Origin of the sequence: Mediterraneibacter catenae, from assembly GCF_008691045.1 — a bacterium.
GTDB classification, from domain to species: Bacteria; Bacillota; Clostridia; order Lachnospirales; family Lachnospiraceae; genus Mediterraneibacter; species Mediterraneibacter ornithocaccae.
This window is the reverse complement of the sequence record NZ_VMSO01000007.1, coordinates 56329-145668: the sequence shown is the minus strand read 5'-3', so window position 1 is coordinate 145668 and position 89340 is coordinate 56329. Positions and strand designations below refer to the sequence as shown.

Sequence of the window (89340 nt, the reverse complement as noted above, 5' to 3'; positions counted from 1 at the left end):
ATTGCTGTATTTCGGACGTTGTCTGTACTATCAGCCAGTACGATAAATCCGAAGTTGTCTCGACAAGTTTGGTTTGAAAGGGTATAATGAATACTATATGCGTTATTCTTTGGACAAGTTAAGCTTGAACAGGGATGTACGGGAGTTTATAATACGGGTTAGGGCATGTAAATTAAGGCAGTAAAGGAGGAGTTCGATGAGCAGACTATATGAGAAGCTTGAAAAGTGTTATGAATATTATCGATCACTGACTGATTTTGTTCCCAGGGTAGGACTGATACTTGGATCCGGTCTGGGAGGATATGCAAAGAATATGAAAGTGGAGATGGAGATTCCTTACGGGGATATTCCGGGATTTCCGGTGTCGACCGTACAGGGACACGACGGAAAGTTCCTGCTTGGATATATCGGAGATGTGCCGGCTGTTGTCATGAAGGGACGGGTGCATTTTTATGAAGGATACGCAATGAAAGACGTGGTGCTGCCTACAAGACTGATGAAACGCATGGGAATCGAAGTCTTGTTTTTGACGAACGCTGCGGGCGGCATTAACCGGGCATTTCGCGTGGGTGATTTTATGATGATCACTGACCAGATTTCCAGTTTTGTACCGTCTCCTTTGATCGGAGAGAATGTATCTGAACTGGGAGAGCGTTTCCCTGATATGACGCACATCTATGACGAGGAGTTGATGCAGATAATCCGGATGACTGCCGATGAGGAAGAAATTCCATTACAGAGCGGAGTCTATCTTCAGACGACAGGACCGAATTTTGAGAGTCCGGCGGAGATACGTATGTATGGTGTGCTCGGAGCCGATGCAGTAGGAATGAGCACTGCCTGTGAGGCAATCGCCGCCCGTCATGCGGGGATCCGTGTCTGCGGCATATCCTGCATTTCCAATATGGCAAGCGGACTTTCGGATGAGGAGCTGAGCCATCTGGACGTACAGTCTGTGGCAGACCAGCGCGCAGCAGAATTTGAGCGGCTTGTAACAAAAAGCATCGAGAAGATGTAGCGGATATATCTGCAGACAACATAATTAGGGGATTTTGCCCCGGTATCAATATATTTGGCCGCAAAAAACATACAGATAGGAGTTATGAATGAGAACAAGGATATATAATGCAAGAATACTCACAATGGAAGATGGAGCAGAAATTTTCAGAGGAGAGATCCAGATAGAAGACGGAAAGATTTCCAGTGTGATGTCCTGCGATGATAATAATGGGACAGGCAGGAAACATGACGTAATCTGGGACGAAGAAATTGATGCCTGCGGTAATCTGATCATGCCGGGGTTTAAGAATGCACATACACATTCCCCGATGACCTTCCTGAGGTCATACGCAGATGATATGAAACTGCAGGAATGGCTGTATGACAAAGTATTTCCGGCAGAAGCGGAACTTACGGAAGAAGATATCTACTGGCTGACTAAACTTGCGATCATGGAATATCTGACGAGTGGAATTACGTCTTCATTTGATATGTACAAATTAAAGCATGAAACTGCGAGAGCCTCGGAGGAAACGGGTTTCCGCATGGTGCTGTGTGGAGATATCAATGATTTTGGTGGGACGGCACAGGATGTTGAGAATGATTATCTGAAATATAACAAAGACAAAGACAGTCTGATATCTTATCAGATGGGATTCCATGCAGAGTACACAACAAGCCGTGAACTGATGGAAAGTCTTGCAGAAACCGCGGACAGACATCAGGCGCCGGTATGCGTCCACTGCTCCGAGACGAAGAAAGAGGTGGAGGAGTGCCGGGAACGCTCCGGTATGTCACCTGTGGCATATATGGATTCCCTGGGGCTTTTCCGTCATGGAGGGGTGCTGTTCCACGGAGTGCATATGGATGATTCTGATTTCGATATTATAAAGAACCATGGAATATATGTTGTCACTAATCCTGCATCTAACCTGAAACTGGCCAGTGGTATTGCACCGGTGAAACGTTATCTTGAACTTGGAATACCAGTGGCAATCGGAACAGACGGGCCGGCCAGCAACAACTGTCTGGATATGTTCCGGGAAATGTTCCTCGTAACCGGACTCCAGAAAGTGATGTGCGATGATCCGGAGGCCGTTCCGGCCAGAGATGTGCTGAAAATGGCTGTTACAAACGGCGCACATGCTATGGGGCTTACTGACTGTGATGCGATCGCACCTGGAAAGAGGGCTGACCTGATCATGATAGATCTGTCTCAGCCGAACATGCAGCCGCTTCACAATATTGAGAAAAATATCGTTTACAGTGCAAGCAAACAAAATGTGAAAATGACGATGATAGGAGGCAGAATCCTTTATCAGGACGGAGAGTTCCGGATCGGAGAAACAAAAGAAGATATTTATCAAAATGCAAACCGGATTGCAGAGCGCATTCTCGGGAAATAGTGATGAGTGAGAGAAACGGGAGATAAATAATATGAAATTATCAGGAAAGGGGTACATATGATGAGAGCAGCAATATTTGCGATTGATACAGGTGCATATAAGGCAAAAGCGGAAAGCGCGGCGGCAACCGCACTGAAACGCCTTCTGGAACAGGCTGGATTTGAAGTGAAGGCAGCAGGGATACTTCCACAGGAGAAAGAAGTAGTTGAATCGGTGATCAAACAGCTGGCTGATGCTGAATCAGTAGAGCTGATCCTGACTGCAGGAGCAACAGGATATCAGGATGAAGACTGTGCAGCAGAAGCAGTTACTGATGCGGCGGAAAGACTTCTGCCAGGGATACCGGAAGCGCTGCGAGCTTATAATCTCAGATATTCTAAGAAAGCTATCCTGGAATCTATGGCAGCGGGAATCCGTAATAAGACACTTGTTATCAATTTGCCGGAGAGTGCAAAAACGGCAAAGGAAGATATGGAATACATTCTGCCGGAAGTTGTGCAGGTAGTGGAGAATATCAGTTTATGATGAAGGTAACATATTTGGGACACAGCGGATTTCTGCTGGAAATGGAAAGTATTTACTGCCTTTTTGACTATTATAGAGGAGAGTTTCCAAAGTGGGACTGCGATAAGAAAATGGCGGTGTTTGTAAGCCATGCCCATTATGACCATTTTGGAAAAGAAATTTTCCGGCTGCGGGATTATTTTTCAGATATCTGTTTTATCTTGTCCTCAGATATTGACACTCCTGCAGATGAGGATATCCTATTCATAGGACCAAATGAGGAGACGGATGTATTCGGGATGAACGTACGGACGCTGCGGTCAAATGATCAGGGAGTGGCATATCTGCTTCACTGTGGAGGCAGAACAATCTACCACGCGGGAGATCTGAACTGGTGGCACTGGGAAGGGGAATCAGAGGCATTCAACAAGATGATCCGCCGCACCTATCAGTCCGAGATCAATAAACTTCAACAGGAGAAGATCGACCTGGCTTTTGTTCCCGTTGATCCCAGGCTGGGCGAGCAGTATTGCTGGGGGCTTGACTGTTTTATGAAACGGACGGATACGAAGTATGTATTTCCGATGCATTTCTGGGAGAATTATAAAGTCTTTGACCGGCTGATGCTGGAAAAATGTACAGAAGAGTATGTAGACAGGATCGTGAAGATCGAGCGGGAAGGACAGACATTTCTGCTGGAAATATAAGAGAGGAAGGAAGTATGCTTGTAAAAATATATACAGACGGAGCAGCAAGGGGTAACCCGGACGGTCCGGGAGGGTACGGCAGTGTACTGGAATATGTGGACACAAAGGGAGAACTCCATGTAAAAGAAATCTCCCAGGGCTATGTGCGCACTACTAATAACCGGATGGAACTGATGGCAGTGATCGCAGGACTTGAGGCGCTGAACCGTCCATGTACAGTAGAAGTATATTCTGATTCCCAGTATGTGGTGAATGCATTCAACAAGCACTGGGTGGACGGATGGCTGAAAAAGGGATGGAAGAGAGGAAAGAATGAGCCGGTCAAAAATGTGGATCTCTGGAAACGGCTGCTGGCGGCAAAAGAAAAGCACAGCGTGACATTTCACTGGGTGAAAGGACATGACGGTCATCCTCAGAATGAGCGGTGTGATGAGCTGGCTACGACAGCGGCGGACGGAGATAAGCTCATTGTTGACGAAGGCGTCTGAAAATAGTATAATCAGTAACTGTGTCAAGTAAGACAGGCGATCGCGGCTGCACATGCCGAAAGGCTGCAGACGAGGAAAGTCCGGGCTTCACAGGGCAGGATGCCGGATAACGTCCGGTGGAGGTGACTCCAAGGCCAGTGCAACAGAAATAAACCGCCGGGGATTTCCCCGGTAAGGGTGGAAAGGCAGTGTAAGAGACTACCGCCCTGCCGGTAACGGCAGGGGCATATGTAAACCCCATCCGAAGCAAGACCGGATAGAAACTATGTGGCTGCCCGTCACGTTTCAGGTAGGTCGCTCGAGCACAGCGGCGACGCTGCGCCTAGACAGATGATCGTCCAACGACATAACCCGGCTTATCGTCTTGCTTGACACTAATATGACAATCGTTACCTGTTATTAATTGAAGCAGGTTCAGGTACAGAGCCGCAGGAACAGCCGGAAGAAGGAGTTTTGGCTGATTGTCCTGCGGCTGAATTTATTATAAACAGGAGAGGATGCATCTATGGGAATGAAGATAAATGCACAACTGCCCCTGCCGGCAGACTTGAAGGCGGAATATCCGCTCTCAGAAAATATTGTGAAGATAAAAGAAAGAAGAGACCGGGAAATCAGAGATATTTTTACGGGAAGATCAGACAAGTTTGTCGTGATCGTGGGGCCGTGTTCGGCGGACAACGAAGATTCTGTCTGCGAATATGTGAACCGTCTGGCAGAAGTGAATGAAAAAGTTTCCGACAGGCTTATGATCATCCCGAGGATCTATACGAACAAGCCCCGGACAACAGGCGAGGGATATAAAGGGATGCTCCACCAGCCGGAGCCGGATCAGGCTCCTGATCTTCTGGCAGGTATCATTGCTATCCGGAAGATGCATACCCGTGCGATCGAAGAGAGCGGCCTTACAGCGGCGGATGAGATGCTCTATCCGGAGAACCGAAGTTATCTCGATGACATTCTCTCCTATGAGGCAATAGGAGCCCGCTCGGTAGAGAACCAGCAGCACCGCCTGACAGCAAGCGGCATGGATATTCCTGTGGGAATGAAAAATCCTACCAGCGGTGATTTTGCTGTGATGCTCAATTCTGTTGTCGCAGCACAGAGTTCACATACATTTATCTATCGGGGAATGGACGTGACAACAAACGGCAATGATCTGGCCCATGTGATCTTAAGAGGAGGTGTAGATAAATACGGTACCTGCATCCCGAACTATCATTATGAGGATCTGGTCCGCCTTCTTGAGTCTTATCAGCAGAGAGATCTCAAAAATCCGGCTGCCATCGTGGATGCCAACCATTCCAATTCAAATAAACAGTTCCGAGAGCAGATCCGTATTGTGAGTGAAGTGCTTCACAGCAGGAATTATAATCCTGAATTAAAAAAACTGGTCAAGGGAGTTATGATCGAGAGCTATCTTGAAGAAGGGTGCCAGAAGATCGATGAGAACAGAGTGTACGGAAAATCAATCACAGATCCGTGCCTTGGATGGGAAGATACAGAGAGACTCATCTACAAGATTGCAGAAGAGTGTTGATAAATTCGGAATTGTCAGATTGAAAAAACATCCGCCGGGAGGTATGTATTGTTATCGCACACGTTTTTACACTACCCGACGTAACGGTACATAATAGTAGCTTTCGGGTTTGTCGGAATGTCTGCTGATAGAGATAAAGTAGAAAACGGACGGAAGTGAGGCATAGAAAGACGGAAAAGAGGTGAACGGCATGTGAGGCAGGCGACTTCGAAATAATCTGTCAGAAAAAGTTAAGAGTCCGGGAACTGATGTTAAGCCGCAAAATGGATTGTCTGAGCCGAAGGCGAGTTGTCCATTTTGCGGCTTTGCATTTAGTCAGTTTCCAGACTCTTTAATTTTTCTCAGATTATGGAGCGGAGCCTGAAGCACATGCCGGTCACCTTAAAAAAGTATTTCAGTGCCTCATCTCCATCCGTTTTCGGACATTATTATTTATCGCCAGTCAGTCCGATAAATCCAAAACTATCTTCTTCTGCGGTATTTCTCTTCGCAGTATTTGCATCTGTAGATCTGATTCTCCTCATCCGTCAGCACGAATACATGATCCAGTCCCTGCTCGATAGATGTGATACATCTCGGATTCTTGCAGCGGATCACGTTGCGGATTTCTTTTGGGAGTTTCAACTGTTTCTTCTCAACGATCTTTTCATCTTCAATGATGTTGATCGTGATGTTGTGATCGATGAATCCGAGGATGTCCAGATCCATGAAGTCGATGGGGCATTCGATCTTGATAATATCTTTTTTACCCATTTTATTGCTTTTTGCGTTCTTGATGATGGCAACACAGCAGTCCAGTTTGTCAAGATGCAGATATTTGTAGATATCCATGCTCCTGCCTGCTTCGATATGGTCGAGCACAAAACCTTCTGAGATACTTCCTACATTCAGTGTATTTTTTACCATAGCTGTTTCCTTTCTCTATATATGTGATCAGTACAGTTGTTTTTTGGTTATACTTATATCTTGCTCAGTCAACGTGGATGTCAAGCAGTGTCAGGATCAATGCCATACGGACATATACACCGTACTGCACCTGGCGGAAATAAGCTGCGCGCGGATCGTCATCCACCTCAACAGAAATCTCATTTACTCTCGGGAGTGGGTGGAGTACATACATATCCTTCGGGGCAAGCTTCATCTTAGCCTTATCAAGTATGTAGAAGTCCTTCATGCGTACATAGTCTTCTTCGTTGAAGAAACGCTCTTTTTGTACGCGTGTCATATAAAGAATGTCGAGGCTGGGCATTGCTTCCTCCAGGCGTACGACTTCTTCATACTCAATATTGTTGCGATCAAGAACATCATGACGAATGTATTCCGGGAGTCTTAATTCTTCCGGAGAGATCAGGATGAAACGGATATTCTCATATCTCACAAGCGCGTTGATCAGAGAATGTACAGTACGCCCAAATTTCAGGTCGCCGCACAGACCGATTGTCAGGTTGTTGAGTCTTCCTTTTACATTACGGATTGTCAGCAAATCTGTCAGTGTCTGAGTCGGATGCTGATGTCCGCCGTCTCCCGCGTTGATGACCGGGATAGAGGAGTGCTGGCAGGCCACCATCGGCGCACCCTCTTTTGGATGTCTCATGGCACAGATGTCTGCGTAGCAGGAAACTGTACGTATTGTGTCAGAAACGCTCTCGCCCTTTGAAGCAGAGCTGGAATCAGCTGATGAAAATCCGAGCACGCTTCCGCCAAGATTCAGCATGGCTGCCTCATGGCTTAAACGCGTTCTTGTGCTTGGTTCATAGAATAAAGTTGCAAGTTTTTTTCCGTCACATGCATGTGCATATTTCTTAGGATTCGCCTCGATATCCTGTGCAAGGTCCAGAAGCTGGTCAAGTTCTTCCACGGTAAGATCCAGTGGGCTCATCAAATGTCTCATAAATGTCCTCCTTAAATATATAAATGTGTATTTACCAAATGTCCGTATTATCTGTATTATCTGTATTGAAGCAGTTTATCGACGTTTTTCCTTTTCGGGGCGGCAGGCTCGATATCGGGATGCCCGATCGCGATCAGTGCGGCCAGCTCCTGGTCTTCGGGAAGATCGAGCAGTCTGCTGATGCCGTCTTCGTCGAATACGCCCATGATCACAGTGCCAAGACCGTGATCCCATGCTGCGAGACAAAAACTCTGACATGCGATTCCAGCATCAAACATCTGCCAGCGGTCCCCTTTTTTGGTCGTGAAAGAACCATCGCGCTCATAGCCGCAGCGTCCTTTTCTGAAAGTGACAGCTATCAGCATGGGTGCCTGACGTATGATGTCTGAATTGTATTCCGGGGTATACTTGTCCGCGATCTCGTCAAGAAGAGAAGAGTCTTCAATTGCGATATAGCGGGTGATCTGAGTATTTTTCCAGGAAGGGGAATAAGATGCCAGAGAAACTATAGAATCAATAACAGAATGGTCAACGGAGTCCGCTTTGTATCTGCGGATACTTCTTCGCGTTTTTAAACATTCAGTAACGTTCATTTGTGTACCTCCCTAAATTCTCCACATAATAATATAATAAATCCGGGCGATTTTCAACCGCAAAGTAGATTTTATAAAAGAAATGTACTATACTGATTTACAGTATGAAATCGAAAGGAGTAAATGGATGGAATCACTGGAAGTACTCAGAGAAAAGTTAGATTCGATCGACGACCAGATTGCCGCGCTCTATGAACAGAGGATGAATGTCTGCGGTCAGGTCGGTGAATATAAAGTAAAAGCGGGACGCAAGGTATTTGACAGACAGAGGGAGAAGGAGAAGCTGGCTGATGTGGCGTCAAAGGTGTCCGGCGATTTTAATAAGAAAGGGATACAGGAGTTGTACCAGCAGCTTATGTCCATGAGCCGCAAGCTCCAGTACCGGCAGCTTGTCGAGGCAGGAGCACTGGGAAGACTGCCGTTTATCCAGATTAATGATCTGGACAAGCAGAATGCACGCGTTGTGTTCCAGGGGACGGAAGGGGCGTACGGTCAGGCTGCCATGCGGCAGTTTTTTGGTGAAAATGTGAACAGCTTTCATGTGAGGACATTCCGTGAGGCAATGGAGTCAATTGAGGAAGGAGCGGCGGACTATGCAGTACTTCCCATCGAGAATTCAACCGCAGGACCGGTGATCGAGATGTACGACCTTCTCGATGAATTTGAAAATTATATTGTGGCTGAGACAATCTTGCCTGTCGTACATACACTGTCAGGGCTTCCGGGAGCGAAACTTACAGATATCAAAAGAGTGTACTCCAAGACAGAAGCGCTGATGCAGACAAGCCGTTTTCTGGATGAACATTCGGACTGGCAGAGGATCAGTGTTGTGAATACGGCGATCGCGGCGAAAAAAGTGCTCGAGGAGAATGATATCTCCCAGGCGGCGGTGTGCAGCTCTTATGCGGCAAAGGTACATGGACTGTCTGTTCTTGTGGACGGAATTAATGATGACGACGATAATTCTACTCGTTTTATCGTTGTTACGAACCAGAAAGTATTCTTAAAGGATGCATCCAAGATCAGTATCCGGTTCGAACTGCCTCACCAGAGTGGCTCGCTCTACGGAATACTGTCGCATTTTATTTACAATGACCTGAATATGACGAAGATTGAATCCCGTCCGATCAAAGGAAGACCGTGGGAGTACTGTTTCTTCGTAGATTTCGAGGGAAACCTGGAAGATCCGGCGGTTAAAAATGCGATCCGGGGACTGAGAGAAGAGTCGCAGAATCTCAAGATTCTCGGGAATTATTAGAGTGGGAGGAAACCAACATGCGTACAAATGAACTGATGCTTTATAAAAATATGGATTACGGAGATATTCTGCAGGATATGACATTTCTCATGGAGAATTACGATAGTGAATTCTACAATAAAGAGGATCTGAGAAGTCTTCTCTTTGAGTGTGTCAACCAGCTGCTGGAACTCTCAGTGAGCCATGGATTTGAGGGGAATCTGTGGCATACATATCTGACGTTCCTCCTTGTAAACGACGAGAATGCATACAGTACCTCCTGTGAGATAGTGGGAGAGATCGAAGGCAGCATCAATGAGGTCGCGCTCCATGATTTCAGCATTTTCAAAGAGTTGTTCGACTATGATTTCAGCGGGCTCGAGAATGTCCTTGGCGCCGGCTGCATTCAGGTGCTCATGGGCTATACGAACGGCAGCAGGGCGGGAAAGATATTTAACCGCAGGGTGAGAGACCGCATCTGCACGCTGGCGAAAGCTCTCGGGGAAGCTGCTGATGCAGAAGAGTTTAAGCAGAAGATGACACAGTTCTACAAGGAATTCGGAGTGGGTAAACTGGGGCTCCATAAGGCATTCCGTATTGAGCATCCCGAAGGGGGAGATATGGAGATCGTGCCAATTACAAATATCGCCCATGTACATCTCGACGATCTGGTAGGATATGAAATAGCGAAGAAGAAGCTTATCGACAATACGGAGGCATTCGTAAAGGGGCGCCGGGCGAACAACTGCCTGCTCTTCGGAGACGCGGGGACGGGTAAATCCTCCTCTATCAAAGCGATCCTGAACCAGTATTATGATCAGGGGCTGCGCATGATCGAAGTGTATAAACACCAGTTCAAGGATTTGAATGATGTGATCGCCCAGGTGAAGAACCGTAACTATAAGTTCATTATATATATGGATGACCTGTCTTTTGAAGAGTTTGAGATCGAGTATAAATATCTGAAGGCAGTGATCGAGGGAGGTCTTGAGAGAAAGCCGGAAAATGTGCTGATCTATGCAACATCTAACCGCAGGCATCTGATCCGTGAGACATTCCGGGATAAGGCGGACCGGGATGAAGATCTTCATACAAATGACACGGTGCAGGAGAAGTTATCCCTCGTTGCCCGTTTCGGTGTGACGATCTATTTCGGTTCACCCGAGAAGAAAGAATTCCAGGAGATCGTGAAAGTCCTGGCAAAGCGGGGCGGCATCGACATGCCGGAAGAAGAGCTGCTGCTTGAGGCAAACAAATGGGAACTGTCTCATGGCGGACTGTCGGGAAGGACGGCACAGCAGTTTATCGATTATCTTCTGGGGCAGGAGTAGGACGTCTATATCTGCCGGCAGGTGGACGATACAGAAAATATCAGAAAAGCAATACGGGAAGTTACTCAGTCGGTAACTTCCCGTATTTTGCTGATATCACTGTCTATCACAAGGGAATAGTTCGTGTAATACACGACAAACCCCGGTTTCGCTCCTTTGGGTTTCTTAACATGTTTTTTCTCCACATAGTCGATCTCGACTTTTTCACTTCCCCTCATGCTGGAGTAGTACGCGGCAAGCCTTCCTGCCTCCTCGAAGGTCGTATCCGGCAGTTCGTCACCGTTCGTCTTGACGATCACGTGGGAGCCGGGCGCCTGTTTGGCGTGAAACCACCAGTCGTTTCCCGCTGCAAAGTCAAAAGTGAGTTCATCATTCTGGAGGTTGTTCTTTCCTACATATATATGGTAGCCGTCACTCGAAATATAGTGGAGCGGCGTGTTTTTTATTTTTACCTTTTTCTTTGTAAACCTCCGCTTAATATAGCCGGTATTTACAAGCTCTTCCCGGATTCCGGCCAGATCGTCCTCGGTCAGGGCGATGTCAAGTGCAGTCTGTATGGATTCCAGATAGGTGATGTCATCTTTTGTCTCACGGCTCAGTTCGGAGAGTGCCTCGAACGTACGCTTCTGTTTATTGTACTTTGCAAAATAGCGCTGTGCATTTTCCTGGGGAGTCTGCGTAGGGTCAAGGGGGATGGAGATCATCTCATTTGTATAGTAGTTCAGGGCTTCAAGTTTTTTTGCACCTTCTTCTACATTGTAACCGTAAGTGTTGATCAGTTCCCCGTATACCTTGTATTTTTCCCTGTTTTCCGTATCCTTTAACTGACGGATCTGCAGGTCGTATTTCTTACGGTTCCTCTCCAGTGCAGTCTGGACAATGTGACGCAGATCTGCGGATTTCTGACGGATCCGTGTGAGCCGGCTGCGCACGGAATAGTAGGTGCGCAGGACTTCAGACATAGAAGTATACTCTCTGCATTCATACTGTGCAAAATGTGTGAGTGGAAGTGAGGAAAATTCCTTTGGTTCCCTGCCGTCATAGTAGATGGCAGGAGAGAAACGTCCTTCTTTCACACCAGTAAGGTAGATCGAAAACTGGGTATACAGATGAAACAGGATATCATCCGAATATTCCTTCGCAGGAACAGATGAATCCAGGCCTGCGAGGAAGCAGATCTCTTCTGCCGTGACCGGGCTGATTCCGGTAAAGCTCGTGTAGAGTGCTTTCGCAGCCGGCGCCGGTTTTTCGATAAGAAGTCTTTTAAAAGTTCCTTTATCTACAGTGAGCGGATCTGCCTTGTGCATTGTATCCGGGATGAAATACTCCCGTCCGGGCAGGACCTCGCGCACGGAACTCATCTGTGCGGAGACGTGCTTGATACTGTCGATGATCTTGCCGCCCTCTGTGCAGAAAATGATGTTACTGTGTTTTCCCATGATCTCTACAATGAGTTCTTTGCGGCAGAGATCTCCCATTTCATCCAGATGCTCAATGGTAAAGTGGATGATACGCTCGAGCTTCGGCTGACGAATATCAACGATACGTCCGCCTCCGATATGTTTCCTCAGAAGCATGCAAAAGTTCGGCGCTGTCATAGGGGCGGGTTTATTTGAATCTGTCAGGTAAATGAGCGGGAGAGAAGCGTCTGCACTGATCAGCAGTCGCTTCTGGCCGTCGGATGCTTTTATTGTGAGCAGGAGCTCATCGCTCTCCGGCTGGGCGATCTTCGCGATGCGCCCGTTCAGCAGTTCTTTTCTGAATTCGTGGACAAGGTCTGCCACAACGATTCCGTCAAAAGCCATAATTACTGTGTCCTTTCTAAATTGTAAATGAGCTGATATATAAATGTTCTGCCATATGATATCTGCGATGCTATGAGAGAGTATATCATAATTTGTCCAAACGAGAAAGCCTTCCAATGAATTTGAGTTTTCCAGAAAAAATGGAATCTTGTTGACCATTTCTGTGCCAGAGGGTATAATACTTTAGATATACCAGTTCAGAATCCGTCTCCATTTATCAGATGGCTGAACTGTTATCTTCAGATTATAAAGTACAGAGGATGGTTTGACATGATAAAGAGCATGACCGGTTTCGGCAGGTGCGAGATTCAAAAAGAGTCAAGAAAGTTCACGGTAGAATTAAAGAGCGTGAATCACCGATATCTTGATGTGAATATCAGGATGCCGAAGAAGCTGAATTTTTTCGAGACCGCTATCCGGACGTTGTTAAAGTCCTATGCGAACAGAGGAAAGGTAGATATTTTCATTACATATGAAGATCTTTCCCAGACGCAGGTGTCCGTGAAATATAATGCGGTGCTTGCAGCAGAATATCTCAAGTATTTAAAGCAGATGGAAGAAGAGTTCGGCCTGGAGAATGATGTCCGCATCTCTACTCTCTCCCGCTATCCGGAAGTTTTTACGATGGAGGAGCAGAGCGAGGATGAGGAGGAACTCTGGAATGGTCTTAAAGAAGCACTTGAGGGAGCTTTTGCACAGTTCGTAGAGACAAGACAGACAGAAGGAGAGAATCTGAAAAAGGATATCCTTTCAAAACTGGATATTTTGAGTGAGCACATTGGATTCATAGAAGAGCGTTCCCCTCAGATCGTCACAGAGTATCGTGCAAAGCTTGAGGATAAGATGAAAGAACTTTTGGCTGACACACAGATCGAGGAGAGCAGGATCGCCTCGGAAGTGATTCTTTTTGCAGATAAGATCTGTACAGATGAAGAGGTTGTAAGGCTCAAGAGCCATATCAGCCATATGAGGAACACTCTTGAAGAAAAGGATGAGATCGGAAGAAAGCTTGATTTCATTGCACAGGAGATGAACCGTGAGGCGAACACGATTTTGTCCAAGGCCAATGATATCGAGGTGTCCGACCATGCGATCAGCCTGAAGACAGAGATCGAGAAGATCAGAGAACAGATCCAGAATATAGAGTAGCATATTGAGCGTCTGTTTAGGGCAGACTGGATTGAGATGGAAGATATCAAGGGGGATGGACATGAATAATAAAGGAATATTGATCGTAGTATCCGGATTCTCCGGCGCGGGAAAAGGTACGCTCATGAAAGAGCTCCTTACACGGTATCCGGATACATATGCGCTCTCGATCTCGGCGACGACACGTGCACCAAGGGAGGGAGAAGTCGATGGCAGAGAGTATTTTTTCGTATCTAAGGATGAATTTGAAAAAATGATTGCCAAAGACAAATTGATAGAGTATGCTAAATACGTGGAAAATTACTACGGTACTCCTCGGGATTACGTAGAAAACAAGCTGGAGGAAGGCAGGGACGTGATCTTGGAGATCGAGATCCAAGGGGCTCTCAATATAAAGAAACTGTTCCCGGATACTCTGCTCCTGTTTGTCACTCCGCCGAACGCAGAGGAATTGAAAAGGCGTCTCGTAGGCAGAGGCACCGAGACGATGGATGTCATTGAGTCTCGTATGAACCGGGCCTGCGAAGAGGCACAGGGGATGGAGAACTATGATTATCTGATCGTCAATGACAGCCTTGACAGCTGCGTGGAAGAGATGCATGCTATTATTCGCGGAGAGCATCGCAGAAGTTCGCGCAACCGTGAATTTATGCAAGAAATAAAAGAAGATCTAGAAAGAATGAAACAATGAAAGCATATCATTTCGCTGTGAAAAGTACAGCTCAAATATGGAAAGGAGAATGTTAGACTATGCTGCACCCATCTTACACAGATTTGATGAAAGTAGTAAACAAAGATGTAGAGGAGGGCGATACAAAGATTGTAAACAGCCGTTACTCTATTGTTATGGCAACATCAAAGAGAGCAAGACAGCTGATCGCAGGTGATCTTCCTCTTGTAGATGCGAAAGACGGAGAGAAACCGCTCTCGATCGCAATCGATGAGCTCAATCAGGGAAAACTGAAGATCCTGGCCGAGAATGCAGAGGAAGAGGAATAGGTTCAGACAGGGCAGATGCACATGTGGTATCTGCCTTTTTTGCGAGGAGGACATAATATGAAGATACTGTTCATCTCTCTGGGGTGCGATAAGAACCTTGTTGACACGGAGGTCATGCTGGGGCTTCTTGCCTCGAGAGGATATGAGATGACGGACGACGAGACACAGGCTGATGTGATCGTGATCAATACATGCTGTTTTATACACGATGCAAAAGAGGAAAGTATTCAAAATATCCTGGAGATGGCGGAGTATAAGAAGCGGGGAACTGTGAAGGCGCTTATCGTGACCGGCTGCCTGGTACAGCGTTATCGCCAGGAAATCATAGACGAGATCCCCGAGGTGGATGAAGTGCTGGGAACGACAGCATATGATAAAATACTAGATGCAGTAGACGCGGCGCTAAGAGGAGAGCATGAAGTGATGTTGTCGGAGCTCGATGCACTTCCTCTGCCGGATACCAGGCGCCTTGTGACGACAGGAGGGCATTTCGCATATCTGAAGATTGCAGAAGGGTGTGACAAGCACTGTACCTACTGCATTATTCCGAAAATACGTGGAAACTTCCGGAGTGTTCCAATGGAACGACTGGTCAGAGAAGCGCAGGAGCTTGCTGATCAGGGCGTGAAAGAGCTGATCCTTGTGGCGCAGGAGACGACATTGTACGGAAAGGATCTCTATGGGGAGAAATCGCTCCATACCCTTCTGAAGAAACTCTGTGAGATCAGCGGACTCCGCTGGATCCGCATTCTCTACTGCTACCCGGAGGAGATCACAGATGAGCTGATCCAGGTTATAAAGGAAGAGCCGAAGATCTGCAACTATCTAGACCTTCCGATCCAGCATGCAAATGATAAGATACTCGGCAGGATGGGACGGAGGACATCGAAGCAGGAACTTGTGGATATCATTGGAAAGCTGAGGAGTGAGATACCGGATATTTGTCTGAGGACTACGCTGATCACCGGTTTCCCCGGAGAAACGCAGGAGCAGCATGAGGAACTGATGGAATTTGTGGATGAAATGGAGTTCGACAGACTGGGCGTATTCACATACTCGCCGGAAGAAGATACGCCGGCAGCAGAGATGCCGGATCAGATCGACGAGGAAGTAAAGCTTGACCGGCAGGCTGAGCTGATGGAGCTGCAGCAGGAGATTGCATTTGACAATGCCCAGGACATGGTGGGGCGTGAAGTGCTCGTGATGATCGAAGGGAAAGTAGCCGATGAGAATGCTTACGTTGGGCGTACCTACAGGGACGCACCGAATGTGGACGGACTTATTTTCATTAACACGGATGAGGAACTGTTGTCCGGTGATTTCGCAAGGGTGAGAGTTACCGGAGCTGTAGATTATGATCTGATAGGAGAATTATTATGAATTTGCCAAATAAACTGACTGTTCTTAGAGTTATCATGGTGCCGTTTTTTGTGTTTTTTATGCTGACTGACGTGGGCGGACCGGCAAACAAGTGGATCGCCCTTGCATTGTTTGTTATTGCCAGCCTTACCGATATGCTGGATGGAAAAATTGCCCGCAAATATAATCTGGTGACGAACTTCGGAAAGTTCATGGATCCGCTGGCGGACAAGCTGCTCGTCTGTTCGGCTATGATCTGCCTGATCCCTTCGGGCAAGCTGAACACAGCGATCGTGATCATTATCATTGCCCGTGAGTTTATTATCAGCGGTTTCCGCCTTGTAGCTTCTGACAGCGGGATCGTGATCGCTGCGAGCTACTGGGGCAAGTTTAAGACGGTATTCCAGATGGCGATGATCATTGTGCTGATCGCGGATCTGGGAGGAGTGTTTGACCTGATCGGCGAGATCCTTATCTGGATCGCTCTTGCACTCACTATTATTTCGCTGATCGATTATATATGGAAGAACCGCCAGGTGCTCACACACGGCGGAATGTAATCCGATTACAGCGGGAGGCACTTGAGATGAATGAGAAAGATAGCCAGAGAAATTATAACTACGACGGAAACTGTCTTGAAGAAAAGGTAGTGGGGCTTCTTGCCGAAAAACATCTGACAGTCACTACTGCAGAGTCATGCACCGGCGGTTTGATCGCCGGCACGCTAGTCAATGTAGCCGGGGCATCAGATGTGCTCAATGAAGGATATGTGACTTACTCCAATGAGGCAAAGGAGCGGCTGGTCGGTGTCCGGCATGAGACGCTGGAAAGATACGGCGCAGTAAGTGAACAGACTGCCAGAGAGATGGCGGAAGGAGCCGCCAAAGCAGCCGGAGCCGATGCGGCACTGAGTTCCACCGGAATTGCAGGACCGGGCGGCGGCACAGCTGAAAAGCCGGTAGGACTTGTGTATATCGGATGTTATCTGAACGGACGGACAACTGTAGAAGAGTGCCATTTTGCGGGAAACCGTATGGAAAACAGGATGCACACGGTAGAGAGGGCACTGGCCATGCTGCAGGAGGCGCTTGAGCAGGAGACGATATAATAATAAATTGTCGATGTTTTGTGAAAAAATTGTCAGCGCGTGATTGACGAATGATTCAAATTATGAGAAAATAAATCATATATGGGGCAGACGAGAAGAGCCGCATCAGGCAGCGGTGTGTCGGCGTCATATGCGAAGAAAATCATACATATTGAAAGGAGTTTTAACATGATTTATTCACATGAAGTAGAAATGATGTGTCCGGTGGCTCAGGGCGCGAATCACGGACCAGCTCCGATCCCGGAAGAGGCGAAATGGGTAAAAGCAAAAGAGATCAAGGATATCTCCGGTTTTACACACGGCGTAGGCTGGTGTGCACCTCAGCAGGGAGCATGTAAACTGACACTGAATGTAAAAGAAGGAGTCATTCAGGAAGCGCTGGTAGAGACACTTGGATGTTCAGGAATGACACATTCCGCTGCTATGGCATCTGAGATTCTTCCAGGCAAAACTATCTTAGAGGCATTGAACACAGACCTTGTCTGTGATGCGATTAATACAGCAATGAGAGAACTGTTCCTCCAGATCGTTTACGGAAGAACACAGAGTGCATTCTCCGAAGACGGACTTGCAATCGGTGCAGGACTGGAAGACCTTGGAAAAGGACTCCGTTCTCAGGTTGGTACTATGTATGGTACACTTGCAAAAGGTCCCCGTTACCTTGAGATGGCAGAGGGCTATGTAACAGGTATCGCTCTTGATGATAACGATGAGATCATCGGATACCAGTTCGTAAACCTTGGAAAATTCACAGACTTCGTAAAGAACGGCGATACTCCGAACGATGCATGGGAGAAAGCAAAAGGTCAGTACGGCCGTGTTGACGATGCAGTGAAGATCATCGATCCGCGTAAAGAGTGATCGCAGATTTTACAACGAAAATCTCAGCAAAGGTAAATAAATCAGGAGGATATATAAATGGCTTTATTTGAATCATATGAAAGAAGAATTGATAAAATCAATGAAGTTTTAAACAGCTACGGTATCGCTTCTCTGGAAGAAGCAGAGAAGATCACAAAGGATGCCGGACTGGACGTTTACAACCAGATCAAAGGCATTCAGCCGATCTGTTTTGAGAATGCATGCTGGGCTTATATCACAGGTGCAGCGATCGCAATCAAGAAAGACTGCAGAAACGCTGCTGACGCAGCAGCAGCAATCGGAGAAGGACTTCAGGCATTCTGTATTCCGGGATCTGTTGCTGACCAGCGTAAAGTAGGTCTCGGACACGGAAATCTTGGAAAGATGCTTCTTGAAGAGTCAACAGACTGCTTCTGCTTCCTTGCAGGACACGAGTCATTTGCAGCAGCAGAGGGTGCGATCGGTATCGCAGAAAAAGCAAACAAAGTTCGTAAAAAACCTCTCCGCGTTATCCTGAACGGTCTTGGAAAGGATGCAGCGAAGATCATTTCCAGAATCAACGGATTCACATATGTACAGACAGAGTACGACTATTTCACAGGCGAGCTCAAAGAAGTCTCCCGTACAGCTTACTCTGACGGACTCCGCTCCAAAGTTAACTGCTACGGCGCAAACGATGTTCGCGAGGGTGTAGCTATCATGTGGAAAGAGGGCGTTGACGTATCCATCACAGGTAACTCAACAAACCCGACACGTTTCCAGCATCCGGTAGCAGGTACATACAAGAAAGAGTGTGTAGATGCAGGAAAGAAATACTTCTCAGTTGCATCCGGCGGTGGTACAGGACGTACACTTCATCCGGACAACATGGCAGCAGGACCGGCTTCCTATGGTATGACAGATACAATGGGACGTATGCACTCCGATGCACAGTTCGCAGGTTCCTCTTCCGTACCGGCTCACGTTGAGATGATGGGTCTGATCGGTGCAGGAAACAACCCGATGGTTGGTATGACTGTTGCAGTTGCAGTTTCTATTGAGGAAGCAGCAAAGGCTGGCAAGTTCTAATAAATGACATAAAATTGGAGGCTTTCGACAATATAAAAGGTTGTCGGAAGCCTTTTTTCACAACTTGAATAATTTCATATTTTTGAAACATAATGTTATACTTTTCATATAGGTGGTGAAAAACATATGTCAGATAAAAAAGAAGCTATATTAAGCAGTGAAAATAATTATACAATTTTTCAGTTCGATAACCATATAATACGATTCAAGGCACCATATTCTTTGGAGAGATATACGAAAATCAAGGAATGGGATCATGGATATTTGGTTGCTATGGCAAAGTATATTCACAATGAACAGGAAGAAGAAGAATACATTGATTTAATTCCGATCTTAAAAAATCTGTATTTTGATCCTGATGAATTTTTGAAGCCGATTGAGAAAGTGAGGATTGCAGATGACTGATGTGATAAAAGTAGCGAATGAGGCGGATATGATTGTAAATGGGTATGCTTTTACACATTGTACAGAGGGGTATCGCGTATTAAATCTGAATCGTCCGGATAAAGCAGTGGTACTTTCTAAAACCGGAGATGTACTGGAGACGAGCATGGATGATATTGAGATACAGATCGTAAGGGATTATTTGAGAAAAAACAGTGAATTTATGGAGGAATGCGATGCCTAAGTATTATGAATTTAAAGTTGCAGGATACTATTTATATTTTACATCGCATTGTGTAATTGAGTGTATGCATGTTCATGCAAGCGACCGAAAGCTGACAGAAGCAGGTTCGGCCAAATTTTTTGTCGAGAATACCGGAGAGTCTGTATTAAAAAATCGGGGAATTCTTACAGATAAGGAAATTCGTATCATACAGAGATTTATAAAACAGAATTATCAGGAAATGTATTTAAAATGGGCTGAGTACAGCTCAGAAGGATTCTACAATGAATTCAAATAGAACATTATACAAATGAAAAGGTCGCACTGGCTACAGTTATAGAAAGCCAATGCGGTCTTTTTCATAGGAAATCGGAATTCTAATTGGGGAGCAGAATAGATTATTTTTAGACCATTGTCTTGCGATATTGTGTAGGTGTCTGCCCTTTCTTCTGCTTAAAGAGCCTTGAAAAATACAGAGCATCGTCATATCCTACAGATCTGGCGATATCACTGATCGGAAGGTCTGTTTCTTTCAGAAGCGAGCACGCCCGTCTGATCCGGTAGTCCAGCAGGTATTCTTGTGGAGACGTTCCCGTAATGTCCTTGAACAGCCGGTAAAGGTAAGTACGTTCAATATTCAAATGGTCCGCAATGACTTGAATGTTGACCGTGTGGGCATAATTGTTTTCGATGTACCGGAGCGCTTCTTCTACATAGGAGATTTTCTTTTCCTTCGGAGGGATAGATTTGCGGGGGAATTTGCTTGCCAATAAGTAAAGATATTCATACAGGATGCTGTTCATCATCAGATCCCGGTTCTCGGGCAGTTTGTACGCCTCGAACATCTTCTCGTGGCAGAGTCTCACCCGGTCGTCTTTCCCATAGTGGAAATAAGGTGTTTCCAGAAGAGATGTTCTTTTTAAGTACTGTTCAATCTTAATTCCCTGAAATCCGATCCATGTGTAGGTCCATGGATGATATTTGTCCGCTTCGTAGTAAATGAGCGTATTCGGACGGATCAGAAATGCGTCTCCCTCGGAGAGCTGATAGATGTTCCCGTCCGTCTTATAGATTCCCTTTCCGCCCAGAATATAGTGGATCAGATATCCGCTTCGGACCACAGGGCCGTAGCTGTGGGACGGCTCACATGTTTCATATCCGCATGTATAGATCATGGCGTCCAAGTTTCTCGAAAAATCATTAGAAAATATATAGTCTTTCATATCCCTCTCCCAAATGCCAACAAATCTGTATAGTTAGACAACATTTGTCTATATAATATAAACTATATTCCAGTATAATAGTAATTGCAAGAACAAATGAAACAGCATTTGTTCATGGCGGTTACAGGATGGCTGTAACCGGTGCCGCGGTAGATACAATATGCATGCAGATACTTATAAAGGATTGAATAAAATGGGAGGTATCTGAAAAATGGATGCTGAAAAAAGAAAACGCTATGAGAATATAGCATCAGAACTCACCCGTCTTGCGGGCGGCAAAAGCAATATCCTTGGGATCGCACACTGTGCTACACGTCTGCGCCTTGTGCTGGAGGATAACGACAAGGCGGACATTCACGCTATTGAGGATGTAGACCTTGTAAAGGGTGTGTTTGTTGCGGGAGACCAGCTGCAGATCATCTTCGGAGCAGGACTTGTAAATGATGTGTGCCAGGTGCTGGCCGATTCCCTGCATATGGACAGCATGAGTCTCGGTGATCTGAAGACCAAGGCAAACAAGCGCATGAATCCTTTGCAGAGGGCGGTAAAAGCTCTCTCGGATGTATTTATCGAGATCATGCCGGGAATCCTTGCTGCAGCTCTTCTGACCGGACTTTCCAGTGTGCTCGGCAACATTGATTTCGTTCAGAATAATGATACATTGTACGGACTGTCAAGACTCATTAATATTTCATCAGGAGCCATTTTCGGATTCCTTCCTCTGTGTGTAGCTTACAGCACAGTTAAGCGATTCGGCGGGCGCCCGATCATGGGTATTGTGATCGGCTGTATCATGCTGACCAATTCTCTTGCCGATGCCAGCGCGGCGGCACAGGGGACAGTGGAAGTGACGACGCTTCATATCTTCGGGATTCCGGTTGATCTGATCGGTTTCCAGGGCGGTATTATCGTGGCATTGCTGATTGGTATTGTGACGGCAAAACTGGACATTTTCTTTGAAAAGAAAGTTCCGGAGGTGATCCGGCTGCTTGTATCCCCGCTGCTCACCACTCTGGTCAGCTCTTTCCTGTTGTTCATGATCATAGGACCGGTGGGAAGAGGACTTGCAAACGGGATCACGGCGGTGCTCGTATGGATGACACAGCATCTGGGAGTGATCGGTTATGCGGCGTTCTCAGGCGTACAGCAGCTTATCGTCATTACCGGACTTCATCATGTGTTCGGGGCAATCGAGTCACAGCTTCTGGTTGATACAGGACGGAATTTCCTGAATCCCCTGATGTCTGTAGCAATCATCGCGCAGGGTGGAGCAGTTCTTGGTTACCTTGCAAGAAATATAAAAGAAGCGAAAGCGAAAGAGTTATGTATCCCCAGCTTTATTTCGGTTCTCTTTGGAATTACGGAGCCAGCTTTGTTCGGTGTAAACCTGCGGTACCGTTATCCGCTGATCGGAGGATGTATTGGCGGCGCCATCGGAGGTGCAGTTGTCTACTTTACAGATCTGGCGGCGCTCGGATTCGGGACAACAGTAGTGCCTGGCATCGCACTTGCTGATCCGGCAAATAACGGATACGTAAACTATATCATTGCACATGTGATCGCCCTGGCAGCAGGATTCCTCTTTGCATTTGTTCTGGGAATCGGATTTGACCGGAAGAATATGATACTTCCGCCTGCCTGATCTTTACAGAACCGGTAGACGGTGCTCACATCGACAGAGAACCGGAACATACGGTCAAAGCAGGAGAGAAGATCGCAGTGATCACAAAGTGAGAGGGACCGCTATGGAAAGTGAAATTCAGAAAAACAGATTCCGGCAGGAAAGGGAAGAATTAAAGAAGATGGAGAGGACAGTAAACAACTGTCCTTTCCGTACACGATATCATATTATGCCGCCGGTCGGATGGCTTAATGATCCCAATGGCTTGTGTCAGTTCAGGGGGATCTATCATGCTTATTTCCAGTACTCGCCCTTAAGTGTACACGGCGGTGGTGGATACTGGGGACATTGTACAAGTACAGACCTCCTTCACTGGGAGTATAAGGAACCAGTGCTTACGACAGACATTCCGGAGGATGCAGGCGGGGTCTATTCCGGTTCTGCCCTCATTGAAAACGATCATATGTATCTGTTCTATACTGGCAATGTGAAGCTGCCGGGAAATTACGATTATATTGATTCCGGCAGGATTTCTACTCAGATACTGACAGAATCCGATGATGGGCAGCATATGTCCGGGAAAACAAAACTTCTCGGCGCGGAGGACTATCCGGAAAATATTACCCGGCATGTAAGAGACCCGAAAGTATGGAAAGAAGAAGGAACATACTACATGGTACTGGGGGCCCGTGCCAGAGCTTGGGACAAGGAAGGAGAGCGCAGTGACAGGGGCGGCGTCCTGATCTATATGTCACAGGATAAGAAGAATTGGAGCCTTTGGAGTGAGCTGGTGCCTGATAAAAAGTTCGGCTATATGTGGGAGTGTCCGGATATTTTCGTATTGAGCGGTACAAGGGTATTGTCATACTGCCCTCAGGGACTTCCGGCCGGGGAAGAGAAATACCAGAATATCTACCAGTCAGGTTATTCTATCCTGCCTGTCGGTATAACAGCGAAAATAGACTCTGTGTTCCGGGAGTGGGATCCCGAAGACACCTTCAGAGAATGGGATATGGGATTTGATTTTTATGCACCGCAGAGCTTTGAGACTGAGGACGGCAGAAGGATCCTGATCGGCTGGGCCGGCGTACCGGATACAGAGAATGCGCATCGCAATCTTTCTGTGGAAAACGGCTGGCAGCACTGCCTGACACTCCCCACTGAGCTGGTATATCACAGTGGAAAGATATTCAGGAAACCGGTCAGTGAGCTGTCGAATCTCCCGTGGAAGGATGTGGCAGCAGACAAAGCAGATGGAAAGTATAGGAAATATCACTGGGCGGATCAGGCGGTGGCGGTCAAAGAAGACGGAATTGCCGGCGGAGAAAGGTGCTTGCTTATCGGGCAGGAGGACAACGGACTGACTGTTCGTGTGGCGGGCAACAAGGTGGAGCTTACATTCCTTAACCGTGACGGACAGCCATCTATATGTGGCGGCGGAAGGAGAGTGCGTATCGGTCGTGTGGAGGATCGGGTAGAAGAACTGTTCGTACTGATCGACAGCTCGATCGTAGAAGTTTTTGTAAATGGAGGAGAGACTGTATTTACAACCAGGATCTACCTGGATAAAAAGGACAGAAACCTTGCGGCGGACGGCAGATGCAGGATTCTTGCAATCTGATGTCTGCGGAGATATAATTTAATGCGGAAGGAGGAACAGAGATGAAAGTATTAATGATCAACGGAAGTCCTCATGCCAAAGGGAACACTTACATTGCCCTGCATGAGATGGAGCAGATCTTTGCCGGAGAAGGGATTGAGACAGAGATCGTACATGTGGGTAATAAGGATATCAGAGGATGCATTGCCTGCCATTCTTGTTTTGAAAAGGGAAAATGTGTCTTTAACGATCTTGTAAACGAGACCGCTCCGAAATTCGAAGAATGTGATGGCATTGTGGTGGCAAGTCCTGTGTATTATGCATCGGCAAATGCGACACTGATTGCTTTCCTTGACAGACTGTTCTACAGCACACATTTTGATAAGACGATGAAAGTGGGCGCCAGCGTTGTGGCAGCGAGAAGAGGCGGACTCTCCGCAACTTTCGACGAGTTGAATAAGTATTTTACGATCTGCGGCATGCCGGTGGCATCCAGTCAGTACTGGAACAGTATCCACGGCAGAGAGCCTGGGGAGGCACAGCAGGATGCAGAAGGCCTTCAGACGATGCGGACACTGGCAAGAAATATGTCATTCCTTATGAAGAGCATTGCACTGGGCAAAGAGAAGTACGGCCTGCCTGAGAAAGAGCCGGCCTGTCATACGAACTTCATACGCTAGAGAAAATTTGTGGCTGACAAATTGTGTCAAACCTCTTTACAATAAGAATACAAAATGATATCATATTGATATCAAAAAAGATGATTCTGCGTGAGGAGGAATGATTTATGGAAGAAAAGATATTGCAGCATAGAAAGAACGGTATGATCGTCCTTGTCCTGACGACACTTGTGTATCTGGCAGCTGTTGCAGGCTGTATTTTTGGCGGCATGATGATCGCGGATGACAAAAGCCCGGTACTGCTGGTAGTAAGTATTGTATGGCTTTGCATAGGATGGATCCCGTACTGCGGACTTCGTATCCTGAAACCCCAGGAGGCTCTCGTATTGACATTGTTCGGAAAGTATACGGGTACTTTGAAAAATGAAGGATTTTATTTTGTAAATCCTTTTTCTTCAAGTGTGAATCCTGCGGCGTCCACCCATCTGCACCAGAGTGGGGATGTGGACAATGGTGCGGGTCAGAAATCCGCTTTGTCCCTGGCTCTCAATGGGGGAAAGACAGAGGTGGACCTGTCGAGTAAAAAAATTTCGCTGAAGATCATGACACTCAACAATAACCGGCAGAAAATCAACGACTGTCTTGGCAATCCGGTGGAGATCGGGATCGCGGTCATGTGGCGGGTAGTAGACACGGCAAAGGCAGTGTTTAATGTGGACAACTACAAGGAGTATCTCTCTCTGCAGTGTGACACGGCCCTGCGCAATATCGTACGGATCTACCCCTATGATGTGGCGCCGAATGTGGATACCACAGGCGACGGCATCGCTGACGAGGGAAGTTTAAGAGGATCCAGCGAGATCGTAGCAGCAAGGATCCGCGATGAAATCCAGAAGAGAGTTGAGGAGGCTGGGATCGAAGTGATCGAGGCAAGAATTACTTACCTGGCATATGCTCCTGAGATCGCTGCCGTGATGCTCCAGAGACAGCAGGCATCTGCAGTTATAGATGCGAGAAAGATGATCGTAGACGGAGCTGTAGGTATGGTGGAGATGGCTTTGGACCGACTGAATGAAAAGGGTGTAGTGGAACTGGATGAGGAACGTAAGGCTGCTATGGTGTCGAATCTGCTCGTCGTACTCTGCGGCAATCGGGATGCCCAGCCAATCGTGAACTCCGGAAGTCTGTATTAAGATTCAGGAAAAGAGAACAGATATGGCAGATCAGAAAAAGAAACAGGTTCCGCTCCGGCTGTCCGCCAAGCTGTACGATGCCATTGCAGCCTGGGCAGAAGATGATTTCCGCTCGGTCAACGGACAGATCGAATACCTGCTGACCGAGTGCGTGCGGCAGAGGAAAAAGAACGGAAAATATGTCTCAGAACATCTGGACGAACCGATCGAACTGGATATCAAGTGAAACCGGAAAAAGAATATATTAAAATCAGAATGGGGCAGCGGACTGTACACAAAAGGATGTGGACAGTCCGTATTTTCATGCGATATAATAATGCCATACGAAATAAATCATAAAAGGAGAGACAGTCTATGAGAACGATCAAAGCAGAACCACTGACACACGAAGCATATGCTCCATACGGAACCTTTTATAATATGACAGAGCCTTCCGGGTATTCACTGAACGGAGAACTCCATCGTTTCTTTCCGGATCGGATGACAGAGTCATACATGACCAGAGCAGCATTTTCCCCGATTCTCGTGAAGAAGCCGGAAGTGATGAAGATCACGCAGGCCGAGTATCATACGACCACACCGGAGATCATCCTGCCGATCAATGACGATATGATCCTGCATGTGGCGCCGGCTTCTGCGGGGACACCGGTACCGGAACTTACAAAAGCGTTTATCGTGCCGAAAGGAACTCTTGTCAAGATCAATACGGCGATCTGGCATCTCGCTCCGCTTCCGGTGCATGCGGAGGAGCTGCAGGCGATGATCATCCTTCCGGAGTGTACATATGCAAATGACTGTACGGTCGTGGATTATCCGGAAGAAGATCATTTTGTGATCGAGATGTGATGTATATGAAGTTTGCGATATACAGAAGAGCATTTCCCGAATGATCTTTTCAGAGAACATGACTGCTAAAACTTTATATCCATAGAAAAAATGAATACCTTGCCATACCTATCGCGTATTAGACAGAAAGAAAATAACCGGATATAATAGATATGGAAATATTAGGAAAAGCGTCTGCCACAAACGGCGCAGATTCAGGAAAGAAGGAATACAGACTATGATTTACAGAGATTTTCAGGATTTAAAACTCTCCGGTCTCGGGATGGGCGCGATGCGTCTGCCGGTGATCGACGGAGATGACAGCAGGATCGATGCAGCGGCAGCGGAAGAGATGGTCGCGTATGCCATGGAGCACGGCATCAATTATTATGATACGGCATGGGGCTATCACAACGGCCAGTCAGAGATCGTAATGGGAAATGCACTGAAGAAGTATCCGAGAGACAAATTTTACCTGGCGACAAAATTCCCGGGGTATGACCTTTCTAATTTCGGGAAAGCAGAAGAAATCTTTGAGAAGCAGTTAGAGAAATGTCAGGTAGAGTATTTTGATTTCTATCTGTTCCACAATGTCTGCGAGATGAATATTGATGCTTACCTGGATAATGAAAAATACGGTACTTATGATTATCTGATCAGTCAGAAGAAAAACGGCCGTATCCGGCATCTCGGATTTTCCGCGCACGGGAAATATGACGTGATCAAGCGTTTCCTTGAAGCATACGGAAAAGATATGGAATTCTGCCAGCTTCAGATCAATTATCTTGACTGGTCATTCCAGGATGCAAAGGCGAAAGTAGAGCTTCTGCGCGAGTACGGCATTCCGGTGTGGGTGATGGAGCCGTTAAGAGGCGGAAAGCTTGCATCACTCTCAGACGAGAATACGCAGAAGTTAAAAGAGCTCCGGCCGGATGAGGATGTCCCGGCATGGGCATTCCGCTTCTTACAGTCTCTGCCGGATGTTAAAGTTGTTCTGTCCGGAATGTCCAATATGGAACAGCTGCAGGCAAATATCCGTACATATGAGGAAGAGAAACCGTTAAAAGACGAGGAGATGAAGACGCTGCTCGGAATAGCTGACAGCATGCTTGAGAAGAAGACGCTTCCATGTACGGCATGTCATTATTGTGTGAGTCACTGTCCGCAGGGACTCGATATCCCGGCACTGCTCGAGCTTTACAATGAGCACTGTTTTACAGAGGGCGGATTTATCGCTCCGATGGCACTTTCTTCCTATGAGGACGACAAGAAGCCGGGGGCATGTATCGGATGCAGGAGCTGCGAGGCTGTCTGTCCGCAGCAGATCAAGATATCTGAGGCAATGGCGGACTTTGCAGAGAAACTTGCGTGAGAAAGGTATACTGACATGAAGATCGAACGCTGTACTAGTCCAGACAGAGACAGCCGAGGGAGAGGAGACAACACATGAGGACAATGGAATTTACGATCGAGAATACAGAAGCGCTCAAACCAGGCATGGAAGTAAATGTGTCGGAGGGTGTTCTTCCTTCGTCCTATTATTACATGATCGAGCATGCTCTCGGAATGAGTGCAAATTTTAAACAGGCAGAGAGACTGAAGACGAGACGCGGTGTTGTAAAAGAACTGAAAGAAACTCCGAAGTTCCATATTGCCGTGCTTGAATTTGATGAATAATAAGCGAAAATCGTAACAGTTGAGCCCGCATATTCCGCGGGCTTGATTTTTACAAAACTAAATGTTATAGTATGAATAATACTAATAACAAAACATTGATTCTTTCGCACAAGCAGGGAGGAGCCAGCCGTTGAGCCAAAACCGTAAACAAGAATTTGTCAATATGCAAATGTGGAATTTATTCAGGAAAAAATTTAAAAGTGGGACGACAGAAGCGTCATACTGGTCAGATATACAGGAGTTCTGCCGCATAACAGGAAAAGTGTTCATAGAATGCGGAAGTGAAGATGTGAAGAGATATTACGACAGGATGTGTGAGCAGGTTAAGGGCGGAAGACTCAGTCGGATCACACTGACAAAGAAATTCCGGGAGCTTCATTCATTTGCTTCATTTCTGATGGAGAATGGAGGATATCTGCCGGAAAGAGAAGATGATTTTTTCTATCCGTATCTGAAGACAATGACAAAAGAGTCGGCGCTTGCAGGTTCTGTTCCGGTGGAAGATATGGATGCCCTTCTCAAGGCCGCGTCAGATGACATGATGGCCTACACGATCCTTGTTCTGATGTACCGGGCCGGGATGACTTCTACTGAGATCATCAGAATATCGGGAGAGAATGATTTTATTGAATTTGATGATGGAATCTATGTGATGCTGTCCTGCAGGGAGGAGCCCTGTTATATACCGGATGACGCATGGAGTATCCTGAAGGAATATATGGGTCAAAGGGAGGTTTGTGACACACTTTTTTATAATCGCAGCAGGCGCCCACTCAATACGATGTATATCAGCCGTATGATGAAGAAATACTGTGCTCTTGCAGGAATCCGGAATTACAGTGCTCAGGCAGTGAGAAACAGCTGTGCATTCAATCTGTTTGCTTATGGCGCTACAGACGGACAGGCTGCCAGACAGATGGGAAGGACAGAACAGCAGATCCGCAGATACCGCGGATCAGGCTATCGCGGCAACCTGCAGAAACATGCGTCTGATCTTGTGAAGATCCATATTGAGAAACCGTAGTGCTCAGCCAAAATATTTACGGACGATACAGGATACGACTCCCGCAGCGCACAGTCCGAAGAGTACGTTGTGCATGGAGCCATATACATCCAGTGCGCCTTTTAAGCCGTATACTGCTTCCGGAGCTTCCGGTATGAGCGGGCTGAGCAGAAATGCAAGGTAAGAGGTGACAAATACGATGATGAAAGAGAACATGCCCCTTCCAGTGTCTTCTTTCCAGGAGTCGATGCCGTTTCTTACCCGTACCCTTGTCATAGACCAGAGAAGTGAGATCAGTTCAAACAGGATGAAGAGCACCGCCACACATAGATATGACGCCAGTGTGATAGTGGGCTTCCGCGTCTGTATCATTTCCATAATATCCCCGTAAGGAGTGCTCGCCCTCCAGAAAGTCCAGCCAACATATATCATGATCGCCAGGATCAGGATAGCTGTGAGACTACGAACGAGTGCAGCAGCCAGCCGGGAGAGCGTGCGCCCGCCTTTGCGGATCGGTGCGGCCAGCGGAACGCCGCGGCTTTTTTTGCGGCGGGATGAGCTGCGTCCGGATGATGGTTCTCTGTCAGAACGGTCGTTTTTTCTATGTCTCCTTTCGTCATACGTGGATTTGTGACTGTCATCCTCATCGTAATAGTCGTCGATATCATCTTCATAATAGTCGTCGTCATAATCCGTGTCAAAGTCAGAACCGGTCATTTCCCTTGGTTTCCCGCGTTCATAGGTGCGGGAAGCGTCAGTGATATCTAACGTTATTCCGCTGTCGTCTTCATATGTTACTTCAAAATCATCATCAAATATATCAGAAAATTCCTTTTTATCACTCATGGAATCCCTCTCTTTCCTCAAAAAATCCCTCTTATGGTAGCGCGTTTTCAACAGATTCACAAGGCTTCACAGGGAAATTTTAAAAATATTTCATTTTTGTACACTGATGCCGGCCAATTGTCTTACAAAAGTGTAAGACCGTCCCTGCAAAATGTAAGCTGTCTGAATGGAAGAATATTTACGGTGTCTGCTACTATAAATATGCAAGAGGAAATTCTGTTCATAATAGGAGGAATACAAAATGCAAAAGGATTCAAAAAGGCGGCTTGGGAGAATGTTAGGCTGGCTTATGATTGTATTTCTGATTGTCGTGATCGTGCCGGTCGGAGCTGTTATGTTTGTTGTATCAGGGCTGTGGTCGGCCTTAGACAGGGTATTGCTTAAATTTAACAGATAAATGGCTCTTTTAACATCGTTTAAAAAATCTTTGAGAAATCTTAAGAATTACCTTCCTGTTATCTTAAGAACACTAAAGTATGATAAATCTGTAAAAGAGCCGGGCTGATGATAAAGACGTATCCGGCACAGAAACAGCAGACAGGTAATGAAAGAGATGAGGAGAGGGTATTTATGAAGTATATTACATTTGCAGTTCCCTGCTATAATTCGGAAAGTTATATGAGGCGATGTGTTGATTCGCTTCTGACAGGGGGGAAAGATGTGGAGATTATTCTGATCAATGACGGCTCCACTGACGGAACAGCTCAGATAGCAGACGAGTATCAGCTTACCTATCCGGATATTGTCCGGGCGGTTCATAAAGAGAACGGCGGACACGGCTCAGGAGTCAACAAAGGACTTGAGCTTGCCAGGGGCATTTACTATAAAGTAGTAGACTCGGATGACTGGCTTGACCGGGATGCATACCGGAAATTGCTGGCACGGGTGAAGGAGTTCTGCGGGGGTGGAAGAGCGGAGTTTGAAGATGACATACCGGATCTCTTCGTATGCAACTACGTGTATGACCATCTGGACGAGGGCTCCAAACGCAGTATGGACTACCGCAATATTTTCCCGACAGAGGAGATGTGTAACTGGAATTCGATAGGACATTTCCGCCCGTCACAGTATCTGATCATGCATTCGCTCATGTTCCGGACGGAAATATTAAGAAAATCCGGAGTAAAGCTTCCGGAACATACATTTTATGTGGATAATCTTTTTTCTTATCAGCCGCTGCCTTATGTAGAGAGCATCTACTACATGGATATCGATCTCTATCACTATTATCTCGGACGGGAAGATCAGTCGGTCAACGAGAAAGTGCTGATGAAACGGATTGACCAGCAGATCCGGGTGACGGAACTTGTAGCAAAATCAGTAGATCTGAATGGAGTAAAGAAAAAGTATCCCAGGCTTGCTTCATATATGACGCGGAATATATCTATCATGCTGTCAATCTCGTCGATACATCTGCTGTTAATAAAGACGGCAGAGGCGGAACAGAAGAGAAAGGATATGTGGGAAAGGATACGTGCATACAATTCAGCCCTCTATTTCCGGCTGCGGTTCTCGACTTTGAGCGGATTGACTTATCTGCCGGGCAGGATCGGCGGGAAACTGACAGTAAGCGGATACCGTTTCGCAAGAAAGATCTACCAGTTCCAGTAGTATTGTGCAGAATAAAAGCAAGACTGATGTTTTAACAGGTGTACAAAAAGGGGAGAAAAAGTATGGCAGAGATTTACATAGCGTTTGTGGATACGCCCGGTTTTTTTGCCGGAATCATCCGACGTGTGATAAAGCAGAAGTATATCCATGTGGCTCTTTCACTGGATCCGTATCTTGAAGAGACTTACAGTATCGGCAGACGTCACCCGTCCGTGCCTCTTATTGCAGGTTTTGAGAAGGAAGATAAATATAAAATACTCCGTGCATTTCCGGATGCCGATTATATGATATGCAGAATCCGGTGCACAACGGAGCAGAAGAAATATATTGAACAGGAACTGTACCGGGCGATGGAACAGCGTTTCAGCTATCATTACACCATCCTCGGACTTCCGTTTATCTTGATGAATATTCCGTTCTATCAGAAGAACCACTACACATGTTCGTCCTATCTTGCCAGGTTACTGGAACAGGCCGGAGTTTGTCGGTGGGACAAGCACTTTTCACTGGTGACTCCGAAAGATTTCTATGAATATGAAGAGAAGGAGAAGATATTCGAGGGAAGCCTTTATGAATTCACAGCGGGGGGACGCAGGCGTACAGAGAGAAAACGCCTTCCTGCATTTTCCTTTATGCAGCCTGCATATGCAGGGGCAGCATACATCATTAATTTCCTGAAACGAGGTGTAAACTTATGAGCATGAAAAAGAGGATGCTGCAAATCGCTTTATTTCTTGTTATCATGCTGCTGACATTTTATGCTCTGTTCAGTGGAAGAGATTTATCTGAGATCGGACAGGCAATCATGAACATGTCATTCTGGTATCTTGTGCCTGCTATAGCGCTGGCAGTATTTTTCGTGAGTGCGGAAGGATTCATGATCTGGTATCTGCTCCGCTCTATGAAAGCACAGAAAGACGGATATAAAGCAAGCTCTCTGCCGAGGTGCATCCAGTACTCATTTATTGGATTTTTCTATTCCGGCATTACACCATCGGCGACAGGAGGACAGCCGGTACAGCTCTATTATATGAACAAAGACGGAAACCGTGGATCGGACAGCACTGTTGTGCTCATGACAGTAGCAGTGGCCTATAAATTTATTCTTGTCATCATGGGGCTTGGAATCCTTTTATTCTGGCTCAATCCCCTCCGGCAGGAACTGGGAAATTATTTTCTCCTGTATCTTCTGGGGCTGGCGCTCAATGTAATCCTTGTAATCCTGATCCTTGGCGTTATGCTGTTCCCAAAGGTTATCTTAAAGGCAGCGCTGCTCTTTGAGGGACTTTTCATCCGGCTTAAGATATGGAAGCCGTCGGACAAGAGAGAGGAGAAGATCAATGCTTTTATTGACAGCTACCAGCAGGCTGTTGCATGGCTTAAAGGACACAAGGGGAGCCTGCTTGTCGTACTCTTCGTGACGTTCTTGCAGCGATGCAGCGTGTTCGTACTGACTTATATGGTCTATTTGGGATTCGGCCTTGAGGGATCCAGTGCCATGAAAGTGATCCTTCTCCAGGCTGCAGTGTATATTGCGGTGGATATGCTCCCTCTGCCCGGAGCGCAGGGCATCACGGAGCTTATGTATCAGACGGTGTTTATTCATGTATTTACGGGAGCTTATCTGATCCCGTCCATGCTAGTGAGCAGAGGCATTAATTTCTATTTTCTGCTGATCGTAAGCCTTGGGATTGTCCTTATAAACCGGTTTGTATTTGACAGAAGAAAGACGGCGAAGGCAGTCCGTGCATAAAATCCTTGACAAACACAAGGACAGAAAATATCATATTACGAATGTAATATGATTAGAATGATAATATTTTCTGTTACGGAGAAGGATTATGAAAAAGGAAAACAGGACAAGTTTTTTGATTATATTGGCAGTCCTTATGTGCTCTGTTTTGGGAGGATGCAGCCGGATCACCGACAATACTGATACGGATGCTCCGACTGCTGTGGGAGATCAGCCTCATGCAGAGGACTATGAGCAGGGGTATGATCTGCCGGTTGACAGCACACAGCAGGAAGAAGCAGAGGAAGATCTGACAGAGATGATGGAATTGATCCGTGCCATATACGAAGATACGGAAAAGGGGACATCAGTGAATGCGGTCATTACACAGGATACAGCGGTAAATATGCAGAAGAGCATAGGAGAGGAAGGCGTGCCGGCCGCGGTCAGTGGTTCTGACGTGAACATGTTGAATTACGAGGTGATGGATCAGTTCCTTAAAGAAGCGTCAGAAGGACAGGAGGCAGAAACTGTATTGTACAGAATCCATACAGACGGCACGGTTTCCAGAGAGAAGTTTACTTTTGACGGGCAGGACATGTACTCGCTCTATACGAAAGGCAGATGGACCGACACCATGGAACCAGAATGCGGCACAAGCAGCTACAGCAGGATCAATGAGTGGAAGTATACAGAGAAGGGATGGTTCTCTTATGAATACTGCACTGCACAGCCGCCGGAGCTTACAGAGGTCATTGATGCTTATGAGATGGTGAGGATCAGACCTCTTGAGGAAGAGTACCGCGAGATGCAGACAAAGTATCTCAAACCGATCGGGTATCAGGGAAATAACCTGCTGTGCTCGGAGTGGTCAGAGGAGAATATGGAAGGACTCGATTACAATGGACTGTATGAGTATTTTTACAAATTAGAATACGGGAAAGAGATTGATGCTGATAAGTGCTCCGAGGGGATCCCTCAGGATGATTTTGAGAGCTTGATGGCAGAATATCTGCCGGTGACAGCAGAACAGCTGAGGGAATATGCCTCGTATGATGCGGAGAATAAAAGATACAACTGGGTAAGGCTTGGAGTCGGCAACTATGCCCCGAACGCTTTCTGGACTTCCGTTCCGGAAGTGACAGGGATTACGGAAAATGAAGACGGAACAATAACGCTGACAGTGGATATGGTGTGTGAGAAGAAAGGAAATGATGATTTTTACACACACGAAGTCACAATGCGTATCCAGGATGACGGAAAGGCAATGTATCTGTCAAATCATATTTTGGAGGACAGACCGGGCATGATCCCGGATTACCAGTACCGGTGCGGAGAGTGAAACGAAGTTCTTCGGGATGCTCCGGTGTCTCGGGGCGGATCAGAAGCAGATCCGGCGGTTTGTCAGACGGGAGGCTCTCGGATGGTGCAAAAGCGCAATCCCGGCAGGTCTGATCTTAAGCGTTATCGTTGTCTGGGGACTCTGTGCCATGCTTCGCTTTTTAAGCCCGACATATTTTGCGGGAATGCCTGCAGTCGGTATCAGCCCGATCGGTCTTGCGGCAGGAGCGCTGATTGGTTTTATCACAGTACTACTGGCAGCCCGTTCTCCGGCAAAAAAGGCATCGAAAGTCTCTCCGCTGACCGCAGTCTCCGGGAATGCCGGCACTGTCAGCGCTGTGAGAAAGGCGGCCAATACCCGTATGTTCCATATAGAGACTGCGTTGGGAGTCCACCACGCTGCAGGCAGCCGGAAGAACTTCATCCTTATGGCAGGATCTTTTGCGTTCAGCATCATCCTGTTCTTAAGCTTCAGTCCTGCGATCGACTTTATGAACCACGCGCTGAAACCGCTGCAGCCGTCGGCTCCGGATCTCTCCATTGAGACTCCTGACAATGACAACAGTATTTCTAAGGAGCTTGCAGATACACTGAAAGAAAATCCGGTGGTAAAAAGGGTGTACGGCAGGAGTTACTACAGTGATATACCGGCAGAAGTTTCCGGAGAATCATTTACCGTCTATCTGGTCTCCTACGAAGAGGAGCAGTTTCGGTGGGCAGAAGATGATCTGATAAATGGCTCTTTTGAGGGATCTGTAAGCGGAAACGGAGTGCTGGCGGTATACATGGATCCGGACCGGACATTTGATCCGGGAGAACAGATGACACTGGGGCTTCCTTCGGGAACAGAGACAGTGGAAATATGCGGTTCACTTGCCGAAAATATGTTCAATGTGCCCGATGGGGCGGTTCTGTTTATCTGTTCGGAGGATCTTTTTGAGGAGTTGACAGGCATTGGACAGTATTCGGTGATTGACGTGCAGTTCACCGCAGATGTGACGGATCAGGATGTGGAGGAGATCCGTTCTCTGGCCGGCGACGGTTTTACTGTGGAGGACTACAGGATGGGCAACAGTGAGGTGAGGGGTGCTTATTATTCGTTTGCCCTGTTCCTCTATGGCTTCCTCGCGGTGATTGCCCTGATCTCCATATTTAATATCATCAACAGCATTGCTATGAGCGTGTCAGCAAGGATCAATGAATACGGAGCCATGCGTGCTATCGGCATGAGCAGCGCTCAGATGATACGGACGGTGGCAGCGGAGACTGCAACTTATGTCTTCTGGGGAATTGCCGCGGGATGTGCCGCCGGCCTCCCGCTCAACTACAAGATATATGATATGCTGGTTACGTTCAGATGGGGTGATGCATGGTATTTTCCGACAACGGCAGTAGTGGTGATCATCGGCGTGATGATACTGTCAGGCGCGGCAGCCGTGTGCGGGCCTTCCAGAAGGATCCATGAAATGTCCATTGTGGATACGATCAGTGCATTATAAAAGTTGAAAGTGAAAAATGTAACGAGCTCATTGAATAATCCTGGTATTTACTTTTTCCTTGTCTCAGTTTATGATACTTATATCAAGAGGGAATATCATTGTTTTTCATCATCGCAGCCGAGAAATGATGAGATGAAAAGAACAGATACGATGTATTTATGTCGGTTGCACTCTCCGACAGAAAAGCGTGTCAGCATATTTTACAGATAATGACAGGAGATCGTGAGCTGACAGTTAAAAACGTGAGAACACAGTATGTAATTTCAAGGATCATATCTCATGGAGCAAGGCTTGATGTACTTGCAGAGGATGTAAGAGGAAAAATCTACCACCTTGAAATCGAGAATCGGGACGAAACAGATCATCCGAAACGTGTAAGATTTTATGAAGCTGTAGAGGATGCGGAGCTCCTCAGAAAAGGAAGTGATTACAGTATACTGCCAGACCGGTATATTTTCTATATCAGTTCTTCTGATATATGGAAAAGCGGAAAGACGATCTATCATGAAAAAAAGTGTTTTGAAGAAACCGGACTGGATCATGATGATGGCGCTCATGTGATTTATGTCAATACGGAAGTGGATGACGGTACAAGAATTGCGAAGCTGATGCAATATTTCAAAACCGCTGATCCAGAGGACGACAGTGAAGGCGAACTATCAAAGAGAGTACGATATCTGAAACGGGAAGAAGGAGGAACAGAGATTATGTGTGAGATTATGGAGAGAATACGGCAGGAAGGGCGCTCAGAAGGACGTATCGAGAGCGATAAAAAAACCGCGGTCAACTTATTCCGTATGGGAATGCCGGCAGAAAAGATTGCACAGGTGGTAGAAGAGAATGTGTCGATCGTAAAGAAATGGCTTGAGGGAGCAGCACAGGCAAAGTAACAGTTCATTCCACGGCGTTCGTAAAGCCGCACTTGACAACTCCTCACAAACTCTGCACAATAGTTCTAAATGCAGAGTTGTGAGGAGTTTTTTATGAATATCATCAATATAGAACATATCAGCAAGATTTATGGCGAAAAGGTCATCTATGAAGATGCGTCTTTCGGTGTACAGCAGGGGGACAAGATCGGTATAGTAGGTATCAACGGCACGGGAAAGTCTACGATACTTAAGATGATCGCGGGGGAAGAAGTACCGGATGAGGGGCAGATCATAAGGCAGAACGGGCTTAAGATCGCCTATGTGCCGCAGAATCCGGTCTTTCCCGAAGGCGCGGATATCCGTTTCTACGCTTTCTCAAAGGGGAACGGCGAGGACTGGCAGGTGGAGTCGAATCTGATGGAACTGGGGATCACACAGTTTGACCAGAAGATCGAACATCTCTCCGGCGGACAGAAGAGACGTGTCGTTTTGGCAAAGACGCTCTCTGAGGACTTTGACGTGCTGCTTCTGGACGAGCCGACTAACCATCTGGACCAGGAGATGATCAGCTGGCTTGAGGAGTATCTGCGTTCCTACCGGGGGACGATCCTCATGGTGACCCACGACAGGTATTTCCTCGACAGAGTATGCAGCCGGATCCTGGAGATCAGCCGGGGAAAGATGTACGGATACGATGCGGATTACTCCGGATTCCTTGAGCTCAAAGCAGCCAGGGAGGAGATGGAGCTGGCCACAGAGAGGAAAAGGCAGAGTGTCCTCCGCATGGAACTGGAGTGGGCGAAAAGAGGGTGCCGTGCCAGAACGACGAAGCAGAAGGCGAGGCTTGAACGGCTTGAAGCATTGAAAAACGGAAAAGCGCCTGTGCAGGATCAGACAGTGGGACTTGGCTCCGTGGAGACGAGGATGGGGAAGAAGACCATCGAACTGCATCATATCAGCAAGAGTTACGGGGAGAAAAAGATTCTGGAGGATTTCAGCTATATTGTCCTTAAAAATCAGCGCCTCGGCATCATCGGCCCGAACGGATGCGGAAAATCCACTTTGATCAAAATGATCGCAGGTCTGGTCGAGCCGGACGCAGGACATATCGAGATCGGGGAGACCATTAAGATCGGATATTTTGCTCAGGAAGAGCAGCATATGGACGACAGCCAGCGCGTCATTGACTATGTGAAAGACATAGCGGAATATATCACAACAACAGACGGAAAGATCAGTGCGTCGGCGCTTCTTGAGCGGTTCCTCTTTACGCCGGATATGCAGTACGCCCCCATCGGAAAGCTCTCCGGAGGAGAAAAACGCAGATTATACCTGCTGGGAGTCCTCGCGGAGAACGCCAATGTGCTTTTGTTTGATGAGGCGGGAAACAATCTGGATATCCCGACGCTTACGATCCTCGAGGATTATCTGAACTCCTTTAACGGGATCGTGATCACAGTCTCCCATGACAGATATTTTCTGGACAATGTGGTGGACCGTATTTTTGAATTGGACGGAAACGGACATGCAAAACAGTATGAGGGCGGTTATACAGATTATCTGTCAGCAAAGCAGCGGGAGAAAGCCGTCGAAGCAGATGGTAAGAACAGCAATGCCGGAATCTGCCGGTCAGGCGGCGCAGCAGCCATGCATCAGGAAGAGGCGGCGGAGAAAAGTAAAACTGACGCAAAGGACTGGAAACAGCATTCCAAAAAGCTGAAATTCACTTATAAAGAACAGCGGGAATATGAGACGATAGATGACGATATCGCTGCTCTTGAGGAGAAGATTTCTTCAATTGAACGTCAGATTGAAGCGAATGCGACGAACTCTGTAAAGCTGAGAGAGCTGCTGGCAGAGCAGGAGGAGACGCAGAAAGCTCTCGATGAAAAGACGGAGCGGTGGGTGTATCTGAATGAACTCGCCGAAAAAATCGCCGGGCAGGAATGAGCCTTGGCTGATAAAAAGGCATAAAAGTATATGAACCTGCTTGACAAAGTACATTACACTTGGTAATATTATAAAAGATAAAAACAGAGTGCAATCTGTTTTTGCGACGGGAAGGAGAGAAATTGATGAGAAAACAGGTATTTTCATTACTTGTAGACAATAATCCCGGTGTCCTGAGCCGGATCTCAGGATTGTTCAGCCGCCGAGGGTACAGCATTGACAGTATCACGGCAGGTATGACGGCAGATCCGAGATTCACCCGCATCACGGTTGTATCTTCCGGAGACGAGCTGATTCTCTCGCAGATCGAGAAGCAGGTCAGAAAACTGGAAGATGTGGTTGCGATCAAAGTACTCAAGGACGAAGAGTCTGTATGTCGTGAACTGATCATGGTCAAGCTTCGCGCCGATGCATCTCAGAGAGGTGAGATCATCTCTGTCGCTGATATTTTCAGGGCGAAGATCGTCGATGTGGAAGAAGATTCCCTGATCGTGGAGCTCACGGGAACGCAGAGTAAACTGGAAGCATTCCTGAATCTTCTGAAAGGATACGAGATACTGGAACTTGCAAGGACCGGCATCACGGGACTTTCCAGAGGAAGCAAGGATGTAGCATATTTTTAATTTTTATCATTTTTAGGAGGAATGCAAAATGGCAGCAAAAATTTATTATCAGGAAGATTGTAATCTTTCCCTTCTGGAAGGTAAGACGATCGCGATCATCGGCTACGGCAGCCAGGGACACGCACATGCACTGAACTTAAAGGAGTCAGGATGCAATGTCATCATCGGTCTCTATGAGGGAAGCAGATCATGGGCAAAAGCAGAGGCACAGGGATTTGAAGTTTATACATCTGCCGAGGCAGCTAAGAAAGCCGATATCATTATGATCCTGATCAACGATGAGAAGCAGGCTGCTTTATATAAGAACGATATCGAGCCTAATCTGGAAGAGGGCAACATGCTGATGTTTGCGCACGGCTTCAACATCCACTTCGGACAGATCGTACCGCCGAAGAACGTAGATGTTACTATGATCGCTCCGAAGGCTCCGGGACATACAGTAAGAAGCGAGTATCAGGCAGGCAAAGGTACTCCGTGTCTGGTAGCTGTTGAGCAGGACTACACAGGAAAAGCACTTGACAAAGCACTGGCATATGGCCTCGCTATCGGTGGAGCAAGAGCTGGTATCCTCGAGACTACATTCAGAACAGAGACAGAGACTGATCTCTTCGGCGAGCAGGCTGTCCTCTGCGGCGGCGTATGCGCCCTGATGCAGGCAGGTTTCGAGACTCTGGTTGAGGCAGGATATGATCCGAGAAATGCATACTTTGAGTGTATCCACGAGATGAAGCTGATCGTAGATCTGATCTACCAGTCAGGATTCGCAGGAATGAGATACTCCATCTCCAATACGGCAGAGTATGGCGATTACATAACAGGACCGAAGATCATCACAGAGGATACAAAGAAAGCGATGAAGAAGATCCTTTCCGATATCCAGGATGGTACTTTCGCAAAAGACTTCCTTCTCGATATGTCTGAGGCAGGCGGTCAGGCACACTTCCGTGCTATGAGAAAACTTGCCGCTGAGCATCCGTCAGAGAAGATCGGAGAAGAGATCAGAAAGCTGTACAGCTGGAGTGATGAGGATAAACTTATCAATAACTAATACTTGATCATACAATAGGTAAGCGGCGGGGCGCCCGGCAGAGATCTGCCGGGCGTTTCGTCATCTGTATCTGATATATCTGACGCAGGAATAGTTATTGATGTGAAGGAAGATGGGAGAAAGGGGGAGAGTATTTTGCCGGAAGCGGTAAATACAGCGGCAGAAGCCGGCCGGACAGATAAAAATAGAAAACCGTCAGATGAGAATGATTTCAGCAAGGGCAGTGTCGTGCGGCATATCCTCAGTCTTGCAGCACCTATGACGCTGGCGCAGCTGATCAATGTGCTGTACAGTGTGGTTGACCGTATCTATATCGGGCATCTTCCTCATGCTTCAGCACAGGCACTTACCGGGATCGGGCTCTGTCTTCCGATCATCACGATCATATCGGCATTTGCCAACCTCTTCGGGATGGGCGGAGCACCGCTCTGTTCGATCGCGCGGGGCGGTCATCAGGAAAAGAGAGCGCAGACTGTAATGGGCAACTCTTTTTCCATGCTGCTCCTGACCGGCGCTGTACTCATGATCTTCTGTTTTGCAGTGAAAAAACCTCTTCTGTACATGTTCGGGGCGAGTGAATCTACGTATGGGTATGCGGATCAGTACATTACGATTTATCTGCTGGGAACAATTTTTGTCATGGTCAGTCTTGGCATGAACAATTTCATCAATGCACAGGGGTTTGGGAAAATGGGAATGCTGACGGTCCTTCTGGGAGCGGTCATGAATATCATTCTCGATCCGATCCTGATCTTCGGTTTTGATATGGGAGTACGGGGAGCAGCCATTGCAACTGTCATATCACAGGGCGCATCTGCGCTCTGGGTATTTTTATTCCTTACAGGAAAGAAAGCGCTTTTCCGGCTGAACCGTGCCGCGATGAGACTGCAGGCGTCTGTTGTGAAAGAGATCACGTTTCTCGGGACTTCCGGATTTGTGATGTCAGTGACGAACGGAACAGTGCAGATCGTCTGCAATGCGGTCCTTGCGCGGTATGGCGGGGATGTTTATGTGGGAATTATGACAGTGATCAATTCTGTGAGGGAGATAGCGACTCTGCCGCTTAATGGACTGACTTCCGGAGCACAGCCGGTAATGGGATATAATTACGGCGCGGGATGTTACAGGAGAGTGAAATCTGCGATCAAGTTTATCACAGTGGTGGGAATCATATTTTCTCTGATACTCTGGGCGGTTGTTTTTCTGGAACCGAGATTTTTCCTCCATTTGTTCACACAGGAGAAAGATCTGATCGAACAGGGCATCCCGGCGATGCAGATTTATTTCTGCGGTATATTCATGATGGCGCTCCAGTTTGTAGGGCAGTCCACCTATGTGGCTCTGAACAGACCAAAACAGGCCGTGTTCTTTTCTCTGTTCCGGAAAGTGATCATTGTTGTGCCGCTCACCATACTGCTGCCGATGGTCGGAGGGCTCGGAACGGACGGAGTATTCTGGGCAGAGCCGGTCTCGAATGTGATCGGAGGCACAGCGTGCTTTGTGACAATGCTGGTAACGGTATGGCCGACACTGAAGGAGAAGGGAACAGACAGTTCAGCCGCGCCATTAGCAAAGCCGCATTGATACTAAAAAAGGCATCCGCCTGACGGTGCGGATGCCTTGAAAACTCTATATGTTAATTAAGCAATGCTGTCTACAGCTTTAGACAGACGAGAGATTTTTCTGGAAACAGTCTTTTTGTGATAAACACCTTTGCTTCCTGCTTTGGAAATCTCTACGATCGCTGCATGCAGGGCAGTCTTAGCAGCCTCTGCGTCTTTAGCAGCAACTGCAGCGTCAACTTTTTTGACAGCAGTCTTAACTTTAGACTTGATTGCTTTGTTTCTTGCAGCCTTTGTCTCGTTTACTAAAATTCTTTTCTTAGCAGACTTAATGTTAGCCAATCTGTACACCTCCAAATATAACATGAAATTTCAAATGTAGATCATGTATCCCAGCAGATTCGGACACGGACGTTCCGCTGAAACATACTCATTTATTTTATGCCAACCAACAGAGGTTGTCAATACATATTTTCAGAAATATTGCGAAATATAGTAACAGCACAAGGAAAAGTGAGGATGGGCTATGTTAAGAAATTACAGTGTGAGGACAGACCTTGCCTTAGAGGAAAAGGAGCGGTTTGAATCGGACGATGTTGAAATCCAGGGAGTGGTGCTGGAGGAAGATTATGATGAGGAACAGGAGCTTAAGGTTACCAGGGTTGAGATCCGGACAGAAAACGGGGCAAAAGCAATGGGAAAACCGGTGGGAACATATCTGACTCTGGAGACGCCGAATCTGGCGATTCCGGATGAGGAGACACATATGAATATTTCAGCCAGACTGTGCGGATATATCGGGGAGCTGATCAGAAAGAATACGGAGGAAAAGGACGATCTCTCTGTTCTTGTTGTCGGACTGGGAAACAGAAACGTGACGCCGGATGCACTCGGTCCATATGTGGCGGATCACCTGTCAGTGACGAGACACATTGTAAAGGAATACGGTAAATATGCTATGGGCGTGGATCATGCCAATCTGATCAGCGCAATAGTACCGGGAGTCATGGGCCAGACAGGGATGGAGAGCACGGAGATCGTCCGCGGCATTGTAAACGAGATACATCCCGATCTGGTCATTGCAGTGGATGCACTTGCCGCGCGCAACAGCAAGCGATTGAACCGTACTGTGCAGATAGCAGATACGGGAATCCATCCCGGCTCCGGTGTCGGGAATCACCGCAGCGGGCTCACGGAAGAGACGCTGGGGGTTCCTGTTATCGGGATCGGCGTCCCGACGGTGGTGGATGCGGCCACGATTGTAAATGATACGATGGAAAATTTCATTGCTGCGCTGGAGACGTCGGATTCATTAAAAGGAGTAGGAGAAGTACTGCGATCCTATAATGCCGGTGAGAAATATGAGTTTGTTAAAGAACTGATAGCCCCTCACTTAAATGGCATGTTTGTAACGCCGAAAGATGTAGATGAGATGATACATCACATCAGTCATACAATTTCCGAAGCGCTGAACATGTTGTTTTCTGAACAGGCATAACTTCCGCTCAGCAAGCATACAATGAAGTCGGGGCAAACGGTAAAAGTATGATCCTTTACCATGTCATCTTGCAGTTTCAGGAAAACGTTAAGAAGGGGATGCTGTCGCAGAATGAAAAGATCAGTCAGGAGAAATTTAAGACAGGCAGGTACGGCAGCATCTGCCGTTCTTTTTATTGTATTTCTTATCTGTACCGGTCTGGCGGAAGACGGGGGTGGATGGATATACCATCTTCAGAAACAGATTCTGAACACCTCACAGGAAATGTATATGCCGGTACTGACATGGGTGAACCGGACGCCGGGAAAAGGGCCGGGGGAGTGGATAAGAGAGAAAGCGCTGGCATGGATTCCCCTCATAAGCTATGCAGAAGACCATGAGACCTATGATTCGTCCATAGAAGATGAAGAAACACTTGCAAAGATTCTGGAAGCCCAGGCAAATGATGAAAATGCGGTGGATGAAAACGGGAATCTGATCGGAGAGCCCGATGAATCCGAGGCGGATACAGCTGCGGTCTCTCCGACGGTTGACACATCGATCAAAAAATTGAGAGATTTTGAATATCTGCTGAGCAATTTCTATACAGTGGACAGCTCTACCATGATCGGCTCAGATCAGCTTAATGCTGACGATCTTCTGGGGCGGAGCATGAAGATCGATACTAGTACAGATGGCCCGAAAGTGCTGATCTATCATACACATTCCCAGGAAGAATTTGCAGATTCGACGCCCGGGGATACTGCAACAAGCATTGTAGGCGTGGGAGAGTATCTGACAGAACTCTTAAATAAGAGGGGAATCGAGACGATCCATGATACAGGAGTCTATGATATTATAAACGGCAAGCTTGACCGGAGCAATGCATATGAATATGCCGGAGCCGCGGTGGAAAAGATACTGGAAGAAAATCCCACTGTAGAAGTACTGATCGATCTGCACAGAGACGGCGTGGCGGAGGGTACCCGCCTCGTCACGGAGATCAATGGGAAGCCGACGGCGAAGATCATGTTCTTCAACGGCTTAAGCCGGTCACGGACAAACGGCAATATCGATTATCTGCCGAATCCGTATATACAGGATAACCTTGCGTTTTCCCTTCAGATGCAGATAAACGCCGAAGAGAACTATCCCGGTTTTGTCCGACATATCTATCTGAGAGCGTACCGGTATAATCTTCACCTTATGCCCAAGTCTCTTCTTGTAGAGGCAGGGGCACAGACGAACACCGTGGAAGAGATGATGAATGCCATGGAAGTTCTGGCTGATATGCTTGAAGATGTACTCACGGGCGAATAGGGACCGCCTTGCTTTTCTGCTTGAAAACCGCAGGGACTGGTGCTATATTATCTAATGGACTGTTCTGCGCTCGCGCAGGATAAAGAAAAGAACGAGGCTTTCGCCGTTCATTCAGGGTAAGAGTTCAGGACTTTGACCCGTACAGGAAGGCGGATAGGAAAAGGAGAATGTAAATGGCGGATAAGAATACATATGATGCCGGCAGTATAGCTGTGCTGGAAGGCCTGGAGGCTGTCCGCAAACGTCCGGGAATGTATATCGGAAGTGTCTCTACAAAGGGACTCAATCATCTGATCTACGAGATCGTGGACAATGCGGTAGATGAGCATCTGGCCGGATTCTGTTCGGAGATCCATGTCACTTTGGAGAAGGACGGATCGGCGACAGTGTCGGACAACGGGCGCGGTGTTCCGGTAGATATGCATGAAAAAGGTGTTTCTGCGGCACGACTTGTCTACACGACGCTCCATGCGGGGGGGAAGTTTGATGATTCCGCGTACAAGACGAGCGGTGGTCTGCACGGTGTGGGCTCATCTGTCGTGAATGCTCTTTCTACATATATGGATGTGAAGATCAGCAAGGACGGTTACATCCATCATGACCGGTATGAGAGAGGAATCCCGGTGATCGAACTGGAGAACGGCCTGCTGCCGAAGATCGGAAAGACAAGGAAGACCGGAACAACCGTGAATTTCCTTCCGGATGACACGATATTTGAGAAGACGAGATTTCGCGCAGATGAGGTGAAGAGCAGGCTTCATGAAACGGCATATCTGAACCCGAACCTTAAGATCGTTTTCGACGATAAACGACTGGATGAGCCGGAGCACATTGAATATCATGAGCCGGACGGAATCCTCGGGTTTATCCGTGATCTGAATAAGAAGAAAGAGACGCTCCACGACCCGGTCTATTTCAAAGGAACCGCAGACGGCATTGAGGTGGAAGTGGCGCTTCAGTATGTGAATGAATTCCACGAGAATGTACTCGGATTCTGTAATAATATCTACAATTCAGAAGGCGGAACACATCTGACGGGATTTAAGACGACCTTCACCACGGTCATGAACCAGTACGCGAGAGAACTTGGCATATTAAAAGAAAAGGACGCGAATTTTACCGGCGCAGATATCAGAAACGGCATGACTGCCATTGTCTCCATCAAGCATCCGGATCCGAGATTCGAAGGACAGACGAAGACGAAACTGGACAACCCTGACGCTTCAAAGGCAGTGAGCAAGGTGACAGGAGATGAGATCGTACGGTATTTTGACCGAAATCTGGACACGCTCAAATCCGTCCTCTCCAGTGCGGAGAAAGCGGCTAAGATCCGTAAGACAGAGGAAAAGGCAAAGACGAATCTGCTCACAAAGCAGAAGTATTCTTTTGACAGCAATGGCAAGCTTGCCAACTGTGAGAGCCGGGATCCGAAGAAATGCGAGATCTTTATCGTGGAGGGAGATTCCGCGGGCGGTTCTGCGAAGACAGCGAGAGACCGGAATTTCCAGGCGATCCTTCCGATCAGGGGAAAGATCCTGAATGTGGAGAAGGCGAGCATTGACAAGATCCTTGCAAATGCGGAGATCAAGACAATGATCAATGCGTTCGGCTGCGGATTTTCTGAAGGATATGGCAATGATTTTGATATCACGAAGCTGCGCTATGACAAGATCATCATCATGGCGGATGCGGATGTGGACGGCGCCCATATCTCCACGCTGCTCCTGACGTTGTTTTACCGGTTTATGCCGGAACTCATTTACGAGGGACATGTGTATATCGCCATGCCGCCGCTCTATAAAGCGATGCCGAAGAACGGGGAGGAGGAGTACCTCTACGACGACAAGGCGCTGGAAAAATACAGGAAGACGCACACCGGTCCGTTTACGCTGCAGCGGTACAAAGGTCTGGGTGAGATGGACGCGGAGCAGCTCTGGGAGACGACTCTGGATCCCGAGAGGCGCCTGCTCAAACTCGTGGAGATCGAGGATGCGAGGATGGCTTCCAGTGTGACGGAGATGCTCATGGGAACGGAAGTCCCGCCGCGCCGTGCCTTTATCTATGAGAATGCGACCGAAGCGGAACTGGATATCTGATGAAGGAGAGAGAACATGAACAGTGAATCACAGATCATAAGGACGGAATATTCCGACCTTATGAAGAAGTCATATATCGATTACGCTATGAGCGTGATCATCGCCCGCGCTCTTCCGGATGTGCGGGATGGTTTAAAACCGGTTCAGAGACGTACTCTCTATGATATGTACGAACTGGGGATACGTTATGACAGGCCCTACAGGAAATGTGCCCGTATCGTGGGAGATACGATGGGTAAATATCACCCCCACGGCGACAGCTCCATCTACGAGGCTCTGGTCGTCATGGCACAGGAGTTTAAAAAAGGGCAGATCCTTGTGGACGGACACGGTAATTTCGGATCCATCGAGGGTGACGGGGCTGCTGCCATGCGTTATACCGAGGCGAGACTTACGAAGTTCACTCAGGAAGTCTGTCTGGCGGATCTGGATAAAAATGTCATCGATTTCGGACCGAACTTTGACGAGACAGAGAAGGAACCCCTTGTACTTCCTGTGCGGGTGCCGAACCTTCTCGTAAACGGCGCGGAAGGTATTGCGGTCGGCATGGCGACCAGCATTCCTACTCACAACCTGGGCGAAGTGATCGATGCGGTCAAGGCATATATGAAGAATGACGCCATCAGTACAAAACAGCTCATGAAGTACATCAAGGGTCCTGACTTCCCGACCGGAGGCATCGTGGTCAACAAGGATGACCTGCTGAATATCTACGAGACCGGCCAGGGCAAGATCAAGATCCGTGGCAAAGTTGAGGTTGAGGATTTAAAAGGCGGGAAGAAACAGCTCGTGATCAGCGAGATCCCCTATACGATGATCGGTACCGGCATCAGTAAATTCTTAAATGATGTGGCAAATCTGGTGGAGACGAAGAAGACGACAGATATCGTAGATATATCCAACCAGTCCTCAAAAGAAGGAATACGCATTGTGCTGGAACTGAAGAAGGGGGCGGATGTAGAGAACTTAAAGAACATGCTCTACAAGAAGACACGTCTCGAGGATACATTTGGCGTGAACATGCTCGCTGTGGCGGACGGAAGGCCTGAGACGCTGGGACTTAAGAAGATCATAGAGCACCATGTAGACTTCCAGTTTGAGCTTGCGACCCGCAAGTATCAGACGCTCCTTACGAAAGAGAAGGAGAAGAGTGAGGTGCAGGAAGGTCTGATCAAGGCTTGCGATGTGATCGATCTGATCATTGAGATCCTGAGGGGAAGTAAATCGGTGAAAGATGCGAGAGCCTGCCTCGTGCATGGTATCACTGATAATATCAGATTTAAGTCCAATATCTCGAAGAAGATGGCTGCTCTGCTCCGGTTTACCGAGCGTCAGGCGACGGCGATCCTGGAGATGCGCCTCTACCGTCTGATCGGACTCGAGATCGAAGCGCTCAGGGCAGAGCACGAGCAGACACTTAAAAATATCGCCCGCTATGAGGATATACTCAATAATTATGATTCCATGGCAGGCGTGATCATGGAAGAACTGGATGCGTTCAAGAAGGAATATGGACGTAAACGCCGCACGGTCATCGAGAATGCGGAAGAGGCCGTGTTCGAGGAGAAGAAGATCGAAGAGCAGGAAGTCGTCTTCCTCATGGATCGTTTCGGATATGCAAAGACGGTGGACATATCTGTCTATGAGAGGAATAAAGAGGCGGCAGACAGTGAGAATAAATATGTCGTGCACTGTATGAATACCGGAAGGCTGTGCATCTTTACCGACACCGGTAAAATGCATCAGGTCAAAGTGCCGGATGTGCCGCACGGAAGATTCCGTGACAAAGGAACTCCGATCGATAATATCAGCAATTACTCCACAAGTGAGGAACAGATCATCATGGTCTGCGATGCAGAGCAAATGCGGTTTGCGTATCTGATGTTTGCGACCGCACAGGGGATGATCAAGAAAGTGGAAGGGACAGAGTTCCAGGTGACGAAGAGGACGATCGCAGCTACAAAACTGCAGGATGGAGATTCCCTCATTGCGGTCAAAGTAGTAAACGACCTCCAGAATGCCGTACTCCGGACGAAGAACGGATACTTCCTGAAGTTCCCGGCAGCGGATATCCCGGTGAAAAAGAAGGCCGCTGTGGGAGTTCGCGGGATACGGCTCCAGAAGAAAGATGAGCTGGAGGAAGTGTATCTCTTTGAAGAGGGAACAGAGACGAAGATATTATATAATGAAAAAGAAGTTACTTTGAACCGTCTCAAACAGGCGAAACGTGACGGCGCAGGCACTAAGTACAGGGGATAGTTGTATTTTTTTATTTCAGCCCTTGCATTCTGAGAAAACTGGTGGTATACTTACCAATAGTTACATAAGGAACCCGGCAGAAGAGTGAACGAAAGTTCACTCTTCTTTGTTGGTGTGAAAAATATTGCAGAAGCACCACGATGCCGCAGAAGCACGGTGTAACAGAAAGGAAGTATAGCGTGTCGAGAAGAGAAGAATATGAACAGAAAACGGAGCAGCTCTTAGAACCGATCGTCTCGGAGCTTGAGTTTGAACTTGTGGATGTAGAATATGTCAGGGAAGGCGGCACCTGGTATCTGCGCGCCTATATTGACAAACCGGGCGGGATCACCGTGGACGACTGTGAGGCGGTCAGCCGGAGATTCTCAGACATTCTGGATGAGAAGGATTATATCGAGGATTCCTATGTGTTTGAGGTGAGTTCACCGGGACTTGGCAGGCCGCTGAAAAAGGAGAAGGATTTTGCCAGAAGCCTCGGCGAGGAAGTTGAGATCCGGACTTACCGGGCGATCGACCGCCAGAAAGAATTTACCGGGATCCTTAAGAAATATGATGAAAATACGGTTACGATCGCGTATGAAGATGATACGGAACAGACATTTGACCGGGCAGACATAGCCCTGATCCGTCTGGCTTTGGATTTTTAATTATTTAGGAGGAAACAGAGAGATGAACACAGAGTTAATGGAAGCATTGACAATCCTTGAGAAAGAGAAGAACATCAGCAAAGATGTAATGATGGATGCAATTGAGAATTCTCTGATCAGCGCATGTAAAAATCATTTCGGTACGGCAGAGAATATTAAGGTGATCATGGACCGCGAGACATGTGATTATGCCGTGTACGCAGAGAAAAAAGTAGTTGAGGAAGTGACGAATCCGGCGCTGGAGATCAGCCTGGAGGAGGCAGAGAAGATCGACTCCGCACTTCAGGCCGGAGATATTGCCCAGATTCCGGTGCAGTCAAAAGAGTTCGGACGTATCGCTACGCAGAATGCAAAGAACCTGATCTTGCAGAAAATCAGAGAAGAAGAAAGAAAAGTTGTTTTTGACCAGTATTTTGAGAAAGAGAAAGATATCGTTACCGGTATTGTCCAGCGCTATGTTGGCAAGAATATCAGCATCAACCTCGGAAGAGCCGACGCTATGCTGACAGAGAATGAACAGGTTAAAGGCGAGGTGTTCAAGCCGACGGACCGCATCAAGCTGTACGTAGTAGAGGTCAAGAATACACCGAGGGGACCGAAGATCCTAGTGTCCCGTACACATCCGGAGCTCGTGAAACGACTCTTTGAGGCTGAAGTTGCCGAAGTAAGAGACGGGACAGTAGAGATCAAGAGCATTGCACGTGAGGCCGGATCGCGTACGAAGATGGCTGTATGGTCCAACGATCCGAATGTGGATCCGGTGGGTGCCTGCGTCGGAATGAATGGAGCGAGAGTCAATGCTGTCGTTCAGGAGCTGCGCGGAGAAAAGATCGATATTATCAACTGGGATGAGAACCCGGCGCTTCTGATCGAGAATGCGCTGAGTCCGGCAAAGGTAATTTCGGTTATGGCTGACCCTGAAGAAAAAGTGGCTAATGTAATCGTTCCTGATTATCAGCTTTCTCTTGCGATCGGAAAAGAAGGACAGAATGCGCGTCTTGCGGCAAGACTTACAGGATATAAGATCGACATCAAGAGCGAGACCCAGGCAATCGAAGCAGGAGATCTTCCGGAGAATTATATGGAACAGATGGGTCTCATGGGCGAAGAAGGATATACCGGAGATTACGAAGACGAGTATGAAGAGGGCGCATATGAAGACGGTGCCTACGATGAGTATGAAGACGGCGCTTACGGCGAGAATGACGGATATGCAGAAGACTATGATGACTACAGCGCAGAAGAGCCGGAGGAGATCGAATTCGTCGAGACGGATAAATAACAGTATATGATCTGAAGGAGTGGATTATTTGGCGGTAAAGAAGAAGATTCCTATGAGAAAATGTGTAGGATGTGGTGAAATGAAACCGAAGAAGGAACTGATGCGTATACTGAAGACCGAGAACGGCGAGTTCGTTGTGGATGCAGCCGGAAAGAAAAACGGCAGAGGCGCTTATCTGTGCCGTTCGCTCAGCTGCTTTCAGAACGCGGTGAAGTCGAGGGGGCTGGAGCGGTCTTTCAAACAGGAGATCCCGCAGGAAGTATACGACAGGCTGGAAAAGGAGATGGGCGAGATTGAGAAAGAAGGATAAAGTCCTGTCCCTGATCGGACTCGCAATGAAAGCAGGAAGATGCGCGAGCGGCGAGATGATGACAGAGAGCGAGACGAAGTCAGGACGCGCACATCTTGTGATCATCGCATCAGATGCATCAGAGAACACGAAGAAGAAATTTCGGGATATGTGTAAATTTTACAAAGTTCCAATTTGTATTTACGGAGATAAAGATACCTTAGGGCATGCAATGGGAAAAGAATTCCGTGCATCTCTGGCGATATTGGACGAAGGATTTGCAGACGGGATTCTAAAAGAGCTTAAAGATCGAGAGGATATTGCATAAAGGAGGTAGTAAATATGACGAAAATGAGGGTACATGAACTGGCCAGAGAGCTGGGGATGGACAATAAAGAACTTGTAGATATTCTTCAGAAGAAAAATGTGGAGATTAAGAATCATATGAGCACGATCGAAGATAATATAGCTGAGGAGATCCGCAGTGAGGTCTCTTCAAAAGGAGAAAAGAAGACTTCCGGCGAAGAGGAAAAGGCTGCCGGAAAAACGGCAGAGCAGGCAGAGTCTGCAGCGCCGAAGAAGAAAAATCTGGCGTTTGTAATCCGCCCGCAGAATTCCAAGAACAGCAGCAGGATCCAGGGCAGCCGTCCGGCACAGCGCCAGGGACGCCCGGGCCAGCAGGGAGCGCGTAACGCTCAGGCGGGAACACGCCCGGCGCATGGAGCACGCCCGGCAGGAGAGAGACCGGCACGTCCGGAGCGTCCTGCCCAGGGGGCACGTCCTGCAGTAGAGAAGAGACCTGCAGAGCATCCGGTACAGACACAGGCTGAGCGCCCGGTACAGACGGAGAGACCGGCGCGGACAGAGCGCCCTGCAGCAGAGGCAAGACCGGCAGGAGAACGCCAGACACGCACAGAGCGTCCGGCACGCACAGAGAGACCGGCTCAGACTGGCCGCCAGACTTCTGAGGGAAGACAGTCAACAGAGAGGCCGGCGCGGGCAGAGCACGCATCACATGGAACACGTCAGGGCGAAGGAAGAGATAACAGGAATTCATCTGACCGTCCGGCAAGAGGAGACAGACAGGGCGGTGACCGTCAGCCGAGAGGAGACAGAGGCCAGAACGGTCGTTCCTTCGGTAACGGAAACGGCGGACGTCAGGGTCGCCCGGAGAGGGGAGGACGCGATCAGAGAAACGGCGGACAGGGTCCGCGTCCGGATCGCAGAGATTCCCGCAGGGATGATATGAGCACTCCGGTTATGGAGCAGCAGAAGAGCCAGAGAAACAAGGCCAAAGATAAAGAGAGAGATAATAAGAAGAAAGAATACAGAGACGAGGCATTCGAGGGCAAAGGAAGAAAAGGCAGAAAGCAGAAACAGGTTGCAGAGGCTAAGAGACCGCAGCCGAAAGAGGAGAAAAAGGAAGAGAAGATCAAACAGATTGTTATTCCGGAAGTCCTTACGATCAAAGAACTTGCCGACAAGATGAAAGTTGTTCCGTCCGTGATCGTCAAGAAGCTGTTCCTCCAGGGGAAAGTCGTGACAGTTAATCAGGAAATTGATTATGAGACTGCCGAAGAGATCGCACTGGACTTTGATGTCCTCTGTGAGAAGGAGGAGGTTGTCGATGTGATCGAGGAACTTCTTAAAGAGGACGAGGAAGATGAAAGCCTGATGGTGAAACGTCCTCCGGTTGTCTGTGTTATGGGACACGTAGACCATGGTAAGACTTCCCTGCTCGACGCAATACGCCATACAAATGTAACAGATCGTGAGGCCGGCGGTATTACACAGCATATCGGTGCCTATGTAGTAGAGATCAATGGGGAGAAAATCACGTTCCTTGATACTCCCGGACATGAGGCGTTTACTGCAATGCGAATGAGAGGCGCAAGCTCCACTGATATTGCAATCCTTGTAGTTGCTGCGGACGATGGCGTGATGCCGCAGACTGTTGAGGCAATCAACCATGCAAAGGCAGCCGGAGTAGAGATCATAGTGGCGATCAACAAGATCGACAAGCCGGGAGCAAATATCGAGAGAGTAAAACAGGAACTCACAGAATATGAACTTATCCCCGAGGACTGGGGCGGAAGCACTGTATTCGTGCCGGTATCTGCTCATACGAAGGAAGGGATTCCGGAACTGCTTGAGATGATTCTGCTCACTGCAGAGGTGATGGAGCTGAAAGCTAACCCGAACCGCGCTGCGAGAGGTCTTGTTATCGAGGCAGAGCTTGACAAAGGTAAAGGTTCTGTGGCAACCGTACTTGTACAGAAAGGAACACTCCATGTAGGAGATGCCATTGCGGCAGGAAGTGCACACGGACGTGTCCGTGCCATGATGGATGACAAGGGAAGACGCGTCAAAGAGGCAGGGCCGTCCCAGCCGGTGGAAATTCTCGGACTGAACGAAGTGCCGAACGCCGGAGAAGTATTTGTAGGATGCGAGTCTGAAAAGGAAGCGAGAAGCTTTGCAGAGACATTTATCGCACAGAATAAAGTGAAACTTCTGGAAGAGACAAAATCAAGGATGTCTCTTGACGATCTGTTCAGCCAGATCCAGGAAGGAAACCTTAAAGAACTCAATATCGTGGTCAAAGCGGATGTACAGGGATCTGTGGAGGCGATGAAGCAGAGCTTGCTGAAACTTACCAACGACGAAGTAGTGATCAAGGTGATCCACGGCGGCGTAGGTGCGATCAATGAGTCGGATGTGATCCTTGCGTCTGCATCCAATGCGATCATCATCGGATTCAACGTCCGTCCGGATGCTACGGCGAAAGATATTGCCGAGCGTGAGGGCGTGGATGTCAGACTGTACAGAGTCATCTACAATGCGATAGAAGACGTAGAGGCTGCCATGAAAGGTATGCTGGATCCGGTGTTTGAGGAGAAGATCCTTGGTCACGCAGAGGTGCGTCAGACATTCAAGGCGTCCGGCGTAGGAACAATCGCGGGAGCTTACGTACAGGACGGTATCTTTGAGAGAAACTGTTCTGTACGCCTGATCCGCGACGGTATCGTTGTATTTGACGGACCGCTGGCATCCCTGAAGAGATTTAAAGATGATGTCAAGGAAGTTAGAGCCGGTTATGAGTGCGGCTTTGTGTTTGAGAATTATAACGACATCAAAGAAGGAGACAACGTAGAAGCATATAAGATGGTTGAGATAGAGAGAAAATAACTCTCCACAAAAGGAGCGGCAATGAGAAAAAACAGTATTAAAAATACACGTGTAAACGCTGAGGTCCAGCGGGAACTGAGCAACATCATACGCAGCGGGATCAAAGATCCGAGGGTTGCGCCGATGACTTCCGTGGTAGCTGTGGAAGTTGCTCCGGACTTAAAGACATGTAAGGCATATATCAGTGTCCTGGGGGATGAAAAAGCCCAGCAGGACACGATCAGGGGCCTGCAGAGTGCGGAGGGCTATATCCGCCGCGAGCTGGCACATACGATCAATATGCGCAACACCCCGGAGATCCGGTTCATAGTGGACCAGTCTATCGAATACGGAGTGAATATCAGTAAGAAGATAGACGAAGTAACCAGAGATTTGGATAATGGAGCTGAGGAATAGCATGAAGATTGTATTAAATGATATCCTGAAAGGAAAGAGCAGAATCGCGCTGGGCGGACACGTCCGCCCGGACGGCGACTGCGTGGGATCATGTATGGGGCTGTATCTGTATCTGAAAGACGAGTATCCTCAGATCAGTACGGATGTGTACCTTGAAGAAGTGCCGGAGGCCTACCGCATGATCAAAGGGACTGATGAAGTAAAGTCGCAGATCGCAGACGGTGATATTTATGACCTGTTTATCTGTCTGGACTGCGGAGATGCACAGAGACTTGGATTCTCGGGACCTTTGTTTGAAAATGCAAAGGAGACTGTGTGTATAGACCACCATATCAGCAATGAGGCATTTGCGGATCATAACTATATCGTACCGGATGCAAGTTCTACGTCGGAACTCGTATATACGCTGCTGGATGACGGGAAGATAAGCAAAGCCGCTGCGGAGGCTCTTTATATGGGCATCGCGCATGACACCGGTGTATTCCAGTATTCCTGCACGTCACCGGAGACTATGGAGACTGCGGCGAACCTGATGCGAAAAGGAATCAACGGCAGCGAGATCATTGATAAAACTTATTATGAGAAGACATACATACAGAATCAGATCCTTGGACGTGCGCTGCTCGAAAGTATGCTCATCATGGATAAGAAGTGTATCGTATCCGTGATCAGGCAGAAATCGATGGAATTCTTTCAGGCAGAGCCGTCTGATCTGGAAGGTATCGTAAGTCAGCTGCGCCAGACAAAGGGTGTGGAAGTCGCAATCTTCCTTCATGAGATAAGTCCACAGAAATTCAAAGTCAGCCTTCGCTCAAAGGGAAAGGTTGATGTGAGTGAGATTGCGAAATATTATGGCGGCGGCGGTCATGTACGCGCGGCCGGCGTGACGATGGAGGGATCCAGCCACGATGTGATCAACAATATCACAGCCCGGATCGCTATTCAGTTAAATCACGAAGAAGAACAGGACGAAGAGAAATGATCAACGGGATCCTGAATATTTACAAGGAAAAAGGTTATACTTCCCATGATGTTGTCGCGCGACTGCGTGGGATCGTGGGACAGAAGAAGATCGGGCATACGGGCACCCTTGATCCGGAAGCGGAGGGGGTGCTCCCTGTCTGTCTCGGACGTGCCACAAAAGTGTGCGACATGCTGACAGACAAGGATAAAACTTACGAGACGGTGCTGCTGCTCGGAAAAACGACGGATACACAGGATATTACCGGAAAGGTGCTCTCGGAACATTCACCGGATGATCCGGGACTCCCGGGCGGAGCTGTCACAGAAAAATCTGCGGAAGAGTGTATCAGCGGATTTATCGGGGCGTATGATCAGATCCCGCCAATGTATTCTGCCCTGAAAGTCGGAGGGAAAAAGCTCTATGAGCTGGCGCGCGAAGGCAAGACGGTGGAGAGAAAGAGCCGCCGGGTGATGATCCGTGATATCAGGATCAAGGAAATCAAACTGCCTCGCATCCGTATGGAGGTGGATTGCTCCAAAGGAACATACATCCGTACACTTTGTCACGATATCGGCGGGAGACTTGGCTGCGGAGGATGCATGGAAGAGCTGCTGCGCACCCGGGTAGGGCGCTTTTCACTGGAGGAGAGCCTGAAGCTGGATGAAGTGGAGCAGATCGTCCGTGACGGCCGTATGGAGGAGATACTTATTCCGACAGACTGCCTTTTTGACGAGTTAAAAGAACTTCAGGTCAAACCGGAGTATGATGCCCTGGTGCACAATGGAAATCCCGTCGGAAAGAAGCAGGTCTTAAAAGGAACGTCAGGGAAGGATAGAAGCACACAGAGCAGGGATATTCCGGCTGTTCCGGATGAGATACAGGCAGGCGAGCGGGTACGCGTTTATGACAGCAGGAGAAACTTCATTGGTATCTACCGTTATGATGGAACAGAGGGCAGATTCAGACCTGAGAAAATGTTTCTGGATCCGGAGCAGATCGTAACAGAAAGAGAAGAGAATTGACATGAAATATATTACAGGGATCGAATCCTACAGCGGGCAGAAGAGGTCGGCAGTCACGCTCGGCAAATTCGACGGGCTTCATCTGGGACATCAGAAACTGATCGACAAGATCAGATCCTATACATCCGACGAATGTGAGAGTATAGTCTGTGCCTTCGATATGCACAGAGACTCTCTTATGACCGGACGGGAGAGGCGTGAGCATCTTGAGCCGAAAGTGGACTGGCTGATCGACCAGCCGTTTACAAAGGCTCTGCGGGAGATGGAGGCAGAAGAGTTTATAGACCGTATCCTGCACAAAGTTCTGCGGGCGGCGCATATCGTAGTCGGTACGGATTTCAGTTTCGGATACGGCAAACGCGGCAATGCGGCGCTGCTTCAGAAAATGGCGGATCAATACGGCTATACGGTGGATGTGATCGAGAAGGAGCGGTATCTGGGAACTGTCATAAGCAGTACTTACATTAAAGATGCGCTTGCACAGGGGGATGTAAAGCTTGCTGAGCGCCTGCTCGGGTATCCTTATGAGATGACGGGGATCGTGCGGCACGGGAAACAGCTCGGACGCACGCTGGGATTTCCGACTATGAATATTGAGCCGGAGAAAAATAAGATCCTTCCACGGTTCGGTGTCTATGCCTGCCGTGTCAGGATCGACGGAAAATGGTATGATGCCGTCGGCAATGCCGGAATCAAGCCGACAGTGACAGACGAACAGCGGAGACTGCTGGAAGTGTATGTCTACGGATATGACGGAGATGCCTACGGCAAGGAGATCACCGCACAGTTCTGCGAATTTGAGAGGCCGGAGACTAAGTTCGGCTCCGTGGAGGAACTGAAAAACAATGTCATGAGAGATATGCGCTACGGTGAGCGGTATTTTGCCGCCCTGAGAGAGAAGAGCGGGGAATGAAAAATATCTTTACAATACCCGGAGCATATGCTATACTATGCAAGGTTAAAGCCGGTGTTCGGTAATCGGATCACTCCGACCATTGCTTAATACCAGGCGTTTTATCAAAGTATTTTAAGGAGGAAATGAAAATGATCGCAAAAGACAAGAAACAGGCAATCATCAAAGAGTATGGAAGAACAGAAGGTGACACAGGATCACCGGAGGTACAGGTAGCTATCCTGACAGCAAGAATCAATGAGCTGACAGAGCACTTTAAAGCTAATCCGAAGGATCACCACTCAAGAAGAGGACTTCTTAAGATGGTAGGTCAGAGAAGAGGACTTCTTGCATACTTAAAGAAAGTGGACATTGAGAGATATCGTTCACTGATCGAGAGACTCGGACTTAGAAAATAGTCGGAGGCTTCAAAAAGAAAGCAAAAGCGGGGCAGAGCATTCTGCCCTGCTTTTTTTGAAAGTGATTGCCTTACATAATATGATATGATATAATATTTTAGATTGCGGACAGCTTTACGTAACCGAGACCACTGAAAAGCGCATTACCGGTCGTTATAGTGCATTTTTCAGTAGTTTCGGAGACATCTGTCTGCACGATAAAATCGAGTGAAAAAGGAGAATAAAATGTACAAGAAGTATGAAATGGAACTTGCAGGCAGAACGCTGCGCGTAGATGTCGACAGAGTGGCAAAGCAGGCAAACGGCGCTGTCCTTATGCACTACGGCGATACGACTGTACTCTGTACTGCGACTGCATCCGAGAAACCGAGAGAAGGGATTGATTTCTTTCCCTTAAGTGTAGAGTATAATGAGAGAATGTATTCTGTCGGAAAAATCCCGGGAGGATTCAACAAGAGAGAGGGCAAGGCGTCAGAAAACGCGATCCTGACAGACCGTGTCATCGACCGTCCGATGCGCCCGCTTTTCCCAAAGGATTACAGAAATGACGTGACACTGGAGAATCTGGTCATGGCAGTGGATCAGGACTGCAGTCCGGAGCTGACAGCTATGCTGGGAGCTTCTATTGCGACAAGTATTTCCGATATTCCGTTTGACGGACCGATTTCTACGACACAGGTGGGACTTATAGACGGTGAATTTGTATTCAATCCGACTGCTGCCCAGAGAGAAGTGTCAGACATGGCGCTGACAGTAGCTTCTACAAAGGAAAAGGTTATCATGATCGAGGCTGGTGCAAATGAAGTGCCGGAGGATAAGATGATCGAGGCGATCTTTGCAGCCCATGATCTTAACCAGAAAGTGATCGCATTTTTCGATACGATCGTGTCAGAGTGCGGCAAGCCAAAACATGAGTATCAGAGCTTTGCGGTGCCGCAGGAGCTTTTTGATGCAATTCAGGAGATCGTTCCTCCTGCAGAGATGGAAGAGGCTGTATTTACAGACGACAAGCAGACCAGAGAAGAGAACATCCGCGTGCTCACAGACAAACTGGCAGAGGCATTCGCAGATAAAGAGGAATGGCTTGACAAGCTGGGTGAAGCTATATATCAGTATCAGAAGAAGACAGTGAGAAAGATGATCCTGAAAGATCACAAACGTCCGGATGGCCGTGCGATCGATCAGATCAGACCGCTCGCTGCCGAAGTTGACCTGATCCCGAGAGTTCACGGTTCCGCTATGTTTACAAGAGGACAGACACAGATCTGTACAGTGACGACACTGGCTCCGCTCTCAGAGGCACAGAGACTGGACGGACTTGACGAGGCCGAGACATCCAAGAGATATATGCACCACTACAATTTCCCGTCATACTCTGTAGGTGAGACAAAGCCGTCAAGAGGACCGGGACGTCGCGAGATCGGACACGGAGCGCTGGCAGAGAGAGCACTGCTGCCGGTACTTCCGAGTGAAGCTGAGTTCCCGTATGCGATCCGTACGGTATCCGAGACATTTGAGTCTAACGGTTCTACTTCTCAGGCCAGCGTATGTGCGTCCAGTATGTCTCTTATGACAGCAGGCGTACCGATCAAGGCTCCGGTAGCCGGTATCTCCTGCGGACTCGTGACAGGAGAGACAGATGAGGATTATCTTGTCCTGACAGATATTCAGGGACTTGAGGACTTCTTCGGCGATATGGATTTCAAGGTGGCAGGTACACATGAAGGAATCACTGCAATCCAGATGGATATTAAGATCCACGGACTGACGAGACCGATCATCGAGGAGGCGATCGCAGCAACAAGAAAGGCGAGACTGTACATCATCGATGAAGTGATGAACAAGGCAATCGCAGAACCGAGACCGGAAGTCGGAAAGTATGCTCCGAAGATCATCCAGATGCAGATCGATCCGCAGAAGATCGGTGACGTGGTAGGCCAGAGAGGCAAGACGATCAATGCGATCATCGAGCAGACAGGCGTGCAGATCGACATCGAGGACGATGGTTTCGTCTCCATCTGCGGCACGGAGAAAGAAGGTATGGATAAAGCAGCAAAACTGATCCATACGATCGTGACAGATTTTGAGGCTGGTCAGGTGTTTGAAGGAAAGGTTGTCAGCATTAAAGAGTTCGGCGCTTTCCTCGAGTTTGCACCTGGAAAAGAGGGGCTTGTACACATCTCTAAGATTGCAAAACAGAGAGTCAATAAAGTAGAGGATGTCCTTGCGCTCGGTGACGTTGTCAAGGCAGTATGCCTCGGAAAAGATAAGATGGGAAGATTCAGCTTCAGCATCAGAGACGTAGCTGAATAGAACTGATAAAAGAGGAAACAGTATATGACGCAGAGCAGGACCGGGCATCATGGTCCTGCTATGCGTCTATTTTGTACTTTGTGTGAAAAAAGAGAGGGACAGGCATGGAACAGTTGTCATTATTCGGGAATAACAGAGCGATGACTCCGCTGGCAAGCAGGCTGCGCCCTGATTCACTGGATGAATTTGTCGGACAGCAGCATCTGGTCGGCAGAGGAAAGATCCTCCGGCAGCTGATCGAGAGAGACCAGATTTCATCCATGATTTTCTGGGGACCTCCGGGAGTTGGAAAGACGACTCTTGCGAGTATAATTGCAGGAAAGACAAAGTCTGAATTTATCAACTTCAGTGCCGTCACCAGCGGAATCAAAGAGATTAAAGAAGTGATGAACCGGGCGGAGATGAGCAGGAGAGTCGGGATGCGCACTGTCCTTTTTGTGGATGAGATCCATCGGTTTAATAAGGCCCAGCAGGATGCATTCCTTCCTTATGTGGAGAAAGGGAGTATTATCCTGATCGGAGCGACGACAGAGAATCCGTCCTTTGAGATCAATGCGGCCCTTTTGTCCAGGTGCCGCGTCTTCGTTCTCAAAGCCCTTGAGGAAGATGATCTTGTAAAGCTGCTGCAAAATGCCCTGAGCAATCCCGCGGGCTTCGGGAATCAGAATGTGGAAATATCCCCGGAAAACCTTCGGGCTGTCGCTGCGTTCGCAAACGGCGATGCAAGAACTGCGCTCAACACCCTGGAGATGGCTGTGTTAAACGGCGAGATCAGTGCAAAAGGAATTACCGTCACGACAGAAGGGCTGGCGCAGTGTATCAGCCGGAAGTCGCTTCTGTACGACAAGACAGGAGAAGAACATTATAATCTGATTTCCGCGCTCCACAAATCCATGAGGAACAGCGATCCGGATGCGGCCATATACTGGATGATGCGCATGCTGGAAGGCGGAGAAAATCCGCTGTACATTGCCAGAAGACTGATCCGTTTTGCGAGTGAAGATGTAGGAATGGCGGACAGCCGTGCACTGCAGGTGGCTGTGGCAGCCTATCAGGCATGTCATTTCCTTGGTATGCCCGAGTGTGATGTCCATCTCACTCATGCGGTCGTCTATCTGTCCATGGCGCCGAAGTCCAATGCCCTTTATACAGCCTGTGAGGCGGCGAAGAAAGATGTTAAAACTTTGAGGGCAGAGCCGGTGCCCATGCAGATCAGAAACGCTGTTACCGGGCTTATGAAAGAGCAGGGATACGGCAAAGGTTACGAATATGCACACGATACGGAAGAAAAACTGACACATATGCAGTGCATGCCTGACAGTTTAAAAGACAGGACCTATTATCATCCCACTCTTGAAGGGGAGGAGAGGAAAACAGCACAGCGGTTGGAAGAGATCAAAAACTTTCGGAAAGAGTGATCACTGCTTTGCCCGTAAAATCAATCAATCATTTCCACTTATAAATTGTACGTAAAAAGCTCAGACTATCCGTAAGTGTTTTTCAGAGCGTAAAATGAAAAACGGGAAATACTGTAAATGGAAAGGATACTTATCGTGAAACGACTGAGCGAATACTTATTTTTATGGGCGCTGGGCGGAACGCTCTACTATTCCTTTGAGATGATGTTCCGGGGATTCTCTCACTGGTCCATGTTCCTGCTGGGCGGGATCTGCCTTGTCTTTTTTGCCCAGCAGGGCATGTGGACAGGATGGACTGCACCTCTCTGGAAACAGGTGGGATGGTGTGTGATTTTTGTGACTGCCTGCGAATTCATAACTGGAATCCTGGTAAACAAAGTGATGCACTGGAATGTATGGGATTATACAGATCAGCCCTTTCAGATCATGGGACAGATCTGCCTGCCTTTTACGATCATCTTTTCCGGACTGTGCGCCGTCGGAATACTGCTGAGCGGATATCTGCTGCACTTTCTGTATGGAGAGAAGATGCCGGGATTTCATGTCCTGTAAAACAAAGTTGAAGTGGATTATCAAAAATGCTATAATACTTCCGCGGAAAATTTATCGGCAAATATGCATGCGCAAGACAGTATGCAGACAGAGTAAAGGAGTACGAATGTGGCTGAATTAACACCAATGATGAAACAGTATATGGAGACAAAATCCCAGTATCAGGACTGCATTCTGTTCTATAGATTAGGCGATTTTTATGAGATGTTCTTTGACGATGCGCTGACGGCATCGCGGGAACTGGAGATCACGCTGACCGGAAAGAACTGCGGTCAGGAAGAGCGGGCACCCATGTGCGGTGTCCCTTATCATGCTGTGGAGAGTTATCTGAACAAACTGGTCTCCAAAGGATATAAAGTGGCAATCTGCGAGCAGGTGGAGGACCCGAAGACGGCGAAAGGCATTGTGAAGCGGGAAGTAGTGCGCATTGTGACGCCGGGGACGAATCTGGATACGCAGGCACTCGACGAGTCGAAGAATAATTATATTATGTGTATAGTCTATATTGCAGACAGGTACGGAGTCTCTGTGGCAGATATCACGACCGGAGATTATTTTGTGACGGAGATCGAGGACAGCGCCAGACTGATGGATGAGATTTACAGGTTCTCTCCGTCGGAGATCATCTGCAATGAGGCGTTCTATATGAGCGGAATGGATCTGGACGGTATGAGGGACCGCCTTGGGATTACGATATATTCGCTGGATGCGTGGTATTTTGACGACGCGGTGTGCAGACAGAAACTGCTGGATCATTTCAAAGTGTCCTCTTTTGCGGGACTCGGCCTTGCAGACTATGACTGTGGTGTGATCAGCGCAGGCGCGCTGCTCCAGTATCTTCTTGAGACACAGAAGAATGATCTGTCAAATCTGACGCATATTACGCCTTATACATCAGGTAAATTCATGATGCTCGACAGCTCCACGCGGAGAAATCTGGAACTGTGCGAGACGCTCAGGGAGAAGCAGAAGAGAGGCTCTCTCCTCTGGGTACTGGACAAGACGAAGACGGCAATGGGAGCAAGGACGCTCCGTAAATATATAGAGCAGCCGCTGATCGACAAGAAAGAGATCGAGAAACGGCTGGATGCAGTACAGGAATTGAAAAATCAGGCGATCTCAAGAGAAGAACTCAGGGAGTATCTCTCACCTGTCTATGATCTGGAACGTCTGATCATGAAGATTACATATGGTTCGGCGAATCCCCGTGATCTGACGGCTTTCCGGACTTCTCTGGAGATGCTTCCTCCGATCCGGTATATCCTGCAGGATATGCAGTGTGATCTGCTCAGATCGATCATGGAAGAGCTGGATCCCCTTGAGGACTTGTGTACACTGATCACCAATGCTATCCGGGAAGAACCGCCAATTGCGATGAAAGAGGGAAATATCATCAGGGACGGTTATAACGAAGAAGTGGACAAGCTGCGCCGTGCCAAATCTGACGGCAAAGACTGGCTGGCCAAACTGGAGAACGATGAGAGAGAAAAGACCGGTATCAAGAACTTAAGGATCAAATACAATAAGGTGTTCGGATACTATCTTGAAGTCACTAACTCTTACAAGGATCTTGTTCCGGAATATTATACGAGAAAACAGACCCTCGCCAATGCGGAGCGGTATATCACTCCGGAGCTGAAGGAGCTGGAGGATATGATCCTTGGTGCAGAAGATAAGCTCTATGCTCTGGAATATGAACTTTACACAGAAGTCAGAGAGACTGTGGCGGCCGAAGTAGAGCGGATACAGCAGACGGCGAAAGCGGTGGCGGCACTTGACGTATTTGCTTCTCTTGCACTTGTTGCAGAGCGGAATAACTATGTGCGCCCGAAGATCAATGAAAAAGGCGTTATAGATATTAAAGAAGGCAGACATCCGGTAGTAGAGCGGATGATTCCGAATGATATGTTTATAGCCAACGATACATATCTGGATGACAAAAAGCACAGGATCTCTATTATTACAGGACCGAACATGGCGGGAAAATCAACCTATATGCGCCAGACCGCACTGATAGCGCTTATGGCGCAGGTGGGTTCCTTTGTGCCGGCCAAGAGTGCGAATATCGGCATTTCCGACAGGATATTTACGAGAGTCGGAGCTTCGGATGATCTTGCTTCCGGACAGAGTACTTTTATGGTTGAGATGACGGAGGTGGCAAATATCCTGAGAAATGCCACTTCAAAGAGTCTGCTGATCCTGGACGAGATCGGAAGAGGTACGAGTACATTTGACGGGCTGTCCATCGCGTGGGCTGTGGTCGAGTATATCAGCGACAGCAGGCTCCTGGGCGCGAAGACGCTGTTCGCAACGCATTACCACGAGCTGACCGAGCTGGAGGGCAAAATAGAAAATGTAAATAATTACTGTATTGCCGTCAAAGAAAAGGGTGATGATATCGTCTTCCTGCGAAAGATCGTAAAAGGCGGCGCAGATAAGAGTTACGGTATCCAGGTGGCAAAACTTGCAGGCGTACCGGATCTTGTAATTAACCGTGCAAAAGAGATCGTGGAAGAACTGAGTGAAGGAGATATTACGACACGGGTCAGTGAGATTGCCACGAAAGATAAAGTATCGAGGAAGAAACCGAAAGTAAAGAAGTATGATGAGGTCGATATCGCCCAGATGTCGCTGTTCGATACGGTGAAGGATGACGATGTCCTCGAGGAACTCAAATCGCTCGACGTAGGCAATATGACGCCTATAGATGCCCTTAACACGATTTACCGGCTGCAGAACAAACTGAAAAACAGATGGTAGATATAAATCAGGAAAGGAGACGGATATGCCTCATATACATGTACTGGATCAGGTAACGATCGACAAGATCGCTGCCGGGGAGGTGATCGAACGTCCTGCGTCGATCGTAAAAGAGCTGGTCGAAAACGCCATTGATGCAGGTGCTACATCGGTGAAGGTAGAGATAAAAGACGGCGGTATCTCGCTGATCCGTATCATGGACAACGGATGCGGAATTCCGCATGAAGAAGTGAGGAGTGCATTTCTGCGCCATTCTACAAGTAAGATCCAAAGTGTAGAGGATCTTGTACATATCAGCTCGCTGGGGTTCAGGGGAGAGGCTCTCTCCAGCATTGCAGCCGTGACGCAGACAGAACTGATCACAAAGACTGCAGAGGAAGAACTGGGAACAAGATATGTCATTGAGGGAGGCAGAGAAGTCTCTATCGAAGAGACAGGAGCACCAAACGGCACGACTTTTCTCGTGCGTCAGCTCTTTTATAATGTGCCGGCCAGAAGAAAATTCTTAAAGACGCCGATGACAGAGGCAGGCCATGTACAGGACCTGCTCATGCATCTGGCACTCTCACATCCAGAAGTGGCATTCATATTCCTGAATAACGGCCAGGAGAAGCTTCGCACTTCGGGAAGCGGAAAGCTCAAAGACGTGATCTATAACGTATACGGGCGTGATGTGGCGGCAAATCTTATTGATATAGATTATGAGAAGGGCGGCCTGCGGATCACCGGGTATCTCGGGAAACCGGTGATCACGAGGGGAAACCGTAATTTTGAGAACTTTTTTGTAAACGGGCGCTATGTAAAAAGCCCGATGATCTCGAAATCTCTTGAAGATGCATACCGGGATTTTACAATGCAGCACAAGTTCCCGTTTGCAGTCCTTCATTTTCATGTAGATGGAGAGCAGATCGATGTCAATGTCCATCCGACGAAGATGGAACTGAGATTTCAGCGACAGCAGGAAGTCTACAATACAGTTTTTGAGGGGGTCCACAGAAGACTTCTGGAACCGGAACTGATCCAGAAAGCGGAAGTACCCGATCCTGTGACGCCCGAAACGAAAAAGGAGGAGAAGGCCCGGACGGTGAAAGAAAGTCCTTTCCTCCTGAAACCCAGAACTTCCGGAGAAGCTCCGCCAAGTGCAAAAGAAGAAGTACATGATGAAGATTATTTCATCCGGAAAATGAAAGAGCGCGTTATGGCCTATCACAGGAGAGCTTCATCAGCAGAGGTGCCGGACCGGAGCGGGATCTACCGGCAGGAACAGCAGGCGGAACGCATCCGTGAAGCTGCAGTATATAATGCGAAGCCGGCACCGGAACTTCCCTCAGATACCAGCGTCTCCGGCGAAGCAGCAGAGACAGCCAGGGATACAGCAGATGTCCGCGATACGGTGAAAGTCACTGATACGGCAGTTTCTGACAACAAGGTAACTGCATGTGACACAGCAAAAGATGATGAACTGTCGAAACCGCAGCAGCTTGATCTTTTCGAAGAAAATTTCCTGAAGCGCGAAGTGCGTGCAGAGTATAAACTGATCGGCCAGGTATTTGATACATACTGGCTTGTCCAGTATCAGGACAGCCTTTATATCATAGATCAGCATGCGGCACATGAGAGAGTGCTCTATGAGCGGACACTTAAAGGTATGAAGACAAGAGAATTTACATCCCAGTATCTGAGCCCGCCGATCATCTTGTCGCTGTCCATGCAGGAAGCAGAGCTCTTAAAGGCAAATATGGAACGTTTTGAGCGGATCGGTTTTGAGATCGAACCCTTCGGCGGGGAAGAATATGCGGTCAGGGCAGTGCCCGACAACTTGTTTGGAATCGCAAAGAAAGAGCTGCTGATGGAGATGATCGATGACCTTGCAGACGGTCTTTCCACATCGATGACACCGGAGCTGATCGATGAGAAGGTGGCGTCCATGTCATGTAAGGCCGCAGTCAAAGGAAATAACCGGCTTTCCGCACAGGAAGTGGACGCACTCATCGGGGAGCTGCTCACACTGGACAACCCGTATCACTGTCCACACGGCAGACCGACGATCATAGCGATGACAAAAAAAGAATTGGAGAAGAAATTCAAGAGGATCGTATAATGACGAAGAAACCACTTATCATACTGGCCGGTCCTACAGCGGTGGGAAAGACGGCGCTTTCGATCCGGCTGGCAAAAGAAACCGGGGCAGAGATCATATCCGCTGATTCCATGCAGGTATACCGCGGCATGGATATCGGTTCTGCCAAGATCACAAAAGAGGAGATGGCAGGAGTACCGCATTACCTTGTGGATGTACTGGAACCGGAGGAGGATTTTAATGTTGTACGTTTCCAGAATATGGCGAAGGATGCTGCAGCTGAAATCTGGTCAAAAGGGAAGATCCCGCTGGTCGTAGGGGGCACGGGATTTTATATTCAGGCGCTTCTCTATGACATTGACTTTACGGAAAATGACGGGGATGAGTCGTACCGCAGAGAACTGGAGAAGAAAGCTTCCGACGAACAGGGGGCTTTGGAACTCTACGAAATGTTGAGAAACACAGACCCAAAGTCGGCTCAGGAGATCCATCCCCGCAATATCAAACGTATCATCCGTGCGCTGGAGTTTTACCGCCAGACAGGAAAGAAAATCTCCGAGCATAATGAGACACAGCGGCAGAAAGAATCACCGTACAACTATGCATATTTCGTACTGAATGACGAACGGAGCCGGCTCTATGAGCGGATTGACCGGAGGGTGGACCTGATGATGGAACAGGGGCTTCTCGAGGAAGTCCGGGCTCTGAGGGAGCGCGGCGTGCGCAAAGACTCTACGGCGATGCAGGGGCTTGGATACAAAGAACTCTACGCATATCTTGACGGGGAGTATCCGCTCGATGAGGCGGTCCGTATCATCAAGCGCGATACCCGTCATTTTGCAAAACGCCAGATCACATGGTTTAAGCGGGAGAAAAATGTAGTCTGGGCAGACCGGTCGGTGATCGGGCAGGATGATGAAAAGCTGGCAGATTATATGCTGGACTGCTTGAGAGACAGAAAAATCATATAATTTAAGGATAGACATTAAAGAGGATAGAGGAAAAATGGGAAATAAAGAAACACGATCTATGTATGAGCAGCTCGGCATCTCAGCCGAAGTCTGGACATACGGACAGAAGACAGAAGAAAGCTTAAAAGAGCGGTTCCGTCAGTTTGACGAGACGGCGGAGTATAATCAGCTAAAAGTGATCAAAGCTATGCAGGAAAACCGTGTCAGTGAGGGATGCTTTAACTATGTCAGCGGCTACGGCTACAATGATATGGGAAGAGATACGCTCGAAGCTGTATATGCATCGACATTTCATACAGAGGCGGCGCTTGTGCGTCCGCAGATCACATGCGGAACCCACGCACTTGCTATTGCTCTGGCTGCGAACCTGCGTCCGGGAGATGAACTTCTCTCTCCTGTAGGCAAACCATATGATACACTGGAAGAAGTGATCGGTATCCGGCCTTCATGCGGCTCACTGGCAGAATACGGAGTGACATACCGTCAGGTGGAATTACTGGAGGACGGATATTTTGATTATCCGGCGATCGAAGCGGCTTTGAACGAGCGGACAAAACTGGTGACGATCCAGCGCTCCAAAGGCTATCAGACAAGACCCAGCTATTCCGTCGAAAAGATTGGCGAGCTGATCGCATTTATCAAAGAGAGAAGACCGGATGTAATCTGCATGGTGGACAACTGTTATGGTGAATTTGTCGAGCGCATCGAGCCGAGTGATGTTGGAGCTGACATGATCGTCGGATCTCTGATCAAGAACCCGGGCGGCGGCCTGGCGCCGATCGGCGGTTATATCGCAGGCAGAGAGGATCTGATCGAAAACTGTGCATACCGTCTGACTTCCCCGGGGCTCGGCAAAGAGGTGGGAGCCTCTCTTGGTGTGATGCAGTCTTTCTATCAGGGATTTTTCCTGGCACCTACAGTGGTGTGCGGCGCACTCAAAGGAGCAGTATTTGCCGCAAATATATACGAAAATCTTGGATACCCTGTCGTGCCGGACGGTAAAGAATCACGCCACGATATTATACAGGCTGTGACGCTTGGAAGTGCGGAAGGTGTAGTCGCATTCTGCAAAGGAATCCAGGCGGCAGCGCCGGTGGACAGCTATGTGACGCCGGAGCCGTGGGCAATGCCCGGATATGACAGCGATGTGATCATGGCTGCGGGGGCATTTGTGCAGGGATCATCTATCGAACTGTCGGCGGACGGACCGATCAAACCTCCGTATGCAGTGTATTTCCAGGGTGGACTCACATGGAATCACGCGAAGCTGGGAATCCTGAAATCTCTCCAGAGCATGATCGACGAGGGCGTGATCGATATCGAGAAAGTGCGCTGCCGGATATGATAAAGATATAGACGGCGGCAGGTTATGATCTGATATAATATAAAAATAAAAAGGAAGGGAGGATACGGCTATGAGAACAGTTGCGGTGATCGGCGGCGGCGCTTCCGGAATGATGGCAGCCGTGACAGCGGCGGCCGGCGGAGCACATGTGATCCTGCTGGAGCACAAAGACAGAATAGGAAAAAAGATCCTTTCCACGGGAAACGGAAGATGCAATTTCACAAACATCTATCAGGAACCGATCTGTTATCACTCGGAAAATCCTCTGTTTCCCTGGAAAGTCATACAGAAGTTTGACGCACAGGCTGCAATCTCATTTTTCCTGCAGCTTGGGGTATACTCGAAGAACAGAAACGGCTATATATATCCGAATTCTGATCAGGCGTCAGCAGTCCTAGATGCCTTCCGCATGGAGCTTGACCGGCTCGGGGTGGACATCCGCACCGGAGTCGCGTGCAGAGAGATCCGTCCGGGAAAGAAAGGATTCACTGTACTGACAGACCGGCAGCCGGTGCGCGCCGACAAGGTGATACTCTGTACCGGTTCCAAAGCTGCTCCGGTGACAGGATCTGACGGTTCCGGGTATGATCTGGCAAAAAATCTCGGGCACAGGATCCTTCCGGTACTTCCTGCCCTGACTGCGCTGCAGTGTGAAGAAAAGTTTTTTAAGAGCATTGCAGGAGTACGGGTGAACGGTACTGTATCCATATGGTCGGATGGGGCGTGTATTGCAAAAGATACCGGAGAACTCCAGATAACCGATTACGGTATATCCGGCATTCCTGTTTTTCAGGTGAGCCGGTATGCCTCAAAGCTTTTATATGCGAAGAAAGAAGTGGAAGCGGTACTCGATTTTATGCCGGATTTTACAGAGGAGCAGATGTATGCGTTTTTGAGAACACGAGCGAATACACGGCCGGAGAAAAGTGCTGAAATGTTTCTGATCGGACTCTTTCATAAAAAGCTGTGCGACCTGTGGATCAGGCTGGTGAAGATTCCCCGGCAGAAAACTTCGGGAGATCTTACAGATGACGAGATCAGGCGTCTGTCCCACATGATAAAAGAATTTCGTGTCCGTATTATCGGGACGAATTCTTATGATAAGGCGCAGGTATGCTGCGGCGGCGTGGACACAAGAGAGATTGACCAGGCAACACTGGAATCGGTGTATGTACCCGGACTTTACTTCGCAGGCGAGCTCCTGGATGTGGACGGCATGTGCGGCGGGTATAATCTTACATTCGCATGGGCGAGCGGATATGCGGCGGGTATGGCGGCCGCTGCAGAAGGGCAAAGCCAATTATCTAAAAAGAGGCAAAATTGAATAGCATAACATAGAGAATAGAAGACCCGAGAAAGCGACGACAGCACCTTAGCTTTCCGAGTAGTATAAGACCTCAACAGGAATTTGGTGATATGTCAAGTCCTGCGAAGAAATGTATGGCTTGAGGATTGTTTACCAGAATAAAGTTACCGTAAAACATTTGAAAAAGCTGAGGAAAAAACTGTACAGACTGAAAGCGGAAGAAGGGATTGAGTTTGTACACGGGACAGGGAAAAGGAAATCCCCATTGCAGAAAAGTATTGAAACACTGGAGCAATATTTGGAAAAACTAAAAGAATATACTCAGAAACTTTATGTTTGCGGAGACAGGAACAGTTATTCAAAGACAGACCATGATGCGACTTTTATGAGGATGAAAGAAGACGCAATGGGGAACGGGCAGCTCAAAGCCGGATATAACATCCAGCATGGGGTAGACTCTGAATATATCACCTGGCTAACAGTTGGGCCACAGCCTACAGACACCACAACGCTGATCCCTTTTTTCAAGGATCTGGAAGAATATGTAGATGACTTCAAATACAAAAGAGTAACAGCAGATGCCGGATATGAGAGCGAAGAGAATTACGCTTATCTGGAGAAAGAAAAGAAAGAGGCATTTATCAAGCCGGCGAATTATGAGATTGGGAAAAAGCGCTCTTATCAAAACGACATCGGCCGGGCAGAAAATATGAAATATGATCCGCGGGAAGACACCTACACCTGCCACAACGGGAAACGGCTGAAAGTCAGTAAGATAAAGAAAGAAAAAAACAAAGACAGGATAAAGAACCTGTATGTTTCCCGGAAATTCAACCAGTACCGGGAAGAAGATCTGGAAAGGATCACCAGCGCAGAAGGTATTCTGCTGCGGGTGAACCGGAGTATCCAATCCGAGGGAAGTTTTGGTGATTTGAAAGAGGATACAGGCTTTCGAAGATTTCGGTATCGAGGAAAAGCAAATGTAGAAGCGCAAAGCGTTCTGTTGGCAATTGCACATAATATCAGAAAACTTCATCACAAGATTCAAAATGGAAAGAAGGGAACCCATTTGTTTGCGCTGAAAAAGAGTGCATAATTTTAGGGATTTCAAAACACTAAACATCGAAGGGAGGGGCGGTCTGCGCTTTTTTATGTAAAGAACCAAGGAAATGAGTATAAGAAATTATTTCGAAATACAGGACTGGATGGACAAATGAGCTTATTCGATTATATGTAAAAATAGAGACAAAGAAATTTTCATACCCCGCTTTCAATCTTGCGGGAGCAAGAGAGAAAGGCAAGTGCTGTGAGCGGTGACGTAGGAGCCGAGCACAGTGCTTGAGTGCTTGCACCGGGGTAGTTGATTACATCGATTAATACGGAGGGATTCAATATGTGTAAAAAAATACTTCTACTGATTACACTCATATTTTGTTCTGTATGCTCATTCAGCGCAATAACAGAAGCCGCAGAAGCAGAACCGGCTCTTCCGTCTAAAGACATTATAATGGAAATTCAGGAAGACATTTCGTTGACTGAGTTTTGTGACTTTGCTGAAATAAGCAACGCTACAATTAATTATAGTTACACACTTCCCGTATATACAACAGATAATATATCAAATAGCAGCACTGCACTTGCTGACACGTTAAAGTTCTCTAATGAATATGTCATTCCGGCTGTAGATAGTAACGGAAAAGGAATCGGGATGTTTTGGATAACTTTTAAAGAGAAGTGGAATATATATTCATATTGGCATGATTTTGATCTGATCTCTGCTATCGGTCAACTCCCGACTAATTCTTTTTATCTCCTTGAATTGCCGACAGCTAATATTGAACTGGGTATTTTAACTATAACTAATAATCATGAATGTTATAGAAGTATCATAAACAATCCGGGAACAAAAAGCATCGGTAATACTGATACAAAAGAAATCTTAGATAATATAAAAGAAGCCGAAGAGCTTACTACAGATGTTGATTCTGAAGGAACTGCTTCATTCCCAAATAACAATAGCTTTATTGTGTCTTTATTTTTATTAATAATTATAGCTGCAGGCATTCTTTCAATATATTTAATATATCATTACAGAAAATTTTCGAAATAGTTTAGAGTAAAAGGGGGATGCCGGTTAATACCGAATTTTAACCTCTGATATGAGGGAAAGAGACAATTCCAGAGAATTCGTACTTTTTTAGGAATCGAATTCTCTGTCGGATTGTTTCTTTCTTTTTATCCCTTGTATTTTAGGGGGCAAAAGCCCCTGTTCCTGCTGAGGGTATTTTTTGATACCAAAAACTATACAATCATTACGTCGACGTTCCTTGCCCTGACTGTGGACAGAGCGTATTCAGATCTATTCATAAATCACGGTGTGAAATAGAAACGTGCTCATACTGCGGCGGAAAATTCTATATTTACAGCTGATAAAAAAACGATTATACTCTTTTCAGGGTCTATTATACTATGTCAAAGGGCAGCATCAGATACATCCAAAATCCCAAAAACACGCCTTTTCCAAGCGGTATGAGACCTTAACAGAAGAAAGAACACGAAGGAGCCTTTTAGGAGATGATACAGATGAAATTCGGAATCGGAGATACTTGCTATATTATTGAAAATGATGAAGTGAAACGGGCGAGAGTCAGCGCAAAAAAGGACGGGCAGTATTTTGTACAGTTTGTAGGATCCTGCGGCGCCCTTGCTGTTCCGGAGGATAAAGTGTACCGTACGCCTGAGGAGGCGGAGGACGGGAAGCAGAAGACAGCCAACAGACATTCGCCGGTCCAGTATCTGTGATATTATAGTCAAAGACAAATATAATTTGCCCTTGACTATAAACCCTCCGGGGGATGCGCACGATTTTTGCAAGGAAAGATCTGTGCTTTGCACAGCAAAAATCGGCGCAGGAAACGTCATTATTATGACGTTTCCTATAAATATAAGGAAAGCGAGAGACATCTATGCTGAGGATCAATCAGTTAAAACTTCCGGTTACACATACGCAGGAGCAGCTGGAGAAAAAGCTCATAAAAACACTAAAGATCAACAGAAATGATATGAAACAGTACCGGATCAGGAAGCGCTCGCTCGACGCCAGGAAAAAGCCGGAGCTCTGTTATGTGTATTCGATCGATCTTGAGGTGAAACATGAGGAGCGGATCCTGAAACAGTTAAAAGGCAAGGCTGTGAAAGTATCCGAAGAATCATACCGGGTGCCGGAGCACGGCTCGGAAGAACTTCATGACAGGCCGGTGATCGTGGGAAGCGGACCGGCAGGGCTGTTCTGCGCGTATATTCTTGCCAGAGAAGGCTATCGCCCCCTCATTGTTGAGAGGGGAGCTCCGGTCAGAGAGCGGAAGAAGGATGTAGAACGATTCTGGGAGACAGGACTCCTCGATCCGGATTCCAATGTACAGTTCGGAGAAGGCGGGGCAGGAACATTTTCGGATGGAAAGCTGAATACACTCGTAAAGGATGCGGCGGGCAGGAACCGTTTTGTGCTGGAAACCTTTGTACAGTTCGGAGCTCCTGAGGATATTCTGTGGGAACAGAAACCTCATATCGGTACGGATATCCTCATTGATGTGGTAGAGCGGATGCGGGGAAAGATCACGGAGCTTGGCGGAGAAATCCGTTTTCACAGCCAGGTCACGGATATCCTTCCGGATGAAAGATGCCTTGTAATAAACGGCAAAGAGAAGATAAGGGCAGGAGCGGCTGTCCTCGCTATCGGACACAGTGCAAGAGATACATTTGAGATGCTGTTTGAGCGGGGATTTTGTATGGAGGCAAAATCATTTGCAGTAGGTGTGCGCGTAGAGCATCCGCAGCAGTTGATTGACCGGAATATGTACGGGAGAGATGAGCGGGACGGGCTTCCGGCGGCGTCGTATAAGCTGACAGAGAAGCTGGACAACGGAAGAGGCGTATATACATTCTGTATGTGTCCGGGAGGTTATGTGGTCAATGCCTCCTCTGAACCGGGACTTCTTGCCGTAAACGGCATGAGCTATCACGGGCGTGCCGGTGAGAATGCCAACAGTGCGGTCATTGTTACAGTCACACCCGATGACTACGGATCAGACCATCCGCTTGCCGGTGTGCAGTTTCAGAGAGACCTGGAACGAAGAGCGTGGGAAGCAGGCGCAGGGAATGTCCCGGTCCAGCGGTTTGAAGATTTCTGTGAGAACAGAAAGTCTGAAGAGCTCGGAAGTATAAAACCGAATATAAAAGGACACTATAGCCTTGCAAATGTGCGCGGTATTTTTCCGGAGGAACTTTCTCTGTCGCTGCAGCAGGGAATTGAAAGAATGGATCATAAAATCCGGGGATTTGCAGACAAAGACGTGCTCTTATCCGGCGTGGAAAGCCGGACGTCATCTCCTGTCAGGATCAGCAGAGATGAGGGGTTCAGGAGCAGTATCCCGTGGATCTATCCGTGCGGCGAGGGCGCGGGATATGCAGGGGGGATCACATCGGCTGCCATGGACGGGATCAAAGTGGCGGAGGCAGTGATCAGCAAGTACAGGCTTTGCAAATGATGCGGGCTGACTGTTACTGTTCACAGAATTTTAATGTGTAATGCCTATACACATATTTTAAATTGTGCTAAAATAAATCGTTGTATTGTATCATCGCGCTGATCTAAGGGTCAATTTATGAGCAAAAACAATACGATCAAAGAAATGTATCATGAGGAACGGCCTTATGAAAAATGTGAACGTTTCGGGGCTGAGAACCTGACAGACGCGGAACTGCTCGCTGTTATTCTGAGAACCGGAACGCGCGGCGAGAATTCGCTGGATCTGGCAAGAAGTCTGCTTCATCCGGATTTTGGTAAATCAGGTCTCCACAATATCCATCAGTGGACGATGGAGCGTCTGATGCGTGTCCGGGGGATCGGACGTGTCAAGGCGATCCAGATCCTCTGCCTGTCGGAACTGTCGAAGCGGATGGCAAGAGAGTCGGCTGTCGAGGGACTGGATTTCTCTTCGCCGACTACGATCGCGCGCTACTATATGGAAGATATGCGCCACAGAAACAGAGAAGTGCTGAAATTACTTCTTCTGAACACACGCTCCAGATTGATCGGGGAGACGAATGTATCAATCGGTACTGTAGATATGGCGCTCGTATCACCGCGCGAACTTTTCATAGAGGCGATTCAGAAGAATGCTTCGTCGATCATCCTTCTGCACAATCATCCGAGCGGAGATCCGACTCCGAGCAAAGAGGATGTCAGGATCACAAGGCGGGTCCACGAAGCGGGAATGATGATCGGGATAGAACTTCTCGATCATATCATCATAGGCAACAATTGTTTTATCAGTCTGAAAGAAAAGGGGTTCTTTCAGCAGAGAGGGAGCTGACCGTCGATGTAAATTGATAAGGGGTGGTCTTACTATGGCGGGAAAAGTTTATGGCCTCGATCTCGGTACGTATGAGATCAAGGTTTTTGATAAAAAGCAGGACAAGATATGGCGTGAGAAAGACGCCATAGCAATGAAAAACAAAAAATATATATTTGCTGTAGGGAACGAGGCCTATGAAGTCTTTGAGAAAGCGCCTGTGGATATCAGGGTTGTCTTTCCGATGAGAAACGGCGTGATCGCGCATTTTGACGATATGCAGTATCTCCTCGGCAGCCTGCTGGGAACAGGAAGGCGCTCTGTCTTTGGCGCGGAATACGTAGTGGCTGTCCCGACGGATGTTACCGAGGTCGAGAAGAAAGCATTCTATGATCTGGTCCTCCATTCGGAAGCAAAAGCCAAGTCAGTCCGGATCGTGGAGAAAGGGCTTGCAGATGCCGTGGGGTTCGGCATGGATGTGATCGGAGAGAAAGGGATCTTCGTGGCAAACTTCGGAGGCGGAACTACTGAATTGTCAGTATTGTCTTTAGGCGGAATGGTAATGAACCGCCTGCTCAAGATCGGAGGGGAGAACTTTGATAATTCCATCGCTGATCTTGTGCGCCATAACAGAGAGTTCCTGATCGGTACGTTAACAGCAGAAAAACTCCGGCGGGAATTCGGAGTGTTTGATCAGAGCACGGACAGTGCGATCACTGTATCCGGCAGAGATCTTGTTACGGGTGTGCCGTCTCAGACAGATATTCCTATCAGTCTGGTCAGGGCGGCAATGAAGGAGCCTCTGGAGGAATGCGTGAAAGCAATCCGGTCCATGATCGAACGGACTCCGCCGGATGTCCGCAGAGCTATAGAAAAGACCGGAATATGTCTGACCGGAGGAATGGCGAATCTGCGGGGACTCTCTACATATCTCAGGGAGAGCATCGGTCTTCCTGTTCTTACGGTTGATGATCCTGAGCTCTGTGTAGTAAATGGACTCAGGAAGATCATTTCAGATCGCGGTTACTATAAACGTCTTACGTATTCTATGTTGGATGAAGATTACAGGTGGTTAAGATAATGAGAAAAAAGAATCAGACATCACATACAAACAGATACATTCTGCTCGGACTTTCCTTATTCTGTGCCTTAATGATGGTTCTCTCATCATTTTCAGACAAGGCGGCCGGGCCGTTCAAAGTTCTGGCGAATGTCACGGTTATCCCGCTTCAGCAGGGAATCAATTACATCGGAGGCTGGCTGGGAGATATGAAAGATAATTTTTCGACAATGGAACAGCTCCGCGCCGAGAATGAAAGCCTTCAGGAACAGGTCGACGCTCTTACGACAGAGAATAACTATCTCCAGGAGGAGAGCTACGAGTACGAACGGCTGCAGGAATTGTATGAACTGGACCAGAACTATGCCGAGTATGAGAAGACGGCTGCTCATGTGATCGGAAAAGATTCCGGAAACTGGTTTAATACATTTACGATCGATAAAGGAAGTAACGACGGGATCGAAGTAGATATGAACGTGCTGGCAGGAAGCGGCCTTGCCGGGATCGTCACGGAAGTGGGACCGACGTGGGCAAAAGTACGTTCTATTATCGATGACTCGACAAATGTGAGCGGGATGGTCCTTTCAACCTCCGACACATGTATCGTCAGCGGCGATCTCTCGCTCATGAGCAGCGGACAGATCGCATTTGACCAGATGGAGAATAACGACAATGTAGTATCGGTCGGAGACCAGATTGTCACATCATATATCAGTGATAAATATCTGCAGGGAATTCTGATCGGTTCGATCAGTGAGATCAATGTAGATTCCAACAACCTGACACGTTCGGGATACATTACACCGGCAGTCGACTTTAAGAACATCCAGGAAGTACTTGTGATAACGACTACAAAAGCCGAGCTTACCGGAGAGAACGATACAGGCGAATAGGGGAGAAGTGATTCATGAAAGCAGTAAAGATAAGACGGATCGTGGTGACGGCAGTGATCATACTTGTCGCTTATCTTCTGCAGTGCTCGGTATTTCCGGCGCTGGAGATCGCAGGGGTCAAGCCGAATCTCATGCTTATTGTCACCGCTTCATTCGGATTTATGAGAGGGCCGAGAGAAGGCATGTTTGTAGGATTTGCTTCCGGTCTTCTGATTGATATCCAGCATGGAGACATGATAGGATTTTACGCGCTGATCTATCTGGCTGCAGGATTTGTGAACGGCCTGTTTGAGCAGATTTATTTTGATGAAGATATCAAACTGCCCCTATTCCTGATAGCCGGGACCGATCTTGTATACGGACTTGGCGTTTATTTCCTGACATTTTTGCTCAGGAGCGACTTCAATTTTCTGTATTATCTGAACAGGATCATTATTCCGGAAACTATTTATACGATAGCAATTACCCTTATTGTTTACCCATTGCTCCTGTTTATCAATCACAAACTGGAGACAGAAGAAAAAAGGAGTGCAAGTAAATTTGTTTAGAGAAATCATTGACAGGATAAAGGAAGGCATCGAATATATCATGAAGTCCAGACTGATGGTACTGATTATTGTATTCTGCCTGACTTCTTCCGTTCTGATCGGTCGTCTTTTTTATCTCCAGATCGTAAGAGGCGAGGAATACCTGGAGAATTATGAGCTGCAGATCAGAAGAACAAGCGAGATCGCAGCGACCAGAGGAAATATCTATGACAGAAACGGCAATCTTCTCGCCTATAATGAACTGGCATACTCTGTTACTATACAGGACACTGTACCTACTAATACATCTTCAGAAGATAAGAACGAGATACTCAACAATACGCTCGATCAGGTGCTTAGTATTGTAGAAAATAACGGAGATTCTGTCATAGACAGTTTTGGTATCATACTTGACTCGGCAGGAAATTATCAGTTTGCAGAGACAAATGAAACACTCAGACTTCGTTTTATCGCGGACGTATATGGACAGGCTTACACTGATGATCTGACTGAAGAACAGAAAAACCAGTCTGCTTCCGGAATCATGCATCACTTGTGTTCAAAACGTTACGGCCTGGATGACGAAAATAATGATCCGGAATATATTCTTAAAATGGTGAATATGCGTTATGCAATGGGGCTTAACAGCTACCAGCAGTTCCTCTCTACGACTCTCGCATCGGACGTCAGCGACGAGACTGTGGCCGCAATCATGGAGAATCAGAGTAAGCTTAACGGTGTGGATATTGAGGAAGAATCCCTGCGCCGTTATCCGGATGGAAAGTATTTTGCGTCTATTATCGGCTATATCGGGCCTATGTCGCAGGATGAATATGATAATCTTGCAGAAGATGAAAAAGACAAATATTCTCTGTCAGACCTTGTTGGAAAATCGGGTATCGAACAGGCATTTGACAGTACGCTCCAGGGAGTGAAAGGCAAATCTACATTTTATGTGGATAATCTGGGCAAAATAATCGAGACAGTAAGCAGGACTGACCCAAAAGCGGGGAATGATATATACCTGACAATCGACAAAGATCTTCAGATCAATGCGTACAATCTGCTTGAGGAAAAAATTGCAGGTATTGTTCTGAGTAAGCTGACTAATATATTGGATTATGATCCATCGGTCGAGAATGATGCGAGTGATATTATCATTCCGATAAGCGATGCATATCACGCTTTTATTGCGAATGAAGTAATTGACATGGATCATTTTGCCAATGATGAAGCAGGAACAGCGGAAAAAGCAGTTTATGCCGTATTCCAGAACAGCAAAGAATCAACCCTTTCCGGGATCATGTCACAGCTTGAAAGCCCGGATTCAGCGGCATACAAAGATCTGTCAGACGAAATGAAAGCATATATGTCCTATATCTGTAACGATGTACTTGCCGACAAGACGGGTATTTTGCTTACCAGTGAGATCGATACTTCCGACGAAACCTATATTGCATGGAGGACTGATGAAACAATAAGTCTTAATGCGTATTTAAATTATGCTATCTCGCAGAACTGGATTGACACATCAAAGTTAGGCGACAGCGCGTATTCCAGTTCGGAAGAGATATATCAGGCTCTTCTGACATATATTGAAGAATATTTGACGGATGACAGTGATTTCGACAAACTTCTCTACGAATATCTTATAAAATCAGGTAGTGTCACCGGAACACAGATCTGCGCGATCGTGTACGAACAGGGGGTACTGCCGATGGATGAAGACGCTTATAGCGGACTGCTCAGGGGAACTGTCGATTCTTACGGATGGCTGTATGATAAGATTCAGTCATTGGAGATTACGCCGGGACAGTTGGGACTCGAGCCGGGATCAGGAGGTCTTGTTGTAACAGATCCAAACACCGGCGACGTACTTGCTTGTGTTTCCTATCCAGGATATGACAACAACCGTCTGGCTAATACGATGGATTCGGCCTACTACAATCAGCTCAACAGTGGTACTTCACGACCGTTTTATAACAGAGCAACGCAGGAGGAGACTGCGCCGGGATCTACATTCAAGATGGTTTCTGCCACCGCGGGGCTGGAGGAAGGGATTGTCGATGCAGGCACAACTTTTTCCTGCAACGGTGTATTTTCAGAAGTTCAGCCCAGTCCCCGGTGCTGGGTATATCCAAACGGTCATGGATCACTCAATGCTGTTGGTGCAATCGAGAATTCATGCAACGTATATTTTTATAATATTGGATATGAACTCGGCATGGATTCAGAAGGAAATTATGACAGCACTCGCGGTACGGACCGTCTCGCAAAATATGCTGAAATGTATGGACTGGGAGAAAAATCAGGACTTGAGATTGATGAAGCAGCCCCGCATATATCTGATGAATATTCTATTCAGTCAGCAATCGGGCAGGGAAATAATAACTTTACAGTCAGTCAGCTTAACCGTTATGTTACAGCGGTGGCGAACAGAGGCACTGTTTATGACCTGACACTGATTGATAAAGTTACTGACTCCAGCGGCAGCCTGCTGAGAGATAATGAGGCAGAAGTCGTAAGAACGATGGACGATATCAGTTCGAGTACATGGGACCAGCTGCACCAGGGCATGGAACTGATGGTAAGCAGCCATGCAACATTTTCAGGACTGGATTTTTCTATGGCGGGAAAGACCGGAACGGCCCAGCAGAATGAGCTTCATGCAGACCATGCGCTTTTTGTAGGATATGCACCTGCTGATTCACCGGAGATATCTGTAGCAGTACGTATTGTAAACGGATATAACTCAGGTTATGCCTCCGAGATAGGAAGAGATGTGTCGCAGATCTACTTTAACCCGGATCTTAAAGATAAGCTGATCACCGGAGAAGCAGCAAATCTGGGAAGCGAGATGGCCGGCGATTAATACAACGTCAGAACTTATGCAGGAGGAAAACAATATGGGAGAGGTTATAGTCATTACATCAGGAAAAGGCGGTGTCGGCAAGACAACGACGACTGCAAATATCGGAATCGGACTGTCCATGCTGGGGAAAAAAGTGCTGGTCATTGATACTGATCTCGGGCTCAGGAATCTTGATGTAGTTATGGGACTTGAAAACCGGATTGTATATAATATCGTGGATGTGATAGAAGGAAGCTGCCGTCTGAAGCAGGCACTGATCAAAGACAAGCGGTTTCCGGAGCTTTATCTGCTTCCCTCGGCCCAGACTAAAGATAAGACAAGTATTTCTCCAGAGCAGATGAAGAAGCTGATTGAGGACATACGTGAAGACTTTGATTTTATTCTGCTTGACTGTCCTGCAGGAATCGAACAGGGATTCCAGAATGCCATAGCAGGGGCCGGCCGTTCGATTGTAGTTACTACGCCTGAAGTGTCTGCCATAAGGGATGCTGACAGGATCATTGGTCTGCTTGAAACATCCGGAATCAGGAAAAATGAACTCCTGATCAACCGGCTCCGCATTGATATGGTAAAAAGAGGGGACATGATGTCTGTAGATGATGTGACAGAAATACTGGCAGTAGATCTGTTGGGGGTTATACCGGACGATGAACAGGTGGTTATAGCTACTAATCAGGGGGAACCGGTAGTAGGCGAGGCAGGACTGGCCGGTTCTTCCTACATGAACATCTGCCGCAGGCTTCTCGGCGAAGAGGTGCCGATGGAAGATTATATGAAACCAGAGAGTCTCCTCGAAAAACTCTCCAGTCTCTTTCACAGGAATTAGGAGGGACTGAAAATGAGTGTACATTCTGTTTTTGTTGCGAAGGAAAGGCTTAAGAACCTGTTGATTGCGGACAGGATGCAATGTACACCGGATGCGGCAGATCGGCTGACAAAAGATCTGTATCTTACTGTTTCAAAATATATGGAAATCACCCCGGAATATTTCGATATAGAGATCACAAGGAGTGATATACATATTAAGTACGCGGGAGAAAACAAGTGAAATTTTTATTAAAAAAATTGAAACCACACTACAATATCAAAGATTATAAAATTGGCCTGGTCATATCAGTGGTCGCATTGTCAGTGATCGGTATCCTTATGGTGAGGAGTGCACGGCCTGATCTGATGAGCAGACAGCTTCTCGGAGTGCTGCTGGGGATTGGTGCCATGGTAGTGATCTCACTGATCGATTACAACTGGGTGTTGAATTTCTACTGGCCGATGTATTTCCTGAATCTTGCACTGCTGGCGGCAATCTGGATCCCCGGCCTTGGCGTCGAATCCAACGGAGCGCGCCGGTGGCTGAATCTTGGGATTACACAACTTCAGCCATCTGATTTGACAAAGATTCTTATGATACTATTCTTTGCCAGATTTCTTTCGGACCGAGAGAAATTGATTAACAATCCGAAAGTTATCCTTCAGGCTGTAGCGTTAATCCTGCCTTCCCTGGCCATGATAGTCTCGCAGCCGAATCTTTCAACAACTATTTGTGTTGCGGCTTTATTCTGCGCTCTGCTTTTTCTTGCCGGACTGAGCTATAAGTTCGTCGGGACAGTCCTCGCTATTACCGTACCGACCGTCGTGATTTTTCTGGCGATCGCTGTCCAGCCGAATCAGCCGTTTCTGCATGATTACCAGCAGGAACGTATTCTGGCGTGGCTGGAGCCGGAGAAATATGCGGATGACGAGTCGTACCAGCAGCTCAATTCTGTTATGGCTATAGGATCCGGACAGCTCTCGGGCAAAGGTTACAACAATGATGATACGACATCTGTAAAGAACGGTAATTTTGTATCCGAACCGCAGACAGACTTTATTTTTGCAATTATCGGAGAAGAATTAGGATTTGTGGGTTGTTGTGTCGTTATATTTTTGATATTATTAATTGTGATACAATGTATTATGGTTGGCTTGAAAGCGAAAGATACAGGGGGACGAATCATCTGCGGCGGCGTTGCCGCACTGATAGGGATACAGAGTTTTATCAATATCGGTGTGGCTACTTTGATCCTTCCGAATACAGGATTGTCGCTGCCCTTTGTAAGTTATGGACTGACTTCCGTTGTGTGCTTTTTTATGGGGATCGGTTTCGTATTGAATGTCGGTTTGCAGCCTAACAAATATCAATAAGGAGAGTGTGACGGTTATGAATATCGGTCTGATTGCACATGATGCGAAAAAAAAGCTGATGCAGAATTTCTGTATTGCCTACCGTGGAATACTCAGCAAACACGAGCTGTATGCTACGGAAACAACAGGAATCCTGGTCGAGAGCGTAACAAATTTAAGTATCCACAAGTTTCTGGCCGGACATCTGGGTGGAAAACAGCAGCTTGGTTCCCAGATCGAGCACAATAATATTGATCTGCTTATATTTTTCAGAGATCCTCTTGCGCCGCGTCCGCATGAGCCGGATGTAAATGATATTGTCAAGCTCTGTGATATGTATAATATACCGATAGCTACGAATATCGCGACAGCGGAGGCGCTGATCCTGGCACTGGACAGAGGTGATCTGGACTGGCGGGAGATGTACAAATAGAAAAATATACCAGGGGAAATAATAAAATGAATCAGGGGAAAAGAAGAATGTATGCAAGAAGGAGACGCAGGCGGCAGAGACGTGCTGCGGCTCTTTTGATCTGTTTTGCCGTTTTAACCGGTGTGATATTGGCAGGTGCCGTCATTATTTGGGGTCAGGTGAAAAACTATACGGTATCATATGAGTCTGACCATTTCAACACAAATGTATATCAGGGATCAATGTTTTCAAGTGATCTGTGCGTAGCGGCGGAGGAGGTCGATCTGGAAGGGTTTGAACCGGATGCCGATCTTCATGCAGCCGGTCTGTTTGACCTCGAAAACAAAAGCGTACTGTGTGGGTACAAGCTTTATGATAAGGTGTATCCGGCCAGTACAACGAAGATCATGACCGCTCTTCTGGCGCTGAAATACGGAAATATGGACGATGAAGTAACAGTCAGCGCAAATGCCACAGATTTTAACTGGGATGAAGTGACCAGCGGTCTGCGTACTGGAGATACGGTTTCAATGTATGATCTCGTATGCGGCCTGCTCCTGCACTCCGGAAATGACTGCGGAACGGCTATCGCAGAGCATATTGCCGGAAGCGAAGAGGCTTTTGCTGAGATGATGAACGAAGAAGCTGCATCGCTCGGAGCGACAGGTACACATTTTGTAAATCCTCATGGTCTGCATGATGAGAATCATTACACCACAGCGTATGATCTGTATCTGATCTTTAATGAATGTATTAAGGATGAACGTTTCGTCGAGATTATTTCCATGGATTCCTATGACGGGACACTCACCGGAGTGGACGGGACTGTCCGGAAGGAAACCTGGACGCCGACGCAGGCGTATGGCGCCGGTGAAGCGACAGAGCCGACCGGAATCCGTGTACTGGGAGGCAAGACTGGAACAACAGAGCTGGCCGGTAATTGTGTGATCCTCTATGATGAGGATTTGAACGAGCACCCGTATATTTCTGTTATTATGGGTGCAGACGGGCCTACAAGACTTTATGAGCAGATGAATGAACTTATGCAGGCGGGAATAACCGGCACAGATGCTTCGTCATCCGATGGGAATCAGCAGACAGAAGAATGAAGAACAGAAAGCCTTCGGGGCCGGACTGATACCGGAACCGAAGGCTTTTATACTCTGTAGTTATATATTATTCTGACATTCCTCTGATCCTGCCGAAGAAGCTGAGGAGATATAATCCGCAAAGACCTACAAGAGTATAGATGATCCTTGAAAGCCAGCTTAAATTTCCAAACAGAAAAGCGACAAGGTCAAAGCGAAAGATCCCTACAAGCAGCCAGTTGACCGCGCCAATGATCACGATCGTCAGTGCTGTGTAATCAAACCATTTCATTTTATTTCCTCCTTTTTCATCTCAATATTTGTATTATTCCCGTAAAAACTGGAAATATACATCAGAAAATGTTATACTGTTTGAGTTAAAATGATGAAAAAATAAAGACATCGGGGAGGTGCAGATCTGATTTGGCATCAAAAAAAAGCAAATCAGTTAATATAAAAAAATATAAAAAGAAGAAGGAGCTTAATCTCGGAATATTTTTATTTGCAATTGTGTTTATTTATCTGGTCGTAACAGTTATCCTCTATTTGACCGGGAACAAAATCTCGGTTTATGAAGTGAGAGAGGGAAGTATTGTACGGGACAATTCATATACCGGGCTTATTATAAGAGAAGAGTCTGCAGTGACGGCTGAATCGGGAGGGTATGTCAGCTATTACCAGAATGAAAACAGTAAAGTTAAAGCGGGGACAAATATTTACGCATTATCGGAGAAACCACTGAATACGGAAGAAAATACGTCGGAGTCAGAGGAGTCGGCCAGTGTGTCCCAGAGTACGCTTTCGAATATTATACTTCAAGTGCAGAATTTCAATGAAAATTATGATCCGGGTGATTTCTCGTCAGTATATTCGCTGAAAAATGGAATCAGCAGTTCACTTCAGGATACATACAGTGAGACGAGAATGGAACATCTCGATGCTGTGATAGCTGCCAGCGGTCAGGAAGTCAGTTCCTATACTACGGCTCAGGACGGTATTGTGGCTTTCACTGTGGACGGATATGAAACGCTTACAAAGGATACGTTTCAGGCAGAACATTTCGATGCAACAGAGTATGAGACTACTGTTCTTGCAGATCAGACGAAGATCAGCAGCGGTGATCCCGTATATCGGCTTATTACGAGCGAAAAGTGGTCAGTGATCGTTCCTCTTGACAAGGATACGGCTGAACAGCTTATATCCGATGAAGTTACAAGTATCCGGGTGAGGATAGATAAAGACAGCGAGACAATGAGAGCAGATTTTTCGGTTATAGAAAGGGATGGCTCTTATTACGGATGCCTTGACTTTGATAATTCAATGATACGTTATGCGGAAGAAAGATTTTTGAATGTCGAGCTGATCCTTGAGGATGAGAGCGGACTGAAAATACCTAAATCATCTGTTGTTGAGGAAGAGTTTTACGTTATTCCGGCCGACTATCTGACGACAGGCGGAAACAGCTCAGCAGAGGGGGTTATGATACAGCAGAAAAACGGAGGTGTGGAATTTACTGCCATAGATATTTTCGATGAATCAGATGACGGAGAAATCTATGTGAGCCGTGATGAGTTGAGTGAAGGAGATGTTCTTGTTAAGCCTGAGTCAAATGAAACCTATACGGTGGGTGAGACAAAATCTCTTCAGGGAGTCTACAATATTAACAGAGGATATGCAGTGTTCAAAAAAGTGGATATCCTCTGCGAGAATGATGAGTATTATATCGTCCAGGAGGGCGAAAGTTACGGACTATATAACTATGACCATATCGTCCAGAACGGAGAGAGTGTCAGCCCGGATGAGGTAGTGTTTCAATAGACGCTGCTAGGCAAAATGAGAAAGGAGTTACTGGAATGCTGAAAGAAAATCTGGAATCTGTAGAAGCAAAAATACAGGCGGCATGTGAAAGAGCCGGAAGAAAAAGAGAGGAAGTAACACTGATCGCTGTCAGCAAGACAAAACCGGTGAGTATGCTAAAAGAAGCATATGACCTGGGAGTACGTGTCTTTGGTGAAAATAAGGTACAGGAGATCCGGGATAAATACGAGGCTCTTCCGAAAGATATCGAATGGCATATGATCGGCCATCTGCAGACAAATAAGGTGAAATATATTGTTGATAAAGTAAGACTTATCCATTCGGTTGATTCCCTGAAACTGGCAGAAACAATTGAAAAAGAAGCCGAAAAACATAACTGCACGGCTGATATTCTGCTTGAAGTAAATGTAGCTGAGGAAGAAAGCAAATTTGGACTGAAAACAGAAAAAGTCCTTCCGCTGTACGATAAGATATTACAGTATTCTCACATTAATGTGCGGGGACTTATGACAATTGCACCTTTTGTTGAAAATCCCGAAAAAAATCGTACAATTTTTGCAGATTTACATAAATTATATGTTGACATTAAGGAAAAAAACATTGATAATGATACTGTGAGCATACTTTCGATGGGGATGACTAACGATTATGAGGTTGCGATCGAAGAAGGAGCCACAATGGTCCGGATCGGAACCGGGATCTTTGGTGCCAGAGATTACAGCATATAGACTGTTTTAACTGGAAAGAAAGTATGAAAGAATAAAGAGTGCCAGCGGCGACGGCACAGGATAGGAGTGTAAAAATGGGTGTATTTGATAAATTTCTGGACATCATGAAATTAAACGACGATGATTATGATGATGATGAATTTTATGATGATGACGAATTTTATGATGACGAAAATTATGAAGAAAAATCACAGCGTCGTTCATTGTTCGGAAAGAAAAATACAAAGGAAGATAATTACGACGATTTTGACATGGAAGAGGATAAAAAATTCCAGTCCTCTGCAAATAGTAACAAGGTAACACCGATGAGACATCCTTCCGTAAAGGCCAGCGGACATATGGAAGTATGTGTTGTAAAGCCGTCTTCTGTTGACGATTCGAGAGAGATTACAGAGACTCTTCTGTCAGGACGTACAGTCATCCTGAATCTTGAGGGGATGGATTTGGAGATCGCTCAGAGGATTATCGATTTTATTTCCGGTGCGACCTTTGCGATCAGCGGTAATCTTCAAAAAATTTCAAATTATATTTTCCTTGTAACACCTACTAATGTCGACATTTCCGGAGATCTGCAGGATCTGCTCGGCGGTTCTATGGAGACTGCGAGCGTCAGAGGAAGATATTAAGAGGACTATGATGAACCAGGATAAAGAGGTTCAGAACCTTGAAAAGCGTCTTGCTGAGCTATCGCGGACAGCTTACCAGAGGGATATTATTACATATTCGGATTTTTTAAATTTGAATGAACAGAACATATTACATACGCTGCCAAAAGACAGACTTTATACAAAGGTCGTATCTTTTGGCGGCTATGAGATGGCAGAGCGTCAGATGGCGGCATTCATCCCTGAGGCTCTTTATTTGCGTTACGGTAAAAGAGAACTTTCCATGGATGAAATCTGTTTCCCTTTCTGTGCTCTGAGAATTGCACCTGTGAAC

Annotated in this window: 86 protein-coding genes, 1 other RNA gene and 1 pseudogene (1 of these 88 only partly in view); 80 read left to right on the top strand and 8 right to left on the bottom strand. The window is 47.3% G+C overall.

The window, feature by feature from the left end; all coding sequences use genetic code 11:
• The first annotated feature begins 196 nt into the window (after positions 1-196).
• The 7 genes from FNY66_RS07520 (at position 197) to FNY66_RS07490 (ending at position 5641) form a co-directional block, all read left to right on the top strand.
• Complete coding sequence (locus FNY66_RS07520; protein ID WP_150310744.1) at positions 197-1018, top strand: purine-nucleoside phosphorylase; 822 nt, start codon at positions 197-199, stop codon at positions 1016-1018.
• An 88-nt stretch (positions 1019-1106) separates the two neighbouring features.
• The gene (locus FNY66_RS07515; RefSeq protein WP_150310743.1) at positions 1107-2405 is read left to right on the top strand and encodes an amidohydrolase family protein; all 1299 of its coding nucleotides are present in this window, start codon (positions 1107-1109) and stop codon (positions 2403-2405) included.
• 57 nt (positions 2406-2462) lie between these two features.
• The gene (locus FNY66_RS07510; RefSeq protein WP_330581301.1) at positions 2463-2930 is read left to right on the top strand and encodes a MogA/MoaB family molybdenum cofactor biosynthesis protein; all 468 of its coding nucleotides are present in this window, start codon (positions 2463-2465) and stop codon (positions 2928-2930) included.
• Positions 2927-3616 (top strand): MBL fold metallo-hydrolase, encoded by a 690-nt coding sequence (locus FNY66_RS07505; RefSeq protein ID WP_150310742.1) that lies wholly within the window; start codon positions 2927-2929, stop codon positions 3614-3616. Before FNY66_RS07510 ends, FNY66_RS07505 begins: the two co-directional genes overlap by 4 nt.
• 14 nt (positions 3617-3630) lie before the next feature.
• On the top strand, positions 3631-4104 hold the full coding sequence (gene rnhA / locus FNY66_RS07500) for a ribonuclease HI (protein WP_150310741.1): 474 nt from the start codon (positions 3631-3633) through the stop codon (positions 4102-4104).
• A gap of 24 nt (positions 4105-4128) precedes the next feature.
• Positions 4129-4479: RNase P RNA component class A (rnpB, locus tag FNY66_RS07495), an RNA gene on the top strand.
• A gap of 130 nt (positions 4480-4609) precedes the next feature.
• Positions 4610-5641, top strand: coding sequence for a 3-deoxy-7-phosphoheptulonate synthase (locus FNY66_RS07490; protein WP_150310740.1), 1032 nt, complete (start codon positions 4610-4612; stop codon positions 5639-5641).
• 462 nt (positions 5642-6103) lie between these two features.
• On the opposite strand, the gene FNY66_RS07485 is transcribed toward FNY66_RS07490, so the two are convergent.
• The 3 genes from FNY66_RS07485 to FNY66_RS07475 all read right to left on the bottom strand — a co-directional run bounded on the left by FNY66_RS07485 (position 6104) and on the right by FNY66_RS07475 (position 8125).
• Positions 6104-6547 (bottom strand): aspartate carbamoyltransferase regulatory subunit, encoded by a 444-nt coding sequence (locus tag FNY66_RS07485; RefSeq protein WP_087152524.1) that lies wholly within the window; start codon positions 6545-6547, stop codon positions 6104-6106.
• A 64-nt stretch (positions 6548-6611) separates the two neighbouring features.
• A complete protein-coding gene (gene pyrB / locus FNY66_RS07480; RefSeq protein WP_087152525.1) occupies positions 6612-7532 on the bottom strand; it encodes an aspartate carbamoyltransferase in 921 nt (306 codons plus the stop codon).
• Between the two features lie 56 nt (positions 7533-7588).
• A complete protein-coding gene (locus tag FNY66_RS07475) occupies positions 7589-8125 on the bottom strand; it encodes a nitroreductase family protein (protein WP_150310739.1) in 537 nt (178 codons plus the stop codon).
• 127 nt (positions 8126-8252) lie between these two features.
• On the opposite strand from FNY66_RS07475, the gene pheA reads away from it, so the two are divergent.
• Both pheA and FNY66_RS07465 read left to right on the top strand, forming a co-directional pair.
• Positions 8253-9383, top strand: coding sequence for a prephenate dehydratase (gene pheA, locus FNY66_RS07470; RefSeq protein WP_087152527.1), 1131 nt, complete (start codon positions 8253-8255; stop codon positions 9381-9383).
• 17 nt (positions 9384-9400) lie between these two features.
• Positions 9401-10693 carry an ATP-binding protein gene (locus FNY66_RS07465; protein WP_150310738.1) on the top strand — a complete coding sequence of 431 codons (1293 nt, stop codon included), beginning with the start codon at positions 9401-9403 and terminating at the stop codon, positions 10691-10693.
• Positions 10694-10758: 65 nt separating this feature from the next.
• Here FNY66_RS07465 and FNY66_RS07460 read toward each other — a convergent pair whose 3' ends face one another.
• Positions 10759-12498: an Rqc2 family fibronectin-binding protein gene (locus FNY66_RS07460; RefSeq protein WP_150310737.1), complete on the bottom strand. Its 1740-nt coding sequence runs from the start codon at positions 12496-12498 to the stop codon at positions 10759-10761.
• Positions 12499-12768: 270 nt separating this feature from the next.
• Here FNY66_RS07460 and FNY66_RS07455 point away from each other — a divergent pair, with 270 nt between their 5' ends.
• The 11 genes from FNY66_RS07455 (at position 12769) to FNY66_RS07405 (ending at position 19947) form a co-directional block, all read left to right on the top strand.
• A complete protein-coding gene (locus FNY66_RS07455; RefSeq protein ID WP_087150527.1) occupies positions 12769-13647 on the top strand; it encodes a YicC/YloC family endoribonuclease in 879 nt (292 codons plus the stop codon).
• A 61-nt stretch (positions 13648-13708) separates the two neighbouring features.
• Positions 13709-14338 (top strand): guanylate kinase, encoded by a 630-nt coding sequence (gene gmk / locus FNY66_RS07450; RefSeq protein ID WP_087150526.1) that lies wholly within the window; start codon positions 13709-13711, stop codon positions 14336-14338.
• 59 nt (positions 14339-14397) lie between these two features.
• Positions 14398-14646, top strand: a complete 249-nt coding sequence (gene rpoZ / locus FNY66_RS07445; RefSeq protein ID WP_087150525.1) for a DNA-directed RNA polymerase subunit omega — start codon at positions 14398-14400, stop codon at positions 14644-14646.
• A 57-nt stretch (positions 14647-14703) separates the two neighbouring features.
• Entirely contained in the window at positions 14704-16026 is a 1323-nt protein-coding gene (gene rimO / locus FNY66_RS07440; protein ID WP_150310736.1) for a 30S ribosomal protein S12 methylthiotransferase RimO, read from the top strand.
• Entirely contained in the window at positions 16023-16565 is a 543-nt protein-coding gene (gene pgsA, locus FNY66_RS07435; RefSeq protein ID WP_087150523.1) for a CDP-diacylglycerol--glycerol-3-phosphate 3-phosphatidyltransferase, read from the top strand. Before rimO ends, pgsA begins: the two co-directional genes overlap by 4 nt.
• A gap of 26 nt (positions 16566-16591) precedes the next feature.
• A complete protein-coding gene (locus tag FNY66_RS07430; protein ID WP_087150522.1) occupies positions 16592-17113 on the top strand; it encodes a CinA family protein in 522 nt (173 codons plus the stop codon).
• A gap of 168 nt (positions 17114-17281) precedes the next feature.
• A complete protein-coding gene (locus tag FNY66_RS07425; RefSeq protein ID WP_087150539.1) occupies positions 17282-17974 on the top strand; it encodes an iron-sulfur cluster assembly scaffold protein in 693 nt (230 codons plus the stop codon).
• 57 nt (positions 17975-18031) lie between these two features.
• A complete protein-coding gene (locus tag FNY66_RS07420; protein ID WP_087150521.1) occupies positions 18032-19042 on the top strand; it encodes a GGGtGRT protein in 1011 nt (336 codons plus the stop codon).
• A gap of 126 nt (positions 19043-19168) precedes the next feature.
• Positions 19169-19447 carry a DUF7724 family protein gene (locus tag FNY66_RS07415; RefSeq protein ID WP_150310735.1) on the top strand — a complete coding sequence of 93 codons (279 nt, stop codon included), beginning with the start codon at positions 19169-19171 and terminating at the stop codon, positions 19445-19447.
• Positions 19440-19670 (top strand): DUF7723 family protein, encoded by a 231-nt coding sequence (locus FNY66_RS07410; RefSeq protein WP_150310734.1) that lies wholly within the window; start codon positions 19440-19442, stop codon positions 19668-19670. The genes FNY66_RS07415 and FNY66_RS07410 overlap by 8 nt, the downstream gene beginning before the upstream one ends.
• Positions 19663-19947: a DUF4160 domain-containing protein gene (locus FNY66_RS07405; protein WP_150310733.1), complete on the top strand. Its 285-nt coding sequence runs from the start codon at positions 19663-19665 to the stop codon at positions 19945-19947. Before FNY66_RS07410 ends, FNY66_RS07405 begins: the two co-directional genes overlap by 8 nt.
• Before the next feature lie 106 nt (positions 19948-20053).
• On the opposite strand, the gene FNY66_RS07400 is transcribed toward FNY66_RS07405, so the two are convergent.
• Positions 20054-20872: an AraC family transcriptional regulator gene (locus FNY66_RS07400; protein WP_150310732.1), complete on the bottom strand. Its 819-nt coding sequence runs from the start codon at positions 20870-20872 to the stop codon at positions 20054-20056.
• Between the two features lie 211 nt (positions 20873-21083).
• On the opposite strand from FNY66_RS07400, the gene FNY66_RS07395 reads away from it, so the two are divergent.
• From FNY66_RS07395 to FNY66_RS07355, 9 genes are all read left to right on the top strand, one after another.
• Positions 21084-22514 carry a PTS transporter subunit EIIC gene (locus tag FNY66_RS07395; protein ID WP_150310731.1) on the top strand — a complete coding sequence of 477 codons (1431 nt, stop codon included), beginning with the start codon at positions 21084-21086 and terminating at the stop codon, positions 22512-22514.
• Positions 22515-22617: 103 nt separating this feature from the next.
• Positions 22618-24114, top strand: coding sequence for a glycoside hydrolase family 32 protein (locus FNY66_RS07390; protein WP_150310730.1), 1497 nt, complete (start codon positions 22618-22620; stop codon positions 24112-24114).
• Positions 24115-24155: 41 nt separating this feature from the next.
• The gene (locus FNY66_RS07385) at positions 24156-24773 is read left to right on the top strand and encodes a flavodoxin family protein (protein WP_087150518.1); all 618 of its coding nucleotides are present in this window, start codon (positions 24156-24158) and stop codon (positions 24771-24773) included.
• 107 nt (positions 24774-24880) lie between these two features.
• Positions 24881-25906 carry an SPFH domain-containing protein gene (locus tag FNY66_RS07380; protein ID WP_150310729.1) on the top strand — a complete coding sequence of 342 codons (1026 nt, stop codon included), beginning with the start codon at positions 24881-24883 and terminating at the stop codon, positions 25904-25906.
• 22 nt (positions 25907-25928) lie between these two features.
• Complete coding sequence (locus tag FNY66_RS07375) at positions 25929-26132, top strand: PTS ascorbate transporter subunit IIC (RefSeq protein ID WP_087150516.1); 204 nt, start codon at positions 25929-25931, stop codon at positions 26130-26132.
• A gap of 128 nt (positions 26133-26260) precedes the next feature.
• Complete coding sequence (locus FNY66_RS07370) at positions 26261-26752, top strand: ureidoglycolate lyase (protein WP_150310728.1); 492 nt, start codon at positions 26261-26263, stop codon at positions 26750-26752.
• 217 nt (positions 26753-26969) lie between these two features.
• The gene (locus FNY66_RS07365) at positions 26970-28103 is read left to right on the top strand and encodes an aldo/keto reductase (RefSeq protein WP_150310727.1); all 1134 of its coding nucleotides are present in this window, start codon (positions 26970-26972) and stop codon (positions 28101-28103) included.
• A 74-nt stretch (positions 28104-28177) separates the two neighbouring features.
• The gene (locus tag FNY66_RS07360; RefSeq protein ID WP_087150513.1) at positions 28178-28408 is read left to right on the top strand and encodes a hypothetical protein; all 231 of its coding nucleotides are present in this window, start codon (positions 28178-28180) and stop codon (positions 28406-28408) included.
• A gap of 289 nt (positions 28409-28697) precedes the next feature.
• Positions 28698-29432, top strand: a complete 735-nt coding sequence (locus tag FNY66_RS07355) for a tyrosine-type recombinase/integrase (RefSeq protein WP_190324806.1) — start codon at positions 28698-28700, stop codon at positions 29430-29432.
• Positions 29433-29435: 3 nt separating this feature from the next.
• Here the strand turns inward: FNY66_RS07355 and FNY66_RS07350 are convergent, their stop codons facing one another.
• A complete protein-coding gene (locus FNY66_RS07350) occupies positions 29436-30257 on the bottom strand; it encodes a hypothetical protein (protein ID WP_150310725.1) in 822 nt (273 codons plus the stop codon).
• 241 nt (positions 30258-30498) lie between these two features.
• Here FNY66_RS07350 and FNY66_RS15475 point away from each other — a divergent pair, with 241 nt between their 5' ends.
• The 11 genes from FNY66_RS15475 to FNY66_RS07300 all read left to right on the top strand — a co-directional run bounded on the left by FNY66_RS15475 (position 30499) and on the right by FNY66_RS07300 (position 42517).
• Positions 30499-30654: a hypothetical protein gene (locus FNY66_RS15475; protein WP_162607864.1), complete on the top strand. Its 156-nt coding sequence runs from the start codon at positions 30499-30501 to the stop codon at positions 30652-30654.
• 173 nt (positions 30655-30827) lie between these two features.
• Positions 30828-31868 (top strand): glycosyltransferase family 2 protein, encoded by a 1041-nt coding sequence (locus FNY66_RS07345; protein ID WP_150310750.1) that lies wholly within the window; start codon positions 30828-30830, stop codon positions 31866-31868.
• A gap of 62 nt (positions 31869-31930) precedes the next feature.
• A complete protein-coding gene (locus FNY66_RS07340; RefSeq protein ID WP_229409467.1) occupies positions 31931-32566 on the top strand; it encodes a hypothetical protein in 636 nt (211 codons plus the stop codon).
• Positions 32563-33621, top strand: coding sequence for a lysylphosphatidylglycerol synthase transmembrane domain-containing protein (locus FNY66_RS07335; RefSeq protein WP_087150509.1), 1059 nt, complete (start codon positions 32563-32565; stop codon positions 33619-33621). The genes FNY66_RS07340 and FNY66_RS07335 overlap by 4 nt, the downstream gene beginning before the upstream one ends.
• Before the next feature lie 88 nt (positions 33622-33709).
• Positions 33710-34942 carry a DUF6070 family protein gene (locus FNY66_RS07330; protein ID WP_150310724.1) on the top strand — a complete coding sequence of 411 codons (1233 nt, stop codon included), beginning with the start codon at positions 33710-33712 and terminating at the stop codon, positions 34940-34942.
• 16 nt (positions 34943-34958) lie between these two features.
• A complete protein-coding gene (locus FNY66_RS07325; RefSeq protein ID WP_087150507.1) occupies positions 34959-36440 on the top strand; it encodes an ABC transporter permease in 1482 nt (493 codons plus the stop codon).
• A gap of 209 nt (positions 36441-36649) precedes the next feature.
• On the top strand, positions 36650-37330 hold the full coding sequence (locus tag FNY66_RS07320; RefSeq protein WP_150310723.1) for a PD-(D/E)XK nuclease family transposase: 681 nt from the start codon (positions 36650-36652) through the stop codon (positions 37328-37330).
• A gap of 93 nt (positions 37331-37423) precedes the next feature.
• The gene (locus FNY66_RS07315) at positions 37424-39262 is read left to right on the top strand and encodes an ABC-F family ATP-binding cassette domain-containing protein (protein ID WP_150310722.1); all 1839 of its coding nucleotides are present in this window, start codon (positions 37424-37426) and stop codon (positions 39260-39262) included.
• A gap of 125 nt (positions 39263-39387) precedes the next feature.
• A complete protein-coding gene (gene ilvN, locus FNY66_RS07310) occupies positions 39388-39885 on the top strand; it encodes an acetolactate synthase small subunit (RefSeq protein ID WP_087150504.1) in 498 nt (165 codons plus the stop codon).
• Between the two features lie 28 nt (positions 39886-39913).
• Positions 39914-40933 (top strand): ketol-acid reductoisomerase, encoded by a 1020-nt coding sequence (ilvC, locus tag FNY66_RS07305; protein ID WP_087150503.1) that lies wholly within the window; start codon positions 39914-39916, stop codon positions 40931-40933.
• A 228-nt stretch (positions 40934-41161) separates the two neighbouring features.
• Positions 41162-42517: an MATE family efflux transporter gene (locus FNY66_RS07300; RefSeq protein WP_229409470.1), complete on the top strand. Its 1356-nt coding sequence runs from the start codon at positions 41162-41164 to the stop codon at positions 42515-42517.
• 56 nt (positions 42518-42573) lie between these two features.
• Here FNY66_RS07300 and rpsT read toward each other — a convergent pair whose 3' ends face one another.
• Positions 42574-42837, bottom strand: a complete 264-nt coding sequence (gene rpsT / locus FNY66_RS07295) for a 30S ribosomal protein S20 (protein WP_087150502.1) — start codon at positions 42835-42837, stop codon at positions 42574-42576.
• Between the two features lie 184 nt (positions 42838-43021).
• Between rpsT and gpr the strand changes: the two genes are divergently transcribed.
• The 36 genes and pseudogenes from gpr (at position 43022) to FNY66_RS07115 (ending at position 85876) form a co-directional block, all read left to right on the top strand.
• Positions 43022-43993 (top strand): GPR endopeptidase, encoded by a 972-nt coding sequence (gene gpr / locus FNY66_RS07290; RefSeq protein ID WP_150310721.1) that lies wholly within the window; start codon positions 43022-43024, stop codon positions 43991-43993.
• A gap of 111 nt (positions 43994-44104) precedes the next feature.
• On the top strand, positions 44105-45292 hold the full coding sequence (gene spoIIP, locus FNY66_RS07285) for a stage II sporulation protein P (RefSeq protein ID WP_150310720.1): 1188 nt from the start codon (positions 44105-44107) through the stop codon (positions 45290-45292).
• A gap of 173 nt (positions 45293-45465) precedes the next feature.
• Complete coding sequence (locus FNY66_RS07280; RefSeq protein WP_150310719.1) at positions 45466-47388, top strand: DNA gyrase/topoisomerase IV subunit B; 1923 nt, start codon at positions 45466-45468, stop codon at positions 47386-47388.
• A 15-nt stretch (positions 47389-47403) separates the two neighbouring features.
• The gene (locus FNY66_RS07275; RefSeq protein WP_150310718.1) at positions 47404-49647 is read left to right on the top strand and encodes a DNA gyrase/topoisomerase IV subunit A; all 2244 of its coding nucleotides are present in this window, start codon (positions 47404-47406) and stop codon (positions 49645-49647) included.
• Positions 49648-49826: 179 nt separating this feature from the next.
• Complete coding sequence (locus FNY66_RS07270; protein ID WP_150310717.1) at positions 49827-50294, top strand: ribosome maturation factor RimP; 468 nt, start codon at positions 49827-49829, stop codon at positions 50292-50294.
• Positions 50295-50316: 22 nt separating this feature from the next.
• Complete coding sequence (gene nusA, locus FNY66_RS07265) at positions 50317-51576, top strand: transcription termination factor NusA (RefSeq protein ID WP_087150497.1); 1260 nt, start codon at positions 50317-50319, stop codon at positions 51574-51576.
• 28 nt (positions 51577-51604) lie between these two features.
• Entirely contained in the window at positions 51605-51886 is a 282-nt protein-coding gene (rnpM, locus tag FNY66_RS07260) for an RNase P modulator RnpM (RefSeq protein ID WP_150310716.1), read from the top strand.
• Between the two features lie 25 nt (positions 51887-51911).
• Entirely contained in the window at positions 51912-52193 is a 282-nt protein-coding gene (locus tag FNY66_RS07255; protein WP_229409469.1) for a L7Ae/L30e/S12e/Gadd45 family ribosomal protein, read from the top strand.
• A gap of 14 nt (positions 52194-52207) precedes the next feature.
• Positions 52208-55051, top strand: a complete 2844-nt coding sequence (infB, locus tag FNY66_RS07250; protein ID WP_087150494.1) for a translation initiation factor IF-2 — start codon at positions 52208-52210, stop codon at positions 55049-55051.
• Between the two features lie 21 nt (positions 55052-55072).
• Positions 55073-55447, top strand: coding sequence for a 30S ribosome-binding factor RbfA (rbfA, locus tag FNY66_RS07245; protein ID WP_087150493.1), 375 nt, complete (start codon positions 55073-55075; stop codon positions 55445-55447).
• A 1-nt stretch (position 55448) separates the two neighbouring features.
• Entirely contained in the window at positions 55449-56429 is a 981-nt protein-coding gene (locus FNY66_RS07240; protein WP_150310715.1) for a DHH family phosphoesterase, read from the top strand.
• Positions 56426-57433, top strand: coding sequence for a tRNA pseudouridine(55) synthase TruB (truB, locus tag FNY66_RS07235; RefSeq protein ID WP_150310714.1), 1008 nt, complete (start codon positions 56426-56428; stop codon positions 57431-57433). The genes FNY66_RS07240 and truB overlap by 4 nt, the downstream gene beginning before the upstream one ends.
• Position 57434: 1 nt before the next feature.
• Positions 57435-58346, top strand: a complete 912-nt coding sequence (locus FNY66_RS07230; protein ID WP_150310713.1) for a bifunctional riboflavin kinase/FAD synthetase — start codon at positions 57435-57437, stop codon at positions 58344-58346.
• A gap of 131 nt (positions 58347-58477) precedes the next feature.
• Entirely contained in the window at positions 58478-58744 is a 267-nt protein-coding gene (rpsO, locus tag FNY66_RS07225) for a 30S ribosomal protein S15 (protein WP_087150490.1), read from the top strand.
• Between the two features lie 225 nt (positions 58745-58969).
• Positions 58970-61057: a polyribonucleotide nucleotidyltransferase gene (locus FNY66_RS07220; protein WP_150310712.1), complete on the top strand. Its 2088-nt coding sequence runs from the start codon at positions 58970-58972 to the stop codon at positions 61055-61057.
• A 104-nt stretch (positions 61058-61161) separates the two neighbouring features.
• Positions 61162-62475: a replication-associated recombination protein A gene (locus FNY66_RS07215; protein WP_150310711.1), complete on the top strand. Its 1314-nt coding sequence runs from the start codon at positions 61162-61164 to the stop codon at positions 62473-62475.
• A gap of 117 nt (positions 62476-62592) precedes the next feature.
• Positions 62593-63027, top strand: a complete 435-nt coding sequence (locus FNY66_RS07210) for a putative ABC transporter permease (RefSeq protein WP_150310710.1) — start codon at positions 62593-62595, stop codon at positions 63025-63027.
• 108 nt (positions 63028-63135) lie between these two features.
• Positions 63136-65787: a DNA mismatch repair protein MutS gene (mutS, locus tag FNY66_RS07205; protein ID WP_330581298.1), complete on the top strand. Its 2652-nt coding sequence runs from the start codon at positions 63136-63138 to the stop codon at positions 65785-65787.
• Between the two features lie 25 nt (positions 65788-65812).
• On the top strand, positions 65813-67888 hold the full coding sequence (gene mutL, locus FNY66_RS07200; RefSeq protein ID WP_150310709.1) for a DNA mismatch repair endonuclease MutL: 2076 nt from the start codon (positions 65813-65815) through the stop codon (positions 67886-67888).
• The gene (gene miaA / locus FNY66_RS07195) at positions 67888-68838 is read left to right on the top strand and encodes a tRNA (adenosine(37)-N6)-dimethylallyltransferase MiaA (RefSeq protein WP_087150485.1); all 951 of its coding nucleotides are present in this window, start codon (positions 67888-67890) and stop codon (positions 68836-68838) included. The genes mutL and miaA overlap by 1 nt, the downstream gene beginning before the upstream one ends.
• Before the next feature lie 34 nt (positions 68839-68872).
• Positions 68873-70183 carry a methionine gamma-lyase family protein gene (locus FNY66_RS07190; protein WP_087150484.1) on the top strand — a complete coding sequence of 437 codons (1311 nt, stop codon included), beginning with the start codon at positions 68873-68875 and terminating at the stop codon, positions 70181-70183.
• Between the two features lie 70 nt (positions 70184-70253).
• The gene (locus FNY66_RS07185; RefSeq protein WP_150310708.1) at positions 70254-71507 is read left to right on the top strand and encodes a BaiN/RdsA family NAD(P)/FAD-dependent oxidoreductase; all 1254 of its coding nucleotides are present in this window, start codon (positions 70254-70256) and stop codon (positions 71505-71507) included.
• Between the two features lie 94 nt (positions 71508-71601).
• Positions 71602-72585 (top strand): annotated as a pseudogene (locus tag FNY66_RS07180) (transposase); the annotation flags it as partial.
• A 297-nt stretch (positions 72586-72882) separates the two neighbouring features.
• Complete coding sequence (locus tag FNY66_RS07175) at positions 72883-73599, top strand: hypothetical protein (protein WP_150310706.1); 717 nt, start codon at positions 72883-72885, stop codon at positions 73597-73599.
• A 473-nt stretch (positions 73600-74072) separates the two neighbouring features.
• Positions 74073-74291, top strand: a complete 219-nt coding sequence (locus FNY66_RS07170; RefSeq protein ID WP_150310705.1) for a hypothetical protein — start codon at positions 74073-74075, stop codon at positions 74289-74291.
• A 164-nt stretch (positions 74292-74455) separates the two neighbouring features.
• Positions 74456-76036, top strand: coding sequence for an NAD(P)/FAD-dependent oxidoreductase (locus tag FNY66_RS07165; protein ID WP_150310704.1), 1581 nt, complete (start codon positions 74456-74458; stop codon positions 76034-76036).
• A 117-nt stretch (positions 76037-76153) separates the two neighbouring features.
• Positions 76154-76864, top strand: coding sequence for a RadC family protein (gene radC, locus FNY66_RS07160; RefSeq protein ID WP_150310703.1), 711 nt, complete (start codon positions 76154-76156; stop codon positions 76862-76864).
• Positions 76865-76898: 34 nt separating this feature from the next.
• Entirely contained in the window at positions 76899-77924 is a 1026-nt protein-coding gene (locus FNY66_RS07155) for a rod shape-determining protein (protein ID WP_150310702.1), read from the top strand.
• Positions 77924-78796: a rod shape-determining protein MreC gene (gene mreC, locus FNY66_RS07150; RefSeq protein WP_087150478.1), complete on the top strand. Its 873-nt coding sequence runs from the start codon at positions 77924-77926 to the stop codon at positions 78794-78796. The genes FNY66_RS07155 and mreC overlap by 1 nt, the downstream gene beginning before the upstream one ends.
• A 14-nt stretch (positions 78797-78810) precedes the next feature.
• A complete protein-coding gene (gene mreD / locus FNY66_RS07145; RefSeq protein WP_087150477.1) occupies positions 78811-79344 on the top strand; it encodes a rod shape-determining protein MreD in 534 nt (177 codons plus the stop codon).
• 40 nt (positions 79345-79384) lie between these two features.
• Positions 79385-82195, top strand: a complete 2811-nt coding sequence (locus tag FNY66_RS07140; RefSeq protein WP_190324807.1) for a penicillin-binding transpeptidase domain-containing protein — start codon at positions 79385-79387, stop codon at positions 82193-82195.
• Between the two features lie 34 nt (positions 82196-82229).
• Positions 82230-83021, top strand: coding sequence for a septum site-determining protein MinD (minD, locus tag FNY66_RS07135; RefSeq protein ID WP_150310701.1), 792 nt, complete (start codon positions 82230-82232; stop codon positions 83019-83021).
• Positions 83022-83033: 12 nt separating this feature from the next.
• Complete coding sequence (locus FNY66_RS07130; protein WP_150310700.1) at positions 83034-83243, top strand: cell division topological specificity factor MinE; 210 nt, start codon at positions 83034-83036, stop codon at positions 83241-83243.
• Complete coding sequence (locus tag FNY66_RS07125; protein ID WP_150310699.1) at positions 83240-84376, top strand: FtsW/RodA/SpoVE family cell cycle protein; 1137 nt, start codon at positions 83240-83242, stop codon at positions 84374-84376. Before FNY66_RS07130 ends, FNY66_RS07125 begins: the two co-directional genes overlap by 4 nt.
• Positions 84377-84392: 16 nt before the next feature.
• Positions 84393-84788, top strand: coding sequence for a methylglyoxal synthase (locus FNY66_RS07120; protein ID WP_087150473.1), 396 nt, complete (start codon positions 84393-84395; stop codon positions 84786-84788).
• Positions 84789-84814: 26 nt separating this feature from the next.
• Positions 84815-85876 carry a D-alanyl-D-alanine carboxypeptidase family protein gene (locus FNY66_RS07115; protein WP_150310698.1) on the top strand — a complete coding sequence of 354 codons (1062 nt, stop codon included), beginning with the start codon at positions 84815-84817 and terminating at the stop codon, positions 85874-85876.
• A 67-nt stretch (positions 85877-85943) separates the two neighbouring features.
• Here the strand turns inward: FNY66_RS07115 and FNY66_RS07110 are convergent, their stop codons facing one another.
• Complete coding sequence (locus FNY66_RS07110; protein ID WP_087150471.1) at positions 85944-86147, bottom strand: DUF378 domain-containing protein; 204 nt, start codon at positions 86145-86147, stop codon at positions 85944-85946.
• Positions 86148-86278: 131 nt separating this feature from the next.
• Here FNY66_RS07110 and FNY66_RS07105 point away from each other — a divergent pair, with 131 nt between their 5' ends.
• The 4 genes from FNY66_RS07105 to FNY66_RS07090 all read left to right on the top strand — a co-directional run.
• Positions 86279-87673, top strand: coding sequence for an HlyD family efflux transporter periplasmic adaptor subunit (locus tag FNY66_RS07105; RefSeq protein WP_150310697.1), 1395 nt, complete (start codon positions 86279-86281; stop codon positions 87671-87673).
• A 35-nt stretch (positions 87674-87708) separates the two neighbouring features.
• Positions 87709-88401, top strand: coding sequence for a YggS family pyridoxal phosphate-dependent enzyme (locus tag FNY66_RS07100; protein WP_087150469.1), 693 nt, complete (start codon positions 87709-87711; stop codon positions 88399-88401).
• 74 nt (positions 88402-88475) lie between these two features.
• Positions 88476-89027, top strand: a complete 552-nt coding sequence (locus FNY66_RS07095; protein ID WP_150310696.1) for a cell division protein SepF — start codon at positions 88476-88478, stop codon at positions 89025-89027.
• Between the two features lie 10 nt (positions 89028-89037).
• A protein-coding gene (locus tag FNY66_RS07090; RefSeq protein WP_164488311.1) for a YlmH family RNA-binding protein crosses the window boundary here: on the top strand, positions 89038-89340 show its beginning. 489 nt of this gene lie beyond the right edge of the window; only the first 303 of its 792 coding nucleotides appear in the window; the start codon lies at positions 89038-89040; its stop codon lies off the right edge, out of view.

What these genes read in the sequence shown, in the direction of transcription:
- FNY66_RS07520 (WP_150310744.1), top strand. Translation starts at nt 197, where the DNA reads ATGAGCAGACTATATGAGAAGCTTGAAAAGTGTTATGAATATTATCGA.
- FNY66_RS07515 (WP_150310743.1), top strand. Translation starts at nt 1,107, where the DNA reads ATGAGAACAAGGATATATAATGCAAGAATACTCACAATGGAAGATGGA.
- FNY66_RS07510 (WP_330581301.1), top strand. Translation starts at nt 2,463, where the DNA reads ATGATGAGAGCAGCAATATTTGCGATTGATACAGGTGCATATAAGGCA.
- FNY66_RS07505 (WP_150310742.1), top strand. Translation starts at nt 2,927, where the DNA reads ATGATGAAGGTAACATATTTGGGACACAGCGGATTTCTGCTGGAAATG.
- rnhA (WP_150310741.1), top strand. Translation starts at nt 3,631, where the DNA reads ATGCTTGTAAAAATATATACAGACGGAGCAGCAAGGGGTAACCCGGAC.
- FNY66_RS07490 (WP_150310740.1), top strand. Translation starts at nt 4,610, where the DNA reads ATGGGAATGAAGATAAATGCACAACTGCCCCTGCCGGCAGACTTGAAG.
- FNY66_RS07485 (WP_087152524.1), bottom strand. Translation starts at nt 6,547, where the DNA reads ATGGTAAAAAATACACTGAATGTAGGAAGTATCTCAGAAGGTTTTGTG.
- pyrB (WP_087152525.1), bottom strand. Translation starts at nt 7,532, where the DNA reads ATGAGACATTTGATGAGCCCACTGGATCTTACCGTGGAAGAACTTGAC.
- FNY66_RS07475 (WP_150310739.1), bottom strand. Translation starts at nt 8,125, where the DNA reads ATGAACGTTACTGAATGTTTAAAAACGCGAAGAAGTATCCGCAGATAC.
- pheA (WP_087152527.1), top strand. Translation starts at nt 8,253, where the DNA reads ATGGAATCACTGGAAGTACTCAGAGAAAAGTTAGATTCGATCGACGAC.
- FNY66_RS07465 (WP_150310738.1), top strand. Translation starts at nt 9,401, where the DNA reads ATGCGTACAAATGAACTGATGCTTTATAAAAATATGGATTACGGAGAT.
- FNY66_RS07460 (WP_150310737.1), bottom strand. Translation starts at nt 12,498, where the DNA reads ATGGCTTTTGACGGAATCGTTGTGGCAGACCTTGTCCACGAATTCAGA.
- FNY66_RS07455 (WP_087150527.1), top strand. Translation starts at nt 12,769, where the DNA reads ATGATAAAGAGCATGACCGGTTTCGGCAGGTGCGAGATTCAAAAAGAG.
- gmk (WP_087150526.1), top strand. Translation starts at nt 13,709, where the DNA reads ATGAATAATAAAGGAATATTGATCGTAGTATCCGGATTCTCCGGCGCG.
- rpoZ (WP_087150525.1), top strand. Translation starts at nt 14,398, where the DNA reads ATGCTGCACCCATCTTACACAGATTTGATGAAAGTAGTAAACAAAGAT.
- rimO (WP_150310736.1), top strand. Translation starts at nt 14,704, where the DNA reads ATGAAGATACTGTTCATCTCTCTGGGGTGCGATAAGAACCTTGTTGAC.
- pgsA (WP_087150523.1), top strand. Translation starts at nt 16,023, where the DNA reads ATGAATTTGCCAAATAAACTGACTGTTCTTAGAGTTATCATGGTGCCG.
- FNY66_RS07430 (WP_087150522.1), top strand. Translation starts at nt 16,592, where the DNA reads ATGAATGAGAAAGATAGCCAGAGAAATTATAACTACGACGGAAACTGT.
- FNY66_RS07425 (WP_087150539.1), top strand. Translation starts at nt 17,282, where the DNA reads ATGATTTATTCACATGAAGTAGAAATGATGTGTCCGGTGGCTCAGGGC.
- FNY66_RS07420 (WP_087150521.1), top strand. Translation starts at nt 18,032, where the DNA reads ATGGCTTTATTTGAATCATATGAAAGAAGAATTGATAAAATCAATGAA.
- FNY66_RS07415 (WP_150310735.1), top strand. Translation starts at nt 19,169, where the DNA reads ATGTCAGATAAAAAAGAAGCTATATTAAGCAGTGAAAATAATTATACA.
- FNY66_RS07410 (WP_150310734.1), top strand. Translation starts at nt 19,440, where the DNA reads ATGACTGATGTGATAAAAGTAGCGAATGAGGCGGATATGATTGTAAAT.
- FNY66_RS07405 (WP_150310733.1), top strand. Translation starts at nt 19,663, where the DNA reads ATGCCTAAGTATTATGAATTTAAAGTTGCAGGATACTATTTATATTTT.
- FNY66_RS07400 (WP_150310732.1), bottom strand. Translation starts at nt 20,872, where the DNA reads ATGAAAGACTATATATTTTCTAATGATTTTTCGAGAAACTTGGACGCC.
- FNY66_RS07395 (WP_150310731.1), top strand. Translation starts at nt 21,084, where the DNA reads ATGGATGCTGAAAAAAGAAAACGCTATGAGAATATAGCATCAGAACTC.
- FNY66_RS07390 (WP_150310730.1), top strand. Translation starts at nt 22,618, where the DNA reads ATGGAAAGTGAAATTCAGAAAAACAGATTCCGGCAGGAAAGGGAAGAA.
- FNY66_RS07385 (WP_087150518.1), top strand. Translation starts at nt 24,156, where the DNA reads ATGAAAGTATTAATGATCAACGGAAGTCCTCATGCCAAAGGGAACACT.
- FNY66_RS07380 (WP_150310729.1), top strand. Translation starts at nt 24,881, where the DNA reads ATGGAAGAAAAGATATTGCAGCATAGAAAGAACGGTATGATCGTCCTT.
- FNY66_RS07375 (WP_087150516.1), top strand. Translation starts at nt 25,929, where the DNA reads ATGGCAGATCAGAAAAAGAAACAGGTTCCGCTCCGGCTGTCCGCCAAG.
- FNY66_RS07370 (WP_150310728.1), top strand. Translation starts at nt 26,261, where the DNA reads ATGAGAACGATCAAAGCAGAACCACTGACACACGAAGCATATGCTCCA.
- FNY66_RS07365 (WP_150310727.1), top strand. Translation starts at nt 26,970, where the DNA reads ATGATTTACAGAGATTTTCAGGATTTAAAACTCTCCGGTCTCGGGATG.
- FNY66_RS07360 (WP_087150513.1), top strand. Translation starts at nt 28,178, where the DNA reads ATGAGGACAATGGAATTTACGATCGAGAATACAGAAGCGCTCAAACCA.
- FNY66_RS07350 (WP_150310725.1), bottom strand. Translation starts at nt 30,257, where the DNA reads ATGAGTGATAAAAAGGAATTTTCTGATATATTTGATGATGATTTTGAA.
- FNY66_RS15475 (WP_162607864.1), top strand. Translation starts at nt 30,499, where the DNA reads ATGCAAAAGGATTCAAAAAGGCGGCTTGGGAGAATGTTAGGCTGGCTT.
- FNY66_RS07345 (WP_150310750.1), top strand. Translation starts at nt 30,828, where the DNA reads ATGAAGTATATTACATTTGCAGTTCCCTGCTATAATTCGGAAAGTTAT.
- FNY66_RS07340 (WP_229409467.1), top strand. Translation starts at nt 31,931, where the DNA reads ATGGCAGAGATTTACATAGCGTTTGTGGATACGCCCGGTTTTTTTGCC.
- FNY66_RS07335 (WP_087150509.1), top strand. Translation starts at nt 32,563, where the DNA reads ATGAGCATGAAAAAGAGGATGCTGCAAATCGCTTTATTTCTTGTTATC.
- FNY66_RS07330 (WP_150310724.1), top strand. Translation starts at nt 33,710, where the DNA reads ATGAAAAAGGAAAACAGGACAAGTTTTTTGATTATATTGGCAGTCCTT.
- FNY66_RS07325 (WP_087150507.1), top strand. Translation starts at nt 34,959, where the DNA reads ATGCTCCGGTGTCTCGGGGCGGATCAGAAGCAGATCCGGCGGTTTGTC.
- FNY66_RS07320 (WP_150310723.1), top strand. Translation starts at nt 36,650, where the DNA reads ATGACAGGAGATCGTGAGCTGACAGTTAAAAACGTGAGAACACAGTAT.
- FNY66_RS07315 (WP_150310722.1), top strand. Translation starts at nt 37,424, where the DNA reads ATGAATATCATCAATATAGAACATATCAGCAAGATTTATGGCGAAAAG.
- ilvN (WP_087150504.1), top strand. Translation starts at nt 39,388, where the DNA reads ATGAGAAAACAGGTATTTTCATTACTTGTAGACAATAATCCCGGTGTC.
- ilvC (WP_087150503.1), top strand. Translation starts at nt 39,914, where the DNA reads ATGGCAGCAAAAATTTATTATCAGGAAGATTGTAATCTTTCCCTTCTG.
- gpr (WP_150310721.1), top strand. Translation starts at nt 43,022, where the DNA reads ATGTTAAGAAATTACAGTGTGAGGACAGACCTTGCCTTAGAGGAAAAG.
- spoIIP (WP_150310720.1), top strand. Translation starts at nt 44,105, where the DNA reads ATGAAAAGATCAGTCAGGAGAAATTTAAGACAGGCAGGTACGGCAGCA.
- FNY66_RS07280 (WP_150310719.1), top strand. Translation starts at nt 45,466, where the DNA reads ATGGCGGATAAGAATACATATGATGCCGGCAGTATAGCTGTGCTGGAA.
- FNY66_RS07275 (WP_150310718.1), top strand. Translation starts at nt 47,404, where the DNA reads ATGAACAGTGAATCACAGATCATAAGGACGGAATATTCCGACCTTATG.
- nusA (WP_087150497.1), top strand. Translation starts at nt 50,317, where the DNA reads ATGAACACAGAGTTAATGGAAGCATTGACAATCCTTGAGAAAGAGAAG.
- FNY66_RS07255 (WP_229409469.1), top strand. Translation starts at nt 51,912, where the DNA reads ATGAAAGCAGGAAGATGCGCGAGCGGCGAGATGATGACAGAGAGCGAG.
- infB (WP_087150494.1), top strand. Translation starts at nt 52,208, where the DNA reads ATGACGAAAATGAGGGTACATGAACTGGCCAGAGAGCTGGGGATGGAC.
- rbfA (WP_087150493.1), top strand. Translation starts at nt 55,073, where the DNA reads ATGAGAAAAAACAGTATTAAAAATACACGTGTAAACGCTGAGGTCCAG.
- FNY66_RS07240 (WP_150310715.1), top strand. Translation starts at nt 55,449, where the DNA reads ATGAAGATTGTATTAAATGATATCCTGAAAGGAAAGAGCAGAATCGCG.
- truB (WP_150310714.1), top strand. Translation starts at nt 56,426, where the DNA reads ATGATCAACGGGATCCTGAATATTTACAAGGAAAAAGGTTATACTTCC.
- FNY66_RS07230 (WP_150310713.1), top strand. Translation starts at nt 57,435, where the DNA reads ATGAAATATATTACAGGGATCGAATCCTACAGCGGGCAGAAGAGGTCG.
- rpsO (WP_087150490.1), top strand. Translation starts at nt 58,478, where the DNA reads ATGATCGCAAAAGACAAGAAACAGGCAATCATCAAAGAGTATGGAAGA.
- FNY66_RS07220 (WP_150310712.1), top strand. Translation starts at nt 58,970, where the DNA reads ATGTACAAGAAGTATGAAATGGAACTTGCAGGCAGAACGCTGCGCGTA.
- FNY66_RS07215 (WP_150310711.1), top strand. Translation starts at nt 61,162, where the DNA reads ATGGAACAGTTGTCATTATTCGGGAATAACAGAGCGATGACTCCGCTG.
- FNY66_RS07210 (WP_150310710.1), top strand. Translation starts at nt 62,593, where the DNA reads ATGGAAAGGATACTTATCGTGAAACGACTGAGCGAATACTTATTTTTA.
- mutL (WP_150310709.1), top strand. Translation starts at nt 65,813, where the DNA reads ATGCCTCATATACATGTACTGGATCAGGTAACGATCGACAAGATCGCT.
- miaA (WP_087150485.1), top strand. Translation starts at nt 67,888, where the DNA reads ATGACGAAGAAACCACTTATCATACTGGCCGGTCCTACAGCGGTGGGA.
- FNY66_RS07190 (WP_087150484.1), top strand. Translation starts at nt 68,873, where the DNA reads ATGGGAAATAAAGAAACACGATCTATGTATGAGCAGCTCGGCATCTCA.
- FNY66_RS07185 (WP_150310708.1), top strand. Translation starts at nt 70,254, where the DNA reads ATGAGAACAGTTGCGGTGATCGGCGGCGGCGCTTCCGGAATGATGGCA.
- FNY66_RS07175 (WP_150310706.1), top strand. Translation starts at nt 72,883, where the DNA reads ATGTGTAAAAAAATACTTCTACTGATTACACTCATATTTTGTTCTGTA.
- FNY66_RS07170 (WP_150310705.1), top strand. Translation starts at nt 74,073, where the DNA reads ATGAAATTCGGAATCGGAGATACTTGCTATATTATTGAAAATGATGAA.
- FNY66_RS07165 (WP_150310704.1), top strand. Translation starts at nt 74,456, where the DNA reads ATGCTGAGGATCAATCAGTTAAAACTTCCGGTTACACATACGCAGGAG.
- radC (WP_150310703.1), top strand. Translation starts at nt 76,154, where the DNA reads ATGAGCAAAAACAATACGATCAAAGAAATGTATCATGAGGAACGGCCT.
- FNY66_RS07155 (WP_150310702.1), top strand. Translation starts at nt 76,899, where the DNA reads ATGGCGGGAAAAGTTTATGGCCTCGATCTCGGTACGTATGAGATCAAG.
- mreC (WP_087150478.1), top strand. Translation starts at nt 77,924, where the DNA reads ATGAGAAAAAAGAATCAGACATCACATACAAACAGATACATTCTGCTC.
- mreD (WP_087150477.1), top strand. Translation starts at nt 78,811, where the DNA reads ATGAAAGCAGTAAAGATAAGACGGATCGTGGTGACGGCAGTGATCATA.
- FNY66_RS07140 (WP_190324807.1), top strand. Translation starts at nt 79,385, where the DNA reads ATGAAGTCCAGACTGATGGTACTGATTATTGTATTCTGCCTGACTTCT.
- minD (WP_150310701.1), top strand. Translation starts at nt 82,230, where the DNA reads ATGGGAGAGGTTATAGTCATTACATCAGGAAAAGGCGGTGTCGGCAAG.
- FNY66_RS07130 (WP_150310700.1), top strand. Translation starts at nt 83,034, where the DNA reads ATGAGTGTACATTCTGTTTTTGTTGCGAAGGAAAGGCTTAAGAACCTG.
- FNY66_RS07120 (WP_087150473.1), top strand. Translation starts at nt 84,393, where the DNA reads ATGAATATCGGTCTGATTGCACATGATGCGAAAAAAAAGCTGATGCAG.
- FNY66_RS07115 (WP_150310698.1), top strand. Translation starts at nt 84,815, where the DNA reads ATGAATCAGGGGAAAAGAAGAATGTATGCAAGAAGGAGACGCAGGCGG.
- FNY66_RS07110 (WP_087150471.1), bottom strand. Translation starts at nt 86,147, where the DNA reads ATGAAATGGTTTGATTACACAGCACTGACGATCGTGATCATTGGCGCG.
- FNY66_RS07100 (WP_087150469.1), top strand. Translation starts at nt 87,709, where the DNA reads ATGCTGAAAGAAAATCTGGAATCTGTAGAAGCAAAAATACAGGCGGCA.
- FNY66_RS07095 (WP_150310696.1), top strand. Translation starts at nt 88,476, where the DNA reads ATGGGTGTATTTGATAAATTTCTGGACATCATGAAATTAAACGACGAT.